Genomic DNA, 111,700 nt, shown 5'->3' with positions numbered 1-111,700 from the left:
CCACCGGCAGTCCCTCGTCCGTCGGATCCGGCCGGGGCCGCTGGTGCGGGGGCCACGGGCCGGCGACCGGGCGGCCGGCGACCTTGAGGAAGCCGACGAACTCCGGCCACGCCCACACCGTGGGGCTCGCGCCCTCCCGGGGCGCGTTCTCGACCAGCTCGAACATGCGTGGGTTGTCCCGGCTGTGCCCGTCGGACTCGATCCGCATCCCGCCCCCGCTTTCCGCCGTTGGTCCGGGTGGAAATCGATCTTCCGCCCGTGTCGGCGGCCCGACAACGCGCGATTAACCCTTTGCTTAAGGCGCTTGCGGCGCCGGTCCGCGCGGGGAACGATCGACGGCTATGCAGGTGCCCGCCCAGTTCGAGTACGAGCGCGCAACGAGCGTCGAGCACGCGTTGTTCCTGCTCGGGAAGTACGGCCCGGCCGGCCGGGTCATCGCCGGCGGGCACAGCCTGATCCCGATGATGAAGCTGCGGCTGGCCCAGCCGGAGGTGCTGGTCGACATCAACGAGCTGACCGAGCTGGCCGGGATCGGGGCGACCGGAACGACGCTGCGGATCGGCGCGCTGGCCCGGCACGCCGACCTGCTCGCCTCCGCCGAGGCCGGGGCGTTGTTCCCGGTGCTGCACGACGCCGAACGGGTCGTCGCGGACCCGATCGTGCGCAACCGCGGCACCGTCGGCGGCTCGCTGTGCCAGGCCGACCCGTCCGAAGACCTCTCCGCCGCGTTCGCCGCCGTGCGGGCCGAAGCCGTGATCGCCGGCCCGGACGGCGAGCGCACGGTGCCGGTCCGGGACTTCTTCCACGGGCCGTACGAGACCGCGGTCGGCCCGGGCGACCTGCTGACCGAGATCCGCGTCCCGGTCCGGGCCGGCACCGGCAGCGCCTACGCGAAGGTCGGCAGGCGGGCGGGCGACTGGGCGATCGCCGCGGCCGCCGCCGCGCTGACCCTGGACGGCGACACGGTCGTCGAAGCCGGGATCGGGCTCACCGCCGTGGGCGCGCCGCGGTTCGTCGCCGCCGAAGCGGAGGACTTCCTGCGCAGCGGGCCGGCCACCGCCGAACGGTTCGCCGAGGCGGGCACGCTCGCCGCCGCGCACTGCCGTCCCGCGCCCGACCAGCGCGGCCCGGCCGACTACAAGCGCCACCTCGTCGCGGCGCTCACCACTCGCGCGCTCGAACTCGCCAAGACCCGCGCGGAGGCGTGAAGTGGACATCACCGTGACCGTCAACGACGTCTCCCACCGCCGGTCGGTGGAGCCGCGGCTGCTGCTGGTCCACTTCCTGCGCGACGACCTGGGCCTGACCGGCACGCACTGGGGGTGCGACACCTCCAATTGCGGCACCTGCGTGGTGTGGCTCGACGACGTGCCGGTCAAGTCGTGCACGGTGCTCGCGGCCATGGCCGACGGCAAGCGCGTGCGCACGGTGGAGGACCTCGCCGACGGGCCCGCGCTCGACCCGGTCCAGCAGGGTTTCGTGGCCTGCCACGGCATCCAGTGCGGGTTCTGCACCGCCGGGATGCTGATGACCGCGCGGTGGCTGCTCGACCACGACCCGGACCCGGCCGAGGACGTCATCCGCGAAGCCATTTCGGGGCAGCTGTGCCGGTGCACCGGCTACGAGAACATCGTCCGCTCGATCCGCTGGGCGGCCGAGCACCCGGAGGGCGCGCGGTGACCGGCTTCGGTTCGCGGGAGCGCAAGGAGGACGCCCGGTTCGTCCGCGGCCGCGGCACGTTCGTCGACGACCTCGTCCTGCCGCGCATGCTGCACGGTGCCGTGCTGCGCAGCCCGCACGCGCACGCCCGGATCGTCTCGGTCGACACCAGCGCGGCCGAAGCCCACCCGAAGGTGTGCGCGGTGCTGACCGGGGCGCGGCTCGCCGAGCGCGGCATGGCGTGGATGCCCACGCTGTCCCACGACGTCCAAGCGGTGCTCGCCACCGACAAAGTGCGCTTCCAGGGCCAGGAAGTCGCCTTCGTCGTCGCCGAAGACCGGTACGCCGCCCGCGACGCATTGGAGCTCATCGACGTCGAGTACGAGCCGCTGCCGTCGGTCGTCGACGCGCGCACCGCGCTCGACCCCGGCACCGCGGTGATCCGCGACGACCTCGGCCGCGCGGACAACCACATCTTCGACTGGACCTCCGGCGACGCCGAAGCGACCGACGCCGCCTTCGCCCGCGCGGACGTCGTCGTCGCCCAGGACATGCTCTACCCGCGCGTGCACCCGGCGCCGCTGGAGACGTGCGGCGCGGTCGCCGACGTCGACGCCGTCACCGGCAAGCTCACGGTGTGGGCGACCGCGCAGGCCCCGCACGCGCACCGGCTGATGTACGCGCGGCTCACCGGCTTGCCCGAGCACAAGATCCGGATCATCGCGCCGGACATCGGCGGCGGGTTCGGCAACAAGGTCGGGTTCTACCCGGGGTACCTGTGCGCGGTCGCGGCGGCGATGCAGACGGGCCGGCCGGTGAAGTGGACCGAAGACCGGTCGGAAAACCTGATGAGCACGTCGTTCGCCCGCGACTACCACATGCACGGCGAGATCGCGGCGACGCGCGAGGGCAAGCTGCTCGGGCTGCGCGTGCGGGTGATCGCCGACCACGGTGCGTTCAACGGGACGTCGCAGCCGGCGAAGTTCCCCGCCGGGTTCTTCCACGTCTTCACCGGTTCCTACGACCTGCCGGCCGCGCACTGCGCGGTCACCGGCGTCTACACCAATAAGGCGCCCGGCGGGGTCGCCTACGCGTGCTCGTTCCGGATCACCGAAGCGGTCTACGTCGTGGAGCGGATGATGGACCTGCTGGCGCGTTCGCTCGGGGTCGACCCGGCCGCGTTGCGTTCACGGAACCTGCTGCGGCCCGAACAGTTCCCGTACACGTGCGCGACGGGGTGGCGCTACGACTCCGGCGACTACCCGCGGGCGCTTTCGCTGGCGCTGGAGATGGCCGGGTACGACTCGCTGCGCCGCGAGCAGGCGGCGCGGCGCGAGCGCGGGGAGCTGATGGGCATCGGGATCAGCTTCTTCACCGAGGCGGTCGGCGCGGGCCCGCGCGAGCACATGGACATCCTCGGCTTCGGCATGGCCGACGGCGCCGAGCTGCGCGTGCACCCGACCGGCTCGGCGGTGCTGCGGCTGTCGTGCATGTCGCAGGGCCAAGGGCACGAGACGACGTTCGCCCAGCTCGTGGCGCACGAGCTGGGGATACCCGAGGACGAGGTCGAGGTCGTCCAGGGCGACACCGACCACACCCCGTTCGGCCTCGGCACCTACGGCTCGCGCTCGACGCCGGTGTCGGGCGCGGCCGCGGTGACGGTGGCCCGCAAGGTCCGCGACCGCGCCCGGCAGGTCGCCTCGGCGATGCTGGAGGTCGACCCGGGCGACCTCGAGTGGGAGCGCGGGCGCTGGTTCGTGCGCGGGGTGCCCGACCGCGGCCACACGATCCGCGAGATCGCGCTGGCCGCCCACTCCGACCTCGCGCTGCCCGACGGCGTCGAAGGGCACTTGGACGCGACGACGGTGTACAACCCACCGAACCTGACGTTCCCGTTCGGCGCCTACGTCTGCGTGGTCGACGTCGACGCGACGACCGGCCAGGTCCGGGTCCGCCGGTTCATCGCGGTCGACGACTGCGGCGTCCGCATCAACCCGGCGATCGTGGCGGGCCAGATCCACCGAGGCCTGGCCGACGGAATCGGCATGGCGCTCATGGAACTGGTCGCGTTCGACACGGACGGCAACCACCTGGGCGGCTCGTTCATGGACTACCTCCTCCCGACGGCGCTCGAGTGCCCGACGTGGGAACTGGGCGAGACGGTGACGCCCTCCCCCCACCACCCGATCGGCGCAAAGGGCATCGGCGAGTCGGCAACGGTCGGTTCCCCGGCGGCGGTGGTCAACGCGGTGGTGGACGCTTTGGCCCCGTTCGGTGTGCGGCACGCGGACATGCCGCTGACTCCGGCCGCGGTTTGGCGGGCGATGCACGGGAGTCCGCTTCGCGCGGATCTCGCGGTGTCGTGAGGGTCCACGCGCGTGCTTGCCGGACGGGCACCTGCCGGACGGCACCCGGCGGATGGGTGCCTGCCAGGCGGGCACCTGCCGGACGGGGTGCTTGCCGGGCGGGCACCTGCCGGGCGGGTGCCTGCCAGGCGGGCACCCGCCGGGCGGGTGCCTGCCAGGCGCGCACCTGCCGGACGGGGTGCTTGCCGGGCAGCACTCGCCGGGCGGGTGCTTGCGGACAGGCACTGCCGATGGGTGCTTGCCGAGCGGGCACCTGCCGGGCGGGCGCCTGCCAGGCGCGCACCTGCCGGACGGGTGCCTGCCGGACGGGTGCCTGCCGGGCGGCACTCGCCGGACGGGCGCTTGCCGAGCGGACACCTGCCGGGCGGGTGCTTGCCGAGCGGACACCTGCCGGGCGGGCGCCTGCCTAGCGAGTGCCTGCCGGACGGGGTGCTTGCCGAGCGGGCACCTGCCGGACGGGCGCCTGCCGGGCGGGCGCCTGCCGGGCGGGCGCCTGCCGAGCGAGTGCCTGCCGGGCAGGCACTTGGCAGGTAGGTGTCTGCCGGGCGGGTGCTTGCGGCAGGGCTCGACCTCCACCTGCCGCACACAACTCGCCTTGACGTGTGCCACAGGACGTGGCGGTACGTCATTGGACGTGGGTGTAGGCCCGTAGCCTTCTGGCTGCGGGCCTATCCCATCTTCGATTGTCTTACGCTGCGAATGGCAGCGGTTGGTGCAGGTTGTTGCGCCTGGGTTTTCGTTCTCTGTCCAGGAACGCTGGTGGCAGGAACTCCGGCAGGCCGTCGGCGGCGATGCGGACCTCCCAGCCTGACCGGTGCAGCAGTCGGTGGTGGTGGGCGCACATCAACACCAAGTTGTGCAGGTCCGTGGGGCCGCCCTCGGCCCAGTGGCGGATGTGATGCCCTTGGCAGTGGCGGGGTGGGCGGTGGCAGCCGGGGAATGCGCAGCCTCGGTCACGCAGGAAGAGCGCTCGGCGCAAGCCTGCGGAGATCAGGCGGCGGAGGCGGCCCAAGTTCAACGGTTCGCTTTTCTCACCCAAGACCGCGGGGATGATCATGCTGTCGCAGGCGTGGACCCGGGCCTCAGCCGCCGACATCGTGCCCGTGTCGCCCAGAGTGGCCTGGCCGAGGCCGGACTTCAAATCCTTCAGGTGCACCGCGACCATCACGTGCGCTCGTTCGCCCGCCTGCATCGGCAGAGTCGGAGAGTTCAAGGCCAGGTCGATCGCGTCGGAGAAAGCGTCGCCGTAACGTTCCTGCGGGGAACGGTGATCACCCTCGTCGGTCGTGGTGCGACGTTCGGCCAACGAGTCCAGCAGGGCGCTCGCTCGGGTGCCCGTCTCGTCGTCGAACCGGCCGTGCAGCTCCCACACCCCGGTTCTTTTGCGGCGCAAGGAGAGTTCTCGACTGGGAACCGCGGGTTCGGTGGTGTCGGGTTCGGGGCCGTCGGGGTCCAAGTGCGCCACGATGCGGGCGCCGAGGGCGGCGACCTGCTTGTAACCCGCATTCTCGGCCAAGGCGAGCAGGTGCTGCTCGGCATCCTCGCGGTGCTCAAGGGGAATCTCGGTCAACGCTCCGACGATGGTGTCGATCATCGGGTTGCTCAAGCGGCCCGAAGAAGCGGCAGCCGCCGTCGAGGGAGCCACGGCGGGCGGACTGTCAAGGTGATGACCACCGTGCAACCCACGGGCTCGATTGACCACCGTCTCCGCCGCAGACTTCGGGATGTCGGCCAGGTGCTCGAGAAGCCGAGCCACCGAGCGATAGCCGAACAGCTCCATCACCCCACGCGACTCGATTTCGACCAGCAGAGCACCGATCTCAGCCTCCGCCGACCGCACAACAGTAAGCAGCGCGGAGATACGATCGGCCAAGGCCATCGCATCCGCTTTCCACGCCGTTTCCGTTGCCATACAACAAGGTTAGCCGAACCCGAACGTATGATCATCACTCGTTCGGGTAGACCACGAGAAGTCCGGCAGGGGCACCGTTGCGTGGGGAATCGGCGCTCCGGCACCGGGCAAGAAACGACCATAGGAAGCGCCGATTTCCCACGCCCCGGCGAAGCCGCATCAGTAAAACTCAACCACGAGACGGTCGCCGCTCGTAAAGCGTTCCCAGCCGCACTAACGCAAAGCGGCCGTCCGGTCCGGGCTCGTAGAACTGCACCGCCACCCCAGACCCCGCACCGCCGACGTCCATCAAGAACCGGCTCCGTCCACTGTCGACGCACGTGATCGGCACCGCTTGACCGCCGCCCGTCGGGCTGCCCATCAAGCGGTCCCACCCGGCCAAACCCGGATCGGGCGTCGACCGGGCGTGCAGCCGCCCTTCCCGCACCTCGACGGACACCTCACCGTCGGGAGCCCGGTACCACCCGACGAACAGTTCGTTGTCGACCTCGACGGGCACCTCGGGCAGCGCAGCCGGACCCTGAAGATCGAAGTACTCGTCCAAGAGTTCCGTGCACAGCGTGGAATGCAGCAGCGCCCCGGTCCTGCTGTTGGTGAGCACCGCCAGCACGACCTTCCGCCGCGGAATGACGTACAGGGTCGAATGCATACCGAGGTTGGCGCCGGAGTGGGTCGGGGCCCTCGCGGAAGAGGCCCCAGCCGAGCCCGAAGTTCGCGCAGCCGCGCAGGCACCCCCAGAACTCGTCGTACCGGGGCGCGCGCATCCGTTCCACGGCCGCCGGTGACAGCAGCCCCTGGCCGTCGATGTGCAGCCGGCCGAAGCGGATCAGGGCTTCGACGTCGAGCCACAGGCGGGAACCGGCCGGTCCGTTGACGACGTGCCCGACGGCGGTCGAGTGGAGGAGCATCTCCTCGGCGTCCGCGGTCGCGGTCATGCCGAGCGGCCGGAGGATGCGCTCGCTCAGTGCGACGTCGAAGCGTTCGCCGGTGCGCACCTCCACCAGCCGCCCGAGCGTGCTCATCCCCATGTTGCTGTAGGAAAACCGCCGGCCGGGGACGCCCGTGACGGTCAGCGTCGCGAGGTCGCGCATCAGGACGTCGTCGCCCGGGGCCTGGTCCGCCCCGGCCACGGCTTGCTCGTCGTGACGCAGCGCGCGCTGGAGCGGGTTCCCCGGCTCGCCGACGAACTGTGCTCGTCGGCGGTGCGCCGGCTGGGACGCGCCGAAAGGTGGCGGACCGTGGTGGCCAGCCGCCCCGCCACGCGGCCGGCCGACGCCGCGACGTCGTACCGGCAGGCTCTCGACGCGATCCGGGTCGCCGACGTCATCCCCCTGTTCCGGCCCGTCGCCCGCCACGACGCGCTGGGGATCTACGCCTTGCTGGCCGCCCAGCCGCGCGAGCAGCTCCGCGGCATGGGGGTGGCGCACGCGATCACCGCGCTCGCCGAGGCCGACCCCGCGCTCTTGCTGACCGCGGAGACGTTCCTGGACCGCGCGGGCGACAGCCGTGCGGTGGCCGAGCGCCTCGGCGTCCACCGGGCGACGGTCTACCACCGGCTCCGCCGCATCGAGGAGCTGACGGGCTTCGACCTGGACGACGGCGAACGCCGCCTGGTCCTGCATCTCGGCATCAAGGCGGCGAGACTCCTCGGCGACATCTGAGGCGTCCCGGCCGGCGGCGTTCCACTCCGTACGCCTGCAGGTGCTCGGCGAACGGACCGTCGAACGCGGCGGCCAACGCGGTGGCGTTCCAGTCGTCCGCGACGATGCTCGGGTGGTCGGCGAAGGCGTTCGTCGTCACGATCGACAGGCGGTGGCCGTCGAAGCGGAAGAACTGGCCCGTGATGCCCTCGGCCAGGTCGCTGAGCAAGAACGTCACCAGCGGCGCGATCTGCTCCGGCGGCTTGTCCTCGATCCCCGCCAGCGGCGGCCCGCTTCCCGCCGTCGACGTCCGGCCGAGGGCGTTCTCCGTCATGCGGGTCAGGGCCATCGGGGAAATCGCGTTGACCCGGACGCCCACCGCTTCGAGGTCGAGCGCCGAACTGTAGGTCAGCGCGGCCAGAGCCCCTTTGGTCGCCGCATATGTGGAAACCGCGGGGAAGCCGAACATGCCGCCGGAGGACGCGTTGACGATCGCGCCGCCCCGCATCACCTTGCTCGCCGCCGCTTGGCAGAGCAGCGCGCCGATGACGTTGACCGACACCGCGCGGCGGATCGCCTCCGGGTTTTCTTCCCACGGCACGGCTTCGTGGTACAGGCCCGCGTTGTTGACCAGCCCGTCGAGCCGGCCGAACGCGTCGACGCAGGTGGCGATCAGGGCGTCGACCTGCTCGGGATCGCTGACGTCGTGCGCGCTCGCCACTCCCCCGATCTCGGCGGCCACGGTCGCGGCCTCGTCGGCGTCGACGTCGTTGACCACCACGCGGGCCCCGTGCGCTGCCAAGTCGCGGGCGTACGCACGGCCCAGTCCACGACCCGCACCCGTGACGACGACCGCGCGGCCGTCGAGGAGGCCGGTCATCGCAGGGCCGCGGAGGTCGTCACCGACGAGGCCTGGGCCCACGACTCGAACTCGAGGACGTCCTCGAACGCGCCGTCGGTGGCCATGGTGACCGCGCGCTTGACGTCCGCGACCAGCCCCGGATCCAGCTCGGCCCAGCGGGTGGCCGTCTCGACGGCCTCGGCGACCGGGTCCTCGGCGATCGCCAGGACGAGACCGGCTCGGTGGGCCTCCTCGGCGTCCAAAGTGGCGCCGTCGAGGAGGAGCGAAAGGGCGCGCTGCGGGCCCAGCGCCCGGACCAGGAAGTGGGTGCAGCCACCGCCCGGGTGCAGGCCGAGGCGCGAGAACGTGACGCCGAACCGGGCACGCGGGCCGACGATGCGGACGTCGCAGGCCAGCGCGAGGTTGACCCCGGCCCCGACCGCGGCGCCCTGCACCGCGGCGATGGTCGGGATCGGCAGGCGGCGGACGCGCAGGAAGCTGTCGTAGGTCGCGCGGAGGCGGTCGCGGACGGCGGGCACCGGCAGGCCGGGCGGTCCGAACGTGGCGGAGAGGTCCGCGCCGGCACAGAATGCCTTACCCGCACCGGTGACGACCAGCGCACGCGGGCGTTCGTCGGCCACCGCGTCGAGCGCCGTGCCGAGATCCGCCTGCAGCGCCGGGGAAAGCGCGTTGCGGCGGTCCGGGTCCGCCAGCCTCAGCAGCCGGACGCCGGGCGCGGGAGTTTCCAGTTCCACCGACGACATGCGCATCAACCTCCGAGCGGGGGACGGGTGGTGACCGAGGACCAGAGAGCGTCGGGATCGGCCAGGTCGAGGGCCCAGCGGCGGACCGGGCCGATCTCGTCGCGCAGGGACCACAACAGGGTCGTGTAGCGGTGCAAGGCGCTTTCCCGGGTGATGCCCATCGCGCCGTGCAGCTGGTGCGCCAGCCGGGCGACCGTCGTCGCGACCGAGTCGACCAGGACCGCCGCCGCGGCGACGCGGGCCGGTTCGCACGACACGGCCGACGACGCCGCCACCTCCAGCAGCACCCGCGCGCATTCCATCTCGGCCAGCCGGTGCGCGACCGCCTGGAAGCGGTTCAACGGACGGCCGAACTGCGTCCGCGCCGACACGTGCTCGCGGGTCAGGCGGCACGCGCCCTCGACCGCGCCCAGTGCCGCGTGGATCCGGAGAACCGTCAGCTTCCGGGCCGCGTCGCCGACGGCCACCGGCTCGGTGGGGACCTCGCGCAGGGACGCCCTCAGCCGGGGACGGCCCGCCAGGTCCTGCCACAGCTCGGTGTCGGGGAGGTTCAGCGAAGCCAGCACGTCGGGGCCCAGCACCGCGGCGGAAAAGTATCCGGGGACGACGTCGAAAGCGCCGTCGCGAGCGATGGTCGCGACCGGAGCGCCCAGCGACCGTCCCACCGCGACTTCGGCCAGCGGCACCGGACACGCGTGCCGTCCCGTCGCGCGAACCAGCGACGCCAGGTCCGCGAACGTCCCGCCCGAGCCGCCCGAAGCCTCCGGGATGCCCACCGACGGCCAGCCCAGCTCCTCGAGCACCGCCCAGACGTCGGCCGGGGCCGAGCCGAGCACCTCGTCCGCCATCCGGCCGATCTCGTCGGCGACGGGCGCCGGGGCCTGGCGCGACACGATCGTCAGCAGCACCTCGTCGGTGCCGCCCCGGATCGAGAACCCGGGTGCCGCCAGCTGGGCCTGGGCCAGCAGGCCCGCGAAGCCCGGTGCGCCCGGCGCGGGCACGACCTCGCTCACCGTCCGCGCCACGTCGACGACCTCGCGCTCGAACGTCGTGCCCAGGTACTTCAGCACGGCCGCCTCCGCGGACGGCGCGCGCCCGGCGTCCATCGCCGACGCGACCCGGCACGCCAGCTCGCGCAGCGTCATCAGCCGCGCGACCAGCACGCCCACCGCCGCGCGGCCCGGCGCGTCGAGGTCCCGCCGGGCCAGCGCGTCGAGCAGCGGGAACGTCGAGAGCACGCGCTCCATCCCGCCGCGCTCGAACGACAGCTGCTCGGTGACCTGCCGCCAGCCCCCGCCCTCGGCACCGATCACGCTGCCCGCCGGCAGGCGCACGTCGTCGAAGAGCACCTCGTTGAAGTGGTGCTCCCCGGACAGGTCCAGGATCGGCCGCACGCTGACGCCCGGCGTGCTCATGGCGACGACGAACTCGGTGAGCCCGTCGTGCTTGTCCTCCCCGTCGGCCGTGCGCGCGAGGACGTACGCGTGCGTGGCGTGGTGTCCCTGCGTGGTCCAGATCTTGCGGCCGTCGAGCCGCCAGCCGTCGCCGTCCCGCACCGCGCGGGTGCGCACCGACGCGAGGTCGGAACCCGACTCCGTCTCGCTCATGCCCAGGCAGAAGGTGATTTCCCCCGCGGCGATCCGCGGCAGGATTTCCTTGCGCAGCTCGGGTGATCCGGACCGCAGGATCGCCGGGCCGATCTGCCGGTCGGCGATCCAGTGCGCGGCCACCGGCGCCCCCACCCGCAGCAGCTCCTCGGTGACGACCAGACGCTCCACATTGGACTTCCCGGCCCCGCCGGCCCCGGTGGGCCAGGTGATCCCGATCAGCCCGCGTTTCGCCAGCTCGCGGCTGAAGTCCGGGTCGTAGCCGCGCATCCAGGCGTCACAGCGGGGCTCGAACTCCCAGCTTTCGACCAGCTCGCGCACCACCCGGCGCAGCTCGTCCAGTTCCTCATCCACGCACGGCCTCCCGAGCCACGACGTATCCCCGTTCCGCGGCCTCGGCGAGCACCGCGGCCGCCACCTCGGCTTCGACGTCCGACGGCGGTTCTTCCGGCTCCGCACCAGACGTGTCGACGCCGAGGTCCGTCAGCCACGCCACGTCGTCGGACGCCGAGGTCAGCAAACGCGGTTCCGGGCCCAAGGACAACGTCCCCCAGCGAGTCAGCAGCCGAACCCGGGCGCCGGGCGCCGGAGCGGCCGTGACGTGCTCGACGCGCCGAACGAGCCGGGCCGGGTTCGCACCGCCGTGCAGCAGGAGCAGGTCCCGCGCGCCCGCGGCCGCGTCCGCCGCCCCTCCCCCGCCCGGCAGCCGGACGCGGGGCTTCGCGTAGTCGCCGATGGCTGTGGAGTTGACGCGGCCGGCGAGGTCGACGTTCGCCGCGTCGAGCACCACCAGGTCGATCCGGCGCACCAGCGAGCCGAGCACGTCCTCCGTGCTGCCGCGCCACACGACGGCCGAACCGAAGGCGGCGAAGTCCGTGGTGGAGGTCGGCAGCGTCTCGGCGGGGCCGTCCGTCGCGAAGCCCGCCTCGAACACCTGCCGCAGCGGGGCGCCCAGCCGCGCGGCGACCTCCCCCGCCAGCACCGGCCAGTGGAACCCGGCGAACACCTGCCCGCGCATCTCGCGCGCCGCGCGGACCAGGAACGACGCGGCGTTCATGCGTAAGCCTCGTACGCGGCCACGTCCCGCGGGTAGCGCCCCGGCACACCGTCCGGCGCCGCCGCCCCCGGGACCTCGACGACGGTGTCCACCAGCAGCCCCGGCAGGTCGACCGCAGGCACGGACCCGGCAACCTCCTCGGCGACGACGACCACCCGCCGGGCGGCCTGCGCGGCGGTGACGGCTTCTCCTGGCGCGTAACCGAAGTAGGCGTCCCCGCCGGGTTCGGCGACACTCGCGTGCACGAAGGCGACGTCGATCGGCAGCGCCCGCACGACGGTCGCCGAGCCGAACGGCGACGTGACCTCGGCGAGCATCCCGCCGGCCCAGTCGCCGGCCAGGTACCCGGTGTGCGGCGAGACGACGACCGGAGCGAACGGCAGGTCCCGCGCCGCGGCGCCCAGTGCGGCCGACAACGCGCCGAGGGACAGCTCGTGCCAGCGGATCGCGGAGCCGTCCTGCCAGGCGCGCCGGAACTCCCTGGTCGGGGCGGGGCCGACCGCGCTCCAGCAGTGCGAGAAGGTCACCTCGTCGGCAACGCCGGCGCCGATCAGCCGGTCGAGAACCAGCCCACCGGACCCGATCACGACGTGCAGCCCGGTTCGCCGCTGCCGGATCAGCTCGTCGGCGACGGCGAAGAGCTGGACGCCGAAGTTCCCGATCCAGACGGTGTCGCCCGGCCGGAGGGTCTCGACGACGGCGGCGAGGTCCGCGGTCACCGGGCCGCCCCCGCGGCCTGTCGCACCAACAGCTGCGCCGGCCGGTAGCGCGGGTCGCCGAAGCACTCCAGCAGCCCGCGCAAGCCCGCCAGCACCTCGGCCGGCCCGGCCTCGGCCAGCCGTTCGAGTGGCCCCGCCGGGTGGTTCATCCCCAGGCGGAGCGCCAGGTCGATGTCCTCCGCCGTCGCGATCTGCTCCTCGACCAGCGTCGATGCCTCGTTGATCATCGTCCACCCGAGGCGGTCGACGACCAGGCCCGGCAACGCGAGCACCGGCACCGATGCCGCGCCGAGGGCGTCCGCGATGTCGTAGGCCGGTTCGATGCCCGCGACCTCGTCCGCCACGACCTCCGCGAACAGCCCCTCGCCACCCCGGTGCAGCCGGACCCAGCCCACGCCGGCGGGCAGGTGCTCGACCCAGCCGCCGTGCGAGGAGTCGAGTGCGACCCGGCCCTCCAGCTCACGCAGCGCGGCGACATCCGAGGGCGTGCACGTGTTCGTGCGGTAGACCGTGACCTCCTCCGGCCCAGCCGGCCGGCGCACGACCGCCGACTGCGCCTCCCGCGGCTTCCCTGCGGAGTAGTCGTAATACCCCCGCCCCGCCGCACGACCGGTCGTCCCGGCACGAACCAGTTGGCGCGTAAGGGGAATCGGCCGGTACCGCGGGTCCCCGAACTCCCGCAGCGCCGTCTCCGACGACCCGAGGTGCGTGTGCAGCCCGGTGAAGTCCAGCAGTTCCAAGGGCCCCATGCGGTGCCCGAGCGCGCCCTTCACCGCCGCGTCGATCACCGCCGGCGCAACACCTTGGGTGACCAGCAGCTGCGACTCGTAGTACAGCGGACGGCAGACGCGGTTCACGATGAAGTTCGGCGAATCCGCGCACAGCACCGCAGTCTTGCCCAGCCCGGCAACCCACGCGCGGGCCCGCTCGACGATGTCCGGCGCGGTCCGGGCACCGCGGATGATCTCGACGAGCCGCATCTTCGTCGGCGGGTTGAAGAAGTGCATCCCGACCACCCGGGACGGGTCGCCGTACGCCCGGCCCAGCTCGCCGATGCTCAGCGACGACGTGTTCGACGCGACCACCAGCCCGGTGTTCCCGGCCGCCCGCACCTGCGCCAGCAGCGCCTGCTTCGCCTCGAACTTCTCGACGATCGCCTCGACGAACAGGTCGGCCTCGCGCACGGCGTCGCCCACACTCGCCGCGGTGGTGACGTCGATCGGGGAATCGGCTTCTTCCAGCAGTTTCGCGTGCCCGGCAGCCGTCGTCTCGGCGTCGGCATCCACGATCACGACGGCCGCCCCGGCCTGCGCGAACACCCGCGCGATGCCGCGGCCCATCGGACCGAGCCCGGCCACCGCCACCCGGAGATCGGACAACTCACCCATCACGCCACCCGTTCGATCACGGCGGCGACGCCCTGGCCGCCACCGACGCAAAGACTCGCCACGCCCAGCGTCGCGTCCCGGCGGGCCAGCTCGTGCAGCAGCGACACGACGAGCCGGCAGCCGCTCTGGCCGGTCGGGTGGCCGAGCGCGATGCCGCCGCCGTTGACGTTCACGCGGTCCTCGTCCAGTTCCAGCACCCGCACGTTGTGCACCACCTGCGCCGCGAAGGCCTCGTTGATCTCGACGAGGTCGAGATCGGTGCTCTTCACCCCCGCCTTCTCGAGCGCCCGCGGGATCGCGTACGCCGGGCCGACGCCCATCACCGTCGGGTCGACGCCCACCGCGCTGAACGACCGCATCCTGCCCAGCGGCGTGAGCCCGTGCGCGGCGACGGCGTCCGCGCTGGCGAGGACGATCGCGGCGGCGCCGTCGGCCATCTGGCTGGCGTTCCCGGCCGTCACCGTGCCGCCGTCGAGGAACGACGGCTTGAGCTTCGCCAGCCGTTCGGCGGTCGTGTCGGTGCGGAAGCCTTCGTCGCGGTCGAGGAAGCCGTCCTTCAACGGCACGTCGACGACCTGCCCGGCGAACCGGCCTTCCGCCCACGCGGTTGCGACGCGCTGGTGCGAGCGCAGCGACCAGGCGTCCTGGGCTTCGCGGGAGACGTCGTACCAGGACGCGATGTTCTCAGCGGTCTGGCCCATGTTCAACCCGCACACCGGGTCGGTGCCGCCGTCGCGCCAGCCGTCGGAAAGGACGATGTCGCCGCGCTTCACCCCGCCCCAGCGCAGCGACGGCGGTGCCAGGTACGGCATGGTGCTCATCGACTCGGTGGCGACGGCGATCGCGATGTCGGCGTCGCCGGACAGGATCGACTGGCGGGCCAGCTGGATCGCCTTGAGGCCGGACGCGCAGGCCATGTTGATCGTCTGCGCGGGCGTCTCCTGCGGCAGCTTGGCCCGCAGCGCGACCTGGCGGCCCGGGTTCGGCCCGTTGCCGGCCTGGCGGCAGTTGGCCAGGACCAGTTCCTCGACGAGTTCGGGACCGATACCGGCGCGGGCGATCGCCGTTTCGGCGGCGAGCACGCCGAGTTCGACGGCGCCGGTTTCGCGCAGCGAGCCGCCGTAGCGCCCGTTGGGGGTGCGCACGGCGCCGAGCAGCAGCACGTCACGGGACACGGTGGGACACCTCTCGTTCGGGCGCGCGGACGACCCGCTGCGCTTTGTGCGTGGTCCGGGGCAGCGAGCCCGGCGCGACGACGTCGACGACGGCCCGCACCTGCAGCTCCGCCCGCAACGCCGTGGCCAGCCGGTCCGGCAGCTCGCCCTCGGAAGGCGCCTCGACCTGCAGGCGCAGGGCCGTCGGGTACCCGGTCGCGGGATCGGCGAGCGCGGGGTCGAGCACGACGCGGAACTCCGCGAGCCCGCCGACCGTGCGGCGCACGACGTTCTCCACCGCCGACGGGAAGACGTTGACCCCGCGCACGACGAGCATGTCGTCCGCGCGGCCGCGCACCCCGCCGGCCAGCCGCGCGTGGGTGCTCCCGCACGCGCACCCCGACCGGTCGAGCACGACGATGTCGCCGGTCCACCAGCGCACCAGCGGGCACGCCTGCTTGTCGAGGTGGGTGAGCACGAGGACGCCGGGCTCGCCGTCCGGCACCGGCTCGCGGGTGACCGGGTCCAGGACTTCGGCGTGCGCGAAGTCCTCGACGAGGTGGCCGCCGGCCTGCGCTTCGCACTCCCAGGCGATGGGCTGGAACTCCAGGCAGCCGTAGCCGTCGAAGCAGCGGGCGCCCCACTCGCGTTCGATGAGCGCGCGGGTCGCGGCGACCGCGCCGCCGGGTTCGCCGCCGACCATCACGCGCCGCACCGGCGAGTCCGCGAGTGGGCGGCCGAGTTCGCGGGCGCGGTCGGCGAGGTGGAGCAGGAACGACGGCGTGCCGCCGATCGCCGTGGTGCCGTAGCGGAAGATCGTGTCGATCTGTCGATCCGTGTCGCCCGAGCCGCCGGGGATGACGGTGGCGCCGAGCTTCGTGTAGCCGAGGGTGGCGCCCAGTCCGCCGACGAACCAGGCGAACCCGAAGAGGCACTGGTAGACGTCACCGGGTCGCACGCGTTGGCTGTGCGCGGCGCGGGCATAGAGGTCGGCCCAGCGGTCGAGGTCCTTTGTGGTCCAGCAGACCGGCGTGGGACTGCCGGTGGTACCGGACGAGAAGTGCACGCGGGCCACTTCATCCCGTGGCACGGCGAGGAAATCGCCGTACGACGGGGAGTTCTCGAGCGAACGCTGGTAGTCGGCCTTGGTGGTCAAGGGCAGGGCGCGGAGGTCGTCGGGCGTCCTCAGGTCGTCCGGGTGCCAGCCCAGTTCGTCCCACTGGCGCCGGTAGTGGACGCTGGTCTCGTAGACCCGCCGCAACTGTCCTTTGAGGACGTTCATGATGCCGCCTTCAGAACGGCACCCGTGCACATGATGCTCGCGTCGGCGCCGAGGAAGTCGACCAGCGCGGCGATCTCGGCGTCCGGCGGGGCCACGATCGCGTTGACGCGGACGCCGCGCGGTGCGGCTTCGCGGGCAAGCGTGCGGCACAACGACGTGAGCGCGCCGGTGAGCGCGGTGCTGTCGGCGCCCGTCGTGTACTTGAGCAGGACGGCACCACCCGCGGGGAGCGCCTGAACCGCGTCGCGTGCTCGGACGAAGGCGTCCCCGAGACGTTCGGCCACCGCGCCCGACGCCGTCTCCGCGAGCCCCGCCTCGCCGGTGATTTCCACGACGATCATGCGTGCTCGGCGGCGACGGCGCGGGACAGGACGAGGCGCTGGATCTCCGACGACCCCTCGTAGATCTCCAGCACGCGTTGGTCGCGGTAGAGCCGCTCGGCCGGGCAGGGCTTGCAGAAGCCGTCGCCGCCGAAGACCTGGACGGCGAGGTCGACCGCGCGGTGCGCGACCTCGGACGTGTGCAGCTTGGCCATCGCGCCGGGCAGCGATACCGGCTGCCCGGCGTCGTACGCGCGCGCGGCTTCGTAGGTGAGCATGCGGGCGGCCGAGAGGTCCACGGCGAGGTCGGCGAGCCGGAAGCCGATGCCCTGGTTCTCGATGATCGGCTTGCCGAACGTGTGCCGCCGGACGGCCTCCGCGGCGGCGAGCCGGTACGCGGCGAGCGCGATCCCGAGTCCCTGCGCCGCAACGGAAACGCGCCCCAGATCCAGGGTTTGCAGGGCCAGCTTGAGGCCGCGGTTCGGCTGCCCGAGGATCGCGTCGGCTTCGACGCGCACGTTGTCCAGCTTGAGGTTGCTGGTCCGCGTGCCGCGGATGCCCATCTTGTCCTCGATGCGGTCGATCGTGACGCCGGGCGCGTCGGCCGCCACGATGAACGCCGTGATGCCACGCGCGCCCGCGTCCGGATCGGTCTTGGCGAACACGACGTACCGGCCGGAGATGCTGCCGTTGCCGATGTAGATCTTCTCGCCGGTGAGCCGGTAGCCGTCGCCGTCGGCTTCCGCGCGGCACTTGATCGCCGCCGCGTCGCTACCCGCGCCTTCTTCGGTGAGCGCGAAACTGATGGCTTCGCCGCTTCGCAACGGTCCGAGCACGTCCCGCTTCTGCTCTTCGGTCCCGGCCAGCCGAACCGGCACGGCGCCGAGCGTGTGCGCGGCGAGGATCGCGCCGGTCGACGCGCACGCGGCGGAGACTTCTTCGACGACCGCGGTGATCGCCGTCATCGACAGCGCGCTGCCGCCGTGTTCGGCGGGCACGAGCATGCCCGACAGGCCGGTGTCGACGAACGTTTTGATGTGCTCGTGCGGGTAGCGCTGCTCCCGATCGAGCTCCTCGGCGAGCGGGGCGAAGTGCTCGGCCGCGATCTTGCGGGCCGTCTCGCGCCACCGCTGCGCGTCGGCGTCGAGGGTCGGTTCCCAGAGCACAGTCTTGGCGGTCATGGCCGTGACTCCCTGTCGTCGTGCGGAGTTCCGGTCGCCGACGGGGTTGGCGCTTGCCAAAATCAACGTCAGCGTAGATGCTGATTACAGTACACAGGGACCGTTCGAAGTCAAGGGAAGGCACGCATGGGCACAGTCACCGCCGACGTCCGGCCCGGCGGCGTCGCCGTCGTCACGATCGCGGCACCGGAGACGCGCAACGCGTTGTCCACCGAGCTGCTGACCGAACTGGCCGACACCCTCGAAGGTCTCGATGTGCGCGCTGTCGTGCTGACCGGCGGACCGAAGCTGTTCGCGGCCGGCGCGGACGTCAAGCAGCTGCGGGAGCTGTCGCCGATCGAGTACGCCGCGTCCGGCCGGGCCGCGTGCTGGCAACGGATCGGCGCGGTCGGCACTCCCCTGGTCGCCGCCGTCGCGGGCTACGCGCTCGGCGGCGGGTGCGAACTGGCGCTGTCGGCGGACCTCGTCGTCGCGGCGGACACGGCGGTGTTCGGGCAGCCGGAAGTGAAGCTCGGCTTGGTGCCGGGTGCGGGCGGCACGCAACGCTGGGCGCGCGCGGCCGGCCGGTACGCGGCGGCCGGGGTGGTGCTCACCGGCCGGACGGTCGACGCGTTCGAAGCGCGGGACCTCGGGCTGGTGCACCGGATCGTGCCGTCGGAACGCCTGGTCGAGGCTGCGGTCGCGGTGGCTTCGTCGGTGGCGGCCAACGGACCTCTGGCCGTGCGCGCGGCGCGGTCGGCGCTGCGGCGCGCGGACGAGCTGCCGTTGTCCGCGGCGCTGGAGTACGAGCGGCAGCAGCTGTTGCTGATGCTCGGCAGCGACGACCACGTCGAGGGCATCACGGCGCTGCTCGAGAAGCGCGCACCCCGGTTCACCGGACGTTGAGGAGGTTCGTCATGGGGTTCTCGCGGCTGGACTGGTCGGCCCGGCCGGATTCGGACGTCGTCCTGGTCGAAGCGCGGGGGGTGCGCTTCGGCCAGGACGCGGTGAAGTTCCTGCGGCGGCTCGAAGCGGTGCCGTCGGTCGTGGTCGTCGGCGGCGAGTGCGACGCGAGCGCGCTCGCCCTCCTGGCGGCCGCGACGCTCGGGTTCGTCACCGACGACGTCCGGGTTTCCTCCGATGTGGACACCGTGCTGGCGCTGGGGTTGACCTCGGTCCTGCCCGCCGCGATCGGCGCCGCTCCGGCGCGCGCCCTCCTGCTCGGCGGTCCCGCGGACGCGGGTGCGCTGCGGCGGTCGGGCCTCGCCGCCTCCGGCGATCCCTCGGCCGCCGCGGCCCGGCTCACCGGCCCCGAGGCCGCATTGCTCGTGCGCTCCTTGCGCGTCGCGGCCCGTTCGACGCGCGAGCAGGCCCGGCAGTACGACGACGAGCTTCGGCAGCTGCGGTGAACCTGGCGCTGGGGTGCGGTCCGCTACCGGACAGTGAGGCCCTCGATGCGGCGTGGGACGGCGGGATCCGGCACTTCGACACCGCGCCCAGCTACGGCGACGGCGTCGCGGAAGAAGCTCTCGGCCGCGCTCTTCTGCGATGGCCCGGCTCGCCTCGGGTGTCCACAAAGGTCGGCCGAGTGCGGATGGCGATCGCCGACCCGTACGGCGCTCCCGACGGTCCCCGGCGTGAGCCGCTGTTCGACTTCCGCGCGGAAGCCGTGCGCGAGAGCATTCTCCGCAGCCTTGCGCTCCTCGGTCCGCTGGACACGGTGCTGGTGCACGATCCGGACGCCGCCGTCGACCTCGTCGTGGCCGAAACCTTGCCGGTGCTGCGGGAACTGCGATCGGAGGGCTTGTTCCGGGCGATCGGTGTGGGGACGACGTCCGTCGACACCGCGCGGCGGCTCGTGTCGCACGTGGACGTCGTCATGATCGCGGGCGCGTGGAGCCTCACCCGCCGGTCGGCGTTGCCGCTGCTCGACGAATGTCTCGCCGCCGGGGTCGAGGTCCTGGCGGCCGCGCCGTTCGACTCCGGGCTGCTCGCGTCCGATACTCCGTCCGCGGACGCCCGGTATCTGTATCGCGACGCCCCGGCTGAGATCGTGGAGCTGGCACAGCGGATGGCCGGCGTGTGCCGCGACCACGGCGTCAGCCTGCCGCAGGCCGCCGTGTGGTTTCCTTTGCGGCACCCGGCGGTGAGCACCGTCGTGGCGGGGATGCGTACGGCTGCGGAGGTTCACCGGAATTTGGACTTGATGGCGCGGCCCGTCCCCGACGCGCTGTGGGCGGACCTACTGCCCTGACGTCACGAACTCCTCGAAGACGCGTTCCGGCGACGGCGGGTAGTAGAAGACGAAGTCGTCGATGCCGATCTCGCGGTAGCGGCCGACGAAGTCCGTCACCGCGCCGATCGAGGACCAGATCGGCTCGGCGGTGACCGCCGGACTGCCCGCCAGGAGCATCCGCCGCACGGGCCGGTCTGCTTCTTTCAGGACGTCGATTCGCTTCTTCGTCACGGCCAGGTGGTCGTGCGCGGAGAGGCCGAAGCCGCCGTAGGAAACCCAGCGGTCGCCGTACTTCGCGGCCAAGGCCAGCGAACGCGGCCCGTGTGCGGCGATCGTCAGCGGGATCCTTCTGGCGGGCGCGAGTGACGGAAAGCCTTCCAGCACCGGCTCTCCGCGCAGCACACTGTCCACAATGGTCAGTACGTCTGTGAAGGGTATGTCGTTCCCGGCGGCCCGGTCTGCCGCGGCGTATCCGGCGCCGAGGCCGAGTTCAAGACGGCCGTTCGAGATTTGGTCCACCGACAGCGCCTGCCGCGCGAGCACGACCGGCGGCCGGAGGAGACCGTTGGCGACCAGTGACCCGATGCGGATCCGCGAGGTCGACGCGGCGAGCGCCGGCAGCAGGCTCCAAGCGTCGAGCCACGGCTGCTCGGGGTGCGCGGGGTTGAGGACGTGGTCGTCGACCCAGACACCCTCGACGCCGAGGTCCTCGAGGCGACGCGCGCGGGCCAGCAGTTCCGGCCAGCCGGTGTTCGGGATCAGCAGGGCGTGGATGCTCACGGGAACCCTCCCGCCCGGGCCAGGCTGCCCGCGATCGGCACGCCGAGGCGTTCGGTGACCCATTTGGCGTGCTCGATGGTCTCGGCGAGGTCGAGTCCGGTGTCGAAACCCATGCGGTGCAACGTGTACACGAGGTCCTCGGTCGCGACGTTGCCGGTCGCGGCCGGCGCGAACGGGCAGCCGCCGATGCCGCCGAGGCTGGCGTCCAGGGCCCGGACACCGCTGCGCACGGCCGCGACGGCGTTCGCCACGGCGGTGTTGCGCGTGTCGTGCAGGTGGACGCGCATCGGGACGCCGGGGGCGCGTTCACGCAGCACGCCGAACCGCGTCTCCACATCGGACGGCACCGCGACGCCGATCGTGTCGGCCAGGCACACCTCGTCGAAGTCCAGGTCTGCCACCGCTTTCACAACTTCGCCGAAGCGCGCCTCCGGGACCTCGCCTTCGAAGGGGCAGCCGAAGGACGCGCCGATCGTCACGGCCACTTTGACGCCGTCTTCGCGGCCACGCCGCCGGATTTCGCGGACGACGTCGAGGGCTTCGGCGGTGGTCATGCCCTGGTTGCGTTCGCTGAAGGTCGTGCTGGCCAGGACGAGCGTGGTCACCTCGCGGATGCCGGCGTCCCGCGCACGCTCGTACCCTCTTGTGTTCAGTACGAGCGCACTGTAGCCGATCCCGTTGTCCTGCAACGCTTTCGCGACTTCGGCGGCGTCGGCGAGCTGCGGGACGCGGTCCGGCCGCACGAAGGACGTCACCTCGATCCGGCGGACGCCGGTGCGGGCGGCCCGGTCGATCAGCTCGAGCTTTTCGTCCGTGGTCAGGACGCGCTCCTCGTTCTGGAGGCCGTCCCGCGGGGACACTTCGACGATCTCGACGGTCATGCGAGTCCTTCGTCCAGGGAGGCGGCCGCGACCAAACCGGAGCCGCCGTCCAGTTCGACCAGTGCCCCGCTGACGGCATCGGCGACCCCCGACCCGAGCGCGGCGACCCATTCGGCCACCTCGGCGGTCGAGGTGTCGCGGCCGAGCGGGGTTTTCGCCACGATTTCGGCGAGCTGTTCGGGCGGCAGTTCCCCACCGACACCGTCGGTCAGGACGGTGCCGGGGGCGAGGCAGAAGAGCCGGATCCCGTCTGCGCGCCAGGTCCGGGCCAGCTCCCGGGTCAGCGCGGCGATCCCGGCCCGGGCCGCGGCCGAGTGCGCCAGGCCGGGAATGCCCCGGTCGGGCGCGGACAGCGAGAGGTTCACCACCCGGCCCCGGCGTGCCTTCAGCCCGGGGTGGGCGGCTTGGATGATGGCGGCGGTGGCGGTGAGGTTCAGATCGGCAACGGCGGCGAAGCCCCGCGGCGAGATCCGGTCCACCGGCGCGACGAACTGCCCACCGGCGTTGTCGACGAGCAGGTCCAGCCCGCCGAGGCTTTGGACGAACGCGGCCGCGGCGGGCCGGTCACGGATGTCGAGCGCGGCGAAGGAGAACCGATCGCTCGCGGCGAGGGAAGCGGTTTCGGCGAGCCGTTCCTGGCGCCGCCCGACACCGACGACGGTGGCGCCGAGGTCCAGCAGCCGAAGGGTGATGGCACGCCCGATACCAGAGCCGGCACCGGTGACGAGCGCAAGCCGGCCCCGCAGCGAACCAGCGGGGAGAACGGCACACGACTCGGGCCGAGGTGCGGCCCTCACGCCGACACCCGGCTTGCGAGGGAGCGGGGTCGCCGACGCCCCGGGCCCCGACGCAGCCGCCGAATCATCCGCGGCACCCGCACCCGGCCGAGCCAAACCCGGCCCGGCACCCGGGCCGGGGTCACCTCCGGCGAGAGGCGCGGCCGCCGAATCACTCGCAGCGCCCACCTCCGCCCCCAGCCGAGACAAACCCCACCCGCCACCCGAACCGGCACCACCTCCGACCCGATCCGCAACCGCCGAAGCACCCGCGCCACCCACCTCCGCCCCCAGCCGAGGCAAACCCCGCCCGCCACCCGAACCGGCGCCACCCAGGGGTCGATGCGCGGCCGTCTCGACAACCAAGCCAACGCCACCCCCGACCCGATCTGCGGCCGTCACGACAACCCCGGCACGCGAGCCAACAACCCGCCGTCGACCGGCAGCACCACCCCGGTCACGAACGGCGCCTGGAACAACGCCCATACCGCTTCCGCCACCTCCTCCGCCTCAGCCGCCCGCCCGGCCGGATGCGCCGCGGCGAACTCCGCCTCCGAAAGCCCCTCCACCATCCGAGTCCGCACCAACCCCGGCGCGACCGCGTTGACCCGGATCCCTCGCGCCGCATACTCCACAGCGGCGGTCTTCGTCAGCCCGACCACAGCGTGCTTGCTCGCCACGTAAGCACTCGACAACGGAACCCCGGCAAAACCCGCCCCGGAAGCGGCGTTGACGATCGCCCCACCACCGGAAGCCAGCATGTGCCGCACCTCGGCGCGCATGCACGCCAGTACCCCGCCCACGTTGACCCGCTGCACGCGCCAAAACACGTCGTCCGGGTACTCGGCCAGCGGCGCACGCACCCCGGACACCCCGGCGTTGTTGTAGGCGAAATCCAACCCGCCGCCCCAAGCCACCGCGGAAGCAGCAGCGTCCGGATCGGACACATCAGCCGAAATCCCCAGGGCCCGCGCCCCGGTCCGACGCAGCGACAAGGCGGCTTCCGAAGCCCCGGACCGATCGACCAACGCGACCGAAACCCCGCGAGAGGCGAGCCGCGAAGCCGTGGCGAAACCGATCCCCCGCGCCGCCCCGGTGACCAGTGCGACGCTCACCGGAACGCTACTTCGGCGACAACGAAGAAAGCGCCATCTCGATGAAGTCCTCGCCGAAGTCCTCGAGACTCCGCTCGCCCTCGGGGTTGTACCAGCGGTGGATCCAGTTGAACATGCCGATGATCCCCAGCACGGCCACCGACGGGTCGATGTCCGTCCGGAACTCCCCCGCCTTCGCGCCCGAGCGGATGACCTCCGCCAGCACGCGGCCGTAGCGGTCGGCGTTGTCGCGGATGTGGTCGGCCTCCGGGCCGGTCATCACCTGGTGCACGTTCTCCGAGAGGAACACGAACAGCTCCGGCAGCTCGGCCATGGTCCGCACGTACTCGCGCAGCGCCGAGGCGAGCCGCTCCGGAGCGGACAGCGGCAGGGCCGCGACCTCCTCCAGCCGGGTGCGCATCGTCTCGATGGGGTCGTGCAGGAGCGCGACGAGCAGCTCCTCCTTGGTGCCCACGTAGTAGTACAGGGTCGCCCGGCTGATGCCGACCTCGCCGGCGACGTCCTCGAGCGTCGACTGGCCGTAGCCGAGCCGGGTGAACACCCGGCCCGCACCGGCCACGACCTCCGCCCAGCGGACGTCCGACCGGCGGCCGCTCGCCTGCCTGCGTTCGAGGCGCCGGCGCGCGATGTCGCTCTCGGGATCGGTCGCCGCTGAGCGGCGACGGCGTGGCGCGGCCACTGGCGATCGGACTCCCTTGCCCTCGGTGCCGCCCCGGGCGCGCCGGGGCTCCTGCCGCACCCACCTTAGCGCTCGCGCAGCTCACGCTTGAGGACCTTCCCGCTGGCGTTGCGCGGGAACTCCGCGTCCAGCGAGAACAGGGCCGGCACCTTGTACCCGGCCAGCCGGGTACGGCACCACGCGCGCACCGCGTCGACGTCGAGCGCCGCGCCCTCCTCGAGGATGACGTGGGCCCGGACGATCTCGCCCCAGTGCTCGTCCGGCACGCCGACGACGGCGACCTCGCGCACGCCCGGGTAGCGGCCCAGCACGTGCTCGATCTCGTCGGGGTAGATGTTCTCGCCGCCGCGGATGATCATGTCCTTCTTGCGGCCGTTGAGGTAGAGGTAGCCCTCCTTGTCGCGCCGGGCCAGGTCGCCGCCGCGGAACCACCCGTCGACGAGCACCTTCGCGGTCTCCTCCGGCTGGCCGAGGTAGCCGGACATGACCGCGTCGGCGCGGGTGACGATCTCGCCCACCTCGCCCTCGGGGACGTCGACCAGCTCGGTGTCGTTCTCCGGGTCGCACAGCCGCAGCACCACGCCCATGCCCGCCTTGCCGATGGACCCGAGCAGGTGCTCGTCGCCCTTCAACGCCCGCCGGTGGTCCTCGGGGGTGAGCACGGTCTGCAGCCCCGCCTCGGTGCCCGCGCCGAACATGTTCAGGAAATCGCAGTCGAAGCGATCCATCGCGCGGCGCAGCAGCGACGGCGACATCGGGGCGGCGCCGTAGCCGATGGAACCCAGCCCCGAGAAGTCGCTCGCCGGGTCGGCCACCAGGGGTTCGTGCAGCAGGGTGTCGATCATCGTGGGGACCAGGAAGACGCCGTCGAGGCCGCCGCGCGCCATCCAGTGCGCGACCGTCGGCGCGTCGAACGAGGGCAGCACCAGGGAGGTGTGCCCGCGCGCGACACCCGACAGCGTGTAGAGCATCCCGCCGACGTGGAACAGCGGCGCCGCCGAGTAGTGGAACGAGATGTTCGTCATCGCGCGTTCGACGATGCACTGCATCACCATGTGCTTGGCCATCCGCTGCGAGTGCATGACGCCCTTGGGCAACGCGGTCGTCCCGCTGGTGAACGCGAGGCACACCAGTTCGTCGTCGGCCATCGGCACGTCGATCTCGACGTCGTCGCCACTGTCCACGAGGGACTCGTAGGACTCGTCGCCGGCGTGCGAGTCGTAGCTGATCGTCGCCTTCAGCCCCGGCACGTCCACCCCGCGCACGAGGTCGGTGTAGCGGTCGCTGAAGAACAGCACCTTCGCCTCGGCGGTGCGCAGCAGCGCCTGCAGCTCGGGCCCGGCGAGGCGGAAGTTCAGCGGCACGTACACCGCGCCGAGCTTCATGCAGGCGAGCAGCGTTTCGACGTACTGCGCGGAGTCGGTGGCGAAGAGCGCGACGCGGTCACCCTTCTCGACGCCCATGCGGCGCAGCGCCGAGCCGATCCGGTTCACCCGGCTGTTCACCTCGGCGAAGGTGAACTTCGTCGTATCGGTGACGAAACAGGGTCTGGTGGGGACGGTGCTCGCGTTGATGCGGATCCAGTCCGACATCCGCGAGTTCTGCTGGACGGACATGCGCACTCCCTTGTGCAGCCTCGTCGCTAAGTGAGCTTGGGGAGGACCTCGGTGCCGATCAGTTCGATGGAACGCATGACCTTCTCGTGCGGGATGTCGTAACTCTGCACGAGAAGCAGCAGGATGTCGACGCCCACGGCCTCGTAGCGCTTGCACATGCCCACGAAGTGGTCGGGGTCGCCACAAAGGACGGTCTCGTTCTGCGTCAGGTAGTCGAAGGTGAGGTCCTCGATCTGCATGCCGCCCAGCAGTTTCCTGGCGTACTCGTAGCTGCCGAGGTTGGTTCCTTCCCGCCAGGCCCCGAGTTCGGCGATCGTTTTCAGCGAGCTCTGGATGTACCAGGGGAACGCCGTGCGCGCGTCGTCGTGCGCCTGCTGCGTGGTTTCCGCGCAGTGCGCCTGGGCGAACGTGGCGATGCGGTTGTTGACGAACTTCCCGACGGGCTGCACCTGCTCGAGACCCTCGTGGTAGCGGCTGATCCGCTTGGTGAGCGCCTCGGGCGGGATCGCGACGGAGAACGACAGCAGCCCGAGTCCCTTCTGCCCCACGATGACGTGGCTTTCCGCGCTGGAGGTCGCGCCCCAGATCGGCGGGTGCGGGTTCTGGTAGGGCTTCGGGACGACGCCGCGCGGCGGCAGCTTGAAGTACTCACCGTCCCAGCTGAACTCTTCTTCGGTCCACGCGCCGACGATGACGTCGAGGGCCTCTTCCCACATCGGGCGGGTCTCGTTCGGCTTGATGCCGAAGCCCTCCATCTCGACGCGTGTTCCCGAGCGGCCGGTGCCGAACTCCAGGCGGCCCTTGGACAGGACGTCGACGGTGGCGGCGGCTTCCGCGGCGCGCACCGGGTGGTTGTACGGGAACGGCAGCAACCGGACGCCGTGGCCGATGCGGATGTTCTCGGTGCGGGCCGCGATCGCGCCGTAGAACACGCCGGGTGCGCTGGAGAACGAGTACTCGTCGAGGAAGTGGTGCTCGACGGTCCAGACGCTGTGGAAGCCGAGCCGGTCGGCCAGTTCGATCTGCTGCAGCGTGTTTTCGAACGCGTTGTAGGCGCTGTCCTGCGTCCACGGTCGCGGCACGGGCAGCTCGTACATGAGGGCGAGCTTCACGAATCCTCCAAGACTGCGGTGACCGACCCGGTGTGCGGGGCCGCCGGGGTGACCCCGAGGTCGAAGGCCACCAGCTGCCCGGTGAGCCCGTAGGTGACGTAGAGCCGGCCGTCCGCGCCGACGCAGCAGTTGGTCGGCTGGGTGCCGTCGCCGGTTTCCAGGGTTTCCTTCAGCCCGCCGCCGGAGTAGACGAAGACGGCGTTGCCGATGCTGCCGCAGACGTACAACGTGCCGTCGCCGTCGAAGCAGAAGCCGTCGGGCATCCCGGCGGGCAGCTTGAGGACCTGTTCCGGGGCGCCGAACTCGCCGCCGTCGACGTCGAAGGCGAGGATCTTGCGGGTCAGCGACTGGGCCAGGTACAGGCGGCCGTCGGGTCCGAACGCGACCCCGTTGGGCATGGCCGGGACCTCCACGGAGCCGGCGACGCTGCCGTCAGCGGCGATCGCCACGACGTGCCCGGGGCGGATGGTGCGCAGGTCTTCCCAGTTGGCGCTGTCGGTGACGTAGAGCGTCCCATCAGGACCGAAGCAGAGGTCGTTGGGCCGGTGCGGCGCCGGGCCGGGCAGTTCGCCGGTCACCCGGGTGACCGTCCCGTCGGGATCGACGCGCTGGACGCAGCCGTCGAGCTGCCGCGGCGCGTGCCAGTAGCCGGTGCCCTCGGCCGAGAGCCCGCCGTTGTTGGCGACGTACAGCTCGCCGTCCGCGCCGAGCGCGCTGCCGTTGGGGCCGCCCCCGCAGTCACCCACACGGGTGATCGTGCCGTCCGCGTCGACGCGGCTGACGGCCTCGCCCTTCATCTCGACGACGGCGACCGCGCCGTCGCCGAGCCAGGTCGGGCCTTCCGGGAACCGCAGTCCGCTCGCGACGACCCGCGGCGTCACGACGCACCCGCCGGGGCCTCGTCGAAGCTGTGGCGCGGCAGCTCCTTGACGCGCGGCATGACCTCGGCCGCGAACAGGCGCATGTTGGCCTCCGCCAGTTCCGTGGTCATGCCCGAGAACGAGCAGACCGCGTTGAACCCGTCGTTGCCCACTTTGGACCGGATGTCGACGATCCGCTCGTAGCACTCGTCGGGGGTGCCGTAGATCTGCAGCTCGATGAAGTTCTCGACGACGCGGCTCGAGCCCTTGTTCTGGATGTAGGACGCCAGCGAGCGGTAGTACTCGTAGCCCTGGGTGGACGCGAAGTGCCGCCCGCCCAGTTCGTAGTGCGACATGACCGACTCGTAGTAGCCGCCGATGTACTGCTGCGCCATGTCCTTGGCCTTGATCGGGTCCTTGTCGCAGCAGACCCAGCCGGTGACCATCGGCGCCGGCGCCTCGACGCCCTTCAGCTCGCGGAACTGCTCGCGGTATTGGCGCATGTCGGCGGAGACCTCTTCCCAGTCCTTCTGGGGGTTGATGAGGATGCCGGCGCCGACGTCGGCCATGATCCGCACCGATTCGGGTGACACCGCGGCCGCGTAGAGCCGGTCGCGGAAGGACTTGACCGGCCGAGGACGCAGGTCGCGCTTCGGGATCTGGTAGTGCTTGCCGTCGGCCTCGAGAACGCCGGTCTCCAGCGCGCGCAGGACGATCTCGGCGGACTCGACGAACCGTTCGCGCGACTCGTCCATCGGGACGCGCAGGCCTTCGAACTCGATCCGCCCGAGGCCGCGTCCCATGCCGAAGATGAACCGGCCGCCCGACATGAGGTCGAGCATGGTGACCTGCTCGGCGACGCGCACCGGGTCGTGCCACGGCAGGATGACCGCGCCGGAGCCCAGGAGGATGTTCTTGGTGCGACCGGCCATGTAGGACAGGAACTGGATGGGGTCCGGGCACATCGTGTAGGAGGTGAAGTGGTGCTCGACGCCCCACAGCATCTCGAAGCCCAGGGGTTCGGCGAGCTCGCACAGGCGCAGCTCGTCGGCGTAGACGCGCTCGTCGTCCTTGGCGTCGCCGCCACCCTGGAAGATGCTCGTGTATCCGACTCGCATCGGTCGTGACCTTCTTTCCGGCTCAGGGGTTGATCGGGTGCGGGCGCAGCCGCTGGTAGGTGCCGTGGCAGAAGACCAGCGGACGGCCGGCGTCGGTCGCCGACAGCTCGTGGACGTCCGCCAGGACGAGGACGTGGTCACCGGCATCGGTGACCGAGTGGGTCGTGCAGTCGAACCAGGCGAGGGCGCCGTCGAGGACGGGCGAGCCCAGCGGCGAAGAGGTCCAGGCGACGCCGCCGAACTTGTCCCCACCGGAGACGGCGAAGGCGCGGGAGGTGCCTTCGCCGTCCTCGCCGAGGACGTTGACGCAGAACTTGCCGAGTGGGGCGATCCGGGGCCAGGTGGTGGAGGTGCGGGCCACGAAGAACCCGACGAGGGGTGGTTCGAGGGAGACGGAGACGAAGGAGCCGACGGCCAGGCCGAGGGGTCCGTGCGGCCCGGCGGCGGTGACGACGGCGACACCGGTGGGGACGTGCCGCATGACGCGCCGGAAGCTGTCCGGGGTCACGGCGGTCACCACGGTCGGCTCCCGTCGGTGAGGCCGGCCGGTGCCGGGTCGTGGGCCGGTGTTGGGCGCGTCGGCCAGGTTGTCGAGCCTGCGGTCCCACGCACCACACCTGCGGAAACCGGCCGGGAACCGCCCAGCTTTGCCACGGCCGACTCCCGGCGGCGGAGCCGGTGGGCGCCCAGGCCGCCCAGCTTTGCCACTGCGGACTCCCGGCGGCGGTGCCGGCGAGCGCCGAGGCCGCCCGGCGTCACCACGGCCGGGTCCCGTCGGCGGCGGTGAGCGCCCAGGCCGCCGAGCTTCGTCACGGCCGACTCCCGGCGGCGGTGGCGGTGAGCGCCCAGGCCGCCCGGCGTCACCACGGCCGACTCCCGGCGGCGGTGCCGGCGAGCGCCCAGGCCGCCTGGCGTCACCACGGCCGAGTCCCGTCGGCGGCGGGCGCCAAGCCGTCCTCGAGCGCGAGGTCGTGACCCATCCGGGCCTGCTTGGTGCGCAGGTACCGGACGTTCTCGCGCGCGGGCACGGTGCGCAGCGGCTGGGTGGTCACGTGCAGCCCGGCATTCCGCAGGGCGTGCACCTTGTCCGGGTTGTTGGTCAGCAAGGTGACGGTGGTCAGGCCGAGGCGCAGCAGCACGCGGGCGGCGGGACCGAAGTCGCGGGCGTCGGCGGGGTGGCCGAGGCGCAGGTTCGCGTCGACGGTGTCGGCACCCCGGTCCTGCAGGGCGTAGGCGCGGAACTTGTCGGCCAGCCCGATCCCCCGGCCTTCGTGCCCGCGTTCGTAGACGAGCACCCCGCGCCCGGCGGCGGCGATCGCCGCGAGACCGTCGTGGAGTTGTTCGCCGCAGTCGCAGCGCAGGGAGCCGAACAGGTCACCGGTCGCGCACTCGGAGTGCACGCGGACCAGCACCGGCTCGTTTCCGGTCAGGTCGCCGAGGGTCAGGACGAGGTGTTCGCCGCCGTCGGGCTCGGTGCGGATGAGCCGCGCGGTGAAGTCGCCGTGCGCGGTGGGCAGCGGGATCGCCGGCACCTCGCCGGGCACCAGGCCACCGGAGCCGTCGCCCACCGGCTCCCCATGCGCGGTCGGCAACGGAACCGCCGGCACCTCGCCGGGCACCAGGCCACCGGAGCCGTCGCCCACCAACTCGCCCAGCGCAGCCGGCGACGACACCGCGCCGGGCACCAGGTGCCCACCGCCACCGGTGCTCACCGGCTGCGCGGCCAACCCACCATGCACAGCCAGGACTTCGCCCGGCACCACGTACCCACCGGCGCCCGTCACCCCCGCGGCCAATCCGCCGCTCGCGGCCGGCAACCGAATCGCCGGGACCCCGCCGGAGCCGGTGGCCACCAGCCCACCCTGCTCAGCCGAGACCTCACGGGCCGCGATCACGTCCGCGATGCCGATCACCGGCAGCCCGTGATCCCGCGCGAACGCCAGCACCTCCGGACCGCGCATCATCTCGCCGTCCGGGCGGGTCAGCTCCGAAATCACCATCACCGGATCGAGCCCGGCCAGCCCCGCGAGATCCACCGCGGCCTCCGTGTGCCCCGGCCGGGCGAGCACACCCTCGCCGTGAGCGCGCAGCGGGAACATGTGCCCCGGCCGGGCGAAGTCCTCCGGACGGGCGTCGGGGTCGGCGAGCAGCCGGGCCGTCGCCGTCCGGTCGGCCGCGCTCACCCCCGTTGTCGTTCCCCCCAGGGCGTCGACCGTGATCGTGAACGCCGTGCGGTGGCGGTCTGTGTTGTCCGCAACCATCAGCGGCAAGCCCAGCGCGTCGGCGCGGGCGGCCGGCATCGGCACGCACACGATGCCCGTCGTGTGGCGCAGCAGGAAGGCCATCTTCTCCGGCGTCATGTCCGCGGCCGCAAGCACGAGATCCGCTTCGTTCTCGCGGTCCGCCGCGTCGAGCACGACCACGAACTCGCCCCGCTTCAGGGCGTCGAGCGCGTCCTGCACGGTGTCTGCCATCGCGCCGCTCCTTGCGTCATCGCTTGTGTTGACGGAGACGGTAACCCCTTCCGCGATCCTGCGTCAACGCTTACGCTGACAGACATGACCGACAGCATCGCTCCCCCGGAGGAGCTGAGCGGGCCGGACGGAGCCACGCTCGCGCGCGAGATGATGCGGCGGATGCAGCGCGTCCGCCAGTTCGAGGAAGCCACCATCGCGTTGTTCCACGCGGGCGAGCTGCCGGCGATGGTGCACCTGTCGATCGGACAGGAAGCCGCCGTCGTCGGCGCGTGCCTGGCGACCGGAACGTCCGACTACATGACCGGCAACCACCGCTCGCACGGCCACCCGATCGCCAAGGGTGCCCAGCTCGGCGCGCTGATGGCCGAGCTGCTGGGCAAGGCGACCGGCGTGTGCGGCGGCAAGGGCGGCAGCATGCACCTGGCCGACTTCTCCGTCGGCAGCCTCGGCGAGTCCGGCATCGTCGGCTCGGCCATCCCGGTGGCGACCGGGGCCGGGCTCGCGGCGCAGGTCAAAGGCAGCGGGCAGGTCGCGCTGTGCTTCTTCGGCGACGGCGCCGCCAGCGAAGGCGTGCTGCACGAGTCGATGAACATGGCCGGCATCTGGAAGCTGCCGGTGATCTACTTCTGCGAGAACAACGGCTACGCCGTGAGCGTCACGGCCGAAGAGTCCCTGTCGGTACCGGACGTCGCGATTCGCGCGGGCGGGTACGGGATGCCCGGCGTCGTCGTGGACGGCCAAGACGTCCTGGCCGTCTACCGCGCCACGCGGGACGCCGTCACGCGCGCCCGAGCCGGCGAAGGCCCCAGTCTCGTCGAGGCCAAGACGTACCGCTTCCACGAGCACGCCTACGGCCTCGTGGTCCCCCAGCCCTACCGCGAACAGTCCGTTGTGGACAGCTGGTTCGACACCGTCGACCCGATCACGCTGTTCCACCAACGGCTTCTCGACTGGGGTGTGCTCACATCGGACGAACTCCAGACTCTGCACGACGAGGTCAAGTCCGAAGTGGACGCCGCCGTCGAGTTCGCCCGCGAATCCCCCTTCCCGCCGCTCGAAGCGGCCTACGCCGACGTCTACGCACCTTCGGAGGTGACCGCGTGAGCGCACCGACCAAGCGCCGGGCCGCGCAGCTCGGCTTCCTGCAGGCCATCAACCGCGCGCAGAGCGAGGAGATGACGCGCGACCCGAACGTCATCCTGATGGGACAAGACCTGCGAGCCAACGTCTTCGGGGCAGCCGCGGGCGCATTGGAAGCGTTCGGACCTTCGCGCGTGCGGGACCTGCCGCTCGCCGAAGCCGGTTCGATCGGGGTGGCCGCCGGGGCGGCGATGGCCGGGCTGCGGCCGATCATCGACCTCACCGTGGCGAGCTTCGTGTTCGGCGCGATGGACCAGTTCGTGTCGCAGCTGGCGAAAGCGCGGTACATGTTCGGCGGGCAGGCGACACTGCCGGTCGTCGTCCGGGCCGCGCTGTACTACCACGGCGGGACGGCCGGGCACCACGCCGACCGGCCGTACCCGATGTTCATGAACGTGCCTGGCTTGAAGATCATCCTGCCCTCCACGGCGCCGGACCTGCTGGGGCTGCTCAAGTCCGCGATCCGCGACGACAACCCCGTGCTGTGCTTCGAGGACGCGAACCTGTGGGGCCGCAAGGGCCGGGGACCGGCCGTGCCGCCGGACACCGACCACGTGGTGCCACTCGGCAAGGCGGCGGTGCGCCGGCCGGGCACGGACGTCACGATCGTCGGCATCGGCCTCGGCTCGTGGCTGGCGCTGGAAGCCGCGGCCGAACTGGAGGCCGAGGGCATCAGTGCCGAGGTGATCGACCCGCGGACGCTGGTGCCGATGGACTGGCCGGCGATCCTCGAGTCGGTGAGCCGCACGGGCCGCTGCGTCGTGGTCGACCCGGCCAACCGCACGTGCAGCGCGGCGAGCGAGATCTCGGCGCGCGTCGTCGAGGACTGCTTCTCCGACTTGCGCGGGCCCGTCGTGCGCGTGACGACCGACGACACCCACGTCCCCTTCAGTCCGGTGCTGGAGAAGCAGATCTACCCGACGCAGGCCAAGATCGTCGCCGCCGTGCGACGCACGTTCTGAGGAGACACGGATGGCGCGACACGAAGTTCGGCTCCCCCAGCTGTCCATGGGGATGAGCGACGCGGAGATCATCGACTGGTACGTCGAGGAGGGCGAAGAGGTCGCCGTCGACGCCGACCTGGTCGAGATCGAGGCGGAGAAGGCCCGGCAGGTGATCCCCGCCCCGGTGGCGGGCATCATCCGGGAACTGGCGGGCGACAGCGGCGATGTGATCGAGGTCCGCGAACTGCTCTGCGTGATCGAGACCCCGGCGTGAGAACGGGGCTGCCCCGGTTTTCGCCGGGGCAGCCCCTTCAGGAAGAGCGGCGCCGCGCGAGCACCGCGGCGAACTCCGGCCCCGCCATCGCCTGTTCCTCCAGCGCGAGCCCGTAGCCCAGCGCGCGGGCGGCTGCATCCTTCAGGTGGACGTTGATGACGGCTTTCGTGCTCCGCAAAGCGAACGGCGGCAATGCGGCCCACCGGGTGGCCAGCTCAGTGGCGGCCGTGAGCGGGTCCTCGGCCACCGACGAGACCAGTCCGATGTCGACGGCCTCGCGTGCCGTCAGCACCTCCGCGCCCAGCAGCAGCCGCTTGGCCCGGTTGACGCCGATGATCGCCGGCCACAGCGCCGCGCTGCCGTTGCCCGCCGTCACTCCCCCGGCCACGTGCCGGTCACCCAAAGAAGCAGAGGGCACCACAAAGGACGCATCCGCCAGCGTCGCGAGGATCGCTCCCAGGCCGAGCGCGTCCCCGTTCACCGCGGCGATCACGGGCTTGTCCAGATCCAGCAAGGTTTCCACGATCAACCGGGCTTCCTGGATCGGCGTCAACCCGGTCGACGTCGTGAACGTGCGGGACGCGCTGCTGTCCCCGCCCCGGCAAAACGTGTCCCCGGCGCCGGTGAGCACCACCGCGCGCACGCGGTCGTCGGCCCGCACGGCCGGGAAGATCCTCGTCAGCTCCGAGTGCATCGCGTCGTCGACGGCGTTGCCGTGCCCGGGCCGGTTCAAGGTCAGCGTGGCGACGCCGTCGTGGACGTCGACTCGGATGCGAGTGAACTCCAACACCGCGACATTGTATTCAATCAACATCACCGTTGACAAGTTCCTCCGGGAGGACGCTGGCGAGGATCTGGTCCCGGCCCATCATGATGTGCTCGTGCATCAGCTGACCCGCCCGCAGCGGCTCGTTCTTCGCGATCATGTCCCGGATGAGCTGGTGGAACAGGTTCGACCGCTCGAGCTGCCGCGCCGAGAAGTCACGCAACGCGCTGAACACCAGCGGCGCGTCCACGGCACTGCTCAGCAGGTGCGCCAGGCGCGCGTGCCGGCTCGCGCCGATGATCGCCGCGTGCACCTTCCGGTTCGCCTCGTCGATCAGCCGGGTCCGCTCGATCGGCTCCAGATCCTTGCGACGCAAGGCTTTGCCGAAGTCGCGGATACCTTCGTCAATCGCCGACAAGTCGTCCTCGGTGGCCCGTGACGCCGCCAGCTCGCACGCGTAGGACTCGAGCCGCGCGCGCAGCTCGTAGCTGTCCAGGACGTCCTGACGGCTGAGCGTGCGCACCATCGCGCCCCGGTTGTGCTCGGCCACCACGAGCCCCTCCGCGGCGAGCATCCGGACCGCCTCGCGCACCGGCGTGCGCGAGAGGTTCAGCTCGGCCGCGATCCGCTGCTCGATCAGCCTTTCCCCCGGGCGGAGCCTGCCGTCGACGATCCAGCCGCGGATCGACGAGTACGCCAGCATCGGCCCGGACATCCTCGCCCCTGGCAGCGTCCCGCCGCCGTAGGACGCCCCCGTTTTCGCTGTGCTCATCCGAGGGAGAGTACGCGCCGTGAGCACGCGTGTTCGCCCCGCGCCGCCACCGGATCGAAATCTACAAAAGTGTTGACGGAGCCTTGTCCGGCCGCCGGATTGTGTGCAATATGGGTTCACCGTCGATTCGAGAGGTGGCGAACGTGGGCCCCCTGCACGGAATCCGAGTCCTCGAACTGGGCAGCTTCATCGCGGGCCCGTTCGCCGGGCAGCTCCTCGCCGACTACGGCGCCGAAGTGGTCAAAGTGGAACCACCCCGCGCGGGTGACCCGATGCGCCGCTGGGGTGTCACGAAGGACGGCGAATCCCTGTGGTGGCCCGCGATCGGGCGCAACAAGAAGTCGGTGACCGTCGACCTGCGCGACGAACGCGGCCAGCAGCTCGTGCGGGAGCTCGCGTCCGAATGCGACGTCGTGCTGGAGAACTTCCGCCCCGGCACGCTCTCCCGCTGGGGCCTGGACTACGCGAAGCTGGCCGAGGTCAACCCGCGGATCATCCTGGTGCACGTGTCCGGGTTCGGCCAGACCGGCCCGGGCGCGGGACAGGCGGGCTTCGGCAGCGTCGCCGAGGCCGTCGGCGGGATCCGGTTCACCACCGGCTCTCCCGGCGACGCGCCCGCCCGCGCCGGCATCAGCCTCGGTGACTCGCTGGCCTCGCTGTTCGCCGTCATCGGCGCGCTGGCCGCACTGGCCGAACGCGGCTCGAGCGGCCGCGGGCAGGAAGTCGACGTCGCCATCTACGAAGCCGTGTTCGCCCTCATGGAGTCCACAGTGGCCGACTACCACGCCGGCGGCAAGCTGCGCACGCGCAGCGGAAGCGTCCTGCCCGGCGTCGCACCGTCCAATGTGTACCCCGCCGCCGACGACGCCGAAGTCGTCATCGCGGCCAACGCCGACACGGTGTTCTCCCGCCTCGCCGAGGCGATGGGCCGACCCGACCTCGTCACCGACCCCCGCTACGCGACGCACAGCGCCCGCGGCGAACGGATGGCCGAACTCGACGAGCTGATCTCGGCGTGGACCTCGCGGCACAAGAGCAAGGACCTCATCGAACAGCTGCAGAACCACGGCGTGCCGGTCGGGCGGATCAACACCGCCGCGTCCATCCTGACCGACCCGCAGTTCGCCGAGCGCGACATGATCCTCTGGCGGTGCAACGCCGCCGGCACCGAGCTGCCGATGAACGGCATCGTGCCGAAGTTCTCACGGACGCCCGGCGAGGTCACCCGCACCGGCCCGCCGCTGGGCGCCGACACCGACGAGGTCATCACCACCCTCACCGGCACCGACGCCGAGACGCTCGCGGCACTGCACGCGGAGGGTGTCCTGTGACCCCGCTGCTCGAACTCGAAGACATCACCGTCACCTTCGGCGGCGTCACCGCGCTGGACTCGGCGTCCCTGACTGTCCAGGAAGGACAGATCTGCGCGCTGATCGGCCCGAACGGCGCCGGCAAGACCACGGCGTTCAACACGGTCTCGCGGCTGATCCGCCCCGCGTCCGGGTCGATCACGTTCGCCGGCGAGGACCTCCTCCAGCGGCACGCCGCCGACCTCGCCGGGCTCGGACTCGCGCGCACCTTCCAAAATCTCGCGCTGTGGCCGGGCATGACGGTCCTGGACAACGTGATGGTCGGCCGGCACGCCCGCGGCAAGGTCGGCATGTTCGCTTCGGCACTCGGCTTCACCACCAGACGCGAAGACCGCGAACTGAGGGCCCGCGCCTACGCGATGCTCGACTACTTCGAGATCGCCGACGTCGCGCACCGCGACTGCACCGGGCTGCCGTTCGGCACGCTCAAGCGCGTCGAACTGGCCCGCGCGCTGATCGGCGAGCCCCGCCTGCTGCTGCTCGACGAGCCCGCCGGCGGCCTGACCCACGGCGACGTGCGAGAGCTGGGCGAACTCCTGCTGCGGCTGCGCGACGAGCACGGCATCACGCTCCTGCTCGTCGAGCACCACATGCAGTTCGTCATGGACATCTCCGATCACGTCGTGGCCCTCGACTTCGGCCGCAACCTCGTCTCCGGCACCCCGGCCGAACTGCGCGACGACCCGCTGCTGATCGAGGCCTACCTGGGGACGGCGGTATGAGCACGCTGCTGGAACTCAAGGGCCTGCGCGCCTTCTACGGCGAAGTCGAGTGTCTCCACGGGATCGACCTCACCGCCGACGAGGGCGAGGTCGTCGTGGTGCTGGGCGCGAACGGTGCCGGCAAGACGACGTTGCTGCGGTCGGTGTGCCGGCTGGTCCGCACCGAAGGCACGATCAGCTTCGGTGGCGAACAGCTCGGCGGGCGCTCGACCTACGACGTCGTCCGGCGCGGGGTGTCGATGGTCCCGCAGGGCCGCGGCACCCTCGCCGAGCTCACCGTGGACGACAACATCCGCGCGGGCGGCTACATCCGCAAGGACAAGGACGTCAAGACCGACATCGGCTATTGGTACGACGTCTTCCCGCGGCTCGCCCAGCGGCGCTCGACGTCGGCCGGCAGCCTGTCCGGCGGCGAGCAGCAGATGCTCGCCATCGCCCGGGCCATGATGAGCCGGCCGAAGCTGCTGCTGCTCGACGAACCCTCGCTCGGCCTCGCGCCGATCGTGGTGCGGCAGCTGTTCGACGTCCTGGCGCGCGTGTGCGCCGAGCGCGGCGTCGCGATGGTCGTCGTCGAACAGAACGCCGCGCTGGCCCTCGACATGGCGCGCCGCGGCTACGTCCTCGAAGCCGGCACGGTCGCCGTCGCCGGCCCCGCCGAGCGGCTGCGCGACGACGAGACCGTCCGCCGCGCCTACCTCGGCTACTGACCCCCTCTTCCGAAGGAGACCCCCGTGGCGATCACCACCACCGGCCGCCCGGAAGCACCACCGGGCCGGCCCCGCGACGTCCTCGCCGCCCGGCGCCGGCGGTCGGCCGCCCACGGCCTCGGCGTCGTGGCCGCACTCCTGGCGGCGTTCTCGGTGTACGCGATCATCGACGGCGGCTTCCAGCTCTACCTGCAACGTGTGGCCGACGGCGTCCTCAACGGCTTCCTCTACGGCATGGTCGCCCTCGCGCTCGTGCTGGTGTTCAAGGCGACCGGCGTCATCAACTTCGCCCAGGGCGCGATGGGCATGGTCGGCACCTTCCTGGCCTTCACCTTCGCCGAAAAGTGGTCGCTACCGCTCGTCGTGGCGATCGTCGCCGCCATGGTCGTCAGCGCCGGCGCGGCCGCGGGCATCGAACGCGTGCTGATCCGGCCGTTCGACCCGGGCAACCACCTCGCGATCACCATCGTGACCCTCGCGCTGTACCTCGCGTTCAACGCCCTGGCCGCGTTGCTCTGGGGCTTCGACCCACGTGGCTTCCCGACGCTGTTCCCGCACGACGCCGACGACTTCTTCACCCTCGGCGGCGCCCGCGTCTACTACACGAGCCTCGGCACCGCGTTGCTGATCCTCGTCGTCGTGGTCGTGCTGCAACTGGTGCTGTCGCGCACGAAGCTCGGTCTCGCGTTCCGGTGCGTGGCCACGAGCGTCGAGTCGTCGCGGCTGCTCGGCGTCCACATCGGACGGACCGTGCAGAGCAGCTGGGCGCTCGCCGCCGCGGTCGGCACCCTGGCGGGCTGCCTCGCCGCGCCGACGACGTACCTCGACCCGACCTTCATGGACAAGATCCTCATCTACGCCTTCGCGGCGGCGACCCTCGGCGGGCTCGACAGCATCGCGGGCTCGGTCGTCGGCGGGGTGCTGGTCGGCCTCGCGATCGCGTTGCTGACCGGGTACATCCCCGCGCTCGGCGGGCAGTTCGGGCTCGGCTGCGCGTTCTTCGTCATCATCGCCGTCCTGCAGTTCAAACCCGCCGGGCTGCTCGGCCGACGCAGTCAGGAGCGGGTGTGATGGCCAAGTTCACCGTCCTGGAAGGTTCCCGGGCCCACTTCCGGATCCGCTGGGGCTCCGCACTGCTCGCCGCGGCCGTGCTCGTCGTCCTGCCGCTGGTGACCGGTTCGGTCGGCACGATCGAGGCGTTCACCCAGATCGTCTGCTACAGCGTGGCGATCCTCGGCCTCGGCCTGCTGACCGGCCACTGTGGACAAATATCCCTCGGCCACAGCGCGTTCGTGGGCCTGGGCGGCTACACCACCGTCATCCTGGTCGCCGACCACGGCTGGCCCTACCTGGCCACGATCCCGGTCAGCATCGTGCTGTGCCTGGTCGCCGGCGCGCTCGTCGGCATCCCGGCGCTGCGCATCCGCGGGCTCTACCTCGCGACGGTCACCCTCGCCGTCGCCGCCCTGTTCCCCGTCCTGGTCGACAAGTTCCCCAGTCTCACCGGCGGCACCGACGGCAAGTTCGTGCCGCAGGAGATGACCGCCCCGGACTGGTTCTTCGTCGACCCCTACACCGAAACCGGCCCGGCGACCGACCACTACTACGCGGTGCTCGCGGTCGCGGCGATCATGTTCCTGATCGCGTGGAACATCGTGCGGAGCCGGACCGGCCGGGCGATGCACGCCGTCCGCGACGCCCCGCTCTCGGCGGCCGCCTCCGGCATCCGCGTGGCGCGGGTCAAGATCTTCGCGTTCGCGGTCAGCGCCGCGTTCGCCGGGGTCGCCGGCTCCCTGCTCGTCATCCAGGTCCCCGCGGTGAGCGACTCGCGGTTCGACCTCTACCTGTCGATCTTCCTGCTCGTCGCGCTGATCGCCGGCGGCAGCGCGTCGATCGCCGGCGCGGTGCCCGGCGCGATCGTCTTCGTGGTCCTGCGGACCTGGATCGCCGACTGGGCGCAATCGCTCGACCTGCTGTCGGGACGCCCCGACGGCGGCCAGATCGTGGGCATCGCCTCCGGCGCGCTGCTCATCGCGTTCGTGTTCCTGCTGCCGGGCGGCGTGATCGACGGGCTCGGGCGGCTGCGCCGGCGCGTCCTGGAAATCGTCCCCCGCACCCCCGAGGGCTGGCAGCGGCACCGGTTCGCCGGCACCGCTCCCACGCTCACCGAACCGGCCTTGAGAGAGAGCTGAACCACCATGACCCGTACCTGGCAACGGCGCCTGGCGACACTGGTCACCGGGCTCGCGGTCGCCGCGTCCCTCACCGCGTGCTCGCACGAGGAGAGCAAGCAGGCGGCCGCGTCGAAGAAGTGCGGCCCGTCCCCGGCAGCGACCGCGCAGTCGACCACACCCACCGACGGCACCATTCCCACGCCGAGCCCGGACAGCAAGAACTGGGGCCTGAGCGCGGACGGCAGCTGCGTCTACACCGGACCGGGCGGCTACCAGCTGGACCTCGGCAAGTGTCCGTCCACTTGGGACAACAACGCGGGCATCACCGCAACCGACATCAAACTCTTCACGAGCATGCCGCACTCGGGCGCGCTGGCCGCGTACGGCCAGATCGGCGACGGCATCAAGTCCTACCTCGGCTACGTCAACGCCCACGGCGGGATCGCGGGCCGCAAGGTCTCCCTCGACGTCAAGGACGACCAGTACCAACCCGACAAGACCCGCACCAACTTCGAGCAGGCCGTGCAGACCAACGCGTACGCGGCGAGCTTCGCCGTGCTCGGCTCGCCGAACAACCTCAACCTGCGTGACTTCGCCAACCAGAACTGCATGGGCCAGCTGGAGGTCGCCGCGTCGGACAACCCGTTCGGCGACCCGCAGAAGTACCCGTGGACGACCGGGTTCGGCCTCGACTACTACAACGAGAGCGGCGTCTGGGCGTCGTGGCTCAAGGAGAAGTTCCCGCAGGGCGCGAAGATCGCGACGATCGCGATCGGCAACGCTCTGGGCACGTCGTACATCAACGGCTTCAAGCGCGCGGTCAAGCAGACGCCGGGCCTGACGATCGTGAACGAGCAGACGAACGACGTGTCGGCGCCCAACGTCGACAACGAGGTGACCAGCGCGGCGGCTTCCGGAGCGGACGCGGTGGTGCTGGCCGAGGCGGGCACGTTCTGCACGCAGGCGATCGGCGCGATCGAGAAGTCGTCGTGGAAGCCGGTCGTGGTCGCGGCCCAGCCGTGCGCGCAGATCCAGACGACCTACACCCCGCTCGGCAAGCAGGGCCTGACCGGCAACGGCACCAACGTCGTGCGCTACTACTACGCGCCGAGCGACCCGGACAACCCGAACACCGAGTTCGCCAAGCTGTACACCGACACCGTCAAGGCCGCGGGCCTCGACCCGGCGAACGGGCAGACCGCCAACGGCTGGTTCTGGGCCTGGTACATCGTGCAGGTGCTGCAGGACGCCTCGACCATGAAGGGCGGCCTGACGCGGGCGAACATCGCCGTGGCGGCGCACTCCTACGACTCGACGTACCCGCTGATGGTCAAGGGCGTGAAGGGCAAGGTCAAGGGCGTCGAGGACGCCTACCCGTTCGAGGCCGGGCAGATGTACACCTACACCGGGGCCACGCCGGCCGCGCCGGGCCACTTCGAGCCCGCCGGGCCGCTTATCGACAACGAGGGCAAGCTCGGCAACTGGGAGAAGGCGCAGGCGGGCGGCTGATGAACCCGGCCGACGCGGGAGCTCGCGAGCTGGCCCGGGCGCTGGCCACGAAGTCGGTGTCCAGCCGTGAGCTGGTCGGGGTGTACCTCGACCGGATCGCCGCGTCCGACCTGAACGCGGTGGTCACGCTCGACACCGAGCGTGCCGTGGCGGACGCGGCGGCGGCCGACGAGGAGACGGCCCGCGGTGTCCGCCGCGGGCCCCTCCACGGGGTGCCGGTCACGGTCAAGGACGCCTTGGCCACGGCGGGCCTCCGCACGACGTGCGGGTCACCCGAACTGGCGGAGTACGTGCCGGACGAGGACGCCGCCGCGGTGGCACGGCTCCGGGCGGCCGGCGCGATCGTCCTGGGCAAGACGAACGTCCCGCAGTGGTGCGGCGACATCCAGACGGTCAACGACGTGTTCGGCGTGACCCGCAACCCGTGGGACCCCGCGCGCACCCCGGGTGGCTCGTCGGGCGGGAGCGCCGCGGCGGTGGCGGCCGGGCTGTGCGGGTTCGACCTGGCGTCGGACATCGCGGGCTCGATCCGGATCCCGGCGCACTTCTGCGGGGTGTACGGGTTGAAACCATCGGTGGGCTTGGTGCCGGGGCAGGGGTACGTCGACCACGCTCCCCCGGGCCTGGTGCCCCCGGACGGCAACGTCATCGGGCCGATCTGCCGCAGCGCGGACGACCTCGACCTGATCCTGTCGGTCCTTTGTGGACGCGCTTCGGCTGTCCCCGGGGGCTGCTTTCGGGCCGCGGTGTGGCTCGACGACCCCGCGTGCCCGGTCGGCAGCGAGACGGCGGCCGTGCTCGACGCGGCCGTGAGTGCGCTGGCGTCCTCCGGAATGGACGTCAGGCAGGCTTCGCCGCCGGGGACGTTCGACGAGCTGTGGGAGCTGCACCTGGACCTGGTTCTGGCGGCGGTGGCGTACAACATCCCGGACGAGGGGCTCCCGCCCACGACGAAGACGCACCGGGACTGGCTGGCCCGCGCGGAGGACCGGGCGCGGGCGCGCCGGGACTGGGCCCGGTGGTTCGCGGACGTCGACGTGCTGCTGTGCCCGGTGACGGCGATGCCCGCGTTCCCCCACGACCACACCGGCGACATCGGCACCCGGGTCGTCGAGGTCGACGGCGTCGCGCGGCCCCACATGTCGACGATCGGGTGGTGCGGGCTGTTCAGCGTGCTGGGCCTCCCGACGGTGACGATGCCGATCGGCCGGACCCCGGCCGGCCTGCCGGTCGGCGTGCAGGTGGTGGCCGCCCACGGCGCCGACAGCACGGCGACGGCGTTCGCCCGGCACGCGGCGTCGGTGGTGGGCGGGTACGTCGCCCCGCGGCAGCCAGATCCCCGGATCGCTCCGGCCGGCTCTTCCGCGGACACCCAGGCGGTGCTCGCCGGCTGGGAGGCGAGCCTTCCCACATCGCGGACTCCGCGGCCGTCCGGTTGACCATGACACTGGTGTGAACGTCCTGTACTCGACCCATGGACATTCCTTCGTTCCGGCTCGGACTCGCCCTCGACGGGGTGGGGTGGCACCCGGCCGCGTGGCGGCTGTCGTCGGTGACCGACCCCGCCGAACTGTTCGGCAGCCGGTACTGGGCCGGCTGGGGCCGGGCGAGCGCGGCCGGCGGCGTCGCCTTCGTGACGCTCGAAGACGGCTTGACCGCGCAGACCGAGCAGTTCGGGTCCGTTCCCGCGAACGCGGAAAGCCGGGTCCGCGGACGGCTCGACCCGGTGGTCGCCGCCGCGGTCCTGCTGTCGGCCTCCGACGTCGGCGAGGTCGTGGTCACCCGCAACGTGACGCACACCAGCCCGTTCCCCGTCGCCACCCAGCTGGCGTCCCTGGCGGCACTCGGACCGGGCCGGGTGACCTGGCGGCCCCAGGTGTCGGCGAACGCGTCCGACGCCGTGGTGGTCGGCGGCGCACCCACCCCCGAACTGCGACCCGACGACATCTACGTGCCGACGCGGATCGCCCGTCGCCTGCGGGATCTGTTCCGCGACGCGGAGGCGTTCGTCGGCACCGTGCGCGACCTCTGGACGACGTTCCCCGCCGACGCCCTGGGCTCGGGAGACGCGTTCTGGCGGCCCTCGCGAGTCGAAACGCTGTCCGGGCCCGCCGCGGGACCGTTGAACGTCCCGGTGTTCGCGGTGCCCCCGGTGGCCACGCTCGCCCACCACGCGCTGGAGCCCTACCGGCTCGCGGCCGCGGTCGCCGACCGGGTGTTCCTGACGCCCACGCGGGACCATCCGCTCGACGTCCTGATCCGCGCGTTCCGGGAGGTCGAAGCGCTGACCCCGGACGCCACCACCACCGAGGTGTACGCGGACCTCGCGGTGGTCCTCGGCGATTCCGACGAACACGCGCGCGAGCGGCTCGACCGGCTCGACGGCGTCGCCGGCTCACCCTGGACGACGGACACGGGCATCTTCACCGGCTCCCCGGCCAAGCTCGCCGAGCTCCTGAACCGGTGGCGCGACGAACACGGGATCGCGGGCGCCCGGTTGCGCCCGGCGGTGCTCCCCGAGGACGCGGAGCGCGTCATCCACGACGTCGTCCCGCGCTTGGCTTGAGGAGCGACCGGCCCAGGCCGGGACGCTCGTGCGGCTGGTCCGGGAAACGGCCGGCGCGGTTACCGTCGGGGCATGAAGCCGAGCACATCGCACTGGGGCGCCTTCTCCGCCGAGGTCGACGCCGACGGCCGGCTGCGCGTCGAGCCGCACCCCGCCGACCCGGCGCCGTCGCCGCTGCTGGGGAACCTGGCGGCCGCGCTGGACCACCCGACCCGGGTGGCCCGGCCGGCGGTCCGCCGCGGCTGGCTCGAAAACGGGCCGGGACCGGACTCACGGCGTGGCCGCGACGAGTTCGTCGAGGTGCCGTGGGACGACGTCCTCGACCGGCTGGCCGCGGAGCTGGACCGGGTCCGGTCCGAGCACGGCAACCAGGCGATCTTCGGCGGCTCGTACGGCTGGGCGAGCGCCGGCCGGTTCCACCACGCACAGAGCCAGCTGCACCGGTTCCTGAACACGATCGGCGGCTTCACGGCGTCGCGGAACACCTACAGCAACGGGACGTCCTCGGTGCTGCTGCCGCACGTCGTCGGCGACACCCACGCGGTGCTGCGGCAGGCGTCGACCTGGCCGACGATCGCCGAGCACACCGAGCTGATCGTCGCGTTCGGTGGCGTGCCGGAGAAGAACGTCTTCGTGACACCGGGCGGCGTCACGGTCCACGGGACACCCGGGCACCTCGCGCGCTACACCGGCAAAGTCGCGTTGATCAGCCCGCTGCGTGACGACATCCCGTCCACTGTGGACGCCCGGTGGTACCCGATCAAACCCGCCACCGACACGGCGCTGATGCTCGCGCTGGCCCACACGCTCGTCGGGGAAGGCTTGCACGATCGCGCGTTCCTCGACCGCTACTGCGTCGGCTACCCGGAGTTCGAACGATATCTGTCCGACAAGGACCCTGAGTGGGCTGCCGGAATCACCGGCATCCCCGCCGGAGACATCGTCGCGCTGGCCCGCGAGATGGCCGCACACCGGACGCTGGTCACGGTCACGTGGTCGCTGCAGCGCACCGAACACGGCGAACAGCCGGTGTGGGCGGGCATCGCCCTGGCCGCGATGCTCGGGCAGATCGGCCTGCCGGGCGGCGGGTTCGGCCACGGCTACGGCTCGATGGGCGACGTCGGCGACACCGGACCCGAGCTGCGGGTGCCGTACCTGCCCCAGGGCGTCAACCCGGTCGGCGAGTTCATCCCGGTCGCGCGGATCGCCGACCTGCTGCTGCACCCCGGTGCCGAGTACGACTACGACGGCGAGGTCCGCCGCTACCCCGACACCCGGCTCGTGTACTGGGCTGGCGGCAACCCGTTCCACCACCACCAGGACCTCAACCGCCTGCGCCGCGCGTTCACCTGCCCCGACACGGTCGTCGTCCACGAACCGCACTGGACGGCCACCGCGCGGCACGCCGACATCGTCCTGCCCGCCACGACCGCGCTGGAACGCGAGGACCTCGGCTCCGGCCGCCGCGACACGCACGTGATCGCGATGCACCGGATCGCTTCCCCCGCAGGCGAAGCACGCGACGACTACGCGATCTTCACGGCGTTGGCGGCCCGGCTGCGTGTTTGCGACGAGTTCACCGAAGGACGCACCGCCCGGCAGTGGCTGGAACACCTCTACGGCGGCTGGCGCTCGGAACCGTCGTTCGCCGAATTCTGGGCCGACGGCGAGCTGCGCCTGCCGCCCGGCCGCGAGCACCACACGCTGTTCGCGGACTTCCGCGCCGACCCGGACACGCATCCGCTGCGCACGCCGAGCGGCCGCATCGAGATCACGTCGGCGACCGTCGCCGGGTTCGGCTACCCGGACTGCCCCGGCCACCCGGTCTGGTTGCCACCGACCGAATCGGGGCCGCTGTGGCTGATCGCCAACCAGCCGCACACCCGTCTGCACAGCCAGCTCGACGCCGGCGGCACCAGCCGCGCGGGCAAGGTGGCCGGCCGCGAACGGATCCGCCTCAACCCGGCCGACGCGGCGGCCCGCGGCATCACGACCGGCGACGTCGTCCGGGTGTTCAACGCCCGCGGAGCGTGCCTGGCGGGGGCGGTCCTGGACGACGCCCTCCGCCCAGGCGTGGTCCAGCTCCCGACCGGGGCGTGGTTCGACCCGGTCGAGGACCACCCGTCGGGTCCGCTGTGCGCGCACGGCAACCCGAACGTCCTGACGGCCGACATCCCGTCGTCGCGGCTGTCGCAGGGCTGCGCGGGCCAGCACGCGGCTGTCGACGTCGAACGTTGCGAAGGCCCGATCCCGGAAGTCCGTGCCCTGCGTGCGCCGACCGTGAGAGGACACCGATGACCGCCTTGCGGCCCGTGCCTGGCCTCGTTCACTCGCGCTGACTGACTTCCAGGGCCTGGTACAGCTCGCGGGGCGGCGGCAGGCCGGGCAGCGGATCGCTGTTTTCGGCGGCGCACGCCTGCAGGAGGTAGCCGACGAGCCGGTCGGCCGCCGCGGCGAGGGCCGGGGTGCCCGTGCGGGTGACCCCGCCCGTCGCCAGCATGATCAACGGGAGGTCGTGCGGGGAGAAGTCCGGGCGCAGGCCGCCGGCCTCCTTGGCCCGGCGCACCAGGCGGATGAACTCGCGCAGTGCGCGCTGGCGTTCCGCTTCGAGCTCCGCCACGCCGGGGAACATCGTCGTCAGCACCTGGCCGAACCCGCGGTCGCGCTGCGGGATGCGGCAGACGTGTTCGATGAAGCCGCGGAACGCGCGCCACGGGTCCGGGTCGGCCGCCGCGGCGGCCGCGGTGTCGGCGTAGGCCGTCATCGAGGGGCCGAAGACGGCGGCGATCAGGTCTTCGCGTGCCGGGAAGTTGCGCGCCAGGGTCGCGATGCCGACGCCGGCGCGCCGGGCCACCTCGCTCATCGGCACGTCGATGCCGGCCTCGCCGAACACCTCGACCGCGGCGTCGAGCACGCGCTGACGGTTGCGCGCCGCGTCCGCGCGCGGCCGTCGTGGACCGGGTGTCACGGCTCACTCACCTCGATCTGGAAGGGGTCTTCCGGATAGCGTACCGTAAGCGAAACGGAAGACCCCTTCCAGATTTCGAGAGACAGTTGGAGATGTCATGCAGACACCCGCCCGGATGAACGAGCTCGCCTTCTTCGTCGGCACCTGGCACGCCGAAGGCCGCTTCCACGAGACCCCCTTCGGGGCCGCCAAGCCGATCGAGATGACCCTCACCGGCAGCAGCGAGGACCGCGGCTTCTGGACCGTGCTGCGCACGGAGGAAGCGGCCACCGAGGACAACCCCGACCCGTTGACCGCCCGGTACATCTGGGGCTACGACGACGCCGCGGACGAGTTCGTGGCGGACTGGTACGACAGCAACGGCGGCCGGGCCAGCCAGCGCTCGGCCGGCTGGGACGGCGACGAGCTGGTGTTTCTGGGCACCATCACCATGGGCGGGCACACCGTCCCGCTGCGCGACACCTTCACCCGCACCGGCCCCGACAGCTACCACCACCTCGGCGAGACCGACCTGGGTGGCGGCTGGATCCCGGTGGACGACGAAGCCGTCACGCGGGCGGACCGGCGATGAGCGTCGAGATCGGCGTGGCGACGCTGGCCGATCGGCAGCCGCGGACAGTGGACGGCCGGGAAGTGACGGAAGCCGCCCGCCTGGCCCAAATAGTCGAGCTGGGGGTGCAGGCCGACGAGGAAGGTCTCGACGTCTTCGGCGTCGGCGAGCACCACAGCGGGGACTTCGCCGTGTCTTCGCCCGTGCCCGTGCTCTCCGCCGTCGCCGCGCGGACGTCGCGGATCCGGCTGACCAGCGGCGTGACGGTGCTCAGCGTGCACGACCCGGTCCGGGTGTACCAGGACTTCGCGACGCTGGACCTGCTCAGCGGCGGCCGCGCGGAGATCACCGCCGGGCGCAGCGCCTACCCGGAACCCTTCGCCCTGTTCGGAGTGGACATCGCGCGGTACGACGAGGTGTTCGCCGAGAAACTGGCGCTGCTGCTGCGGTTGCGCGACGAACCCGTGGTGTCCTGGCGCGGCCGCGACCGGCCACCGCTGGACCGGGCGGTCGTGGTGCCCCGCAGCGAGTCCCTGCCGGTGTGGATCGGCGCGGGCGGCTCGCCGTCGAGCGTGGCGAGGGCCGGCGCGCTCGGGCTCCCCCTGATCCTCGGCTACCTGGGCGGAAATCCCAGCCGCTTGCGCCAGCTCGCCGACCTCTACCGCGCCGCGGGGCGGCAGGCCGGCCACGGCGACCGGCTCCGGTTCGGCGTCGCCGCGCACTACTTCGGCGCCGCTTCAACGAAAGAAGCAGCCGACACCTACCGCCACTACCACGACTTCCTGCGCCCCAAGCGGCCCGGCGGAGGCGGGTACACCGTGTCGCGGCACGACTTCACCGAAGGCACCGGACCGGACCGGCCGCTGATGATCGGCACGGCCGAGCACGTGGCGGAGAAGCTCGTGCGCCTGCACGAGGTCGTCGGCTACGACCGTGTGCAGCTCCTCGCCGACTGGGGCGGCCTGCCACCCGGCCGGGTGCGCGAGTCCGTGCACCGGCTGGGCAGCGAAATCGCGCCCGCCGTCCGCGCCGCCATCGACCTCACTCACAAGGAATCGGCATGAACCTCGAACCCTTGTCCCCTGACAACGCGACCGTCGTGCTCGTCGACTACGCGGTCGGCTTCGCGAACCTCCTGCGCTCGCACGACCTGCGCGAGCACGTGAACAACGTCGTCGGCCTGGCCAAGACCGCGAAGCTCTACGGCGCCGGCCTGGTCGTCACGAACGGCGAGCCGGCCAAGCCGTCCGGGCCGCTCTACCCCGAACTGCTCGCCGTGCTCGGCGACCAGCCGGTCATCGAGCGCGCGACCGCCTTCGACTCGTTCCTCGACCCCGCCTTCCGGGCCGCCGTCGAGGCCACCGGCCGCCGCCGGCTGCTGATCGGCGGGATCGCCACCGACGGGTGCGTCCTGCAGACGGCCCTGGGTGCGCTGCGCGCCGGCTACGAGACGTACGTGGTGGCCGACGCGACCGCCAGCACGAGCAAGGAAGCCCACGACACGGCGATCCAGCGCATGGTGCTCTCCGGCGTCGTCCCGGTCACCTGGTGGTCGGTCGCCGCGGAGTTCCAGCTCGAGCCGCGGTTCGCGGACTCGCCGATCCGCACGCAGCTGATGAGCGAGTTCCAGCCGTCGATGACCATGGGCGGCCGCACGTTCTTCGCGGGTGTCGCCGAAGGCCGGCGCACCTCCTGAGTCATCCGCGCCGGTTCTCGCCGTCGATCATGCCGACGAGGGTGTCGATGAGCTCTTCGGCGGAGACCGGGCCCCACTTCTCGTTGGGCAGCTGGCCGCTCACCTCCATGCCGGAGATCCCGTTGGCGGTGCTGATCAGCAAGGCGCCGTAGCGCCGGGCGTCCTGCTCGCCGACCAGGTCGGCGACGATCGCGAGGAACTCCGTCTGGCTGTGCTCGGCGGCCCGGGCCAGTGCCGCCGGGTCGCCGGGCGGGTTGCTGAACATCAGCTTGTAGAGGTGCGGCTGGGAGCGGCCGATGCCGACGAGCGCGATGATGCCGCTGCGCAGCTTCTCCCCGGCGGACAAGCCCGGATCCTCGCGCAGTGCCTGCATCTGTTCACCGAGCCGCTCCCACGCCCGCGTGCCGATCGCGATCAGCAGGCTCTCCTTGTCCGGGAAGTGGCGGTAGGGCGCTCCGCGCGTCACCCCGGCCTGCGCGCCGACCGCGCGGAGCGTCACCGCTTCGAGGCCGCCGCGGTCGAGCAGGTCGGCCGCGGCGTCGAGCAGGGCGCGGCGGGTGGCGGCGGCGGAGGCGGCGCGGCTGGTCATGCGGAGATCGTAGCGGTGCGGTGATGACAAAGTCATCCCAGACAGTTGACAACGTCACCTCAGTGCGGCACAGTCATTGAGGTGACGAAGTCATCTGAAACTCAGGAACTCGCAGTCGTGACCGGGGCATCGACCGGAATGGGCGCGGCCACCGCGCGGGAACTGGCCCGCCGCGGCTTCCACGTCCTCGCCGGCGTGCGCCGCGAAGCCGACGGCAAAGCCCTCCTCGCCGACGGCATCGAGCCGGTCATCCTCGACATCACCGACCAGGACCACATCGCCGCGCTGGTGGCCCGCATCGACGGTGACCGGCGCGCCTTGCGAGCGGTGGTCAACAACGCCGGCCTCCCCTGCGCCGGCCCCATCGAGGTGGTGCCGCTCGCCGAGTGGCGGCGTCTGTTCGAGGTGAACGTCTTCGGCCACGTCGCGCTCACCCAGGCCCTGCTTCCCGCGCTGGTGCGCAGCAAGGGCCGCATCGTCAACATCAGCTCGCTGAACGGCAAGGTCTCCATGGCCGGCTACGGCGCGTATGCGAGCAGCAAGTTCGCCCTGGAAGCGGTGAGCGACGCGCTGCGCAACGAACTGGCGCCCCACGGCGTGCAGGTGGTGGTCGTCGAGCCGGGCGGGGTCAAGACCGAAATGGCCGGTCTCGGCTTGACGAGCTTGAACCACCTGAGCGCCCGGATGACGCCGGAGCAGAACGCGCGTTACGGCGCTTTGACGCAGGCGCTGCCCTCCCACGTCGCGGCGTTCACCAAGGCCGGAGTGACGGCCGACATCGCCGCCCGCACGATCGCCAAGGCGGCGACCGACCGCAAGCCCCGGACGCGCTACACCATCGGCGCCATGACCGCGTTCCTGATCCGGGCTTCCCGTTTTCTGCCCGACCGGGTGCTGGACCGGATGACGAATTCCGATCTGCGCAAGCACTACCCGGCCGGCTCCGGACGGTCCACTGTGGTCCGTCCCGCGTAACCGGCTCGGAAACGCCTCACGGAACGCGCCCGGCCGAGCGGTTTCAGAGTCGCGAAGCCGTCCGGACCAGCTCGGCCAGGGCGCGGGACCTGCTGTGCGCGGGCCAGACGATGTGCGTGGTGACCGGTGGAGCGTCGCTCAGCGGGACCGCCGCGTGCTCGTCCCACAGCCACGTGCGTGCGGACTCGGGGAACACCGTCATGGTCCGGCCGAGAGCGATGAGCTGGACCAGCTGCGTCTGGTCGTGCACCTCGGGGCCCGGCCCCGGCGGGTAGACGTCGTGGCGGGGCCACCGCGCGAGCGGCAGGCCGGGGACGTCCGAAATGTCGGCCAGGGACAGGATCTTGCGCGCCGCCAACGGGTGCCTCGCGGGCAGGACCGCGATCTGCCCCTCCGTCGCCAGCTCGACGCTGTCGAAGCCGGCGAGGGAGTTGAACGGCGTGTGCATGAGCGCCACGTCGGCGCGGCCGTCGCGCAGCATCCCGTCCTGCTCGCACATACCGCTGGGCAGCACTTCGACCTCCGCGGCGCCGGGCTCGGCCGCGTAGGCGTCGAGGAGCTTGTTCAGCAGTTCGTGGAACGCGCCGGCTTTCACCGCCAGCACCACCCGGTCGCGGGGACCGTCCGTGCCGCCGGCGCGGCGCGTACGGCGGACGGCGGCCGTGGCCGCGTCGAGCGCCGCACGGCCCTCGTGCAGCAGGGTTTCGCCCGCGCCGGTCAGCGAGACGCCGCGGCGGTTGCGATCCAGCAACGTGACGCCGAGGCGCCGCTCGAGCTGCTGGATCGCCCGGGACAACGGGGGCTGGGCCATTCCCAGGCGCTCCGCGGCCCGGCCGAAGTGCAGCTCTTCGGCGACCGCGACGAAGTAGCGCAGCTCCCGGGTCTCCACGGTGTCCATGCCCCAGCCTAACCCCGTGATACTCCGGGAGTATCACAGCGCACTCGATCGGTGTTGGCCGCCGCAGCCGGGAACGCTTCAAGATCGACGGCATGAGCACGAACACTGTTTCCCTGCCCGGCGGCACCTGGTCCCTGGGCGAGCTGACCGTCACGCGGTTCGGCTACGGCGCCATGCAACTCGCCGGCCCCGGGGTCATGGGCCCGCCCGCGGACCGCGACGGCGCGCTCGCCGTTCTCCGCCGGGCCGTCGACCTCGGCATCACGCACATCGACACCTCCGGCTCCTACGGCCCGCGCGTCACCAACGAGCTGATCCGCGAGGCACTGCACCCCTACCCGGAGTCGCTGCACATCGTGACCAAGGTCGGCGCGCGCCGCGACGAGCACGGTGGCTGGCCGCCCGCTCGCCGGCCGGCGGAGCTGCGCGACGCCGTGCACGAGAACTTGCGCACCCTCGGGCTCGAGCGGCTCGATCTGGTCAACCTCCGGCTCGGCGACGCCACCGGGCCGCGGCCCGGTGCGCTCGCCGAGCCGTTCGGTGCCCTGGTCGAGCTCCAGCGGGAGGGCCTGATCCGGCACCTCGGCGTGTCCAACGCGACCGCCGAGCAGGTCGCCGAAGCCCGGGCGATCGCGCCGATCGCCTGCGTGCAGAACGCGTACAACCTCGCCCACCGCCACGACGACCCGCTCCTCGACGCACTCGCCGGCCAAGGCATCGCCTACGTGCCCTTCTTCCCGCTCGGCGGGTTCAGCCCGCTGCAGTCGTCGGCGCTGTCGGCGGTCGCCGCGCGGCTCGGCACGACACCGATGTCGGTCGCCCTCGCCTGGCTGCTGCGCCGGTCACCGAACATCCTGCTGATCCCCGGTACTTCGTCAGTGGCGCACCTGACCGAGAACGTCGAGGGTGCCGGGATCACCCTCTCCGACGACGACCTGACCGAACTGGCCGACATCGCCTCACGGGCCGGCGACGCCGGGTGACCCGTTCCAGAACGCGTCCCAAGCTGCTTCGTCGGTGACGGCTTCCCAATGCTCGGCAAGCTGTTCGGGGCCGCTGAACCGCCAGAAGCCCGCGACGCGCATCTCCAGCGTCTTGCCGTTGCGCGACGCCGTCATGACCTGCGAAACGACGGCCCAGTGGTCGTCGGCGGAGTACTCGATGGACGCGCGCCGCAGCGTTCCGCCGCTGAGCTCGCGCAGGAGCGCGATGTGTCCCTTGAAGGCCTCGAGGCCGACGAACGTGCCCCCGATCGGGCCGTGGCCGGCGGTGTGGGCGACGAAGGGCTCGACGATCGAGTCGTCGAGCAGCGCCGGGCGTCGGCCGGTCAGCGTCGGGCTGTAGATGCGTTCGAAGAGCTTCGCGTGGGGATGGTCGGCGGACAACATGGTGAACCTTCTTCCGTGACGAACTTCAGTTCCGGGAATCCCACGGCGTCTCCGTGGCCGAGCGGTGCTCGACGCGCCCCAGCAGCAGCGGGTTGACGTGCTCGGCGTCCAATCCGCCGCTGCCGTAGGGGCGGGTGAGGATTTCGAGCTGGTGCCCGTCCGGGTCGTCGAAGTAGAGGCCTCGCCCGTCGTCGAGCTCGTTGATCTCGCCCGGGAGCTTGCGCAGGGGGTCGCCCCAGAAGTCGAGGCCGCGTTCCCGCACGCGCGCGAAGATGTCGTCGAATTCGTTGTCGGTGACCAGAAACGCGTAGTGCTGCTTCTCGACGTCCCGTTCGACGCTCAGGAAGTCGAAGGTGGTGTCGGCGCTCACCTGCAGCAGCGCGAAGTGGCCGAGCCGCACCGGGGGTTCGAAGCCGAGCACTTCGGCGAAGAACCGGGCGGACGCGTCGGCGTCGCGGACCGAGACGATGTGGTGGTTCAGGACAGGCACGTCAATTCCTTGCGAGATCGAGGTGATGAGCGCGTTCTGCGCTCATCACCCATCGTCCGCAGCGATGCAGCAATCTTCTAGCAATCGTCACGAGATGGCAGGAAACCTCCAGCGCCACCGCCGTGGGAGCGTAAACTTCCCTCGTGGACCACCTGGACCAGCAGATCCTCCAATGCCTGATGCTCGACGGGCGGGTTCCGATGCGACGCCTGGCCGACGCTGTCGGCGTCTCCGAGCAGACGGCCGCCCGCCGCTACCGCGCCCTGCACGAAGCCGGCGTCCTGCGGGTCCTGGTCCGCCCGGCCGCGGCCTCCGACACCAGCCGCCTCTGGCTGCTGCGCCTACAATGCCGACCCGACGCCTCCGCCCGCCTCGGCGACCGGCTCGCGGCCCGGGACGACGTCGGCTGGGTTGCCCTGGTGTCCGGAGGCGCCGAGCTGATGTGCACGACCAGCCTCCCGGCCGGCTCGGCCTGCGGCACGGGAGTGCTGCCCCGGCTTTCCAACACCGCGGCCGTGCTGTCGTTCTCCGCGTATTCCGTGCTGCGGTCCTACTCCGGCGGGCCGGCCGAGTGGTCCGGTTTCGACGAACCCCTCACCGCCGAGGCGCAACGCCACCTGCTCAACGGCCGTGAGCCCACCCGCCGCGTCGCGCGGGGAGAGGTCCTCCCCGACGACCGCGAGCTCCTGCACGAGCTGGCCCTCGACGGCCGGGCCACGCAGGCCGCACTGGCCCGCGCGCTGGACTGGCCGATGAGCCGGGTCGCCGGCCGCCTGCAGGCGCTGCTCGACACCGGTGCGGTCGACGTCGACGTCGACTACCTGCTCGAGCCCTTCGGCTTCACGACCTCGGCCTACCTCTTCCTCCAGGTCGCCCCCGACCGCATCGTGGCGGTGTGCGAGGCGCTGTCGGCCCACCGCTTCACGAGCTGGGTCGCCGCGATCTCCGGCGCGGCCAACGTCATGGCCGCCGTGACGTGCCGCTCCGGCAACGACCTCTTCGAGTACGTGACCGGGCAGGTCGGCGCTCTCGGCGGCGTCATCCACGTCGAGACCCTGCCGGTGCTCACCCGGCTGAAGCAGGCGGACACCCGGGTGACCCGCGGCCGGCTCGAACGGTAGTCAGCCGGCGCGCTCGCCGAGCAGCTCGATGAGCGCGTCGGCGGCCGGGGCGGACGATGCCGGGTTCTGCCCGGTGATCAGCAGCCCGTCCCGGACCACGTACGGCTGCCAGTCGCCGGCCTTGGTGTAGACCCCGCCCAGCTTCTTCAGCTCGTCCTCGACCAGGAACGGGACGACGTCCGTGAGCTGGACCCCGGCCTCCTCGGTGTCGGCGAAACCGGTGACCTCCTTGCCGCGCACCAACGGCGTGCCGTCTTCCGCGGTCGTGTGACGCAGCACGCCGGGGGCGTGGCAGACGAGCGCGACCGGCTTGCCCGACCGCAGCGTGGTTTCGATCAGCCGGACGGAGTCCTCGTCCTCGGCCAGGTCCCACAGCGGTCCGTGCCCACCGGGGTAGAAGACCGCGTCGAAGCCGGCGACGTCGACCGAGCCGAGGCGCACGGTGTTCGCGAGCGCCGTCGTGGCTTCCGCGTCGGCTTCGAACCGGCGGGTGTCATCGGTCTGCGCGCTCGCCTCGTTGCTGACCGGGTCCAGCGGGGGCTGACCGCCGAGCGGCGACGCGAGCACGAGGTCCCACCCCGCGTTCTTGAAGCGGTAGTAGGGAGCGGCCAGCTCCTCGAGCCAGAAGCCGGTCTTGCGGCCGGTGTCGCCGAGCTGGTCGTGCGAGGTGAGAACGACGAGAACCTTCATGGTTTCCTCCTAGTAGACCAGTCGTCTCCGCGTGGGCATGCGGCAACGACTGGTGATTGCGGGTGTTACAGACCGAGCAACCGGCGGGTGGCCACCATGGTGGTGTCCATCGGCCCGCGGTCGCGGTGGATCTTGGCCAGCACGCTGGCCCCGAGCCACATGTCGTACAGGACCTCCGCCAGCGAACGGGCGTCCCCGGCGATGGTCAGGGAGCCGTCCTGCAGCCCCTGTTCGATCACCTTTTCGAGGCGGTCGACGATGGCGGTGGTGCCTTCCTTGAGAGCGAGGCGCATGGACTCCGACAGGTCGGCGACCTCGGCGCCCAGCTTCACCGCGAGGCACCGGCCGTGACACTCGTCGAGGCTCTGCGTCTCGCGCCACTGCTCCCAGTAGGCCATCAGCCGCTCGGCGGCCGAGTCGCCACCCCGCTCCAGCGTCCGGTCCATATCGGCGAGGTACCCCTGGAAGTAGCTCTGCATCATGGCTTCGCCGAACGCGTCCTTCGAGGCGAAGTAGTGGTAGAAGGACCCTTTCGGCACCTTCGCCGCGGCGAGGACCTCGTTGATGCCGACCGCGGCGTAGCCCTTGTGGGCCATGATCCGCTGGGCGGTGTCGAGGATGCTCCGGCGGGTGTCGGGGCTTCCCGGTGCGATCGGCATGGCTCGACCCTAGCATCGGATTAGACCGGTCGTCTAGTCGACGGTCCTCCGGGCTTTCGCCGACGACCGTAGGCTGGCGCCGTGCGGATGTTCCACCAAGTAGACGTCTTCGCCGAGGAGTTCCCCTACGGCAATCCGGTCGCTGTCGTACACGACGCCGACGACCTGAGCACCGCCGACATGGCAGCCATCGCGCGCTGGACCAACCTGGCCGAAACCACGTTCCTCCTCTCCCCCTCGCTCCCCTCGGCCGACTACCGGCTGCGGATCTTCACCACCAGCCGCGAACTGCCTTTCGCCGGCCACCCCACCTTGGGAGCGGCCCGCGCCTGGCTGGCCGCCGGCAACACCCCCCAGCGAAGCGACCGGATCGAACAGGAATGCGGCGCCGGCCTGGTCCACATCCGCTCGGACGCCGGACTCCTCTGGTTCGCCGCACCCCCTCTGCTGCGTGACGAGCCCGTGACCGCGTCCGAGGTCCGCGCTCTCGCCGCCGGGTTGCGCATCGACCCGGACCGGATCGCGGGAGCCCGGTGGGCCGACAACGGCCCCGGCTGGGTGGTCGTCCTGCTCGCCTCCGCGGAAGCCGTCCTGGCCATCACCCCGGACTACGGACGCCTGAGCGGCTTCTCCGCCGTCGGCGTCGTCGGGCCACACCCGGCGGGCAGCGACGCGCTGGTCGAAGTCCGGGCGTTCACCGACGAGGGCACGCGGTGGGAGGAAGATCCCGTCACCGGCAGCCTCAACGCGGCCGTCGCGCAGTGGCTGATCCCGGCGGGCCGCGCCCCCGCTCGTTACGTCGCGGCGCAGGGCACGACCCTCCGGCGCCGGGGACGCATCCACCTTTCCCGCCACGACAACGAGATCTGGGTCGGGGGCCACACGACGCTGGGCATCAGCGGACAGTGGCTAACGTAATTTATTTACTGTAACTCGCGCATTGGCTAGGGTACGAGGTATGAACCTGCCCAAGGGCGACGCCCGCCCCAAGAACGGCCAGGCGAAGCCTCCACGGCGCCGACGCAAGCGCGAAGAGACGAAGATGCTGTTCCTCGACGCCGCCGCCGCGCTCGCGATCGACCGCATCGGCTCCGAGGGCGACGAGCCGTACAACCTCCTCGCCAGCGTCCGGATCGCGGACGTGCTGGAGGAGATCAACTCCCGGCCCGGCGAGACCACCGACATCGCCCCCATGACCACGGGCGCGATCTACCACATCTGGCCGGACCAGGCGGCGTTCCAGATCGAGCTGCTGGAGCACGTCATGAACAAGATCTCGACCCCGGGCGCGAGCATGATCGAGCGCAAGGCGTTCGAGATGGTCGCCGACGGCGCCCCGCCGGAGGACATCTTCCGGATGGTCAGCGACGCCGACTTCGAGGCGACGTCGTCATCGCCCGAGCTCTTCCTCGCGCTCGGCCTCGGCGCGCTCGCCCCCGCGCAGCTCGTGCGGGAAGCCCAGGAATCGGCCAACTCGGCCTACCTCGCCTCGACCGAGCACCTGCTGTCGACCCTGCTCCGCTACGCGAAGCGCCGTGTCGTGCCCGGCCGGACGATCCAGGACCTGATCTGGGCGACCGAGGCGCTGACGGTCGGCTACCTGCTGCGCTGGCGAACGCACCCGGAGATTCCCGTCGCCACCGACGACGAGGGTTCGTCGGCACGGGCGTCCGCCTACCTCGGGATCGTCTACGCGTTCACGGAACCCATCACTCCCCCGAAGCCATGACGTCGGCGGACGTCATCGTCGTCGGCGCCGGCACCGCCGGGTGCGTGGTCGCGGCCCGGCTCGCCCGCGCCGGCCGGTCCGTCATCGTGCTGGAGGCCGGCCCGGACTACGGCCCCTCCCCCGCCGGCTGGCCGGCCGACCTGCTCGACGCGGCTTCGCTGCCCACATCCCACGACTGGGGGTTCCACGGCTTCGGCGCCGGCGGCCGGCGGCTCGAGTACGAACGCGCGAAGGTCGTGGGCGGCTGCTCCAGCCACAACGGCTGCACGCAGACCGCGGGCTGGGGCCCGGACTACGACCGGTGGCCGGCCGAGAACGGCGTCGGGTGGTCGGCCGCCGAGCTCGGCCCGCTGTTCGACCGCGTCGCCGGCGACATGGCGTTCCAGCACTACGCGCCCCACGAGGTCCAGCCGTTCCACCGGGCGTTCCTCGAGGCGTGCGCCGCGTCGGGCCTGCCGCTGGTCGACGACTTCGGCGACCTGGACGGCGCCCAGGGGGCCGGGTGTCCGCCGGCCAACGCCGTCGACGGCGTCCGCCGGAACACGTCTTTTTCCTACCTCGACGACGCTCGCTCGCAGCCCGGCTTCACGATCATCGACCGAGCCGAGGTGACCCGGGTGCTGCTCGAAGGAGACCGCGCCACGCACGTGGAGTACGTGCGGGACGGGTCGACGTCCACGGTGCGAGGAAACGAAATCGTCCTGTGCGCCGGCGCTTACGGGAGCCCGGTGGTCCTGCAACGCTCCGGCATCGGCGACCCGGACCGGCTGCGCGCGGCCGGGATCGAGCCGCTCGTCGCGCTGCCCGGCGTCGGCCGGAACCTCCACGACCACCCCGCCGCGCAGATCGTGCTGCCGGCGACCGCCCTGCTTCGTGACCGGCTCGAGGAGTTCGGGCGACAGCGTTGGCTTCCCGAGGAGCAGTCGGTCGCGAAGCTGCGATCCCCCCGCTCCCGCGGACCCTACGACCTGCACGTCTACCCGTGGGTCGAGGCCGACGACGGCGGCTGGTCGTGTGTCTTCCCAGTCGGGTTGCTGACCCCGCGGTCCCGCGGCTCGGTCTCCGTCGTGTCGGGAGAGTTGGGCGACCAGCCGGTCATCGACTCGGCGTTCTTCAGTGACGCGGACGGGGACGACATCGCCGCCGTCCGGTTCGGGATCAGGTGGACGCTCGACCTGTTGTCCCACAAGCGAATGAGCGAACTGGTCGGGCCGCCGTCCACCGGCACTCCCTCCCGTAAGACGAGCGACGACGAGCTGGACGCGTGGATCCGAGCAAGCCACACGCACTATTGGCATCCCGCGGGCACCTGCCGCTTGGGCGCGGCCGGCGATCCCCTGGCCGTGGTGGACCACCAAGCCCGTGTCCTGGGTGTCCGCGGCCTGCGCGTGGCCGACGCCTCGCTCTTCCCCGAGATCCCGCGCGCCACACCGGCGTGGCCGACCGCCGTCGCCGGCGAACGGGTCGCCCAGCTGATGCTCGGCTGAGTCCCAGGAACAGCGAAGGTCCCGGCAAGCACAGCTCGCCGGGACCTCCCAAAGCCGAGTCCTACTTGGTCGACCGGATCGACAGCGGCCACACCTGCCCGAGCGACCACGTCGAGTAGCCGCCGTCGGCCCAGACCAGATCCTTGTTCAGCGCGAACGCGGCCTGCTCGTCGAACAGCGGCAGGTACGCCAGGCTCGACAACGGCGCCGCGAGCACCGGCTCGACGGCCGCGGCCACCTTGGCCGGGTCGGTCGTGCCCCGCAGGGTGGCGAGCTGGTCCACCAGCTCCGGGCTCGTCAGCTGCGAGACGTTGGATCCGCCGTCGCCCAGGATCAGCCCCGGGAGGACCGCGATGTCCGGCGACGTCGCGCCGAGCGCCACCAGCTGGAGCGGCCCGCGGTCCTTCGCCGAAAGCCCGGTCGCCCACGTCGCGGACGACACGGCGTTCGGCGTGATCGTGATGCCGAGCTGCTTGGCGTTCTCCGCGAGGTTCTGCGCCAGCGGGAGCATCCACGGCTGGGACTTGTCGACGTTCACCGTCGCCGTGAAGCCGCCCGGGTGGCCGGACGCGGCCAGCGCGGCCTTGGCGGCGGCGACGTCGAAGGCCGGCACCTTGGGCAGCTTGTCCAGCACGCTCTTCGCCCCGGCCGCGCCGAGCCGCGCTTCGAGCTGACCCGCCGGCACGATCGACGTCGACAGCTTCGCGCGCTCGTTGAACAGCGGGCCGTTGAGGCCCTGGCGGTCCACCAGGTGCGCCAGTGCTTCCCGGACCTTCGGGTCGTCGAACGGCGCCACCTTGGCGTTCATCGACAGCAGGTCGACGTACGAACCGTCGGCGTAGGTCATCGAGACGCCGTCGAGCTTGTCGTACTTGCGGCTGGCGATCAGGGGGACGTCGAAGTAGCCGTCGATGTCGTGGCTCAGCAGGGCGAGCCGGGCCGCCTCGGGATCGGCGATGGCCTTGATGACGAGCGTCTTGATCTTCGGTTTGGCGCCCCAGTACCCGTCGAACCGGGTCAGCGTCACCCCGTCCGAGGAGGAGTAGCTGTCGATCGAGTACGGGCCGGTGCCCATCCCGGGCTTGGCCGGGGTGCCCAGGTCGGCCCCGGCCGCCTCGGCGTACTTCTTTTCCAGCACGGTCCACTGGATCGCGGCGTTGTAGAGGAAGCTCGCGCTCGGCTTGCCGAGCGTGACGGTCACCGTCCTGCCGTCCGTGGCCGCGATCGCCTTGACGTCGGCGAACTTGCCCGCGACCTCCGAGCCGAGCTTCGGGTCGAGGTGGCGCTGCAGGGAGAACACCACGTCGTCCGCCGTCAGCGGGCTGCCGTCCCAGAACGTGACGCCCTGCCGGAGCGTGAAGACGTACGTCAGCGGGTCCGGGTTCTGCCACGACTCGGCGAGCCACGGGACGACCTTGCCGGCGTTGTCGAGCGCGAGGACGCGGTCGAACGCGGCATCGATCGCCCGCTCGGACGGGTAGTCCGAGGCGTGCGCGATGTCCATGGACCGCGGCGGCGACTGCACCCCGATCGTGACCTTGGCGACCTCGTTGCCGGTCGCGGCAGCCGTCGACGTCTTGCCGGCTCCGCCGCCGGCGCAGGCAGTCAGCGCGAGGGCGGCGCCGAGGGCGAGAGCCGTGATCCGCACCGTCCGTCGCACTGGGTGGCTGTTCGTAGTCATGACTCTCCTCAATGTCCGTAGAATAGTTACGCAATCAGGCGCGGAAGGCAACGTTCACAGGTTCAGGGAGATCGACTGCCACCGCGTGTAGGCGTGCATCCCGGCCATGCCGCCCTCGGGTCCGAAGCCGGACGCCCGGGCCGGTTCGACCACGGCACCCACCGGCTCGGCCTCGTCGCCGGGATCCGGGTTCACGACGACCGACCCGCAGCGGATGGCGCGCGCCACGGCGTGCGCGGTGCGCGGCTCACCGCTCCAGACGTAGGCCGCGAGCCCGTACTCGGTGTCGTTGGCCAAGGCGATCGCCTCCTCGGCACCCCGGAAGGTCCGCACCGACAACACGGGCCCGAAGATCTCCTGGCCCAGCGTCGCGTCCGCGCCGCGGATGATCGTGGGCTCGTAACCGAAGCCACCGGCGGGGGCCGCGGACCGCCGTCCGCCGGCCAGGACCTCGGCGCCGCCCGCCAGCGCCTCGTCCACAAGGGACTCGACGCGGTCGCGTTGCCCGGCCGTCGCGAGTGGACCGTGCGTCGTCGAAGGGTCCAGGGGATCGCCGATCGTGATGGCCCGCGCGCGCGAGAGGATCTTTTCGACCAGCTCGTCGCGGACGTCCTCCTCCACGATCAGCCGGGACCCCGCGGTGCAGACCTGACCCGAGTTCCAGAAGACCGCCGCGCAGACCGCGTCGGCCACCACGTCCAGGTCGCGGGCGCTCGCGAAGACGACCTGCGGCGACTTGCCGCCGAGCTCGAGCGACAGCGGCTTCAGGTTGGACCGCGCCGAGACCTCCATGAGGTGACGGCCCACCGCGGTGGATCCCGTGAAGCTGACGAAGTCGACGTCCGGGTGACCGGCCAGCGCCTCGCCGGCCACCGTCCCCAGCCCGGGCACGACGTTCACGACGCCGGCCGGGAGGCCCGCGTCGAGCAGCAGGTCGCCGATGCGCAGAGCGCTGAGCCCCGCGATCTCCGACGGCTTGGCCACGACGACATTCCCCGTGGCCAGCGCGGGGGCGAGCTTGGAGACGACGTTGAACGTCGGGAAGTTCCACGGCGTGATGGCGCCGACGACGCCGCGTGGCACGCGCAGGTTCATCCGCAGGCCGTCGCCGGCTCCGGGCAGCAGCGCGTCGGGTGTCTTGCCCGCCGCCTCCGCGCACCACCGGACCAGGCTCGAGGCGACGGCGACGTCGCCGGTGGACCCGGCGATCGGCATGCCCATCTCCAGCGTGTCGAGCAGGCCCAGCTCCGCGGCGTGCTCGTCGAGGAGGTCGGCGAAGCGCAGGAGGATCGCCGAGCGGTCCGGCGCCGTCCGCGACGACCACCCGTCGAAGGCGCGGCGCGCGGACGCGACCGCGCGGTCCACGTCGGCCGGCCCGGCCGACGTCGTCGTGACGAGGACTTCGCCCGTCGCCGGGTCGACCGAGTCGACCGCGGGCCCGGCGAGCGACGCGACGCGGGTGCCGTCGATGACGGCTCGCGTGTCGAGCGCCAGTTCGCGCGACCGCTGCCGCCAGTCCGCCGTTTCCGCCATGGGGTGTCCGATCTCGTGGGTGCGACAGTTAACGTAAGAACTCTACGTAGTTTGTCAAGGTTTTCAGAGCGCCACGGACGGCGATGATCACCTGCTCCGACATCCGAGCTTGCGGATCCTCGGCAAGTGCGTAAACATTCTACGAATACTGCCGACGACCAGAGGGGTGGATGAGCACCGCACATGACCATGGCCGGATTCATCCTTCGCCGGTTGCTCGCGATGGCAGTCGTCCTGGCTGTCGTGTCGTTCCTGGTCTTCAGCCTGCTGAACCTGGCGCCCGGGGACCCCGCCCGGATCCTGCTCGGCCCGGTCAACCCGTCGCCGGAGGCCCTGGCCCGGATCCGCGCCGAGTTCCACCTCGACGACTCCTGGCTGACGCAGTACCGGATCTGGCTGACCAACGCCCTCCACGGAGACTTCGGCCGTTCGATCCGGTCGGGCCAGCCGGTGGCCGAGGTCCTGGGCGAGCGGCTCCCGGTGACGGTGACGCTCGCGGTGTACTCGTTCCTGCTCACCGCGGCGATCGCGATCCCCGCCGGGCTCGTCGCCGGGGTGCGCCGCGGGTCGAAGCTCGACGCGTCCGTCACGCTCACGACGCTCATCGGCGTCAGCGCGCCGCCCTTCGCGGTGTCGGTCCTGCTGATCTACGTGTTCGCCGTCGGCCTCGGCTGGTTCCCGACCTACGGCAGCGGCGAGGAGTTCGCCGATCGCCTGTACCACCTGACGCTGCCCGCCGTGGCGCTCGCGACCGGGCAGATCGCGCTCGTGGCCCGCCAGGTGCGCGCCGCGACGATGGACGTCGCCGAGCGGGACTTCGTCAAGTTCGCACGGGCTCGCGGGACGCGTTCGAGCATCGTGTGGCGGCGCTACGTCCTGCACAACGCCGCCCTCCCCGTGATGACGGTGTCCGGTCTGGTGTTCGCCTACGCGCTCACCGGCGCGGTCCTCATCGAATCCGCGTTCGGGCTCCAGGGGCTCGGCGCGCTCCTCGTGGACTCCGTGACGGCGAAAGACCTGCCGGTCGTGCAGGCGCTGGCGCTGCTGACCGCACTGCTCGTCCTCGTGACGAACCTGGTGGTGGACGTCTCCTACCACCTGCTGAACCCCCGGCTGCGCAAGTCAGGAGAGCGCCGATGAACCCGGCCGCCGTCGTGGAGCAGTCCCCCGAAGCACCCCGTTCCCGGATCAGGCTGGGCGTCCTGGGGTGGGCCAGCCTCGCCTTCGTCGTGCTGCTCGCCCTCACCGCCGTGTTCGCCCCGTGGATCGCGCCCCACGACCCGGCGGCGCAGTCGCTCGGCAGCAGCGCCCTCCCGCCGGACGGGACGTACTGGCTCGGCACCGACAACCTCGGCCGGGACATCACCTCCCGCCTGATCTACGGAGTGCGCTGGGCGTTCCTCGGCCCGCTGGCCATCGCCATCGGAGCCGGTGTCCTCGGCACCGCGCTCGGCCTGCTGGCCGGGTCCGCCGGCGGCTGGATCGACAACGCGACGATGCGGGTCATCGACCTGGTCTACGCGATCCCGCCGCTGCTGCTCGCGATCGTCGTCGTCGGGGTCTTCGGCGGTGGTTACACCCTCGCCGTGGCGGTGATCATCGTGCTCGCCGCGCCCGGCGACGTCCGGCTCGTCCGGAGCGCGGTGCTGGCCCAGCGCGACCTGCCCTACGTTCAGGCCGCCCGGGTCGTCGGCCTCGGCGAGCCGGCGATCGCCGTGCGGCACGTGCTCCCGAACGTCGCGCCGACCGTCGTGGCCAACGTCCTGCTCGAGTTCGTCGGGGGCCTCGTGGCGCTGTCCGGCCTGGCCTTCCTCGGGCTGGGCCTCGCGGCCGGCAGCACCGACTGGGGCCTGATGCTGTCGGAGAACCGCAGCATCCTCGACCTCAACCCGTACGCCGCCATCGCGCCGGTCGCGTTGATCATGCTGACCGCCGTCGCCGTCACCATCCTCGGCGACCGGGTCTTCGACCTCCTGACCGAACGGGCGGGCAAATGACGACTCCGCAGGCCGCCGGCGGCACTCCCCTGCTCGAGGTCCACGACCTCCGCGTCGCCGCCGGGACGCGCCCGCTGCTCAACGGGCTCACCTTCGACATCCGCCTCGGCGAGACCGTCGGCATCGTCGGCGAGTCCGGCTCCGGCAAGTCGCTGACGGCCAAGGCGCTCGTGGATCTCCTCCCCACGGGTCTCACCTCGACCGGCGCGCTGCACTTCGACGGCCGGGAGATGCTCGGGTCCGGGCGCCTCCCCTCCCTCCGCGGACGAGACGTCAGCCTGCTGATGCAGGACCCGTTCACGATGCTGAACCCGGTCATGACGGCCGGGGACCACATCGCCGAGACGATCCGGACGTCCCAGGGGCGGAAGGCGCCGCGCGGGGCCGCGATGACACGCGAAGTCGAGCGCCGCCTCCTCGAGGTGGGCATCGACAACCCGCGGGTGGCCGGCCGCTTCCCGTTCGAGCTGTCCGGCGGCATGTCCCAGCGCGTCGCCCTGGCGGCGAGCCTGGCCGGGGACCCCCGGCTGCTGGTCGCGGACGAGCCGACGACGGCCCTCGACGCGACGACCCAGAAGGAGATCCTCGACCTCCTGCTGAGCGTGCAGAAGGCGCGGCAGATGAGCCTCGTGCTCATCACCCACGACCTCCGGCTCGCCTTCTCGGTCTGTGGCCGCATCCTGGTGATGTACGCCGGCTCGGTCGTCGAAAGCTCTCCCGCGGCCCTGCTCCAGGACTCGCAGACGCATCCGTACACCAGGGACCTCGTCCGGTCCGTCCCGTCCGGGGAGCACTACCAGCCGGCGTTGCTCGACATCCCCGGCTCGGTCCCCGCGGCCCGCGAGGTGCAACACGAGTGCGGCTACGCGTCGCGGTGCGAGTACGCCACGGCTTCCTGCCGCGAGTCGAAGCCGCCGCTCGTCGAGGTCGAGCCGCTGAGGCATTCGGCGTGCGCACGCCACTCCGACCTCCGCGGTGAACTCGCGGCCACCCCGGCCGAGGTGGTCGCCGCGGCGCCACGCGTTTCGCCGGCGTCGACCCGGCCGCGGATCCTGGAAGTCGGCGACCTCACCAAGACGTACGGCCGCGGCGCCGGCGCCCACCGTGCCCTCGCGGGGGTGAGCTTTTCCGTGTGCGAGGGCGAAAGCCTCGGCATCGTCGGCGAGTCCGGGTCCGGCAAGACGACGATCGCGAAGATCCTCCTGGGTCTCGAAAAGCCGTCGGGCGGCCGCGTCGTCCTCGGCTCGGAAGACGTCTCCGACTACTCCGCCATGACCAAGGCGCAGACGCGGGCGGCCCGGCGCGCCGTCCAGTGCGTCTTCCAAGATCCCTACTCGTCGCTCAACCCGCTGCACTCGATCGGCTACACGCTCACCGAAGCGCTGCGGCAGCGGAAGCTCCCGCGTGGTGAATGCCGCGACGAAGTGCTCGCGCTGCTCGACCGGGTCGGGCTGCCGGACAGCGTGGCCGGCCGCCGGCCCTCGGCGCTGTCGGGTGGCCAGCGCCAGCGGGTCGCCATCGCCCGTGCGCTCGCGGTCCAGCCGCGGCTGCTGATCTGCGACGAGCCCGTCGCCGCTCTCGACGTGTCGGTGCAGGCGCAGATCCTCCGCCTCCTCCGGTCGATCCACGACGAGGGGTCGGTCGGCCTGCTGTTCATCACCCACGATCTCGCGGTCGTGCGGCAGGTGACCGACCGCGTCGTCGTGCTCAACAAGGGCGAGATCGTCGAGCACGGCGAGACCGGCGAAGTGCTCGACGCGCCGAAACACTCGTACACGCAACGCCTTGTCGCGTCGATGCCCTGAGGAAAGGCCGACCATGACCGACCCCGGATCCCCCGAGCACGCCGCCGCGGCCGTCGAAGCGATGACTCTGGTGCACAGCGCCGATCTCAGCCCCGACGGGGAACGCGTGGCCTGGAGCGTCTCGCACGTCGACGGCGATCGCGAAGTCGTCGAACTGCGGATCGGCGCGTCGTCCGGCGGACCCGCCGCGGCGGTCGGGCACTCCTCGCGCGACCACTCGCCCGCCTGGTCCCCCGACGGGACGGCCGTCGCGTTCCTCTCCCAGCACGACGGGAGCACCGCGATCAGCCTCGTGGACCCGGACACCCTGGACAGCCGGATCCTGGTCGACGGACGGACTACGGGCCGCCGCATCGGCGGGACCCCGGTCTGGAGCCCGGATTCCCAGCGCATCGCGTTCACCGCCGCGGTTCCGCGGCACGCTCCGGGTCACCCGTACCGCGTGACGCGAGTCGTCGGCTGGGTCGACGGCCTCGGGCTCGTCGACGACTCCGCGTCGGACGTCTACGTCGTCGAGGTCGAGACGGGGAAGGAAACGCGGCTGACGCACGACGACTGGGTCAACCGCGGTCCACAGTGGATGCCCGACGGCGAGACGCTCGTCTACCTGGCGTCGTGGAGCCCCGACACCTGGGAGTCGGTCGCGGCCGTGCGAGCCGTCACCCCCGGCGGTGACGTCCGAGAACTGGCCACGGGGTCGGACTTCCTGGGTCTCGCCATCGCCGGGGGCACCGTCGTCCTCTCGACGCTCGCGCCGCAGCCGGATCGCACGGGACAGCTTCTGACCCTCAGCGAAAACGGCGCCCTCGACGACCGGTCCGCCGGGCTCGGGCTCGACGTCAGCGGCGACGTCATCGCCGACGTCGCCATCCCGTTCGTGGACCCCGCGCCCCAGCTCCTGGTGGACGGCGACCACGCGTGGGTGCGCGTGCAGGACGGCGACCGCCTCGACGTGCACCGGCTCGGCCTGACCGGCCCGCCGGCGCACGAGGTGGTCCTGACCGGGCCGGGCTGCCACTACCCCCTCGCTCTCGCCGGCGACCGCCTCCTCTACGCCACCGGCTCGCTGACCGTCGCGCCGGACCTGCGCGTACGCGACCTCCACGACGGCTCGGACCACTTCGTCTCCGACACGGCCGCGCACAACGCGAAAGTGTTGCGCCCCTGCACTTCGACCCGGTTCTGGGTCCAGGCCGCCGACGGTCCCCCGATCGACTGCAAGTTCGTGCGGCCCGCCGATTCCGCCGGCGCGCTGCCGACCGTCCTGCTGATCCACGGCGGGCCGAAGGCGGCCTTCGGCGAGGCGTTCTTCGCCGACGCGCAGGTGCTCTGCGAGGCCGGGTTCGGGGTCCTGCTGGTCAACCCGAGGGGTTCCCGCGGCTACGGCGTGGACTTCGCGGACGCGATCACCGGCGACTGGGGCCACCGCGACCACGCCGACCTCATGGCCGCCGTCGACTCCGCGATCGACCGCGGCCTCGCCGACCCGTCCCGGCTGGGCGTCGCCGGTTTGTCGTACGGCGGCTTCATGTCGTCGTGGCTCGTCGGGCACTCGGACCGCTTCCGCGCGGCTGTGATCGAGAACCCCGCCACCAACTTCTGGAGCATGTACGGCACGAGCGACGTCGGGATGCGGTTCCTGCCCGAGGTGATCGGCGGTACCCCGTCGACCGACTTCGCCAAGTACGCGCGCCTGTCGCCGATGACCTACGCGGCCGGCTGCACGACCTCCACCCTCTTGATCCTCGGCGAGCAGGACCACCGCTGTCCCCCGGAGCAGGGCAAGCAGCTCTACTCCGCGCTCCGCCGCGCGGGCTGCGAGGCGGAACTGCTGATGCTGCCCGGGGAATCGCACGCCGGCTCGGTCGCCGGGGCCGTCACCTCGCGCCGGGCACAGAACGAAGCGCTCGTCGAGTGGATGGTGCGCCATGTCGCCTGAACCGCGCCGCGTGCGGATCGGTTCGGGCGCCGGCTTCTCCGACGACCGGATCGACCCGGCCGTGGTCCTCGCCGAGCACGGCGACCTCGACTACCTCGTGTTCGAGTGCCTGGCCGAGCGCACCATCGCCCTCGCCGCACTCCAGCGGGAGAAAGATCCGCGACGCGGGTTCGACCCCTGGCTCGACAAACGCATGCTGGCGACGCTGCGGCCCTGCGTCGAGCGCGGCACGCGGATCATCACCAACATGGGCGCCGCCAACCCGGCGGCCGCCGCGCGGGTCGTGGCCGATGTCGCGCGGCGGCTCGGCATCACCGGGCTGCGGATCGCCGTGGTCACCGGCGACGACGTCCTCGACGTGGTCCGCACGTCCCCCGAGGTCGTCGAGCTGCTCGAGCCGGACGTGACGCTCGACGACCGGATCGTCGCCGCCAACGCCTACCTCGGTGCCGAGGGGATCGTGGAGGCACTCGGCCGCGGTGCCGACGTCGTGCTCACCGGACGCGTCGCCGACCCGTCGCTGTTCGTCGCCCCGCTCGTCCACGAGTTCGGCTGGTCGCCGTCGGACTGGGATCGCATGGGCGTCGCGGTGTCCGTCGGCCACCTGCTCGAATGCGCCGGGCAGGTCACCGGGGGCTACTTCGCCGATCCGGGCGTCACCGACGTGCCCGGCCTCGCGGACCTCGGGTTCCCGCTCGCGGACGTCGCGGCCGACGGCTCGTTCGTCGTGACCAAAGTGGACGGTACCGGCGGCACCGTCACCCCGGACACGTGCGCCGAGCAGATCCTCTACGAGGTGCACGATCCCCGCGCGTACGTGTCCTCGGACGTCGTGGCCGACTTCGCCGGCATCACGTTCGACCAGGTCGCGGCGGACGTCGTCGCGGTGTCCGGGGCGCGCGGTCGCGAACGGCCGGACCGGCTCAAGGTGTCGATCGGCTACCTCGACGGTTTCGTCGGCGAGGGCCAGATTTCCTACGCCGGGGCCAACGCGGTCGCGCGAGGCCGGCTCGCGCTCGACGTCGTCCGGACGCGCCTGTCCCACCTCCTCCCGGACATGGCCGACGGCCGGTTCGAGCTCATCGGCGTCGACTCGATGGGGGCCGCCGGTGACGTCGGCTCCGATCACCCCGAGGTCCGGGCGCGCGTGGCCGGCCGGGTCGCCACGGAGGAGCAGGCGCACCTCATCGGCCGGGAGGTCGTTTCGTTGTGGCTCAACGGTCCCGCGGGCGGCGGCGGCGCGACCCGGCACGTGCGCGAACAGGTGTCGGTGACCTCGGCGCTCCTGCCGCGTTCGAAGGCGGTCCCCCGCGTCGACGTCCAGGTCGTGCCATGAGGCTCCACGACCTCGCCCACGCCCGGGCCGGCGACAAGGGCGACACCTCGGACATCTCGGTGTTCGCCCGGCGTCCCGAGCACTACGCGTTCCTCGTCGAGTGGCTCACTGCGGCCGTCGTGCGAAGCCACTTCGCCGCCGGGCCCGTCGACCGCTACGAGGTGCCCGGCCTGCACGCCCTGAAGTTCGTCCTGCACGGCGCACTCCACGGCGGCGTCACCCGGAGCCTGGCGCTCGACATCCACGGCAAGTCCCACAGCTCGATCCTGCTGCAGCTCGAAGTTCCCACGACCGAAGGACTCGCATGACACGCACCGTCTTCACCGGAGGCCAGGTCGTCGACGGAACCGGGTCGGCGCCGTTCGAGGCCGATGTCCTGGTGCAGCACGGCGAAATCCTCGAGATCGGTACAGGTCTCGACGGCGACGCCGAGGTGCCGTGCGCCGGCCGGACCCTGCTGCCGGGTCTGTTCGACTGCCACGTCCACGTCGTCCTGCGCAGCGTCGACACCGCCGAGCGCCTGCAAACGCCGTTCTCCTACCCGTACTACCACGCGACCCGGCACCTCAGCGCGATGCGGCGGCAGGGCATCACCCACGCCCGCGACGCCGCCGGCGCGGACCTCGGCGTCAAGCAGGCGCTCGAAGAGGGCCTGATCGCCGGGCCCCGGCTCCAGATCGCGATCACGATGATCAGCCAGACCGGCGGGCACGCGGACGGCTGGCACGCGTCGGGCAACGAGCTCTACGGCCGCATCGCCCACCCCGGCCGGCCGCACGGCGTCGCGGACGGTCCCGACGAGGTGCGGCGCAAGGTGCGCGAGGTCGTCCGCGCCGGCGCCGACGTCATCAAGATCGCCTCGTCGGGCGGCGTGATGTCGCCGCGCGACAACCCGCGGCACGCCCACTACGGCGCCGACGAGCTCGAGATCGCGGTGGCCGAGGCGGCCGCGGCCGGGCTGGGGGTGATGGCCCACGCGCAGGGCGCCAACGGCATCAAGAACGCCCTCCGCGCCGGCGTCCGCTCGATCGAGCACGGCATCCACCTCGACGACGAGGCGATCGACCTCCTGCTCGAGCGCGACGCGTTCCTCGTGCCGACCCTGTCCGCCCCGCTCAGCGTCATCGAGGCGGCGGCGAACGGTGCGCGGCTGACCGAGGCGTCGCTGGCCAAGGCGCACGCCGTCCTCGAGGCGCACGCGAACTCGTTCCGCCGCGCCGTCGAGGCCGGGGTCAAGATCGCGATGGGCACCGACGCCGTCGGCTCCGCTCCCGGCCGGAACCTGGAAGAACTCAAGCTGATGCACCGGTTCGGCCAGACCCCGGCTCAGGTGCTGCGGTCCACGACCCTGGTCGGCGCGCAGCTCCTGGGCGTCGACGAGCACTACGGGACCCTGCGACCGGGCAAGCGGGCGGACCTCGTGGTCGTCTCCGGAGACCCGCTCGACTTCCACGACCTGCAGGCCCGGGTCGAATCCGTGTGGATGGACGGAATCCTGGTCGAGGACCGGACCGCGGCCGCGAGCGTCACGGCGTGAGCCACTCCCGGTGGGTCGCCCGCCGGTCCAGCACGGCGGCGATCGGTGCCACGCCGAGACCGGCACCTTCCGGGACGGCCATGTGCCCGTCGGCCATCGTGAACGGGGTGGTGATGTCTTCGGCGTAATAGCGTTCCGACGCCGAGATGTCGCCCGGCAGAACGAAGTTCGGCAACGCGGCGAGAGCGAGGTTGGCCGCGCGGCCGATGCCGGTCTCGAGCATGCCGCCGCACCACACCGGTACGCCGTGGGCCGCGCACACGTCGTGGACGCGACGCGCCTCGAGGTAACCACCCACCCGGCCCGGCTTGACGTTGACGATCGAGCAGGCGCTCAGCGTGATCGCGTCGGCCGCGGCCGCGGCGGACACGATCGACTCGTCCAGGCAGACGGGCGTTTCGAGCCGGGCCGCGAGCATCGCGTGCCCGCGGAGGTCTTCTTCCGGAAGCGGTTGCTCGATCAGCAGGAGGCCGAACTCGTCGAGGCGCCTGAGGTGGGCGACGTCCTGGCGGCGGTAGGCCGTGTTCGCGTCCACCTGCAGCGGGACGGAATCGCCGAACTCCCGGCGCACGGCCCGCACGGCTTCGACGTCCCAGCCGGGTTCGATCTTCAGCTTGATGCGGCGGTAACCGGCTTCCAGGTAGCCGCCGACCGCTGCCAGCAGTTCGGGGTGCGAGTCCATGATGCCGACGGACACCCCGCAGGGCACGACCGTCCGCGTGGCCCCCAGCTCCCGCGCGTACGACCGTCCCTCTTCGCGCAGTTCCGCGTCGAGCACGGCCATCTCCAGAGCCGACTTCGCCATGCGGTGGCCGTGAAACCGCGACAGCAGCGGCGAAACCTCGTGCGCCCCGATCGGACCGGCGGACACGAGAGCCGGCACGAAGTGCCGCTTCAGCACGTCGATGCACCCGTCGACGTATTCCGAGGAGTAGACGGGGTCGGCGAGTGCGACGCACTCCCCCCATCCCTCGGCGCCGTCGGAGACCACACGCACCAGCAGCGCGTCCCGGACGGTCTCGACCGCGAACGACGTGCGGAACGGTGATGTCAAAGGGAGTTCGATCCGGACGAGCTCGACACCGCTGATCTTCATCGGGAGTCTCCGCGGCGGACGAGGTAACCCGAGTCGCCGAAACCGATGATCTCAGCGCCGGCTGTCAGCTCGGACTGAAGAGCGAGCCGGACCTCTCGACGCCATGCTCGCGCACTGTCGGGATCCTGCCGGCGCAGTTCCTCGATGTCGTGCGGCACGGGGACCGTCACGACGGGAGCGTTCGAGACGACGGGCTCGCCGGCGCGGTCCTCGTTCGTTTCCCAAGCCACCAGAAGCCGATCCGACTCGTCGCCGCGGTTCACGTCGTCGTCGAGCGGTCCGTAGAAGTCGACCAGGTACTCGGTGGCCCGAGCCCCCCAGGTGGGTCAGGTTGAAGTACGCGTTCCGGCGCACGAGCGGGTCGAACGTCCAGGTGATGGTCGGCACCCCGCGCGCAGCGACCCAGGCCCTTTGGTGTTCCTTGAGGGCGCGGCCGATCCCGCGGCCGCGAGCCGCGCCCCCGACGGCCGTCACGTGACTGTGGAACGTGTCCCGTCCGGGCGCACCGAACAAGCCGGCGCTGAACCCCACGACGGTGCCGCCGTCGAAGGCCGCGGCCACGTAGTGACCGGTGGCCGAAAGCAGCCGGAGAAACTCGACCGTCACCGTGGTGCCCCCGGCGGCCGCGCCGAACGCCTCGGCGTAGACCCCGACGGCAGCTGCGAAGTCGTCGACGGTGTCGATCTCGCGGACCGTGGCTGTCATCGTACTTCTCATCAGGCTAGCGTAACTGTTTTACGCTATTTCGACCACCTTGGACCGCGGCGAACCCCGGGATCACCGGTGGCGGACGGCAAGCCACGGGGCGATCTCCTCGGGAGGAGGAGATCGCCCCGTGTGTCCACTCTCGACTGGTCCGAACCGTCAACGGACCGGAATCGAGCGAACGGCGATACCTTATTCACACCGGGAGATCCACTGCCGCGGCGGGGTCCGCGACGCCACCCGGAATCGCCGACCAGCGAACAGCCGCCGGCGCTCCACCATTCCGCGACGAACGAGACTCAGGTGTCACTTCCGCGCCCACGATCATATTCGACGATTTCGACGATGCGCCTTGCGTGTCACCGCAAGACAATTCGACGCAGCGCGCGGGATCGCTTCGAACCGGTCACTCCACAGGGGACACACCGGCTCGTCGTCTCGTTTTCAAGATCTTGATCTAACACTCAGTGAGCGATTACGGCGTGTGGAGCAGCAGACTTAGACCATAGGCCATAGGAGTGACGCAGATCACTCTGATGATTGATGATCGCACCCGTTGTGAGCAAACCGTCACCGCCTCTACAGTGGCCCGCGTGATTCCGCGGAATGGGTCACACTTCTCCCTTGGCGTCGGCCTGCCGATTGCCACATCCTCCACTAGGAGCAGGTCTTGCTTGGAAATGCCATGAGCCGTCGCCGGGTTCGCACTCGCCGCGCCGCGCTCGGGCTCGCCTTGACCGTCGCTGCCACCACCGCACTCAGCGGCTGCGGCGCGCTCGGTTCCGACAGCTCGGACGGCGCATCGAACGGCGGCACCCTCGAGAAGCCGAAGATCAAGGTCGCGATCTTGCCCACGGTCGACACCGCGCCGCTCTGGCTGGCCCAGGACGCCGGCTACTTCAAGGCCGAAGGCCTGGAGGTGGAGTCCATCGTGGCCGCGAGCGGTCAGGCGGCGATGACGAAGGTCGTTTCCGGCGAAACCGACATCGCGATCTCGAGCTACATGCCCTTCTTCGTCGCGAAAGCCACCGGCACGGCCGACCTCGAACTGGTCGCCGACGCGACCTCGGTCAGCCCGAAGTCGGTCGCGATCGTCACGGTGCCGAACTCGCCGGTGAAGACGGTCACCGACCTGGCGAACAAGCGGATCGCGATGACGGCCAAGAACACGGCGAGCGACCTGCTGGCCAAGTCCCTGATGAAGGACCACGGCGTCGACTACAACAAGGTCAACTGGGTCCAGATGCCCTTCCCGAACGTCGCGGCGGCCCTGCAGCAGGGCAACGTCGACGCGGCGTTGCTGCCCGAGCCCTTCCTCACGCAGACCGCCAAGACCGCCGGCGCCATCCCGGTGATCGACGTCAACACCGGCGCCACGCAGGACTTCCCGCTGTCGGGCTACGGCGCAACCCGCAAGTGGGTGCAGGCGAACCCGAAGACCCTCGCGGCCTTCCAGCGCGCCCTGCAGAAGGCCACCAGCGAAATGAACAAGGACCGGTCGAAGATCGAGCCGCTGCTGGTCAAGTACGCCAAGATCGACGAAGACGCGGCCAAGCTCCTCGGCCTGCCCAGCTTCGGCGTCAAGCTCGACCCCCGGCGCCTCCAGCGCGTGCCCGACCTGATGCTGCAGATGGGTGCGATCACCGCGCCCGTCGACGCGACGCAGATGATCGCGCCGCAGACCGACTGAGAACCCACTCCACCGGCCGGCCGGAACGTAGTCCACAGTGGACCGCGTTCCGGCCGGAACCGTTTGCGGGCAAACGCCATCAAGCTCGACGCCAGCACCGCGAAGCCGACACCACCGAACTCGACCGGCCGGGACGCGGTCCACAATGGACCACATCCCGGCCGGAACCGTCTGCGGACAACCGTCAGTAAGGCGATTCCTCCGCCGAAATGACGCGAACGTGCACCAGCGTCGGGCGCGGGTCGTTCAAAGCCGCGGTCAGACCGGGGACCAGGCCCGAGGCTTCCGAGATCGTCACGCCCTGGCAACCCAAGCTCGAAGCCAGCGCCGCGAAGTCGATGCCGCCGAGCTCGGTGCCGGGCAGCTTGCCGCCGCCGATCGACTCGCCGAAGAGGCGGACGGCCGCGTACTGCGAGTTGTCGAAGATGACGATGGTCACCGGCACGTTCTGCTTCGCCGCGGTCCACAAGGCCTGGATGCCGTACATGCTCGAACCGTCGCCGATCACACCGACCACCTTGCGGTCCGGCCGCGCGAGCGCCGCGCCCACCGCGGCCGGCACGCCGTAGCCGAGGGAACCGCTGCCCGTCGTCAGGAAGCCGGTGTCGGCCGACGTGATCGGCAAGTGGTCGTGCAGGACCCCGCGGTGGCTGGGCGCCTCCTCCACGACGATGGCGTTGTCCGGCAACAGGTCCGCGAGCGTCGAGTAGACGTACTCCGCGGTGAGTGCGTCGCCGGCCGGCTTCGCGGGACGCGCGAAGGGCGCCGGAGCCGGGTGCGTGGTCTCGCCGACCGCGTCGAGCAGCGCGCGGATACCCAGCTTCGGCGTCGCCCGGATACCGGTGCCTTCGAAGGCACGCGCGAGGATCTGCTCGTCGTCGCTGAGGATGAACAGCGGCGGCAGCGGGGTTTCCCCGCGCCCACGGTCGACGTGGTAGGTGAACGCGGGCGCCCCGAGCACGAGGACGAGGTCGTGCGCGGCGAGCCGGTCGGCGATCACGCCGCGTTCGGGATCCAGGAACCCTTGGAACAGCGGGTGGTTCTCGGGGAACGAGCAGCGGAACGACATCGGCGCGACCCACACGCCGGCGTTGAGGCGCTCGGCCAGCGCGACGGTCTCGTCGATCGCGCGATCCTGGTCGACCGCTCCCCCGACGACGATCGCCGGTCGTTCGGCGGCGGCGAGGGCGGCCGCGAGTTCGGCGACGGACTCGGGATCCGGTGCGAAGCCACGGATCCGCGGCCGGGCGATGACGGGCCGCTCGGTGGTGGCGGTCCAGTCGTCGGCGGGCACGGACACGAAGACGGGACCGGTCGGCGCCTGCGTCGCGACGTGGTAGGCCCGGGCCAGCGCGGCCGGGACGTCCTCGGCGGTGGCGGGCTCGACCGACCACTTCACGTACGGCTTCGGGAAGTCCGGCGCGTCGATGGCGCCCAGGAAGGGATCGTGCGGCATGAGCGACCGCGTCTGCTGTCCCGCGACGACGATCAGCGGAGTCCGGTTGCGGTAGGCGTTGAAGAGGTTGCCGAGCCCGTGCCCGACCCCGCCCGCGGAATGCAGGTTCACCAGGACGGCCTCGCGGGTGGCCTGCGCGTAGCCGTCGGCCATCGCCACGACGGCGGCCTCTTGCAAGCCGAGGATGTAGGTGAAGTCGTCCGGCCAATCGGTCAGGAAGGGCACTTCGGTGGTACCGGGGTTGCCGAAGATCGTGGTGATGCCGAGCTCGCGAAGCAATTCGCGGCTGGCGTCGAGAACCGTGCGCTTGATCATGCCCGACAGACTAACGCTTAGCTTCGCGAAGGAAATCCCCCAAAGGGCCGCCTAAACACGGCGAAACCCCCAGCTGATCACCCTCGTCACCCACGTCCCCGACGCGGTGACCGGCGTCCTGACCAAGCCGAGAACCCCGTCCGGCGTCAGTCGCCGAACGCCGCCCGCGTCGCCGCTGCACAAGTGTGCGGGAGGTCGTTCGGGACGACGACGCTGCCGGTGATCGTCGTCCGCGGCGCGAGCGGGACGGCCCGCACCCGCGTGGACCTGATCTCCGCCACCTGGTCGGCGGGCAGCACCGCCCAGGTCCGCGGATCCGAGCCGACCTCGACGATCGTGTCCGGGACCGTCCCGGCCGGACGGTCCGGCCGCACCGGGACGCCCGCTTCGCGCAGCACGGCGGCGACCGACGGATCGGGGACACGCAAGTCGCCATCAGCCAGCTCGGCGACGCCGACGGCCTCGCGACCGGCGGCCGGGTGCCGCGCGGACACGACCGCGTACAGCGGCTCCGTCCAAGCCGACAGCACGCGCACACCGGGAGCCGCGGCCACGCCCCGGGCCAGTGCCAGGTCGATTTCCCCTTGCCGCAACGCGGTCAAGCGGGCCGCCTGCGGCAGGTCGACGAGCTTCACCTCGAACGCCGGGGACTGCGCCCGCAGCGCGTCGATCCCGCGTTCCAGCCGGGCGGTGACGCCGGCGGCCGTGCCGATGCGCATCACCCCGCGGGGACCGGCCGCCGCGGTCCGGACCCGGTCGGCGGCCGCGAGCGCGTCCCGGGCCGCGGCGAGGACCCGGTGCCCGGCCGCGGTCAACCGGACCCGGCGCGGCGAGCGGTCGAACAGCCGCTCCCCCAGCTCGCGCTCCAGCCCGGCGATCTGCCTGCTGACCGCGGGCTGCGCGATGTGCAGCCGCTCCGCGGCCCGGCCGAAGTGCAGCTCGTCGGCGACCGTGACGAAGTACCGCAACGCCCGTAGTTCCACCGGCCCTCCCCTGCGACGATGCCTCCAGGTTATCGCTGCGCGTCGGCACTGGCCCTGGTTCGCGGCGGCCCCCGGTGCTGGAGTCGGACCATGAACCTCGATCTCGGTCTGCTCGGCGCCCACCTGCGCGAGCACGAAGTGAATCCGCAAAGCGCCGTGGAAGTCGAACGCGCCGGCTACGGAACGCTCTGGCTGGACGCGTCGCCGCCCGCCGACCTCGCTTTCGCCGAAGAGCTGCTCGACGCCACCGCGCGCCTGGTCGTCGGCACGAGCGTCGTGAACGTGTGGACGGCCGACGCGGAGACCGTCGCCGCCTCCTACCACCGGATCGACGGCAAGCACCCCGGCCGCTTCGTGCTGGGCATCGGGATCGGGCACCGCGAAGTGCACGGCGAGTACGCCTCGCCGTACGGCAAGCTGGTGTCCTATTTGGACCAGCTCGCCGCGGCGGGGGTGCCTACCGACCGGATCGTGCTCGCCGCTCTCGGACCGAGGATGCTGCGCCTGGCCCGCGACCGCGCGGCCGGAACCATCCCGTGCCTGGTCACGCCCGAGCACACCCGGCAGGCCAGAGCGGTGCTCGGTGCAGGCAAACTGGTGCTGCCCGGGCATTTCGCCGTGGTCGAACCCGACGCCGGGCGCGCCCGCGCGGTCGCCCGGTCCGCCCCGCCCGGAACCGCGCTGGGCGTCACCAACTACGCGGCCAACCTCCGCCGTCTCGGCTTCACCGACGACGACCTTGCCAGCACCGGCAGCGACCGCCTCATCGACGCACTCGTCGCCCACGGCGACCCGGCGACCGTCGCGACGCGGTTGCTGGCCCACCGCGAGGCGGGTGCGGACCACGTCGGCGTCTACCCCCTCGGCGACGATCCGATCGCCACGCTGCGCGCCATTGCCCAAGCGGTGAGCCGCTGACTTCGCCGCTCCGCCCGCGAGCGGACGAGGACAGGCCGGCACGACGTCAGTTCGACCGGGCGACGAACGCCAGCGTGCGCTGCCGTTCCTCGTCGGTGCCGACCGGGCTGACCAGGAGGTCCGACACTCCGGCCTCGGCGAACCGGCGCACCGTGGCGGCCACGAGGTCTTCGCCGCCGGCCGTCACGGTGTCCTCGACCCCGGCTTTCCCCTGCTGCCGCAGCAATCGCCGGTAGCTCGCGAACTCCCCCGCACCACCGAACCGGGCCCGGATGTCGTCCCGGACGCGGTCCGGGGCCGCCGTCACCGACAGCATGACCGACGCGACCACCCGCGGAGCCGGCCGCCCGGCGCGGCTCGCGGCGTCGGTGATCTTCGGGACGACGTGGTCGCCGAGCACCTCCGGCCCGGCCCACACGGTCACCGTGCCGTCGGCCAGCTCGCCGGCGACGCCGAGCATGACCGGGCCGAGCGCGGACACGAGCACGGCAGGCGGCTCGGCTCCGGGCACCTCGACCGTCCCCGACACCGACAGCGTTTCACCGCGGAATTCGGTGGTTTCCCCGCGCAGCAACGGGATCAGGGCCTGCAGGTATTCTCGGACGTGCCGCGCCGGCCGGTCGTAGGACAGCCCGTAGCCGCCTTCGACGACTTCGCGGTGGCTCGGCCCGATCCCCAGTGTCAGCCGGCCGCCGGTGGCCGCCTGCGTGGTCAGCGCCTGGCCGGCCAGCGCCAGGGGGTGCTGGGCGTAGGTCCGCACGACCGCCGTGCCGAGGCCGATCCGCGGGACCCGCTGCCCGGCGATGGCCGCGACGGTCAGCGCGTCCCACGCCGTCAGCTGCGGGAGGAACGCGCTGTCCAGCCCGAGCCGCTCGGCCGCCGCGATGTCCTCGACGATCCCCTCGAGTCCTGCCGCGCTCGTCCCGTAGAGCCCGATCCGCATGACGCCTCCAACCGGAATGTCAGATTCACCTTGTGCCGCGAACGTAGCATAAGATGAATCCGATGTTCCGTTTCGGGAGGAGGCAGCCATGCGGGCCGACGCGGTGCGCAACCGCGAGCGGATCGTCACGCAAGCCGTGCGGCTGTTCGCCGAACGCGGCCCCGACGTGCCGATGTGCGAGATCGCCGACGCGGCCGGGCTGGGCGTCGGCACGCTGTACCGCCACTTCCCCGACCGGCGAGCGCTCGCCCTCGAGATCGGGATCGGCGCCCTGCGCGACCTGGCGGAGTTCGCGCGCGCTGCCCGCGAGCGCGAGGAATCGGCGTGGGCCGAGCTGCTGGCGGTCATCCGGCACTGCGCGACCCTCCCGCTGGCCCTCGCGAAGTCCTTGACCGCCCTGCTGCCGGAGGACGAGGAAGGCGCCCAGGCCGAGCTCGAGCACACGGTCGACACGCTGCTGGCCGACCTCGTCGCGCGCGCCCAGCGGGAAGGCACCCTGCGCGGCGACGTCCCGGCCGCCGAGGTCCAGCAGCTGCTGAGCACGGTCATCTGCCGCCCGGGCGCCCGCCCCGACGACTACCTCACGGTCGTGATGCTGGACGGGCTCCGCGCCTGACCAGCTCAGTCTTCGATGTGGAGGACGTCGGCGAGGTGGGTGATGGCGGCGACGCGCCGAACCGGCGGTGACGCGATCACGCGCATCGTGATGCCGGCGGCTTCACAGGCGTCCGCCGCTTCCACCAAGCTCCGCACGCCGTGGGAACCGCAAAACACCACACCGGTCAGATCGAGCTCCAGGCACTGCGGAACCCGCGGCCGCACCGCGGCCGTCCAGACCGCGCGCAGCTCGGGCGCGTTGTTCGGATCGATCGCGCCGACGACCACCACGTGCACGGTGTCGACACCATCGGGTGAGGTGGCCCGGTGGGCGGTCACCGACCAGGCCGGCTCGGCGGCTTCAGGATCAGTCACGAAGGCTTCCTGCTCGGGCCGGGCGCGGCGGCGCATCGTCGGGGATCACAACGCTGTTCCGACCCACAGCATAAAACGGCAGCACTCACCCCTGCGAGAATCAGTCGAGCACTTCGACGGCTGTTCGACCCGCTCGCCCACCGGAACGGAAGAGAGTCGCTTCGTGGCCGACCACAGCACCGACGGCGCGTGGGATCCGATCGTCACGCCCTGGCACCTCGACCAGCACATCCCGGCTTTCCCGATCCCCACCACCGCGACCCAGGTGATTCCCCCGCCCCTGCCCGCCGGCCCGGTCCCCGCCCGGATGAACCTGCTTCACCAGGCGGCAGCCGACGCGGTGTCGCAGGCCGCCAGGCCCTTGGTGCTCTCCGGCGACTGCCCCACCACCCGCGCGGCGGCGGCCGTGCTGCAGCGCCGCCACCGCGACCTGGCCGTGCTGTGGCTGGACGCCCACGGCGACTTCAACACCCCGGCCATCTCGACCAGCGGCTACCTGGGCGGCATGGCACTGGCCATGCTGACCGGCCGCACACCCGGCCTGTTCGACGAGACGCTCGGCCTGCGCCCGATTCCCGACACGAGCATCGTGCTGGCCGACGCCCGCGACCTCGACCCCGCCGAGCGCGACGCCCTCACCACCAGCCAGGTCCGACGCGTACCCGCCGACCCCGCCGCGATCACTTCGGCCCTCGCCCGGCTGGGCCCGGTACCGGTGTACCTCCACCTCGACATCGACGTGATCGACGGCGCAGAGCTACTTGGCGCGCGCTTTCCCGCCGGCCCTGGCCCGTCCCTCGCCCAGATCGAGGAGTGCCTGGCCGCCGCGTGCGCCACCGCCACCATCGCCGCCGCGTACATCGCCTGCGCGTGGCTCCCCGAGCACGTCGACGACCCGACCAGCCGCCAGACGATCACGCGCCTGACCGCAGCACTCGGCGCCGGCCTGTCGTGGCCCGAACCCGCCGGCAGCTGACCGCCCGCGCACGAATCCGCTCATGCCCATGAGCGGGTGTCGCCCGCTGCCGCCTTGACCCTGACGCAAGGTCAACCCCGCAGGATGACCGCCATGACCACACAAGCCAGCCGCTTCGAAGTCCACCACGACGGCGTCACGATCCCGGTCTCCCGTGGCGGCCGGGGACAGCTGCTGGTCCTGTGTCCCGGACTCCTCACCACCCAGGCCGACCTGCACGAACTGATCGACCTGCTGCGCCGCGACCACGACGTGGTGACCTTCGACCTCAGGGGCCACGGGCTCTCCTCGCCCGCCGACCGGTACACCTTCGAGGCCTTCCTCGGCGACCTCGGCGCCGTCGTGACGGCGCTGGGACATCGCTCGCCGCTCCTCGTGGGACATTCGCTGGGCGCGGACCTGGCCGTGCACTACGCCGCCGCGCATCCCGGCGCGGTGGCCGGGCTCGTTCTCGTCGACGGCGCGAACCCGGTGCCCGAACCGTTCGTCACCGACGCCGACCTGCCGGACTTCCGCGCGATGGCGGAGAACCTGCAGCACGAGCTCAAGCGGGCCAAGGACACCGCGCATCAGGTGCTCCTGACCGCGCAAGACTTCCTGGACCTCAACCTCGAGATCGAGGTGGTGCGCTCCGGCATCCTCGACCGGTACCGGGAGATCGACCGCCCGATCCACATGATCATGTCGACCGCGATGGCGGGCAACAGCAGTGATGCGCGAACGCGGTGGCGCAACCAGAACTGGCGGGCCGGCATCGAGCGCCTCGTGCGCGAGCGGCCGCACGTCGCCACGTCGTGGCTCGACGCCGACCACCGGCTCGTCATCACCCACGCTCCGGAGATCGCCCGGCTCATCCACGAAACGCAGACACCCAGGACACTGGACCGATGCTGACCATCGGCGAACTGGCGTCGTACGCGGGAGTCACCGTGCGCGCGGTGCGGCACTACCACGCCAAAGGGCTGCTGCCCGAACCCGAGCGCGACCACTCCGGCTACCGCAGGTACGACGCCGGCGCCGTGGTCGAGCTGATCAGGATCAGAACCCTCGCCGAGGCAGGAGTCCCGCTGTCGCGGGTCAGGGAGTTGCTCCAGGCCGGCGACGAGGAGTTCGGCGCGGCGGTCACCGACATCGACAAGCGGCTGCGGGCGGAAATCCGGCAGCGGCAGCGACAGCGACAGCGGATCCGCCGCCTCGCCTCCGGAGACAGCCTGGCGCTGCCCGCCGAGGTGGTCCGGATCCTCGACCGGCTGCGCACGCTCGGCGTCGACGAGCGGATCGTCCAGGTCGAACGGGACGGCTGGATCCTGCTCGCCGCGCATTCGCCCGAGCGGATCCCCGAGTGGGCGGCGCGCAAGCGGACGCAGATCACCGACCCCCCGCTCATCGACTTCTACCTCACCTTGGGACAGGCCCTCGACCGAGCCGACGGCGATCCGGATCTGGTCCACCTGGCCGACAAGCTGGCCGCCTACATCACGCACATGGCCGAGGACGGTGGCAGCGACACCGACGTCGAGCCACCGTTCGCCGAACTGATGGACACCCTGGCCTTCGACACCGCCCCGCCGGCTCGCCGGCTGGTCCAGCTGCTGAGAACGCGCGGCTGGACCGGCTGGACGAGGCTCGAACACGTGGACCCGACACCAGCCGAAGGCGCCACCCGGCATCGGTGAGGGAACCCCTCCCTTGTGCCGCGATGAGGTCGCTTGCCAGGCCCTGCTCTCGGGCACGCTCCCGGTAATGGTTTGAGTCTCCGCCAAGGGGAGACTGCAGGCTGTGGGCATGGACGACGAGAACCTCCTCACGATCGGGGCCCTGGCCGCCCGGACCGGGCTGTCCGTCAAGGCGATCCGGTTCTACTCCGACAAGGGGATCGTCCCGGCGACCTGCCACAGCCCGGCGGGCTACCGCCTCTACGACGTGACGGCACTGGCCCGGCTGGAATTGGTCCGCACGCTCCGCGCACTGGACATCGATCTGGCCACGGTCCGGCGCGTGCTGGCCGACGAGACCTCGCTGGCCGAGGTCGCGGCCGCGCACGCGGCGGCCCTCGACACACACATCCGGGTGCTGCGGCTGCGGCGTGCCGTGCTGACCGCGGTCGCGAACCGGCACTCGACCCCTCGGGAAATGGACCTGATGCACAAACTGGTGAACCTGTCCGACGCCGAACGGCGCCGCTTCGTCCACGACTTCATCGACGACACGTTCGGCGGCGTCGATGCCAACCCGGCCATGGTGGAACTGCTGCGTTCGAGCATGCCCGAGCTCCCCGACGACGCCACCCCCGGCCAGGTCGAGGCCTGGCTGGAGCTCGTGGAGCTGGTCCAGGACAACGACTTCCGGACGTCCGTGCGACGGATGGCCGAGTACCAGGCGGCCCAGCGCGCCGACGGCGACACCACCGGCCTGCACCACGACCTCACCGAAACCGTGCGCGAGGACGTCGGCCGGGCACTGACCAAGCGGATCGCACCGGATTCGCCGCAGGCAGGCGACATCGTCGCCACGCTCACCGCGTCCTACGCCGAAACGTTCGCCAAGCCCGACGACGACCAGCTGAAGCAGTGGATCCTCGAACGGCTCGAGATCGCCAACGATCCCCGCGTCACGCGGTACTGGCAGCTGGTGGCCACCATCAACGGCTGGCCTCCGCTCCCGGACTTGGAACCGGTGTTCACCTGGTTCGGCCGGGCCCTGCGCACGCAACTCGACCGCCGCCGCTGAAAGCCCGCACCAACGGACCGGATCGACGATGCCAACGCACTATTCCGCCGCTGGTCGGGCGTACTGCCCGCGTGGGCGACAAATTGTGCCCTCGCGTACAGCGCGATGGGCACCTACGGCGCCCGCCAGTGAACTCCTAACCTCGAAGCATGGCTGGAACTCAGTGGCGACACAAAGATGTTCCGGAGGTCGTACCGGGACACCGTCCCCGCGGACCGCGGCCTTCTCCTGGCAGCAGCAAATTGGCACTTCTCGGCCTGCAGCACGCAGCCGGGAATGCTGCGATCACCCAACTCTTGCACAGTAAGACCAACTCGGGGATCCAGCGTTGCGGTCCGACGCCCTGCGACTGCACTTCGGGAGAGCAGGTCCAACAAGCGGAAGCCGCCGTGCAGCGCACGATCGGTGATGGTCACGATTATTGCGCGCCCCGCTTCGCCGGAGACCTCGTTCTGGAGGCCTGCTACGACGACGAGGCCCGCCTCACCATGAACGGGATTGGCCGCCCAGGTAAAGTACAGGTCGAGCGAGGTCCTTCGGTTCGAGAGGCGCAGGACGCCCTTATCAATCTTGGGCTCTTGGCGTCAAGTGCCGCTACCGAAGAGTACGACCAAGCAACGTGGAACGCGGTGAAGGCGTTGAAGCACCGGGAACACTTAGGGTTCGAAACCCTCGGCGATATCGGACCCGGCACGATGGAGTTCCTGAACAGAAAATTCACCTCATTTTACCGAGGAACTACGGTCAGCCCGCCATGCCCTCCGTGCGGTGGTGGCGGGAATCCACCGCCTCCCGCGACATGCGCAGTTCCAGACGATCCAGATATGTCAGGATCAACGTTTGAACCCACTGCAAGTGGACAGGCTGCCGCGGCGGCACGTCATCCCATCGACGCCTTCACGCTAATTCAATGGCCGACGACGCCTTGGCTGCCGCTCGGTCCAGCGGCTTGGCCGGACTGCATCTCGGCCCGGCGGATGCCTTCCGGCATGTCTTGTGGAACTGTCAGGTGGCCAAGCGTCTTGGCACCGCACGCGCCGAACAATTTGCCACCGCACATGAGAATGACGACCCGAGCACAATCGCGTTCGACAACCAAAAGGACCTGCACAACAACGCCACCGGGCGGTCCGTCGCAGGCACGAAGGACTGCGCAGCAGCGGTCCGAGCAGCGCTCGCAGCGGGACAATTACGCACCATTCAAGAACCAGCGACGAGGCCGCATGCGGTACCACCGGTATCCGCCTCACGCCTGGGTTCATCAAACCACCGTGGCCGTAGAAGAACATTTGCCCGGCGGAGGTCACGTGCCGGAGATTCGCCCGCCGCCTCGCTCAATATTGTTGGGCCTGTGATCCATAGAATGTCGGCTAGACGCGCGGAGACATCCGCTCCTGGCGACGCCCTGCGTGTGTGCACGCGGGTTGTCCCGCGCGGTCTGTTCCGTCAGCCGAGCGTGCGTCCATTGGTGTTGCAGGGTCGGGCGCGTTCGGGTGATAGCGGGATGTCCAGGTGTGGTCCGGCTGAACGGTTGGCAGACTGCATTGCTCGGTGGGATGCAGCGATTGCGGAGCGGTGAGATGCGGGTGCAGCGGTGGAGACGGCGAGGCTGGACGGTGTTCGCGCTGATCTCCGTAGCGATGGTGGTCGCGATTCCCGGCGTGCTGACCACGGCCGGGCTGAAGAATTCCTGGTGGGCGGGCTTGGCTTTGACCGGGGCCGCGGTCGGTGGTGTGTTCGCCAAAGTGTGGGCGGAGCGGTACCAGCAGATGGTGACTCGCCGTGATGAAAGCGAGCTATCGATACTGGAAGGATGTTTGGTGAACACCCGCGGGCATCTGCCAACGGTGCGGCAGCTCGAGCCCCGGCGACTCGGTGTGCACCCTGCCGCTCGCCTTGAGGCCCCGGACAGCGCGCAGGACGTGGCAGAGACTATGCCGGTGTACGTGCCTCGCGACATCGACGAGAAGATCCGCACCCGGATCGTGCGAGGCGGATTCGTGTTACTAGTCGGGGATTCCACGGCGGGGAAGTCCCGCACGGCCTATGAGGCGGTCGCGGCCACGGTGCCCAACCACGTGGTGATCGCGCCCGCGAATCGTGCGGCGGTGCGGGCCGGACTGGACCAGGGCATGCGGGTAGGCAACTGCGTGGTTTGGTTGAACGATCTGGAGCACTACCTGGGCGCGGACGGCTTGAACAGGCAGATGCTGGTCCGCGTGTTGTCCGGGACGCGGCACACGGTGGTGGTGGCCACCATCCGAGCCGTCGAGCTAGCCCGGTTCACCGACGAATCAGGCGCGGACGACGCGGCTCGTCAGGCGTTCCGTGCTGCCCGCGAGGTACTCGAACTAGTGGACGACGAGGTTCGGATCGAGCGATCATTGAGTGCTGCGGAACGGCGACGCGCCCAGGAGCGCGTCTGGGACCCCCGGATCGCCGACGCGGTGCAGCACAGCGAGGAATACGGGCTGGCAGAGTATCTGGCAGCCGGCCCCGCATTGCTCCGCGACTGGCGCAACGGGTGGGACGTAGGCGCGCATCCCCGGGGTGCAGCCCTGGTGGCCGCTGCGATTGATGCCCGCCGGGCGGGCCTGGAGCCGCCCCTGCCCAGTCGGCTACTGGAGGAACTGGCCGGACAGTACCTGCGCCGGCGCGGTGGTGAAAGGTTGCGGCCGGAACCGGTGGACGTGGCCTGGGAGTGGGCATTGCGAGCTCAACGCGCGACCACGGCTCTGATGACCGGATCCGCAAAGCGCGGATACGACGTATTCGACTACCTGGTCGACACCGTCCAGCGGGAAAACACGCCGGAGACGTTCGTGCCGGAGTCGGCGCTGAGGGCGGCGGTGGACTACGCCGATGGGCCCGAAGCGATGACGATTGGTACGACGGCCTACAGCCAGGGACATTTCGCGACAGCCCTGTTTGCGTGCTCCGCGGCAACGCGATGGTCTACCGACCACTCTGGCCCGGAGCACCCGGACACCCTGACTACCCGCGCCAACCTCGCTTTCATACTCCAGAGACTAGGACGGTTGGAAGAGGCCGAACGCGAAGGCCGTGCCGTGCTGCAAATCTGCACGCGGGTGCTCGGTCAGGAGCACCCGGAAACGCTTACCGCCCGCGCTATTCTCGCCCTCAAGCTCAGCGAGTTGGGTCGGTTGGAGGAAGCGGAACGCGAGCACCGTGCTGTGCTCGACATTCGCACCCGGGTGCTGGGCTCAGATCACCCGGACACCCGGGCCAGCCTTAACTACCTCACTGGTGTACGATCACTTCTCAACAAATCTGCTGAGCTACCGTAGACATCCGTATGGCGAACCGAACGGCTACTTCGACCCCAAGTCGAACATTCGTCTTCAGCCACTCGGCGCGGCCGGCCAGGCGCTGACCGGATTCGATCAGCTCAGCGATCCGCGAGCGAAGTGGGTCAACCCGCTCAAGCCCGCGAACCTGCTCGAGGTAGTCCTCGCTCCACTTACCGGCCTCGAAATCAGCACTCGCATGCACCATGTGCAAACTGCCGCAGCCAAGCCGATGCTGATCGACGTCCGCGACAGTCATCCTCGACCCCGCCCGCTGTCAGCCACCCGGACGCATACCGCCCCACGACTTGGACTACCCCGGCCGGCCACCGTCGTGATGAGTCTGGAGTACCGGCAACAGCTACCTGCTGATCAGCCTGTCACCCAGCCACACGATTTCGTCGTGGGGCTGGTGTGACGCCAGCAGTTCAGCTGGTCACCGGGAATCCTCTCTCGAGACGTGGTGTAGTAGACGACCGTGATGCGTATTCGGTCGATGCCTCCGACGAGGTCGGGGTCGCCGATGGTGAATCCGAACTGCAGCTGGTCTTCGACGAGATCGACGGTCCTGGTTTGGGATTCGATGCGAGTGCTGCCCTTGAATGCGTCGAAGACGGCTTGGATGTTCAGCACGTCACTGGTCGTGTCAGGGACGAACTGGACGAAACCGCCGAGCGTGGCGGTGCGGTTGAGCCACTTTATGGTGCCGACTACGTTCGAGTAGCCGATCGGGCCACACTGCACGTTGACTTCGTAAGTGTGGCACGCATAAAACTTGGTCAGGTAGTCGGCGGCGAACGCCGGTGATCCGGTGGTCAGACCCAAGGCCACCGACAAGCCGACAACCAAGCCCTGAAGCGTCTTTTGCAAAATTCCTCCTCTGCTGGAAGTCCTCGCCGCGTGGATTCCGGCGAACCACCACGGAGGAACACGCGCGGAAGAACGAGTCGGTTTAGTGCTGCTCGGCCGGCCAGTCATGTTGCAAGTGCGCGATCTGCTCGCTGCGCCGCCAGTAGGGCCGCCGTGGCTCGGTCGCGCGATCCTCGACCACCTTGGCCGCAGCAGACAGGCACTACCTGGCCGGGCACCACGGCATGACCCAAATGGCCCGACGACAGCGACTGAACCAACGGCAGTGCCGACGAGCGGACTCCCACCCGACGGGGAACCGCTGCTGAATCGGTGATCTCATGGATCGTATCACCGGATGGTGCCACCCGGACTCTCGCCTCTGAGCCGCGTCGAACGCACTCATGCCGCAAGTCGGTCGACGGCCAGACGCGCTCTCATACTGATAGGCGGACGATGTCGTCCCATTCGTCACGAGGTGGGTTCAGCGGGTGCCTTGAACGTCGCGCGGTAATCCCCCGGCCGCTGCCCGGTCAAGCGGGTGAAGAGGGCGCTGAACGTGCCCGGGTCGCGATAGCCGACCTCGGCGGCGACGCCGGCCACCGTCCGGTCAGTGGTCTCGAGCAGGTGCTTCGCCCTGCGCACCCGCGCCGCTTGCAGGTATCCGAGCGGGGTCTGGCCGGTCTCGGCGCGGAACCGCCGCAGGAGGCTTCGGGTGCTCACGTGGAAGGTCGCGGCGAGCGATCCGAGGTCGTAGCGCTCGTGCATGTTCTGGTCCAGCCGACGTTTGACGCCTTGGGAGAACTCGCTTCCCGTGGCCGGCAACAGGTCCGCGTCGACGTACGGGGCCTGGCTGGACCGGGCGTCGTCGACGAGCGCGACACGCGCGGTGGCTCGGGCGACGCGGCTTCCGTTGTGCTCGCGGACGAGGCCGAGAGCGAAGTCGTACATCGCGCTGAACGCTCCCGTCGTGGTCACCCCGCTGTCGGTGACCACCAGTTCCTCCGGCCTGACGTCGGTACCGGGGCAACGGTCCGCCAGGCGGCCGGCGAACAGCCACGACGTCGTCGACGCTCGCCCGTCGAGCAGGCCGGCGTCGGCCAGCAGGAACGCGCCGACGCAGAGCGAAACCAGCGCGGCTCCCGATCGCGAGGCGGCTCTGATGGCTGCGATCTCCGGCCCGAGCGACGCGAGGGTCGCGTCCAGGTCGAGTCCGGGGTGCAGCTCGAACCCGGGTACGACGAGCACGTCGACCTGCCGCACCGGCACCACCGCGATCGCCGCGTTCCCGGAGGCGACCACGCGCCGCCGCGGCGACAGGATCGACACCTCGTACGGCGAGTCCTGGGGCACGGCGATGTGCGAGGCCATGGTGAGGAGGTCGGGAACCCCGAAGACCTCCGACGCGAAGCACCCCGGATAGGCGAGCACACCGACCCGGAGCGGAGCCACCACGGTGGCGAGATTACCCGGACATATGGCGATCTCGCCACTGGCCGGCCCGGTCACCCCGGCCCGACGATGCCGGTATGGCGATTACCGAACCGCAAGCTCTCGCGGACTTCTCGAAGCGGCTCTTCGAAACCGGGGGTGTCGGCAAGACCGTCTACGTCGGCGGATCCGGGCCGGCTGTCGTGCTGATGCCGGAGATGCCCGGGATCAGCCCGGACGTCATCCGCTTGGCACGCTGGATCCGGGACGCGGGATTCACGGTCTACCTCCCGTCGCTGTTCGGTGTCGACGGCGCCGTGCCGACCACCGCCGACGGGCGGGAGGTCGTCCGCCGTGCTTGTGTCAGCGCCGAGTTCCGCGCCTTCGCCGGTGGCGGCACGAGCCCGGTCACGGCCTGGCTCCGCGGGTTGGCCAGGACCGCGCTGACCGAGTGCGGCGGGCCCGGTGTCGGCGCGATCGGGCTGTGCTTCACCGGCAACTTCGCGCTCACCATGACCCTCGAACCGGCCGTCATCGCCCCGGTGGTCAACCACCCCTCGCTGCCCTTGGACGACCCCGCCGGACTGGAGATCGGCGACGAGGACGCCGCGCTGGTGCGCGAGCGCGTCGAGCGTGACGGGCTGAAGGTGCTCGCCTACCGGTTCGACGACGACCGGTGGTGCACCGGCAAGCGGTTCGCCGCCTACCGGGCACTGCTGGGCGACGCGTTCGACGGGCGCGTCATCCCGGGCGACACGGCCAACCCCGAGCCACCCCCGTTCTTCCGCGAGGTCGTCGGCTGCGCCCACAGCGTCGTCACGGCCCACCTCGTCGACCAGCAGGGACACCCCACACTGCGCGCCAGGGACGAGATCCTGGCCTTCCTCGCCGACCGGCTCGGCCACGACGATCCGAAGGGGCGGGAAACGGACTGACGCACTCTCCTGGCGCCGAGCGCGCGTTGTACGTTGTCGACAAGCCGTCAACGCCGATGGAAACCCTTTGGCGCGTGGCTAGGAGGCACTGTGCTGGAAGCGCTGGGCATGACTCCCGACGAAGAACGGGTCTACCGCGTGATCGTCGGCGGGTACCGGACCGCGCCCGACGAGATCGCGGGCCGGATCGGCGTGGGCCGCGGCGAGGTGGAGCCGATCCTGGACGTCCTGCTGGCGAAGGGGCTCGTCAACGTGGCCGACGGCCACTACGTGTCCGCGCCGCCGGACGTCTCCCTCGGCCCGCTGCTGGTGCACGGGCAGGAGAAGCTGGAGGCCGCCAGGGCCGCGGTGTCCCAGCTCGCCGAGGAGTACCGCGGCAGCGCGCGGCGGCGTGACTCCGCGCAGCTCGTCGAGGTCGTCACCGGGGTGGACGCGATCCGCCGCCAGGCCCTCGCCATCCAGCGCGGCGCCCGCGAAGAGTCCCTGTGGTTCTGCCTGGAGGGCAACGTCGCGATGGCGGCGTCGGAGAACGTCGAGGAGGCGCTGGCGCAGGCCCGCGGCGTGCAGTACCGCGTGATCTACGAGACCGGCCTGCTCGAAGAACCCGGCCGGATCGTCAACGTCCTGGAAGGGATCGAGGGCGGCGAGATCGCCCGCTCGATCCCGAAACTGCCGGTGCGCCTGGCCATCTCCGACCGCCGGGTGGCGCTGTGCCCGCTGGTCGGCCACGACAGCACGGGCGAGCCCACCGCCGCGCTCGTCCGGGAAAGCAGCCTCCTGTCCGCGCTGGTCGCGTTGTTCGAGGTCTACTGGGAACGCGCGTCGCCGCTGCGGATCGGCGACACCGCGCCCACCCCCCACCTCGACCCCGACGAGCGGCGGCTGCTGTCCCTGCTCATCGGCGGGGTCAGCGACAAGTCGATCGCGACCCAGCTCAACGTCAGCTACCGGACCGTCCAGCGGCGTCTGCAGGACCTCATGCGCCGGGTCGACGCCCGCACCCGGATGCAACTGGCCTGGCAGGCCAGCAAGCTCGGCTGGCTGGACGAGCCGAGCCCCGGGCACCTCCTGCCGCGTGACGGCGGGAGGCACCCGGAGCCCGTCGGCGACGCTATTTGAGCCCGTACGCCCGGAGCACCGTCTGGTCGACGCTGTTCCCCGCGTTGTCGGTGGCCTGCACCCGCAACGCGACGTAGGAGTTCGTGGCCCCGAGCGGGTGGTCGATCGTGGCCTCGTAGGACTTCCCGGTGCGCTTGACGTCGACGGCGCGCCAGGTCTTGCCGTCGTCGTAGGACGCCCACGCCTTCATCGACCGCACGTCCGGCGCGGCCATCCCGTCCTGCAACCGGGCGGTCAGGCCGATCCTGGCCCGGCGACCGGCCGGGAGCCGGTTGCCGGCGTCCGCGTCGACCGCGTAGTCCAGCTGCAGCAGCGGAAGCAGCGCCGGTGCCGCCGACCGCGCCGAGCGGAACGTCCACGACGTCTGCGTGCCGGTGCCGAACAGCCACTCCGGCGAGTCACGCCGCACCGACAGGTCGAGCCGGTAGGTCGCCGGGTCCGCGCCGGCGGGGAAGGTGCCGAACGCGGAAGGCTGTTCCGACACGAGCTTGCCGTCGCGGAACAGCTTCGCCGACGTGACGGCCGGCCCGGCCTGGTCGTCGCCTTCGTTGAAGCCGTAGTGCCCGGCCTGGCTGTCGACGAACTCCGGGATCCGGAGCTGGAGCTCGTCGCCTTCGCGGGTGGAGTCCATACCCGGGACACCCCGCGGGATGGCGGGCCGGACGACCGGCGCGAACCAGTCCTCGGTGATGTTCTCCTCGCCCGTGTAGGTGCGCGGTGCCGCGGTCATGCCGCCCTGGAGCGGGGACATCTCGTCCCAGATCAGGCCGTGCTTGACCCGGTGCTGCCACTGGACGTCCCCGGAACTGACGTACTCCTGGCGGGTCGACGGCGTCGTCACGTACCGCTGGTACTCGTTGACGGCGAAGTCCTGCCACGGCTTCCAGGCGAACCGCTGTTCCTTCGCCTCACCGCCACTGCCGGCCTGGCGGTAGTGGGTCGTGACGGTCGCGGTGTTCGCCGCGGTGACCCGGTGGACGGGCTTCTCCGGGATCCGGTCGCGCTCGGTCTGCACCACGTCGTAGAGGTACGGGCTGACCGCGATCCCCTGCAGGCTCAAGAACGTCGGGAACCGCTTGATCTTGGCCAGCAGCGCGAGCCCCTCGTCCCGGTCGAGCTGGACGGTCGGGATCTTCAGGAACGGCGCCGCGCTGACCGACGGCACGCTGTCCGATGGCACCGAGGCGGTGCCCCAGCCGTCCGGCACGACGATGAAGACCATCGCCGCCCCGGCGTCCGCGGCGGCGCGGGACACCTCGTCGCGGTTGTAGTCCGCCGGGTCCGGGTCGACGATCGCGGCCTTCCCGCGCACGTTCTTGAAGTCCGCCGGTTTGCCGTGACCCGCGGAGACGGCCTGCAGCAACTTCCAGCCGTCCAGCTTGGGCGACCCGGCGAGGTAGCGGTTCGTCAGCGGGTCACGGCCGCCCAGGACGTTGACCGTCAACGGCGGCGCGATCCTCGACCAGCGGGAGCCGAACTCGAAGGCGCCGGTCGTCACCTTCGGCGTCGGGGTGACCCGGAGTTCGCGCGTGTAGTCGAACTGCATGGCGTAGTTCGCGATCTTGCGCGGGCCGAGCTCGCGGTAGGTGTAGTAGCTCCAGATCCCGGCCTGTTCGGACGGTTGCGGGGTCTGGATCTCCACCTTCACCGCCTTGCGGGCGTCCAGCACGACGGCCGTGTCGCCGGTGACCCGGATCTCCGGCTGGACGACCTGGAACGCCGTGAGGCCGTCTTCGGTGCCGTTGACCTGGGCGGTCAGGTAGTACACGCCCGCGCCGAGCTCGACCGTCAGGCCGTCGCCGGCCAGCCAGGTGTTGACGTCGAAGCGGTAGTCCTCGCCGTACATCAGCAGCCACGGCGCCGTGGTCGGCTTGCCCCGCAGGTCGAGGGCGGTGAGGGTGACCTTGTGCTTGGGCGCGGTCTTGTCCGCGCCGAGCGCGGTGTGCACCACCACCCCGCCGGCCGTCGCGGTGAGCCGGCCGCTGTAGGTGCCCGCCGCCAGTTTCGCCGGGTCGCCGGTGATCGTGACGGTCGCCCGGCCACCGGCCGGAACGTCCACAGTGGACTTGTCGAGCCGGATCCCGTCCCCGGCGGGGACGCCGGCGAGGGACTTGGCCTCGAGCGCGAGTTTCAGCGAGACCGGCGTGGTGCCGGCGTTGGTGTAGGTGACCTCTTTGGACACCGGCGCTTTGCCGTCCTCGACGGCGCCGAGGTCGAGCGTGCCGGTGGCGAAGACCTTCTGCTTCACCGCGCGCGCCACGTCGACCCGGCCGCCGCCCTGCTCGAACACCGAAAGCCCCTTAGCGGTCAGGGAAGTGCTGGCCAGCGCGTCCTTGAGCTGACTGCCTTTCCAGTCGGGGTGCTGCTGGGCGAGGATCGCCACCGCGCCGGCGACGTGCGGCGTGGCCATCGAGGTGCCGGAGGCGGCGGTGTAGTGGTCGTCGACGACGTCGCCCATGGCGGTCCCCGCGGCGCGGGCGGCGACGATGCCGACGCCGGGCGCGGTGATGTCGGGCTTGACGGCGTTGTCGCCCAGCCGCGGGCCGCGGCTGGAGAACGACGCCAGGCTCTCGTCGCGGCCGACCGCGCCGACGGTCAGCGCGGCTTCGGCGGTGCCCGGCGAGCCGACCGTGTAAGCGCCCTGTTCGCCGTCGTTGCCCGCGGCCACCACGAAGAGCGTGCCGGTTTGTTCGCTGAGCGCTTCGAGGCCGAGGCTGAGCGCGTCGGTGCCGTCGGTCGGACCGCCGCCGAGGCTCATGTTGACCGCCTTGGCGCCGGAGTGCGCCGCCCACTCCATCCCGGCGAGGACCCAGGACTCGTAGCCGAAGCCGTCGTCGTCGAGCACCTTGCCGACGAGCAGTTTCGCACCCGGTGCGGCACCCTTGAGCCGGCCGCCCGAGGCGGCGCCGGAGCCCGCGATCGTCGAGGCGACGTGCGTGCCGTGGCCGAAGTGGTCGGTCGTGTCGGGGCTGGTCGTGAAGTTGACCGCCTCGCTCACGCGCCCGGCGAGATCGGGGTGGGTGGGGTCGTAGCCGGTGTCGAGCACGGCGACCGTGGTGCCGGTGCCGTCGTAACCCGCGGCCCAGGCTTCGGGGGCACCGATCTGCGGGACGCTGCGATCGAGGGAGGCGCGGACCTTGCGGTCCAGGGAGATCCGCTCGATGTCTCCCGACGAGGCCCAGAACGCGGCGGCGTTCGCCTTGCTGGCTCGCGCGGAGCGGCCGTTGACGCTGCTCAGCGTCACGCCCAAGTCGGCTTTCGCGGTGGTCTTCCGGAGGTCCGTGCCCTGGCGGTAGGTGAGGATCAGCGGGAGGGTCGCCGACTGCTCGTCGGCGTAGCCCTCGGCGATCAGCTCGGTGACGTCGAAGAGGGTCCGGTCGACCTGCTTCGCGCCCAGCCGCGGGGTGACGTCCTCGGGGAAGACGCTGAGGTGGCCGTCGACCTCCTGCTGGTGGAACCGGATCTTCTCCCGGCCCGGCGCGGGCTGGACGGTGGCGGCCTGCTTGCCGCCGGGCTGCCGTTCGACCTGGACGACGTCCCCGGTGAGCAGGGTGACCGAATGGCGTTCGGTACCCGCGGGTGACGCTGCCGCCTGCGGGCCGGGCGCCGCGTTCGCGACTCCGGCGGTGCCCGCGGCGAGGGTGCCGACGCAGGCCACGACCAGAACAGATGATCTCCAGTGCATCGCACCAGGCTCGCGCCGGCGCCGTCATCCGTCACTAGGGCGGGCGCGTCCGAATCACGACACGTCGCATCTTCGTCAGCGTCGATCGTACGCCTGACGGCCGCCGGCCTCGACCGCAACACATCCACAACGCTTTCGAACCATCCCCTCGGCGACGCTGTGCCGCGTGGACACGACCGGCCGGGGAGGACGCATGCGGAAGCTGATCACGGTGGCGTTCGCCGTCGCCCTGCTGGCCGGCTGTTCGGCCCCCGCGCCGGTGACGGCGCCGCCGGCGCTGTTGCGCAGCGCCGATCTCCGGCTGCCGCTCGACGACTACCTGCTGGCCCCGGCCGAGCTGCGCGAGCTCAGCGCGGCCAGGGGACTGCTGATCCGGCGGTGCATGACCGCGGCCGGCGTCGACTACCCGGCGCGTGCCGACGCGGCGCCGAAGGGCCCGCGGACCTGGAACGAGCGCCGCTACGGCCTCACCGACCCGGACCTCGCCGCGGTGGCGGGCTACGGGCTCGGCGACCGCGAACCGGTCGCCGACAAGCCGCCGCCCGCGCTCGACGCCGCGGCCAAGGCGGCGCTGGACGGCCCACGGGGATGTGCCGCGCGGGCCGGCGAAGAGCAACGACGCGGCGACCCGGGCCTCGACCGCGACCTCCCCCGCCGGCTCGCCGCGCAGAGCTTCGCCGGATCGCGCCGCGCCCCGGAGGTGGTGGACGTCTTCCGGAAGTGGTCGGAATGCATGCGCGTCAACGGGTTCGGCTACGACGACCCGCTCGCGCCGCCGGCCGACCGCCGGTTCGCCGGACCGGGTGAGCCCGCGGCCGGGGAGATCGCGACCGCGGGCGCCGACCTCGAGTGCAAGCGGCGCACCAACCTGGTCGGCGTGTGGTTCACCGCCGAAGCCGCGATCCAGAACGGCCTCGTCGGCGGCAACCGCGCGCAGCTGCAGCGGATCCGGCAGGCCAACGACGCGGAGCTGGCGCTGTCCCGCCGGCTGATCGCCCCCTGAACCGGCGCGGCCGACCGCCGCGCGGACCCAGAGATCGGAGAACCGATGCGAAGAATCATCGTCAGAGCCGGGATCCTGTTCGGCGCGCTCGCGCTCGCCATGGGCGCGGTGGCGGGACCGGCCGCAGCCGCCCCCACGCCCGACACCGCCACCGCCTCGGTGAGCCAGGGCAAGGCACCGAGCCCGGTGAAGAAACGCGGTGACGCCACCACGAACGTCTCACCGGGCAACGGCGTCTGCGAGGTGTTCGAGTTCTGCCTGTTCCGGCTGACCGGCTTCCAGGGCAGCATGGTCGACATCTTCCGGAACGTGCCGAACTACGCCGGAGTCCTCTACTTCGTGTGGGCACCCGGAGTCGGCGAACCGATCGCGAACAACAGCGAAAGCGCTTTCAACGGCGACCCGGACCTCTTCGTGATCACCTGCACCGATCCGGGCTTCAGCGGTCAGTGCGGCTACATCCCCCCCCCCGATCAACGGCGGCGACTTCCTGCCCGACTTCTTCCTCAACGTCGAGTCGCACTACTTCGCGTAACCAGTGCGAGAGCGGTGAAGTGAGCCGTCCGGGACCCTCCGGCCGGCTCACCTCGTCTCCCGTGCGACTTCGGCCACCGCAACCCCGGTAGGATGGCCGGCTATGCGCGAAGGTTTCCACAACGACTTGCAGCGCCTCACCGGGCACCTGGCCGAGATGTGCGACGCAGCCGCCCACGCGATGCAGCGCGCCACCGAGGCGCTGGTGAACGCCGATCTCGACCTCGCCCAGCAGGTCATCGCCGGCGACGACGCCCTCGACGCGCTGCGCGCCCAGTGTGAAGAAGACGCCTACGCCCTGCTCGCCCTCCAGGCTCCGGTCGCCGGCGATCTTCGCCGGGTCCTCGCCGTCGTCTACTGCGCCGAGAAGGTCGAGCGCATGGGTGACCTGGCTGCGCACGTCGCCGACACCGCTCGTTTCGCCCACCCCGACCCCGCTGTACCGGCCGACCTGATCCCGACCTTCGAACGGATGGGCCGGCTCGACGCGGAGATGGCCGAGCGGGTCGCCGGTCAGGTCCGCGCCGGCACCGACGGTTTCGCCGAGCTGCGCCAGGCCGACGAGGCCGTCGACGCGCTGCACGCGGACCTCCTGGCGGCGATCACCGGCGAGAACTGGCAGCACGACCAGCGCACCGCCGTCACCGCGGCCCTGACCACCCGGTTCTACGAGCGCTTCGCCGACCAAGCCGTCTCAGTCGCCAAACGCCTCGAGTTCGCGAACACCGGCGACCTGCCGGGATGACCGCGCGGCCGGGTCGCCGGCCGGCTGGAACCGGGTCAGGCGCAGGCTGTTCGACACGACCAGGCAGCTCGACAACGCCATCGCGGCACCGGCGATCATCGGGTTGAGCAACCCCGCCGCGGCCAATGGCAACGCGGCCACGTTGTACGCCAGCGCCCAGAACAAGTTGGCTTTGATCGTCGCCAGGGTCCGGCGGGACAGCCGGATCGCGTCCACCGCGGCCATCAGGTCGCCGCGCACCAGCGTCAGGTCGCCGGCTTCGATCGCCGCGTCGGTCCCGGTGCCGATCGCCAGCCCCAGGTCCGCCGAGGCGAGGGCGGCCGCGTCGTTGACGCCGTCGCCGATCATCGCCACGACGTGCCCCTGAGCTTTCAGGTCGGCGATCACCTCGACCTTCTGCTCCGGCGAGACGTCCGCGATGACCTCGGTGATCCCGGCTTCGCGAGCGATGGCCCGCGCCACGGCCTCGTTGTCGCCGGTGAGCAGGATCGGCGTCAACCCGAGCCGGCGCAGCTGGAACACCGCCGGCGCCGACGTCGGTTTCACCGTGTCGGCCACCACGAGCACCGCGTGCGCGAACCCGTCCCACGCCAGGATCACCGCGGTGTGCCCGGCCTGCTCCGCCTTCCGCTTCACCGCCAGCAACGACGACGGCAACCGCACCGAAAGCCGGTGCATCAGCTCGGGACGGCCGACGACGACGCGGTGGCCGTCGACCCGGCCGAGGACACCGAACCCGGCGACGTTGCGGAACTCCCGCACCTCCCCCACCGAACCGAACCGCCGCAACGCGGCCGACACCACGGCGTCGGCGATCGGGTGCTCGGAAGCGTTTTCCAGCGCGCCCGCCAGCTGCAGCGCAAGGTCGGACGGGACGCCGTCGACGGTCCGGACGGCGACCAGGCTCATCTTCCCGGTGGTCACCGTGCCGGTCTTGTCGAGCACGACGGTGTCCACCCGGCGCGTCGATTCGAGCATCTCCGGCCCCTTGACCAGGACGCCGAGCTGGGCGCCGCGGCCGGTGCCGACCAGCAGCGCGGTCGGTGTCGCCAAGCCGAGCGCGCAGGGGCAGGCGATGATCAGCACGGCGACGGCGGCGGTGAACGCCGCCGCGGTGTCCGCGCCGGAACCGAGCCAGAAACCCAAGGTGGCGATCGCGAGCGCCATCACGACCGGGACGAACACCGCGGAGACGCGGTCGGCCAGCCGCTGCACGTCGGCCTTGCCGCTCTGCGCGCGTTCCACCATCGCCGCGATCCGCGCGAGGCGGGTTTCCGCGCCGACACGGGTCGCCCGCACCACCAGGCGGCCGCTCATGCTGACCGTGGCGCCGACGACGTGCGTCCCCGCCGAAACCTCGACTGGGACGGCCTCGCCGGTGACCAGGCTGAGGTCGACGGCGGAATCGCCTTCCTCGACGACGCCGTCGGTCGCGATCTTTTCCCCGGGCCGGACGACGAACCGCTCGCCGACACGCAGCTGCTCGATCGGCACCCGCTCTTCGCGGTCGTTCCGGAGGACGGAGACGGATTTCGCGCCGAGGTCCAGCAGGGCGCGGAGCGCGGCACCGGCCCGGCGGCGGGATCGGGATTCGAAGAACCGGCCCGCGAGGATGAACAGCGTGACGCCGGTGGCGACCTCGAAGTAGATGCCGTCGAGGTTGTGGTCGGCGGCGAGCGTGAGCTCGAACTCGTGGCGCATCCCGATGACGCCCGCGCCGCCGAAGAACAGCGCGTAGAGCGACCAGAGGTAAGCCGCGGCGACGCCCATCGACACCAGCGTGTCCATGGTCGCGGTCGCGTGACGCAGGTTCGTCCAGGCCGCACGGTGCAGCGGCCAGGCGCCCCACACGACCACGGGGGTGGCCAGCACGAGCGAAACCCATTGCCAGGCCGGGAACTGCAGAGCGGGCACCATCGCCAGCAGGATCACCGGCGCGCCCAGCACGGCCGAGCCCAGCAGCCGCTGCCTCAGCAGGTCGGGCGGCGCTTCGGCGGGCTCGGCGGCTTCCGGCTCGGGTGGCGCGGGTGGCTGGGCGGTGTAGCCGGCCGCCTCGATCGTCCGGACGATGTCCTCGACCGTCAGCGCCGCCGGCACCGAGACCAGCGCCTTCTCCGTGGCGTAGTTGACCGCCGCCTCGACACCGTCGAGGCGGTTCAGCTTGCGCTCGATCCGCGCCGCGCACGAACCGCAGGTCATGCCGCCGATGACGAGCTCGATCTCTTCGCCGACCGGGGCGGGCTGTGCGGCCGGCGTGGGCCGGGCCGCGGGCGCGGGCGCGGGCGCGGGCGCGGGCGCGGGCGAAGCAGCAAGCGCCTCCTGCGCGGGCAAAGCCATCGAGACGAACGAAGCAGTCGGCGCCGCCAGGGCTTCCTGCGCGGACAAAGCTGCCGGCGCCGGCGGATCGGCCTGCGCGGGCAGCGCCACCGTCGCCGGCGCTACGGCGTGCCGGGCATCTGCATACCGGGCACCGAGGGCGGCGATGGGTGTGGTGCGGGGCTCGGGCCCACGAGGCTCCCCAGGAGCCAGGCCAGGCCGAACACCAAGCCCAGCAGCAGCGCGAACCCGCTCACCTTGGCCGAAGTCGGCATGACGGCCTCTCCCGGTCATCGGACGAGCTGGTAGCCCGCGACCTGGACGGCGCCCTCGACCTGCTCCAGCGCCAGCGCGCCTTCGCTGGTCACCAGGACGCGGCCCGAGTTCAGGTCGACGTCGACGTCACGAACCCCGGGCAGCTCGCCGACCTCTTCCTTGACCGACGCGACGCAGTGCCCGCAAGTCATTCCCGTCACCACGTACGTGCTCTGAGTCATCGTCGCACCTTCCCGGCCCCGTGGCCGTCTCGTGACGAGGCAGTGGCCTCGCCGTGACAAGAAGGTCGGCTCGGATCGCGAAATGGTTCCCGCGACCCGAGCCGAAATCTTTTGAACCATCCCGGCCCGGGCCGCGTACTAGCCGGTGTGAGGCCACATTCCTCGGATGACGCCGAGATCACCCAGTGGGCGCGGCTCGCCGGGCGCGGCGACCGGGTCGCGCTCGAGCGGTTCCTGCGCGCGACCCAGCCGCACGTCTGGCGGTTCGTGGCCGGGTTGTGCGACACCCAGTCCGCCGACGACCTGACCCAGGAGACCTACGTCCGGGCCCTCGGCGGCCTGAGCCGCTTCCGCGGGGACGCCTCGGCGCGCACGTGGCTGCTGTCGATCGCCCGGCGAGTGGTTGCCGACCACATCCGCGCGCTGCGGGTCCGCCCGCGTCCGGCCACCCTCGCCGACTGGCAGGCCGCCGGGAGCCGCGCCGGGTCACCGGAGCACACGGCCTTCGAGGAACGCGTGCTGCTCGACCACCTCGTCGCCGCGCTCGAACCGGACCGGCGGGACGCCTTCGTGCTGACCCAGTCCCTGGGACTGTCCTATGCGGACGCCGCGGCGGTGTGCGGCTGCCCGGTCGGCACGATCCGCTCCCGGGTCGCGCGGGCCCGCGACGACCTCGCGGCGGCGATGCGCGACCTCCCCGTCCGTCACTCAGCCGTCGGCTGATCCACCGGAGCCGTCGAACGACCGCAGCCGCAGGCTGTTCGACACCACCAGCACCGACGAGAGCGACATGGCCGCGCCCGCGATGAGGGGGTTGAGCAACCCCGAGGCCGCCAGCGGCAAAGCCGCCACGTTGTAGCCGAACGCCCACGCGAGGTTGCCGCGGATGATCCGCAGGGTCCGGTCGGCGAGCCGGATCGCGTCCGGCACCACGCGCAGGTCGTCCCGCACGAGCACCACGTCCGCGGACCGCAGCGCGATGTCGCTGCCGCGCGCCATCGCCATCCCGAGGTCGGCGGTGGCCAGTGCCGGGCCGTCGTTGATCCCGTCGCCCACCATCGCGACGCGGGCACCGGCCGACCGCAGTTCCTCGACCACGCGGGCCTTGTCCGCGGGCAGCACGCCGGCGCGGACGTCGTCGACGCCGATCTCGGCGGCGACCGCCCGCGCCGCCACCTCGTGGTCGCCGGTGAGCAGCACCGTCCGAAGCCCCTGCTCACGCAACGCGGCCACCGCTGCCGCGGCGGAAGGCTTGACGACGTCGCTGACCTCGATCAGCCCGAGCGGCTCGCCGTCGACCGCGACGAGGACCGGCACGGCCACCCCGGCGGGAACGTCGAACGCCACGGTGATGCCCCGCTCGGCGAACAACCGGGGACTTCCGACGAGGACGGCGTGACCGTCCACAGTGGCCTCCGCACCGAGACCGGGCAGCGCGGTGAACGCGCCGATCCCGGGCAAGCCGGGCAGTTCGGCGCGCGCGGCCGTCACCACGGCGGCCGCGATCGCGTGCTCGGAACCGGACTCGGCGGCTCCGGCGAACCACAGCAGATCGCCGCGGCTGCGCCCCGGGGCCGGGTGGCAGCCGGTGACGGTCATCCGGCCGGTGGTCACCGTGCCGGTCTTGTCCAGCACGACGGTGTCGACCTCGCGGCTGGCCTCGAGAGCGTCCGGGCCCTTGATCAGGATGCCCAGCTGCGCGCCACGCCCGACGCCGGCCATCAGCGCGGTCGGCGTGGCCAGGCCCAATGCGCACGGGCAGGCGATGATCAGCACCGACACGGCCGCGGTGAAGGCGTCCCGCACCGGGTTGCCGGTCAGCAGCCACCCGCCCAGGGTGAGCAGGGCCAGCACCAGCACGACCGGGACGAACACCGCGCAGATCCGGTCGGCCAGCCGCTGGACCGACGCCTTGCGCGCCTGGGCCTGCTCGGCGAGCGCGGTCATCTGCGCGAGCTGGGTGTGCGTGCCGACCGCGGTGGCGCGCACGACCAGCCGTCCCTCGCGGTTCACCGAGGCGCCGATCACCCGGTCACCCGCGGCGACCTCGGCCGGCACCGGCTCCCCGGTGACCGCGCTGACATCCACAGTGGACCGTCCACTGTCGACGAGTCCATCGGCGGCGAACGCCTCCCCCGGCTTCACCACGAACCGGTCGCCGACGACCAGCTCACCGACCGGCACCAGCAGCTCGGTGCCGTCACGCAGGACGCGCACGTCCTTGACGGCCAGCGCGTCCAGCGCGGCCAGCAACCCCGCGGCGTTGCGCCGGGACCGGCTCTCGAAGTACCGGCCGGCCAGCAGGAACGTCGTCACCCCGGCGGCGACGTCGAGGTAGATCGCGTCCGCACCGGCCGCGGTCGGCCCGAACCCGACCCAGTAACCCGGCTCGTGCCCGCCGAACAGCGTCGCCCACGCCGACCAGAAGAAGGACGCCAGCACGCCCAGCGATACTAGAGTGTCCATACCGGACGATCGGTGGCGCAGGTTCCGCAGCGTCGCGCGGTGGAACGGCAATGCCGCCCAGAACACGACGGGGACGGCCAAGGCAAGGCAAAGCCACTGCCAGCCCGGGAACCGCAGCGACGGAACCAGCGCGAGGGTGATCGACAGGTCGCACAGCGGCACGGCCAGCACCGCGGCGACGATCAGCCGGCGGCGCAGGTCGCGCACCCGCTTGAGGGTCAGATCGTCGTCGTTCTCGCCGTGGACGTGAGCGCCGTAGCCGGCTTTGCGGACGCGCTCGATCAGGACGTCGTCCTCGAGCGCCGCGGGAACGTGCACGGTGGCGCGTTCGGTGGCGTAGTTGACCGACGCGCGGACGCCGTCGAGCTTGTTGAGGGTGCGTTCGACGCGCGCCGAGCAGGCGGCGCACGTCATGCCCGTCACGGCCAGGTCGACCGTGCGGACGTCCCCGGTGACCGGGGTGGCGGTGGTCATGGTTCTCCTCAGTTCCGGCGTGCCGCGAGTTCGGCGAGCATGGCGTTGTAGGCGTCGCGGTCGGCTTCGCCGCCGCGGTCGGCCCGGCGGGCCTTCCGTTCGTCGTCGCGCGACCACTGCACCAGCAGGGCCACGACCATGACGACCATCGGGATTTCCCCGCTGGCCCAGGCGATCCCGCCGCCGAGGCGCTGGTCGGCGACCAGGTCACCGGCCCACGGCAGCGCGAGGTAGTGGTAGTAGGTCCAGGCGATCACCGTCTGCTTGCTCATCAGGATGACGCCGAAGAACGCGTGGAACGGCATCACCGCGAACAGCATCCCCAGCCGCACCAGGTGCGGCAGCGGCCGCGGCGTCCGGTCGGCGCCGACCACGACCCAGGCGAACAGGTAACCCGTCACCAGGAAGTGGAGCTTCATCAGCTGGTGCGCCCAGTGGTACTTCATGGCCTCGCCGAACAGGTCCGAGAAGTACAGCGCGTAGAACGACCCGGTGAACAGGATCGCGGCCACCGCGGGGTGGGCGGAGAACCGCGTCACCGGGGCGTGCAGCACGGACGCGATCCATTCGCGGGGACCGGGGACGTCGCCGCGTGCGGGCAGCGCACGCAGGGCCAGCGTGACCGGACCGCCGAGCACCAGGAGGACGGGCGCGAACATGTTGAGCGCCATGTGCGTGACCATGTGCAGGCTGAACGTCCCCGGCGCGTACACGCCGAGCCCCGACGACGTGACCACCACGACGATCGCCCAGCCGCCGAGCCAGGCCACCACCCGGCCCGGCGGCCACTGGTCGCCGCGACGCCGCAGCCGCCGGACCCCGAGCAGGTACCCGGTCACCGCGAGCAAGGCGATCGGCCCGAACAGCAGGTCCGGTCGCCAGTCACCGAGCAGCCGGGCCACGGTCTGCGGAGCGTCCAGACCGTAGCCCAGCACGGTCTCCTGCACGGTGGCCGGGTGGTTCACGAAAGCGGGTGGGACCAACGCGGTCAGCGCCGCCGACCCACCGGTGCCCAAGGCGAGCAGAACCAGCTCCGCCACGACGAACCCGGCACCCGCCCGGCCGCGGCGCCACGCGGCCACACCGAGTCCGGCGACGAGCACGAGCACGGTCTCGACCGCCAGAACCAGCCCGTAGCGGGTGAACAAGCCGTCCGGCCGGGCGAGCACGAGCCCGGACACCGCACCAGAGAGGGCGGTCACCACGAAGCAGATCACCGACAGGCGGTGGTAGCGGCTCAGCACCAGATCGCCGGGGCCACGGCGCAGTCTCGCCAGCAACGCGACCGATGCGCCGAGCCACGCGCTCGCGGCGGGGACGTGCCAGAACATCGCGTTGGTCGCCACGTCGTGGCCGGCGCCCACCGAGACGTGCCCGACGGCCACCAGCGGCAGCAACCCCATGCCCGCGGCCACCGCCGCCGCGACGACCGTCCGCCAGGCCATCGCCGGCCAGGACAGCGCGGTGGCCACGGCCGCCGCGACCGCGACGCAGAGCCAAGCTTTGGGCTCTTCGGTGGCGCTCAAGGTCGGCAGGAACACGTCCGGGCGCAGGACCCGCGCGACCGGCAGGCCCGCGGCGACCGCCGCCGAGAACGGCACCGCGACCACCGCCGCGGCCAGCCAGCACGCCGCGCAGCCCGCGGCGAAACGGCTTGCCGCGTAAGCGTCCGCCGACAACGCGCCGCCCCGGCGCCCGGGTGCGACGAACGCGGCGAACACCAACCCGCCGAAGCACCCCGCCGCCGCGGCGTCGGCCGCGAACCGCACCACCGCGAACCCGTAGGTGGTCAGCGGTCCCGGATCGGCGTTGCCCAAAGGCGCGTACAGATCACCCGCGGTGGCGACGACGAGCAGCACCAGGGCGAGCCCGGCCACCACCGCCGTCACGACCACGTCGCGGAACCGGGACGTCGTCACCCCACAGCCGTCGGGCCGGACCCGGCGCGGGTTCCCGCCTGTGAGCCACCACACAGTCCATTCAGGACGGTCAGGCCATGGTCAGCAGCATCAAACCCATCCCGAGGGCCATCACGCCGCTGGCGCCGCCGCCCAGCGAGCGCAACGCGGGGCGCGACGCGCGGGCGTCGTCGATCGCGCGGCTCAGGAAAACCAGCCCGGCCACGACGAAGACGACCACGAGCACCAGTGCGACGGTCGTGACATCCGCGGGAGTGGATCCGGCGGCGCCGGCCGCGGGCATCGCCATCCCCTCGTGTCCCGCCATCTCCGTCGTGCCGCCCGGGCCCGTCATCCCGCTCATGGCGCGCGGCATCACGAACACCATCCACGCCATGGCCGCCATCATGACGACGTGGTAGACCGCCACCCGGCGCCCGCCGTGGCCCGCGTGCGCGGCGCCGGTGACCGCGACGCCCGCGAACCAGACCGCCGCCAGGACGAAGAACACGGTCTGCGGCCAGCGCGCGACGCTCATGGTCGCCGGCCAGGCCATCGCCACCATCGCCACGCACATCACCACGTGCAGCACGTCACCGGTCCGCTCGGCGGCCGAACCCTGCCGCAGGCAGCGGTAGGCGCAGAACGCTCCCGTGAGGACGAACGTCGCGGTCAGGATCCACCGGAGGCCTTCCGCCGTGATCATGCGGCCACCTTCCGCCGGCGTGCCTCGAGCAGGCCGTCCACGACCAGGAAACCCAGCAGCGACAACCCGAACAGCGGCAGGTAGTACCCGACGACGGCGACCACGACGAGGGCCGGCGCCAGCACCTTCCCCGGGATCCGCCGCCACGTGCCCCGCACCGGTGGCCGCCCGGCCCTGGCCTCGCCGCGCGTCGGCCGGCGCAGCCACCACATCCGGTAGCCCCAGACGATCACGCAGATCAGCGCGACCGCCAGCAGGGTCAGCACGATCTGGTTCCAGATCCCGAAGAGGAAGCCCATGTGCGCGTCGATCCCCCACGTGCTGAGTTTGGCCGCGAGGTTGTAGTCGGCGAACCTGAGCGTGTCGGTGATGGTCCCGGTCGCCGGGTCGACGGCCATCGAATCGGCCTGCACCGGCCAGCTTCGGCCCATTTGCGCCACGACGTAGCCCTTGCCGGGTCCGGCCGGCGGGCGGACTTCGACCGGGTCGGTGAGCCCGGCTCGCAGCGTCGCTTCGCGGGCGCCGTCGAAACCGATGTCCCGGCCGCCTGGGGACGCCGGAACCGTCGCGGACACCGAAGGGCTGGTCCAGTCCAGTTGTGACCGCAGTTCGGTGATGCTGTCGCCGGCGTACTGCGACCACGTCAGGCCGGTGGCGGACAGGAACAGCAGGCCGATGGCCAGGACCAGGCCGGTCCGGCCGTGCCAGGTCAGCAGTTTCGCGCGCGGGCTGGGAGCGGCGGCACGCTTGCGGCGGCGCCGGCCGAACCAGAGCGCGAGCCCGGCGAGCACGACGATCCCCAGCCAGCTGGCGGCCAGTTCGCTGTACAGGCGGCCGAAATCGCCGAGGTGGAGGCTGCGGTGCAGGACGTCGATCCAGCCCCGCACCGGCATCGCCTGCCCCGAACCGTAGGTCTCCAGCTGGCCGCGGACGTCACCGGTGTGCGGGTCGACGAACACCGTCCAGTGGAAGCTGGGTTCCAAGCCGGGCCGGTTGAAGATGACCTGCGTGGTGTCGGTCGGTGCCGGACCGGGGCGCACGCCGGTCAGGGTGCCGTCCGGGACGAGCGCCTTCGCCGTCGCGGCTTGCTGGTCCAGTGGAACGGTTCCGGGCGCCGCCGGGACGTGCAGTTCGTGGTCGTAGACGCTCTGCTCCAGCTGGGGTGCCCACACGTAGGCCAGCCCGGTGACCGCGGCCACCAGCAGGAACGGGCCGATGAAGACACCCGCGTAGAAGTGCAGGCGCAGTAGCAGCGGACGGATCGCGGACCACCCGAAGCGTTGCCCGGGTGGCGCTTCGACGGCGGGATCGGCCGCTGCCGGTTCTTCGCGCTGGTCGATGGACATCAGGCTCCTCTCAGCCGCCCTCCTCCGGCAGAAGTCGGTCCGGGAGCGCGGTTGGTTCCCGGCATTCGGGTGACCGGAACCACTTAGTCCATTGTGGACTTGCGGTAACCGGGGCTCCCGGGGTCGCCGCCGGCCCGCTCAGCCCGCCGGGGTGAGCACCGCGTCCAGGACTCCCGACTTCACGTCGGCGACGAGCACCGCGAGCTGTTCGCGGCTCATCTCGATCCGCTGCCCGAAGTCGTCGGTGATCACCACTTCGCGCTCCGCCGGCGCCCCGTCGGCCAGGAACAACTCAGGGCACCCGCAATCGCACTGGCCGCAGAAGGTCGCGACGTGCCGCATCCCGGAACCGTATTCGGACATGACCACCCACTCCTCGTCGTCGGGTCCCCCCTCCGGTAGTCGGCTGCCGGGCCCCTTCGGTTCCCGCGGGTTCAGGCCGCGCGCCGGCCGGTCGGCAGCTGGGGGAACCGGCGCCGCTGCGGCTGTCCTTGCTCGTCCCCCGCGACATCGCCGGACCGGCCGGTCCAGCCGGCTCCCGGCGCGGGCACGCGGTCGGCCGACGGCGGGGCGGGCTGCCGCGAGTGCTGCCGTCGCACCGCGAAGAGCAGGGCGACGCCGGCGACGACCAGCGCGTGGGACGCCACCCGATCGACCGCGACCTGCCCGGCCGAGAGGTCAACTCCGGAGACGATGCCAAGCAGCACCACGAACCCGCCCAGGGCGGGCAGCAGCCCGGCCGCGGCGGACGGGCGCAGCGCGGCCCACAGCAGCCCGACGCCGACCGCGACGTTCCAGGCCGCGCTCTCGTTGCCGAGGTGCGCCGGCCCGCCGTGGACGGCGTGGCCGACGTCGGCGCCCAGCAGCTCGGCCAGCCCGAGCCCGCTCTGCACCAGCGCGACCAGCCCGAGGGCGACCCGCAGGCGCCACGGCCGCGGCCGGGGTGCGGGCACCTCGGCGAGGATCCGCGCCGTGAGGTCCGGAACCCGCGGCGCTTCGCGGACCAGAGCCGCCCGGCGCAGGGCGGTCGCCCGCCCCTGCCAGGCGCGGCATTCCGGGCACCCGGCCAGGTGGCGATCGAGCACGTCCTCGGCCACCGCGGGCTCCTCCCCGTCGATCCGGGCCGAGAGCGATTCACGCGAGTCGGAGCAGTTCACACTCCAATGGTCGGTCACCGGGCTGCCGGAGTTCCCACCGGTGTCGTTGCGTGACCGGGCGGATCACCGCGCTCGATGCGCTCGTCCTCGCACCTCGGCCCTCGTCGGCCGTCGTCGCGGCGGATAGGCTTCGACGATGGCGAAACGGTGCGTCGGTGTCATCCTCTTCGACGGTTTCCAGCTGCTGGACGTGTTCGGCCCGGTCGACCTGCTGAGCGCGCTGCCGGACCGGTACGACGTCCGGTTCGTCGGCCTGGACGGTGACCCGGTGAAAAGCTCTCCGGGAATCAGCGTCTCGGTCACCGACCGCCGGGACACCGCCCCGGAACCCGACATCGTCCTGGTTCCCGGCGGCCTCGGCACCCGGTCGCTCGTGCAGGACCAGCCGTTCCTCACCTGGCTCGCCGAGTACGCGAGCCGGGCGTCGCTCATCACGTCCGTGTGCACGGGCTCGGCGCTCCTCGCGGCCGCGGGCCTGCTCGACGGCTACCGCGCGACGTCCAACAAACGCGCGTTCGACTGGGTCACCACCCAAGGCGAAAACGTCGACTGGGTCCGCCAGGCGCGGTGGGTCGAGGACCGGAACCGGTGGACGTCGTCCGGGGTGGCCGCCGGAATGGACATGACGGCCGCGCTCATCCGGCACCTGGACGGCCCCGAAGCCGCCGAGAAGGTCACCACCTTCCTCGAACTCGAAGTGCAAACCGACTCCACGCGGGATCCATTCGCGCGCTGAGTCATCAGCCCAGTTCGCGCAGCAGCACGCGGGGCCGCCCGTCCACCGGGTCGGCGAGTACGCTGCCGTCCACTTCGAACACTTCGCGGAACACCGCCGGGGTCAGCACGTCGGCCGGTGGCCCTGCCGCGGCGACCGTGCCCGCCTTGAGCGCGACGATCGTCGTGGCGTGGCGGGCCGCGAGGTCCAGCGTGTGCAGCGCCGCCACCACCGTGATCCCCAGCGAGGCGACGAGACTCAGCGCGGAGATCTGGTGCGCCGGGTCGAGGTGGTTGGTCGGCTCGTCCAGCACCAGCAGTTCCGGCTGCTGAGCCAACGCTCTGGCCAGCAGGACGCGCTGCCGTTCCCCACCGGACAATGTGGACAGCTGCCGATCCGCAAACGCTTGCGCCCCCGTGCGCTCCAGTGCCTCCGCCACGACTGCTTCGTCAGCCGCGGTGAGCCGGTCGAACGCGCCGAGGTGTGGGTACCGGCCCAGCCGGACCGCTTCGCGTGCGGTGAAGTCGTAGCCGCCGGCCTGATCCTGTCCGAGCACGCCCACCCGGCGGGCGACGTCACGGTGCCGGACCGTCCAGACGTCCTCGCCCCCGAGCAGCACGGCACCCGCACGCGGCCGCAGCGCGCGGTAGACGGTCTTGAGCAACGTGGACTTGCCGCTGCCGTTCGGGCCGACCACCGCGACGAACTCGCCGGGTGCGATCGTCAGCGTCACGTCGTGCACCGCGGGGACCTCGGTGTAGCCCGCGGAGACGCCGTCGAAGACGAGTTTCACGACAGGCACACCGTTCCCGCCGCGCTGCGGCGCAACACCACCAGGAACAACGGCACGCCGATCGCGGCGGTGAGGATGCCGATCGGCAGCTCGGTCGGGGCGAGCACCAGCCGCGCGGCGGTGTCGGCCCACACGATGACGAGCGCGCCGAGCAGCGCCGTCACCGGCAGCGCCCGGCGGTGGTCGGCGCCGACGAGCAGCCGGGTCAGGTTCGGCACGATCAGCCCGATGAACCCGATGCTGCCCGACACCGCGACCACCGTGCCGGTCAGCAGCGCGACGATCACCAGCAGCACGGTGCGGACTCGGCCGGCGTCGAGACCGAGTGACGCGGCGCCGTCGTCGCCGAGCACCAGCAGGTTCAACCGGCCCGCTCCCGCCGCCGCGAGAATCACCAGGACCAGGACGACCGCAGAGCAGGTCAAGGCCAGCGGCCACTGCGCACCGGCCAGGCTGCCGAGGATCCAGAACAGGATCTGCTGCTGCGCGTAGACGTCGTGCGTGCGCAGCACCAGGAACGAGATGACGCCGGCCAGCAGCTGGCCGACCGCGATGCCGGTCATCACCATCCGACCGGCCTGGATCCGCCCGGCAGAAAGGGAAAACCCGAACACCACCAGCGCGGCGACGACCGCGCCGCCGAACGCGGCCAGCGGCAGGGTGAGCAGGCCGGCGACGCCGGCGCCGAGCGTCGTCAGCACGAGCACGGCGCCGACGCCCGCTCCAGAGGTGAGCCCGAGGATGAACGGCTCCCCCAGAGGATTGCGGAGCATCGCCTGGGTGAGCAGCCCGGCGACGGCCAGTCCCGCGCCGACGAAAACACCCTGCAGAACCCTCGGCACGCGCAGGTTCCACACGATGAAGTCGAACGGCCCGGAGCCACCGCGCCCGGCGAGGTGACCGCCCACGATGGACGTCACCTCACCGGGCGAGATGGCCACCGGCCCGAGACCGACCGCGACCAGCGCCGAAACGACCAGCACCGCGGCCAGCACACCGAGGACCACCACGATCGGTATCCCGCCGAGCAAGCCACTCCCCCGGCGCTGGGTCACTTGGCGAGCGCTTCGGCGATTTTCGCGACCGCGTCGCCGTTGAGCACGCTCGGGGAAAGCAGGGTGCTCTGCGGCACCACGGCGAACCGGTTCTCCTTCACCGCGGTCGTCCCGGCCAGCACCGGGCTGCTGCGGATCGCGTTCAGGAGGTCGTCGTCGCTGCCGGGCGTGAAACCCGAGATCACCACGATCGCCTCGGGATCACGTTTGACGACCTCTTCGGCGCTCAGACTCGCGAAGTCATGCATCGCGTCCTCGCCGATGTTCTTGCCTCCGGCTACCGTGATCACGCCGTTGGCCAGTCCGGTGCCGCCCTGGGCCATCACCGGCTGGCCAGCCGCGGGCGGAGTCGA

107 protein-coding genes and 4 pseudogenes (2 of these 111 running past the window's edge) are annotated in these 111,700 nt (G+C 71.4%); 53 read left to right on the top strand and 58 right to left on the bottom strand.

From position 1 onward, the window contains the following. On the bottom strand, window positions 1–208 hold the 5' portion of the coding sequence (locus tag ACIQWX_RS39995) for a hypothetical protein (RefSeq protein WP_400882700.1). 23 nt of this gene lie to the left of the window's left edge; 208 of the gene's 231 nt are visible here — the first part of the coding sequence; its start codon is at window positions 206–208; its stop codon lies off the left edge, out of view. Between the two features lie 133 nt (window positions 209–341). On the opposite strand from ACIQWX_RS39995, the gene ACIQWX_RS39990 reads away from it, so the two are divergent. The 3 genes from ACIQWX_RS39990 to ACIQWX_RS39980 are packed head-to-tail and all read left to right on the top strand — an operon-like array spanning window position 342 to window position 4,025. Further along, the gene (locus tag ACIQWX_RS39990) at window positions 342–1,208 is read left to right on the top strand and encodes an FAD binding domain-containing protein (RefSeq protein ID WP_400882697.1); all 867 of its coding nucleotides are present in this window, start codon (window positions 342–344) and stop codon (window positions 1,206–1,208) included. A gap of 1 nt (window position 1,209) precedes the next feature. Beyond that, a complete protein-coding gene (locus ACIQWX_RS39985) occupies window positions 1,210–1,680 on the top strand; it encodes a (2Fe-2S)-binding protein (RefSeq protein WP_400882694.1) in 471 nt (156 codons plus the stop codon). After that, window positions 1,677–4,025, top strand: a complete 2,349-nt coding sequence (locus tag ACIQWX_RS39980) for an aerobic carbon-monoxide dehydrogenase large subunit (protein WP_400882692.1) — start codon at window positions 1,677–1,679, stop codon at window positions 4,023–4,025. Before ACIQWX_RS39985 ends, ACIQWX_RS39980 begins: the two co-directional genes overlap by 4 nt. A 688-nt stretch (window positions 4,026–4,713) precedes the next feature. Here the strand turns inward: ACIQWX_RS39980 and ACIQWX_RS39975 are convergent. The 3 genes and pseudogenes from ACIQWX_RS39975 to ACIQWX_RS39965 all read right to left on the bottom strand — a co-directional run. Further along, window positions 4,714–5,937, bottom strand: a complete 1,224-nt coding sequence (locus ACIQWX_RS39975; protein WP_400882689.1) for a DUF222 domain-containing protein — start codon at window positions 5,935–5,937, stop codon at window positions 4,714–4,716. A 169-nt stretch (window positions 5,938–6,106) separates the two neighbouring features. Next, a complete protein-coding gene (locus ACIQWX_RS39970; RefSeq protein ID WP_400883146.1) occupies window positions 6,107–6,586 on the bottom strand; it encodes a hypothetical protein in 480 nt (159 codons plus the stop codon). 91 nt (window positions 6,587–6,677) lie between these two features. Further along, a pseudogene (locus tag ACIQWX_RS39965) lies at window positions 6,678–7,028 on the bottom strand (serine hydrolase domain-containing protein); the annotation flags it as partial. A 321-nt stretch (window positions 7,029–7,349) separates the two neighbouring features. Between ACIQWX_RS39965 and ACIQWX_RS39960 the strand changes: the two are divergent. Further along, window positions 7,350–7,598 carry a helix-turn-helix domain-containing protein gene (locus ACIQWX_RS39960; protein ID WP_400883123.1) on the top strand — a complete coding sequence of 83 codons (249 nt, stop codon included), beginning with the start codon at window positions 7,350–7,352 and terminating at the stop codon, window positions 7,596–7,598. On the opposite strand, the gene ACIQWX_RS39955 is transcribed toward ACIQWX_RS39960, so the two are convergent. Genes ACIQWX_RS39955 through ACIQWX_RS39910 form a run of 10 tightly spaced genes read right to left on the bottom strand, consistent with a single transcriptional unit; the run spans window position 7,567 to window position 17,890 of the window. Then, the gene (locus tag ACIQWX_RS39955; protein WP_400882686.1) at window positions 7,567–8,457 is read right to left on the bottom strand and encodes an SDR family NAD(P)-dependent oxidoreductase; all 891 of its coding nucleotides are present in this window, start codon (window positions 8,455–8,457) and stop codon (window positions 7,567–7,569) included. The two genes, ACIQWX_RS39960 and ACIQWX_RS39955, sit on opposite strands and share 32 nt — an antisense overlap. After that, window positions 8,454–9,182 (bottom strand): enoyl-CoA hydratase, encoded by a 729-nt coding sequence (locus ACIQWX_RS39950; RefSeq protein WP_400882683.1) that lies wholly within the window; start codon window positions 9,180–9,182, stop codon window positions 8,454–8,456. The genes ACIQWX_RS39955 and ACIQWX_RS39950 overlap by 4 nt, the downstream gene beginning before the upstream one ends. A 5-nt stretch (window positions 9,183–9,187) precedes the next feature. Further along, entirely contained in the window at window positions 9,188–11,143 is a 1,956-nt protein-coding gene (locus ACIQWX_RS39945; protein WP_400882680.1) for an acyl-CoA dehydrogenase family protein, read from the bottom strand. Then, entirely contained in the window at window positions 11,136–11,846 is a 711-nt protein-coding gene (locus ACIQWX_RS39940) for a hypothetical protein (RefSeq protein WP_400882677.1), read from the bottom strand. The genes ACIQWX_RS39945 and ACIQWX_RS39940 overlap by 8 nt, the downstream gene beginning before the upstream one ends. Then, window positions 11,843–12,565, bottom strand: a complete 723-nt coding sequence (locus ACIQWX_RS39935) for a CoA-transferase (RefSeq protein ID WP_400882674.1) — start codon at window positions 12,563–12,565, stop codon at window positions 11,843–11,845. The genes ACIQWX_RS39940 and ACIQWX_RS39935 overlap by 4 nt, the downstream gene beginning before the upstream one ends. Next, complete coding sequence (locus ACIQWX_RS39930) at window positions 12,562–13,953, bottom strand: 3-hydroxyacyl-CoA dehydrogenase NAD-binding domain-containing protein (protein ID WP_400882671.1); 1,392 nt, start codon at window positions 13,951–13,953, stop codon at window positions 12,562–12,564. The genes ACIQWX_RS39935 and ACIQWX_RS39930 overlap by 4 nt, the downstream gene beginning before the upstream one ends. Continuing rightward, the gene (locus tag ACIQWX_RS39925) at window positions 13,953–15,128 is read right to left on the bottom strand and encodes a thiolase family protein (RefSeq protein ID WP_400882668.1); all 1,176 of its coding nucleotides are present in this window, start codon (window positions 15,126–15,128) and stop codon (window positions 13,953–13,955) included. Before ACIQWX_RS39925 ends, ACIQWX_RS39930 begins: the two co-directional genes overlap by 1 nt. Beyond that, window positions 15,118–16,389: a phenylacetate--CoA ligase family protein gene (locus ACIQWX_RS39920; protein WP_400882665.1), complete on the bottom strand. Its 1,272-nt coding sequence runs from the start codon at window positions 16,387–16,389 to the stop codon at window positions 15,118–15,120. Before ACIQWX_RS39920 ends, ACIQWX_RS39925 begins: the two co-directional genes overlap by 11 nt. Beyond that, window positions 16,386–16,730: a Rossmann fold domain-containing protein gene (locus tag ACIQWX_RS39915; RefSeq protein ID WP_400882662.1), complete on the bottom strand. Its 345-nt coding sequence runs from the start codon at window positions 16,728–16,730 to the stop codon at window positions 16,386–16,388. Before ACIQWX_RS39915 ends, ACIQWX_RS39920 begins: the two co-directional genes overlap by 4 nt. Then, window positions 16,727–17,890, bottom strand: coding sequence for an acyl-CoA dehydrogenase family protein (locus tag ACIQWX_RS39910; RefSeq protein ID WP_400882659.1), 1,164 nt, complete (start codon window positions 17,888–17,890; stop codon window positions 16,727–16,729). Before ACIQWX_RS39910 ends, ACIQWX_RS39915 begins: the two co-directional genes overlap by 4 nt. A 126-nt stretch (window positions 17,891–18,016) precedes the next feature. Between ACIQWX_RS39910 and ACIQWX_RS39905 the strand changes: the two genes are divergently transcribed. From ACIQWX_RS39905 to ACIQWX_RS39895, 3 genes are read left to right on the top strand one after another with little or no spacing between them, the layout of a single operon-like run. Further along, window positions 18,017–18,775: an enoyl-CoA hydratase-related protein gene (locus tag ACIQWX_RS39905; RefSeq protein ID WP_400882656.1), complete on the top strand. Its 759-nt coding sequence runs from the start codon at window positions 18,017–18,019 to the stop codon at window positions 18,773–18,775. 11 nt (window positions 18,776–18,786) lie between these two features. Beyond that, complete coding sequence (locus tag ACIQWX_RS39900) at window positions 18,787–19,278, top strand: hypothetical protein (protein WP_400882653.1); 492 nt, start codon at window positions 18,787–18,789, stop codon at window positions 19,276–19,278. Continuing rightward, on the top strand, window positions 19,275–20,123 hold the full coding sequence (locus ACIQWX_RS39895; protein ID WP_400882651.1) for an aldo/keto reductase: 849 nt from the start codon (window positions 19,275–19,277) through the stop codon (window positions 20,121–20,123). The genes ACIQWX_RS39900 and ACIQWX_RS39895 overlap by 4 nt, the downstream gene beginning before the upstream one ends. Here the strand turns inward: ACIQWX_RS39895 and ACIQWX_RS39890 are convergent. The 11 genes from ACIQWX_RS39890 to ribB form a co-directional block, all read right to left on the bottom strand. Continuing rightward, a complete protein-coding gene (locus ACIQWX_RS39890) occupies window positions 20,112–20,885 on the bottom strand; it encodes an LLM class flavin-dependent oxidoreductase (RefSeq protein ID WP_400882648.1) in 774 nt (257 codons plus the stop codon). The genes ACIQWX_RS39895 and ACIQWX_RS39890 overlap by 12 nt on opposite strands. After that, window positions 20,882–21,766 (bottom strand): hydroxymethylglutaryl-CoA lyase, encoded by an 885-nt coding sequence (locus ACIQWX_RS39885; protein ID WP_400882645.1) that lies wholly within the window; start codon window positions 21,764–21,766, stop codon window positions 20,882–20,884. Before ACIQWX_RS39885 ends, ACIQWX_RS39890 begins: the two co-directional genes overlap by 4 nt. Beyond that, the gene (locus ACIQWX_RS39880) at window positions 21,763–22,563 is read right to left on the bottom strand and encodes an SDR family NAD(P)-dependent oxidoreductase (protein ID WP_400882642.1); all 801 of its coding nucleotides are present in this window, start codon (window positions 22,561–22,563) and stop codon (window positions 21,763–21,765) included. The genes ACIQWX_RS39885 and ACIQWX_RS39880 overlap by 4 nt, the downstream gene beginning before the upstream one ends. A 377-nt stretch (window positions 22,564–22,940) precedes the next feature. Then, window positions 22,941–23,657: an SDR family NAD(P)-dependent oxidoreductase gene (locus ACIQWX_RS39875; protein WP_400882639.1), complete on the bottom strand. Its 717-nt coding sequence runs from the start codon at window positions 23,655–23,657 to the stop codon at window positions 22,941–22,943. A 7-nt stretch (window positions 23,658–23,664) separates the two neighbouring features. Then, the gene (locus tag ACIQWX_RS39870; protein WP_400882636.1) at window positions 23,665–24,336 is read right to left on the bottom strand and encodes a TetR/AcrR family transcriptional regulator; all 672 of its coding nucleotides are present in this window, start codon (window positions 24,334–24,336) and stop codon (window positions 23,665–23,667) included. 65 nt (window positions 24,337–24,401) lie between these two features. Continuing rightward, window positions 24,402–25,952, bottom strand: coding sequence for a class I adenylate-forming enzyme family protein (locus ACIQWX_RS39865; protein WP_400882633.1), 1,551 nt, complete (start codon window positions 25,950–25,952; stop codon window positions 24,402–24,404). Window positions 25,953–25,978: 26 nt separating this feature from the next. Beyond that, window positions 25,979–27,064 carry an LLM class flavin-dependent oxidoreductase gene (locus ACIQWX_RS39860; RefSeq protein WP_400882630.1) on the bottom strand — a complete coding sequence of 362 codons (1,086 nt, stop codon included), beginning with the start codon at window positions 27,062–27,064 and terminating at the stop codon, window positions 25,979–25,981. Beyond that, window positions 27,061–27,945 carry an SMP-30/gluconolactonase/LRE family protein gene (locus ACIQWX_RS39855; protein WP_400882627.1) on the bottom strand — a complete coding sequence of 295 codons (885 nt, stop codon included), beginning with the start codon at window positions 27,943–27,945 and terminating at the stop codon, window positions 27,061–27,063. The genes ACIQWX_RS39860 and ACIQWX_RS39855 overlap by 4 nt, the downstream gene beginning before the upstream one ends. Continuing rightward, window positions 27,942–29,042, bottom strand: a complete 1,101-nt coding sequence (locus ACIQWX_RS39850) for an LLM class flavin-dependent oxidoreductase (RefSeq protein ID WP_400882624.1) — start codon at window positions 29,040–29,042, stop codon at window positions 27,942–27,944. The genes ACIQWX_RS39855 and ACIQWX_RS39850 overlap by 4 nt, the downstream gene beginning before the upstream one ends. A 22-nt stretch (window positions 29,043–29,064) precedes the next feature. After that, the gene (locus ACIQWX_RS39845) at window positions 29,065–29,562 is read right to left on the bottom strand and encodes a flavin reductase family protein (protein ID WP_400882622.1); all 498 of its coding nucleotides are present in this window, start codon (window positions 29,560–29,562) and stop codon (window positions 29,065–29,067) included. A gap of 394 nt (window positions 29,563–29,956) precedes the next feature. Then, a complete protein-coding gene (gene ribB, locus ACIQWX_RS39840) occupies window positions 29,957–31,516 on the bottom strand; it encodes a 3,4-dihydroxy-2-butanone-4-phosphate synthase (protein ID WP_400882619.1) in 1,560 nt (519 codons plus the stop codon). Between the two features lie 84 nt (window positions 31,517–31,600). On the opposite strand from ribB, the gene ACIQWX_RS39835 reads away from it, so the two are divergent. The 3 genes from ACIQWX_RS39835 to ACIQWX_RS39825 are packed head-to-tail and all read left to right on the top strand — an operon-like array spanning window position 31,601 to window position 33,877. After that, window positions 31,601–32,623 (top strand): thiamine pyrophosphate-dependent dehydrogenase E1 component subunit alpha, encoded by a 1,023-nt coding sequence (locus tag ACIQWX_RS39835; protein ID WP_400882616.1) that lies wholly within the window; start codon window positions 31,601–31,603, stop codon window positions 32,621–32,623. Next, a complete protein-coding gene (locus ACIQWX_RS39830) occupies window positions 32,620–33,621 on the top strand; it encodes an alpha-ketoacid dehydrogenase subunit beta (protein WP_400882614.1) in 1,002 nt (333 codons plus the stop codon). The genes ACIQWX_RS39835 and ACIQWX_RS39830 overlap by 4 nt, the downstream gene beginning before the upstream one ends. A gap of 10 nt (window positions 33,622–33,631) precedes the next feature. Then, window positions 33,632–33,877: a biotin/lipoyl-containing protein gene (locus tag ACIQWX_RS39825; RefSeq protein WP_400882611.1), complete on the top strand. Its 246-nt coding sequence runs from the start codon at window positions 33,632–33,634 to the stop codon at window positions 33,875–33,877. A gap of 37 nt (window positions 33,878–33,914) precedes the next feature. Here the strand turns inward: ACIQWX_RS39825 and ACIQWX_RS39820 are convergent, their stop codons facing one another. Continuing rightward, window positions 33,915–34,667, bottom strand: coding sequence for an enoyl-CoA hydratase/isomerase family protein (locus tag ACIQWX_RS39820; RefSeq protein ID WP_400882608.1), 753 nt, complete (start codon window positions 34,665–34,667; stop codon window positions 33,915–33,917). Between the two features lie 13 nt (window positions 34,668–34,680). Beyond that, complete coding sequence (locus ACIQWX_RS39815) at window positions 34,681–35,415, bottom strand: GntR family transcriptional regulator (protein WP_400882605.1); 735 nt, start codon at window positions 35,413–35,415, stop codon at window positions 34,681–34,683. Window positions 35,416–35,558: 143 nt separating this feature from the next. Here ACIQWX_RS39815 and ACIQWX_RS39810 point away from each other — a divergent pair, with 143 nt between their 5' ends. The 9 genes from ACIQWX_RS39810 to ACIQWX_RS39770 all read left to right on the top strand — a co-directional run bounded on the left by ACIQWX_RS39810 (window position 35,559) and on the right by ACIQWX_RS39770 (window position 46,761). Then, window positions 35,559–36,746: a CaiB/BaiF CoA transferase family protein gene (locus ACIQWX_RS39810; RefSeq protein ID WP_400882602.1), complete on the top strand. Its 1,188-nt coding sequence runs from the start codon at window positions 35,559–35,561 to the stop codon at window positions 36,744–36,746. After that, window positions 36,743–37,507, top strand: coding sequence for an ABC transporter ATP-binding protein (locus ACIQWX_RS39805; protein WP_400882599.1), 765 nt, complete (start codon window positions 36,743–36,745; stop codon window positions 37,505–37,507). Before ACIQWX_RS39810 ends, ACIQWX_RS39805 begins: the two co-directional genes overlap by 4 nt. After that, on the top strand, window positions 37,504–38,214 hold the full coding sequence (locus tag ACIQWX_RS39800) for an ABC transporter ATP-binding protein (RefSeq protein WP_400882595.1): 711 nt from the start codon (window positions 37,504–37,506) through the stop codon (window positions 38,212–38,214). Before ACIQWX_RS39805 ends, ACIQWX_RS39800 begins: the two co-directional genes overlap by 4 nt. Before the next feature lie 24 nt (window positions 38,215–38,238). Continuing rightward, window positions 38,239–39,285, top strand: a complete 1,047-nt coding sequence (locus tag ACIQWX_RS39795; protein ID WP_400882592.1) for a branched-chain amino acid ABC transporter permease — start codon at window positions 38,239–38,241, stop codon at window positions 39,283–39,285. Further along, window positions 39,285–40,406, top strand: coding sequence for a branched-chain amino acid ABC transporter permease (locus ACIQWX_RS39790; RefSeq protein WP_400882589.1), 1,122 nt, complete (start codon window positions 39,285–39,287; stop codon window positions 40,404–40,406). Before ACIQWX_RS39795 ends, ACIQWX_RS39790 begins: the two co-directional genes overlap by 1 nt. A 6-nt stretch (window positions 40,407–40,412) precedes the next feature. Then, window positions 40,413–41,897: an ABC transporter substrate-binding protein gene (locus ACIQWX_RS39785; protein ID WP_400882586.1), complete on the top strand. Its 1,485-nt coding sequence runs from the start codon at window positions 40,413–40,415 to the stop codon at window positions 41,895–41,897. Beyond that, on the top strand, window positions 41,897–43,336 hold the full coding sequence (locus ACIQWX_RS39780; RefSeq protein ID WP_400882583.1) for an amidase family protein: 1,440 nt from the start codon (window positions 41,897–41,899) through the stop codon (window positions 43,334–43,336). Before ACIQWX_RS39785 ends, ACIQWX_RS39780 begins: the two co-directional genes overlap by 1 nt. Window positions 43,337–43,371: 35 nt before the next feature. Further along, on the top strand, window positions 43,372–44,463 hold the full coding sequence (locus ACIQWX_RS39775; RefSeq protein ID WP_400882580.1) for a hypothetical protein: 1,092 nt from the start codon (window positions 43,372–43,374) through the stop codon (window positions 44,461–44,463). Window positions 44,464–44,535: 72 nt separating this feature from the next. Next, a complete protein-coding gene (locus ACIQWX_RS39770) occupies window positions 44,536–46,761 on the top strand; it encodes a molybdopterin-dependent oxidoreductase (RefSeq protein ID WP_400882578.1) in 2,226 nt (741 codons plus the stop codon). Window positions 46,762–46,789: 28 nt separating this feature from the next. On the opposite strand, the gene ACIQWX_RS39765 is transcribed toward ACIQWX_RS39770, so the two are convergent. Further along, the gene (locus ACIQWX_RS39765) at window positions 46,790–47,431 is read right to left on the bottom strand and encodes a TetR/AcrR family transcriptional regulator (protein ID WP_400882575.1); all 642 of its coding nucleotides are present in this window, start codon (window positions 47,429–47,431) and stop codon (window positions 46,790–46,792) included. Between the two features lie 97 nt (window positions 47,432–47,528). Between ACIQWX_RS39765 and ACIQWX_RS39760 the strand changes: the two genes are divergently transcribed. Genes ACIQWX_RS39760 through ACIQWX_RS39750 form a run of 3 tightly spaced genes read left to right on the top strand, consistent with a single transcriptional unit; the run spans window position 47,529 to window position 49,677 of the window. After that, window positions 47,529–48,002 (top strand): DUF1579 family protein, encoded by a 474-nt coding sequence (locus ACIQWX_RS39760; protein ID WP_400882572.1) that lies wholly within the window; start codon window positions 47,529–47,531, stop codon window positions 48,000–48,002. Next, window positions 47,999–49,045: an LLM class flavin-dependent oxidoreductase gene (locus ACIQWX_RS39755; protein ID WP_400882569.1), complete on the top strand. Its 1,047-nt coding sequence runs from the start codon at window positions 47,999–48,001 to the stop codon at window positions 49,043–49,045. The genes ACIQWX_RS39760 and ACIQWX_RS39755 overlap by 4 nt, the downstream gene beginning before the upstream one ends. After that, window positions 49,042–49,677: an isochorismatase family protein gene (locus ACIQWX_RS39750; RefSeq protein WP_400882566.1), complete on the top strand. Its 636-nt coding sequence runs from the start codon at window positions 49,042–49,044 to the stop codon at window positions 49,675–49,677. Before ACIQWX_RS39755 ends, ACIQWX_RS39750 begins: the two co-directional genes overlap by 4 nt. Before the next feature lies 1 nt (window position 49,678). On the opposite strand, the gene ACIQWX_RS39745 is transcribed toward ACIQWX_RS39750, so the two are convergent. Further along, on the bottom strand, window positions 49,679–50,266 hold the full coding sequence (locus tag ACIQWX_RS39745; protein WP_400882563.1) for a TetR/AcrR family transcriptional regulator: 588 nt from the start codon (window positions 50,264–50,266) through the stop codon (window positions 49,679–49,681). 117 nt (window positions 50,267–50,383) lie between these two features. On the opposite strand from ACIQWX_RS39745, the gene ACIQWX_RS39740 reads away from it, so the two are divergent. After that, complete coding sequence (locus tag ACIQWX_RS39740) at window positions 50,384–51,241, top strand: SDR family oxidoreductase (RefSeq protein WP_400882560.1); 858 nt, start codon at window positions 50,384–50,386, stop codon at window positions 51,239–51,241. A gap of 43 nt (window positions 51,242–51,284) precedes the next feature. Here ACIQWX_RS39740 and ACIQWX_RS39735 read toward each other — a convergent pair whose 3' ends face one another. After that, complete coding sequence (locus ACIQWX_RS39735; RefSeq protein WP_400882557.1) at window positions 51,285–52,139, bottom strand: LysR family transcriptional regulator; 855 nt, start codon at window positions 52,137–52,139, stop codon at window positions 51,285–51,287. Between the two features lie 92 nt (window positions 52,140–52,231). Here ACIQWX_RS39735 and ACIQWX_RS39730 point away from each other — a divergent pair, with 92 nt between their 5' ends. Then, window positions 52,232–53,122, top strand: coding sequence for an aldo/keto reductase family oxidoreductase (locus ACIQWX_RS39730; RefSeq protein WP_400882554.1), 891 nt, complete (start codon window positions 52,232–52,234; stop codon window positions 53,120–53,122). On the opposite strand, the gene ACIQWX_RS39725 is transcribed toward ACIQWX_RS39730, so the two are convergent. Then, the gene (locus ACIQWX_RS39725) at window positions 53,099–53,527 is read right to left on the bottom strand and encodes a hypothetical protein (RefSeq protein ID WP_400882552.1); all 429 of its coding nucleotides are present in this window, start codon (window positions 53,525–53,527) and stop codon (window positions 53,099–53,101) included. The two genes, ACIQWX_RS39730 and ACIQWX_RS39725, sit on opposite strands and share 24 nt — an antisense overlap. Before the next feature lie 25 nt (window positions 53,528–53,552). Beyond that, window positions 53,553–54,017: a VOC family protein gene (locus ACIQWX_RS39720; protein ID WP_400882549.1), complete on the bottom strand. Its 465-nt coding sequence runs from the start codon at window positions 54,015–54,017 to the stop codon at window positions 53,553–53,555. A 143-nt stretch (window positions 54,018–54,160) separates the two neighbouring features. Here ACIQWX_RS39720 and ACIQWX_RS39715 point away from each other — a divergent pair, with 143 nt between their 5' ends. After that, window positions 54,161–55,138: an Lrp/AsnC family transcriptional regulator gene (locus tag ACIQWX_RS39715; RefSeq protein WP_400882547.1), complete on the top strand. Its 978-nt coding sequence runs from the start codon at window positions 54,161–54,163 to the stop codon at window positions 55,136–55,138. On the opposite strand, the gene ACIQWX_RS39710 is transcribed toward ACIQWX_RS39715, so the two are convergent. Both ACIQWX_RS39710 and ACIQWX_RS39705 read right to left on the bottom strand, forming a co-directional pair. Beyond that, window positions 55,139–55,828 (bottom strand): type 1 glutamine amidotransferase domain-containing protein, encoded by a 690-nt coding sequence (locus ACIQWX_RS39710; protein WP_400882544.1) that lies wholly within the window; start codon window positions 55,826–55,828, stop codon window positions 55,139–55,141. Window positions 55,829–55,893: 65 nt separating this feature from the next. After that, the gene (locus ACIQWX_RS39705; protein WP_400882537.1) at window positions 55,894–56,487 is read right to left on the bottom strand and encodes a TetR/AcrR family transcriptional regulator; all 594 of its coding nucleotides are present in this window, start codon (window positions 56,485–56,487) and stop codon (window positions 55,894–55,896) included. A gap of 87 nt (window positions 56,488–56,574) precedes the next feature. On the opposite strand from ACIQWX_RS39705, the gene ACIQWX_RS39700 reads away from it, so the two are divergent. Genes ACIQWX_RS39700 through ACIQWX_RS39690 form a run of 3 tightly spaced genes read left to right on the top strand, consistent with a single transcriptional unit; the run spans window position 56,575 to window position 59,703 of the window. Then, window positions 56,575–57,405, top strand: coding sequence for a PhzF family phenazine biosynthesis protein (locus ACIQWX_RS39700; protein ID WP_400883120.1), 831 nt, complete (start codon window positions 56,575–56,577; stop codon window positions 57,403–57,405). Between the two features lie 40 nt (window positions 57,406–57,445). Beyond that, the gene (locus tag ACIQWX_RS39695; RefSeq protein ID WP_400882534.1) at window positions 57,446–58,216 is read left to right on the top strand and encodes a hypothetical protein; all 771 of its coding nucleotides are present in this window, start codon (window positions 57,446–57,448) and stop codon (window positions 58,214–58,216) included. Beyond that, window positions 58,213–59,703, top strand: coding sequence for a GMC family oxidoreductase (locus ACIQWX_RS39690; protein WP_400882531.1), 1,491 nt, complete (start codon window positions 58,213–58,215; stop codon window positions 59,701–59,703). Before ACIQWX_RS39695 ends, ACIQWX_RS39690 begins: the two co-directional genes overlap by 4 nt. Window positions 59,704–59,764: 61 nt before the next feature. Here ACIQWX_RS39690 and ACIQWX_RS39685 read toward each other — a convergent pair whose 3' ends face one another. Together ACIQWX_RS39685 and ACIQWX_RS39680 are read right to left on the bottom strand one after the other, a co-directional pair. Beyond that, window positions 59,765–61,384, bottom strand: coding sequence for an ABC transporter substrate-binding protein (locus ACIQWX_RS39685; protein ID WP_400882528.1), 1,620 nt, complete (start codon window positions 61,382–61,384; stop codon window positions 59,765–59,767). Window positions 61,385–61,438: 54 nt separating this feature from the next. Then, a complete protein-coding gene (locus ACIQWX_RS39680; protein WP_400882525.1) occupies window positions 61,439–62,917 on the bottom strand; it encodes an aldehyde dehydrogenase family protein in 1,479 nt (492 codons plus the stop codon). A 183-nt stretch (window positions 62,918–63,100) separates the two neighbouring features. Here ACIQWX_RS39680 and ACIQWX_RS39675 point away from each other — a divergent pair, with 183 nt between their 5' ends. Genes ACIQWX_RS39675 through ACIQWX_RS39645 form a run of 7 tightly spaced genes read left to right on the top strand, consistent with a single transcriptional unit; the run spans window position 63,101 to window position 71,531 of the window. Beyond that, the gene (locus ACIQWX_RS39675; protein WP_400882522.1) at window positions 63,101–64,057 is read left to right on the top strand and encodes an ABC transporter permease; all 957 of its coding nucleotides are present in this window, start codon (window positions 63,101–63,103) and stop codon (window positions 64,055–64,057) included. Then, on the top strand, window positions 64,054–64,914 hold the full coding sequence (locus ACIQWX_RS39670; RefSeq protein ID WP_400882519.1) for an ABC transporter permease: 861 nt from the start codon (window positions 64,054–64,056) through the stop codon (window positions 64,912–64,914). Before ACIQWX_RS39675 ends, ACIQWX_RS39670 begins: the two co-directional genes overlap by 4 nt. Further along, complete coding sequence (locus ACIQWX_RS39665; protein ID WP_400882516.1) at window positions 64,911–66,719, top strand: ABC transporter ATP-binding protein; 1,809 nt, start codon at window positions 64,911–64,913, stop codon at window positions 66,717–66,719. Before ACIQWX_RS39670 ends, ACIQWX_RS39665 begins: the two co-directional genes overlap by 4 nt. Before the next feature lie 13 nt (window positions 66,720–66,732). Further along, window positions 66,733–68,658, top strand: coding sequence for a S9 family peptidase (locus ACIQWX_RS39660; protein ID WP_400882513.1), 1,926 nt, complete (start codon window positions 66,733–66,735; stop codon window positions 68,656–68,658). Further along, entirely contained in the window at window positions 68,648–69,994 is a 1,347-nt protein-coding gene (locus ACIQWX_RS39655) for an acyclic terpene utilization AtuA family protein (protein WP_400882511.1), read from the top strand. The genes ACIQWX_RS39660 and ACIQWX_RS39655 overlap by 11 nt, the downstream gene beginning before the upstream one ends. Continuing rightward, window positions 69,991–70,302, top strand: coding sequence for a hypothetical protein (locus ACIQWX_RS39650; protein WP_400882508.1), 312 nt, complete (start codon window positions 69,991–69,993; stop codon window positions 70,300–70,302). Before ACIQWX_RS39655 ends, ACIQWX_RS39650 begins: the two co-directional genes overlap by 4 nt. Continuing rightward, window positions 70,299–71,531 carry an amidohydrolase family protein gene (locus tag ACIQWX_RS39645; protein WP_400882505.1) on the top strand — a complete coding sequence of 411 codons (1,233 nt, stop codon included), beginning with the start codon at window positions 70,299–70,301 and terminating at the stop codon, window positions 71,529–71,531. The genes ACIQWX_RS39650 and ACIQWX_RS39645 overlap by 4 nt, the downstream gene beginning before the upstream one ends. Here ACIQWX_RS39645 and menC read toward each other — a convergent pair. The 3 genes and pseudogenes from menC to ACIQWX_RS39630 all read right to left on the bottom strand — a co-directional run. After that, entirely contained in the window at window positions 71,521–72,627 is a 1,107-nt protein-coding gene (menC, locus tag ACIQWX_RS39640) for an o-succinylbenzoate synthase (RefSeq protein ID WP_400882503.1), read from the bottom strand. The genes ACIQWX_RS39645 and menC overlap by 11 nt on opposite strands. Further along, window positions 72,624–72,890, bottom strand: a complete 267-nt coding sequence (locus ACIQWX_RS39635; RefSeq protein ID WP_400883143.1) for a hypothetical protein — start codon at window positions 72,888–72,890, stop codon at window positions 72,624–72,626. Before ACIQWX_RS39635 ends, menC begins: the two co-directional genes overlap by 4 nt. A gap of 115 nt (window positions 72,891–73,005) precedes the next feature. Next, window positions 73,006–73,332 (bottom strand): annotated as a pseudogene (locus ACIQWX_RS39630) (GNAT family N-acetyltransferase); the annotation flags it as partial. 685 nt (window positions 73,333–74,017) lie between these two features. Between ACIQWX_RS39630 and ACIQWX_RS39625 the strand changes: the two are divergent. Continuing rightward, window positions 74,018–75,022: an ABC transporter substrate-binding protein gene (locus ACIQWX_RS39625; RefSeq protein ID WP_400882501.1), complete on the top strand. Its 1,005-nt coding sequence runs from the start codon at window positions 74,018–74,020 to the stop codon at window positions 75,020–75,022. Between the two features lie 184 nt (window positions 75,023–75,206). Here the strand turns inward: ACIQWX_RS39625 and mdlC are convergent, their stop codons facing one another. After that, window positions 75,207–76,793, bottom strand: a complete 1,587-nt coding sequence (mdlC, locus tag ACIQWX_RS39620) for a benzoylformate decarboxylase (RefSeq protein WP_400882498.1) — start codon at window positions 76,791–76,793, stop codon at window positions 75,207–75,209. Window positions 76,794–76,939: 146 nt separating this feature from the next. Further along, window positions 76,940–77,776, bottom strand: a complete 837-nt coding sequence (locus ACIQWX_RS39615) for a LysR family transcriptional regulator (protein WP_400882496.1) — start codon at window positions 77,774–77,776, stop codon at window positions 76,940–76,942. Window positions 77,777–77,866: 90 nt separating this feature from the next. Here ACIQWX_RS39615 and ACIQWX_RS39610 point away from each other — a divergent pair, with 90 nt between their 5' ends. Beyond that, window positions 77,867–78,694 (top strand): TIGR03620 family F420-dependent LLM class oxidoreductase, encoded by an 828-nt coding sequence (locus ACIQWX_RS39610; protein ID WP_400882493.1) that lies wholly within the window; start codon window positions 77,867–77,869, stop codon window positions 78,692–78,694. Window positions 78,695–78,740: 46 nt separating this feature from the next. Here ACIQWX_RS39610 and ACIQWX_RS39605 read toward each other — a convergent pair whose 3' ends face one another. Then, a complete protein-coding gene (locus tag ACIQWX_RS39605; RefSeq protein ID WP_400882490.1) occupies window positions 78,741–79,637 on the bottom strand; it encodes a TIGR03564 family F420-dependent LLM class oxidoreductase in 897 nt (298 codons plus the stop codon). A gap of 88 nt (window positions 79,638–79,725) precedes the next feature. Here ACIQWX_RS39605 and ACIQWX_RS39600 point away from each other — a divergent pair, with 88 nt between their 5' ends. After that, window positions 79,726–80,253 carry a TetR/AcrR family transcriptional regulator gene (locus ACIQWX_RS39600; protein ID WP_400882487.1) on the top strand — a complete coding sequence of 176 codons (528 nt, stop codon included), beginning with the start codon at window positions 79,726–79,728 and terminating at the stop codon, window positions 80,251–80,253. 5 nt (window positions 80,254–80,258) lie between these two features. Here the strand turns inward: ACIQWX_RS39600 and ACIQWX_RS39595 are convergent, their stop codons facing one another. Continuing rightward, the gene (locus tag ACIQWX_RS39595; RefSeq protein WP_400882484.1) at window positions 80,259–80,609 is read right to left on the bottom strand and encodes an STAS domain-containing protein; all 351 of its coding nucleotides are present in this window, start codon (window positions 80,607–80,609) and stop codon (window positions 80,259–80,261) included. A 163-nt stretch (window positions 80,610–80,772) separates the two neighbouring features. On the opposite strand from ACIQWX_RS39595, the gene ACIQWX_RS39590 reads away from it, so the two are divergent. The 8 genes and pseudogenes from ACIQWX_RS39590 (at window position 80,773) to ACIQWX_RS39555 (ending at window position 88,041) form a co-directional block, all read left to right on the top strand. Further along, a complete protein-coding gene (locus ACIQWX_RS39590) occupies window positions 80,773–81,585 on the top strand; it encodes an arginase family protein (RefSeq protein WP_400882481.1) in 813 nt (270 codons plus the stop codon). Between the two features lie 93 nt (window positions 81,586–81,678). Beyond that, entirely contained in the window at window positions 81,679–82,479 is an 801-nt protein-coding gene (locus tag ACIQWX_RS39585) for an alpha/beta fold hydrolase (RefSeq protein ID WP_400882478.1), read from the top strand. Then, window positions 82,473–83,261, top strand: coding sequence for a MerR family transcriptional regulator (locus tag ACIQWX_RS39580; protein ID WP_400882475.1), 789 nt, complete (start codon window positions 82,473–82,475; stop codon window positions 83,259–83,261). The genes ACIQWX_RS39585 and ACIQWX_RS39580 overlap by 7 nt, the downstream gene beginning before the upstream one ends. 109 nt (window positions 83,262–83,370) lie before the next feature. Then, on the top strand, window positions 83,371–84,315 hold the full coding sequence (locus tag ACIQWX_RS39575; RefSeq protein ID WP_400882472.1) for a MerR family transcriptional regulator: 945 nt from the start codon (window positions 83,371–83,373) through the stop codon (window positions 84,313–84,315). Between the two features lie 149 nt (window positions 84,316–84,464). Further along, window positions 84,465–85,010: pseudogene (locus ACIQWX_RS39570) on the top strand (peptidoglycan-binding protein); the annotation flags it as partial. Between the two features lie 215 nt (window positions 85,011–85,225). Beyond that, window positions 85,226–85,894, top strand: a complete 669-nt coding sequence (locus ACIQWX_RS39565; RefSeq protein ID WP_400882469.1) for a DUF6973 domain-containing protein — start codon at window positions 85,226–85,228, stop codon at window positions 85,892–85,894. A gap of 37 nt (window positions 85,895–85,931) precedes the next feature. Next, window positions 85,932–87,623, top strand: coding sequence for a tetratricopeptide repeat protein (locus tag ACIQWX_RS39560; RefSeq protein WP_400882466.1), 1,692 nt, complete (start codon window positions 85,932–85,934; stop codon window positions 87,621–87,623). Beyond that, the gene (locus ACIQWX_RS39555; RefSeq protein ID WP_400882463.1) at window positions 87,583–88,041 is read left to right on the top strand and encodes a hypothetical protein; all 459 of its coding nucleotides are present in this window, start codon (window positions 87,583–87,585) and stop codon (window positions 88,039–88,041) included. The genes ACIQWX_RS39560 and ACIQWX_RS39555 overlap by 41 nt, the downstream gene beginning before the upstream one ends. Here the strand turns inward: ACIQWX_RS39555 and ACIQWX_RS39550 are convergent. Then, window positions 87,996–88,493 carry a hypothetical protein gene (locus ACIQWX_RS39550; protein ID WP_400882460.1) on the bottom strand — a complete coding sequence of 166 codons (498 nt, stop codon included), beginning with the start codon at window positions 88,491–88,493 and terminating at the stop codon, window positions 87,996–87,998. The genes ACIQWX_RS39555 and ACIQWX_RS39550 overlap by 46 nt on opposite strands. Before the next feature lie 450 nt (window positions 88,494–88,943). Then, complete coding sequence (locus tag ACIQWX_RS39545; protein WP_400882457.1) at window positions 88,944–89,927, bottom strand: GlxA family transcriptional regulator; 984 nt, start codon at window positions 89,925–89,927, stop codon at window positions 88,944–88,946. A 74-nt stretch (window positions 89,928–90,001) separates the two neighbouring features. Here ACIQWX_RS39545 and ACIQWX_RS39540 point away from each other — a divergent pair, with 74 nt between their 5' ends. Both ACIQWX_RS39540 and ACIQWX_RS39535 read left to right on the top strand, forming a co-directional pair. Beyond that, complete coding sequence (locus ACIQWX_RS39540; RefSeq protein WP_400882454.1) at window positions 90,002–90,838, top strand: dienelactone hydrolase family protein; 837 nt, start codon at window positions 90,002–90,004, stop codon at window positions 90,836–90,838. Window positions 90,839–90,928: 90 nt separating this feature from the next. Beyond that, window positions 90,929–91,957: a helix-turn-helix domain-containing protein gene (locus tag ACIQWX_RS39535; RefSeq protein WP_400882451.1), complete on the top strand. Its 1,029-nt coding sequence runs from the start codon at window positions 90,929–90,931 to the stop codon at window positions 91,955–91,957. On the opposite strand, the gene ACIQWX_RS39530 is transcribed toward ACIQWX_RS39535, so the two are convergent. Next, window positions 91,950–95,642, bottom strand: a complete 3,693-nt coding sequence (locus ACIQWX_RS39530) for a S8 family serine peptidase (protein ID WP_400882448.1) — start codon at window positions 95,640–95,642, stop codon at window positions 91,950–91,952. The genes ACIQWX_RS39535 and ACIQWX_RS39530 overlap by 8 nt on opposite strands. A 193-nt stretch (window positions 95,643–95,835) precedes the next feature. Here ACIQWX_RS39530 and ACIQWX_RS39525 point away from each other — a divergent pair, with 193 nt between their 5' ends. The 3 genes from ACIQWX_RS39525 (at window position 95,836) to phoU (ending at window position 97,924) form a co-directional block, all read left to right on the top strand. Further along, complete coding sequence (locus ACIQWX_RS39525) at window positions 95,836–96,645, top strand: hypothetical protein (RefSeq protein WP_400882445.1); 810 nt, start codon at window positions 95,836–95,838, stop codon at window positions 96,643–96,645. Between the two features lie 45 nt (window positions 96,646–96,690). Then, complete coding sequence (locus ACIQWX_RS39520) at window positions 96,691–97,203, top strand: peptidase inhibitor family I36 protein (RefSeq protein ID WP_400882442.1); 513 nt, start codon at window positions 96,691–96,693, stop codon at window positions 97,201–97,203. 79 nt (window positions 97,204–97,282) lie between these two features. After that, window positions 97,283–97,924: a phosphate signaling complex protein PhoU gene (phoU, locus tag ACIQWX_RS39515; RefSeq protein WP_400882439.1), complete on the top strand. Its 642-nt coding sequence runs from the start codon at window positions 97,283–97,285 to the stop codon at window positions 97,922–97,924. On the opposite strand, the gene ACIQWX_RS39510 is transcribed toward phoU, so the two are convergent. The 3 genes from ACIQWX_RS39510 to ACIQWX_RS39500 form a co-directional block, all read right to left on the bottom strand. Further along, entirely contained in the window at window positions 97,874–100,123 is a 2,250-nt protein-coding gene (locus tag ACIQWX_RS39510; RefSeq protein WP_400883117.1) for a heavy metal translocating P-type ATPase, read from the bottom strand. The genes phoU and ACIQWX_RS39510 overlap by 51 nt on opposite strands. Before the next feature lie 239 nt (window positions 100,124–100,362). Further along, the gene (locus ACIQWX_RS39505) at window positions 100,363–100,515 is read right to left on the bottom strand and encodes a hypothetical protein (RefSeq protein WP_400882436.1); all 153 of its coding nucleotides are present in this window, start codon (window positions 100,513–100,515) and stop codon (window positions 100,363–100,365) included. 15 nt (window positions 100,516–100,530) lie between these two features. Next, entirely contained in the window at window positions 100,531–100,737 is a 207-nt protein-coding gene (locus ACIQWX_RS39500) for a heavy-metal-associated domain-containing protein (RefSeq protein ID WP_400882433.1), read from the bottom strand. A gap of 147 nt (window positions 100,738–100,884) precedes the next feature. Here ACIQWX_RS39500 and ACIQWX_RS39495 point away from each other — a divergent pair, with 147 nt between their 5' ends. Then, window positions 100,885–101,460: a sigma-70 family RNA polymerase sigma factor gene (locus ACIQWX_RS39495; protein ID WP_400882430.1), complete on the top strand. Its 576-nt coding sequence runs from the start codon at window positions 100,885–100,887 to the stop codon at window positions 101,458–101,460. Here ACIQWX_RS39495 and ACIQWX_RS39490 read toward each other — a convergent pair. The 6 genes from ACIQWX_RS39490 to ACIQWX_RS39465 all read right to left on the bottom strand — a co-directional run bounded on the left by ACIQWX_RS39490 (window position 101,446) and on the right by ACIQWX_RS39465 (window position 108,784). Then, window positions 101,446–103,677 (bottom strand): heavy metal translocating P-type ATPase, encoded by a 2,232-nt coding sequence (locus ACIQWX_RS39490; protein ID WP_400882427.1) that lies wholly within the window; start codon window positions 103,675–103,677, stop codon window positions 101,446–101,448. The two genes, ACIQWX_RS39495 and ACIQWX_RS39490, sit on opposite strands and share 15 nt — an antisense overlap. Window positions 103,678–103,685: 8 nt before the next feature. Further along, window positions 103,686–105,596 carry a cytochrome c oxidase assembly protein gene (locus ACIQWX_RS39485; RefSeq protein WP_400882425.1) on the bottom strand — a complete coding sequence of 637 codons (1,911 nt, stop codon included), beginning with the start codon at window positions 105,594–105,596 and terminating at the stop codon, window positions 103,686–103,688. Window positions 105,597–105,666: 70 nt separating this feature from the next. After that, window positions 105,667–106,281, bottom strand: a complete 615-nt coding sequence (locus ACIQWX_RS39480) for a DUF5134 domain-containing protein (protein ID WP_400882422.1) — start codon at window positions 106,279–106,281, stop codon at window positions 105,667–105,669. Then, a complete protein-coding gene (locus ACIQWX_RS39475) occupies window positions 106,278–107,627 on the bottom strand; it encodes a PepSY-associated TM helix domain-containing protein (RefSeq protein ID WP_400882419.1) in 1,350 nt (449 codons plus the stop codon). Before ACIQWX_RS39475 ends, ACIQWX_RS39480 begins: the two co-directional genes overlap by 4 nt. Before the next feature lie 138 nt (window positions 107,628–107,765). Next, window positions 107,766–107,990, bottom strand: coding sequence for a hypothetical protein (locus ACIQWX_RS39470; RefSeq protein WP_400882416.1), 225 nt, complete (start codon window positions 107,988–107,990; stop codon window positions 107,766–107,768). Window positions 107,991–108,061: 71 nt separating this feature from the next. After that, complete coding sequence (locus tag ACIQWX_RS39465) at window positions 108,062–108,784, bottom strand: zf-HC2 domain-containing protein (RefSeq protein ID WP_400882413.1); 723 nt, start codon at window positions 108,782–108,784, stop codon at window positions 108,062–108,064. Between the two features lie 136 nt (window positions 108,785–108,920). Between ACIQWX_RS39465 and ACIQWX_RS39460 the strand changes: the two genes are divergently transcribed. Continuing rightward, window positions 108,921–109,520 carry a DJ-1/PfpI family protein gene (locus ACIQWX_RS39460; RefSeq protein ID WP_400882410.1) on the top strand — a complete coding sequence of 200 codons (600 nt, stop codon included), beginning with the start codon at window positions 108,921–108,923 and terminating at the stop codon, window positions 109,518–109,520. A gap of 261 nt (window positions 109,521–109,781) precedes the next feature. Here ACIQWX_RS39460 and ACIQWX_RS39455 read toward each other — a convergent pair. From ACIQWX_RS39455 to ACIQWX_RS39445, 3 genes and pseudogenes are all read right to left on the bottom strand, one after another. Beyond that, window positions 109,782–110,196: pseudogene (locus tag ACIQWX_RS39455) on the bottom strand (ABC transporter ATP-binding protein); the annotation flags it as partial. A gap of 92 nt (window positions 110,197–110,288) precedes the next feature. After that, the gene (locus ACIQWX_RS39450) at window positions 110,289–111,302 is read right to left on the bottom strand and encodes a FecCD family ABC transporter permease (RefSeq protein WP_400882407.1); all 1,014 of its coding nucleotides are present in this window, start codon (window positions 111,300–111,302) and stop codon (window positions 110,289–110,291) included. 41 nt (window positions 111,303–111,343) lie between these two features. Further along, window positions 111,344–111,700, bottom strand: the final stretch of a protein-coding gene (locus tag ACIQWX_RS39445; RefSeq protein ID WP_400882404.1) for an ABC transporter substrate-binding protein. It continues 633 nt past the right edge of the window; the window shows 357 of its 990 coding nt (coding positions 634–990); its start codon lies off the right edge, out of view — the gene reads right to left on this strand; its stop codon occupies window positions 111,344–111,346.

The organism is Amycolatopsis sp. NPDC098790 (genome assembly GCF_044759945.1).
In the GTDB taxonomy this organism is placed as follows: domain Bacteria; phylum Actinomycetota; class Actinomycetes; order Mycobacteriales; family Pseudonocardiaceae; genus Amycolatopsis.
Note: the sequence above shows the minus strand (reverse complement) of the source record. Positions and strands in the feature narration are given on the sequence as shown.

Excerpts from the sequence above, each read along its gene's own strand:
- ACIQWX_RS39520 (WP_400882442.1), top strand. The coding sequence starts at position 96,691 with ATGCGAAGAATCATCGTCAGAGCCGGGATCCTGTTCGGCGCGCTCGCG.
- ACIQWX_RS39600 (WP_400882487.1), top strand. The coding sequence starts at position 79,726 with ATGCGGGCCGACGCGGTGCGCAACCGCGAGCGGATCGTCACGCAAGCC.
- ACIQWX_RS39650 (WP_400882508.1), top strand. The coding sequence starts at position 69,991 with ATGAGGCTCCACGACCTCGCCCACGCCCGGGCCGGCGACAAGGGCGAC.
- ACIQWX_RS39510 (WP_400883117.1), bottom strand. The coding sequence starts at position 100,123 with ATGACCTGCGGTTCGTGCGCGGCGCGGATCGAGCGCAAGCTGAACCGC.
- ACIQWX_RS39950 (WP_400882683.1), bottom strand. The coding sequence starts at position 9,182 with ATGTCGTCGGTGGAACTGGAAACTCCCGCGCCCGGCGTCCGGCTGCTG.
- ACIQWX_RS39525 (WP_400882445.1), top strand. The coding sequence starts at position 95,836 with ATGCGGAAGCTGATCACGGTGGCGTTCGCCGTCGCCCTGCTGGCCGGC.
- ACIQWX_RS39920 (WP_400882665.1), bottom strand. The coding sequence starts at position 16,389 with ATGAACGTCCTCAAAGGACAGTTGCGGCGGGTCTACGAGACCAGCGTC.
- ACIQWX_RS39490 (WP_400882427.1), bottom strand. The coding sequence starts at position 103,677 with ATGACCACCGCCACCCCGGTCACCGGGGACGTCCGCACGGTCGACCTG.
- ACIQWX_RS39735 (WP_400882557.1), bottom strand. The coding sequence starts at position 52,139 with ATGGACACCGTGGAGACCCGGGAGCTGCGCTACTTCGTCGCGGTCGCC.
- ribB (WP_400882619.1), bottom strand. The coding sequence starts at position 31,516 with ATGGCAGACACCGTGCAGGACGCGCTCGACGCCCTGAAGCGGGGCGAG.
- ACIQWX_RS39800 (WP_400882595.1), top strand. The coding sequence starts at position 37,504 with ATGAGCACGCTGCTGGAACTCAAGGGCCTGCGCGCCTTCTACGGCGAA.
- ACIQWX_RS39710 (WP_400882544.1), bottom strand. The coding sequence starts at position 55,828 with ATGAAGGTTCTCGTCGTTCTCACCTCGCACGACCAGCTCGGCGACACC.
- ACIQWX_RS39580 (WP_400882475.1), top strand. The coding sequence starts at position 82,473 with ATGCTGACCATCGGCGAACTGGCGTCGTACGCGGGAGTCACCGTGCGC.
- ACIQWX_RS39790 (WP_400882589.1), top strand. The coding sequence starts at position 39,285 with ATGGCCAAGTTCACCGTCCTGGAAGGTTCCCGGGCCCACTTCCGGATC.
- ACIQWX_RS39605 (WP_400882490.1), bottom strand. The coding sequence starts at position 79,637 with ATGCGGATCGGGCTCTACGGGACGAGCGCGGCAGGACTCGAGGGGATC.
- ACIQWX_RS39975 (WP_400882689.1), bottom strand. The coding sequence starts at position 5,937 with ATGGCAACGGAAACGGCGTGGAAAGCGGATGCGATGGCCTTGGCCGAT.
- ACIQWX_RS39700 (WP_400883120.1), top strand. The coding sequence starts at position 56,575 with ATGTTCCACCAAGTAGACGTCTTCGCCGAGGAGTTCCCCTACGGCAAT.
- ACIQWX_RS39835 (WP_400882616.1), top strand. The coding sequence starts at position 31,601 with ATGACCGACAGCATCGCTCCCCCGGAGGAGCTGAGCGGGCCGGACGGA.
- ACIQWX_RS39665 (WP_400882516.1), top strand. The coding sequence starts at position 64,911 with ATGACGACTCCGCAGGCCGCCGGCGGCACTCCCCTGCTCGAGGTCCAC.
- ACIQWX_RS39785 (WP_400882586.1), top strand. The coding sequence starts at position 40,413 with ATGACCCGTACCTGGCAACGGCGCCTGGCGACACTGGTCACCGGGCTC.
- phoU (WP_400882439.1), top strand. The coding sequence starts at position 97,283 with ATGCGCGAAGGTTTCCACAACGACTTGCAGCGCCTCACCGGGCACCTG.
- menC (WP_400882503.1), bottom strand. The coding sequence starts at position 72,627 with ATGAAGATCAGCGGTGTCGAGCTCGTCCGGATCGAACTCCCTTTGACA.
- ACIQWX_RS39970 (WP_400883146.1), bottom strand. The coding sequence starts at position 6,586 with ATGCATTCGACCCTGTACGTCATTCCGCGGCGGAAGGTCGTGCTGGCG.
- ACIQWX_RS39990 (WP_400882697.1), top strand. The coding sequence starts at position 342 with ATGCAGGTGCCCGCCCAGTTCGAGTACGAGCGCGCAACGAGCGTCGAG.
- ACIQWX_RS39685 (WP_400882528.1), bottom strand. The coding sequence starts at position 61,384 with ATGACTACGAACAGCCACCCAGTGCGACGGACGGTGCGGATCACGGCT.
- ACIQWX_RS39470 (WP_400882416.1), bottom strand. The coding sequence starts at position 107,990 with ATGTCCGAATACGGTTCCGGGATGCGGCACGTCGCGACCTTCTGCGGC.
- ACIQWX_RS39475 (WP_400882419.1), bottom strand. The coding sequence starts at position 107,627 with ATGTCCATCGACCAGCGCGAAGAACCGGCAGCGGCCGATCCCGCCGTC.
- ACIQWX_RS39885 (WP_400882645.1), bottom strand. The coding sequence starts at position 21,766 with ATGACCGTCGAGATCGTCGAAGTGTCCCCGCGGGACGGCCTCCAGAAC.
- ACIQWX_RS39695 (WP_400882534.1), top strand. The coding sequence starts at position 57,446 with ATGAACCTGCCCAAGGGCGACGCCCGCCCCAAGAACGGCCAGGCGAAG.
- ACIQWX_RS39610 (WP_400882493.1), top strand. The coding sequence starts at position 77,867 with ATGAACCTCGATCTCGGTCTGCTCGGCGCCCACCTGCGCGAGCACGAA.
- ACIQWX_RS39655 (WP_400882511.1), top strand. The coding sequence starts at position 68,648 with ATGTCGCCTGAACCGCGCCGCGTGCGGATCGGTTCGGGCGCCGGCTTC.
- ACIQWX_RS39725 (WP_400882552.1), bottom strand. The coding sequence starts at position 53,527 with ATGTTGTCCGCCGACCATCCCCACGCGAAGCTCTTCGAACGCATCTAC.
- ACIQWX_RS39930 (WP_400882671.1), bottom strand. The coding sequence starts at position 13,953 with ATGGGTGAGTTGTCCGATCTCCGGGTGGCGGTGGCCGGGCTCGGTCCG.
- ACIQWX_RS39900 (WP_400882653.1), top strand. The coding sequence starts at position 18,787 with ATGGGGTTCTCGCGGCTGGACTGGTCGGCCCGGCCGGATTCGGACGTC.
- ACIQWX_RS39770 (WP_400882578.1), top strand. The coding sequence starts at position 44,536 with ATGAAGCCGAGCACATCGCACTGGGGCGCCTTCTCCGCCGAGGTCGAC.
- ACIQWX_RS39910 (WP_400882659.1), bottom strand. The coding sequence starts at position 17,890 with ATGACCGCCAAGACTGTGCTCTGGGAACCGACCCTCGACGCCGACGCG.
- ACIQWX_RS39690 (WP_400882531.1), top strand. The coding sequence starts at position 58,213 with ATGACGTCGGCGGACGTCATCGTCGTCGGCGCCGGCACCGCCGGGTGC.
- ACIQWX_RS39850 (WP_400882624.1), bottom strand. The coding sequence starts at position 29,042 with ATGCGAGTCGGATACACGAGCATCTTCCAGGGTGGCGGCGACGCCAAG.
- ACIQWX_RS39825 (WP_400882611.1), top strand. The coding sequence starts at position 33,632 with ATGGCGCGACACGAAGTTCGGCTCCCCCAGCTGTCCATGGGGATGAGC.
- ACIQWX_RS39645 (WP_400882505.1), top strand. The coding sequence starts at position 70,299 with ATGACACGCACCGTCTTCACCGGAGGCCAGGTCGTCGACGGAACCGGG.
- ACIQWX_RS39780 (WP_400882583.1), top strand. The coding sequence starts at position 41,897 with ATGAACCCGGCCGACGCGGGAGCTCGCGAGCTGGCCCGGGCGCTGGCC.
- ACIQWX_RS39960 (WP_400883123.1), top strand. The coding sequence starts at position 7,350 with ATGGGGGTGGCGCACGCGATCACCGCGCTCGCCGAGGCCGACCCCGCG.
- ACIQWX_RS39675 (WP_400882522.1), top strand. The coding sequence starts at position 63,101 with ATGACCATGGCCGGATTCATCCTTCGCCGGTTGCTCGCGATGGCAGTC.
- ACIQWX_RS39745 (WP_400882563.1), bottom strand. The coding sequence starts at position 50,266 with ATGACCAGCCGCGCCGCCTCCGCCGCCGCCACCCGCCGCGCCCTGCTC.
- ACIQWX_RS39500 (WP_400882433.1), bottom strand. The coding sequence starts at position 100,737 with ATGACTCAGAGCACGTACGTGGTGACGGGAATGACTTGCGGGCACTGC.
- ACIQWX_RS39955 (WP_400882686.1), bottom strand. The coding sequence starts at position 8,457 with ATGACCGGCCTCCTCGACGGCCGCGCGGTCGTCGTCACGGGTGCGGGT.
- ACIQWX_RS39815 (WP_400882605.1), bottom strand. The coding sequence starts at position 35,415 with ATGAGCACAGCGAAAACGGGGGCGTCCTACGGCGGCGGGACGCTGCCA.
- ACIQWX_RS39565 (WP_400882469.1), top strand. The coding sequence starts at position 85,226 with ATGGCCGACGACGCCTTGGCTGCCGCTCGGTCCAGCGGCTTGGCCGGA.
- ACIQWX_RS39660 (WP_400882513.1), top strand. The coding sequence starts at position 66,733 with ATGACCGACCCCGGATCCCCCGAGCACGCCGCCGCGGCCGTCGAAGCG.
- ACIQWX_RS39775 (WP_400882580.1), top strand. The coding sequence starts at position 43,372 with ATGGACATTCCTTCGTTCCGGCTCGGACTCGCCCTCGACGGGGTGGGG.
- ACIQWX_RS39915 (WP_400882662.1), bottom strand. The coding sequence starts at position 16,730 with ATGATCGTCGTGGAAATCACCGGCGAGGCGGGGCTCGCGGAGACGGCG.
- ACIQWX_RS39585 (WP_400882478.1), top strand. The coding sequence starts at position 81,679 with ATGACCACACAAGCCAGCCGCTTCGAAGTCCACCACGACGGCGTCACG.
- ACIQWX_RS39575 (WP_400882472.1), top strand. The coding sequence starts at position 83,371 with ATGGACGACGAGAACCTCCTCACGATCGGGGCCCTGGCCGCCCGGACC.
- ACIQWX_RS39480 (WP_400882422.1), bottom strand. The coding sequence starts at position 106,281 with ATGATCACGGCGGAAGGCCTCCGGTGGATCCTGACCGCGACGTTCGTC.
- ACIQWX_RS39705 (WP_400882537.1), bottom strand. The coding sequence starts at position 56,487 with ATGCCGATCGCACCGGGAAGCCCCGACACCCGCCGGAGCATCCTCGAC.
- ACIQWX_RS39730 (WP_400882554.1), top strand. The coding sequence starts at position 52,232 with ATGAGCACGAACACTGTTTCCCTGCCCGGCGGCACCTGGTCCCTGGGC.
- mdlC (WP_400882498.1), bottom strand. The coding sequence starts at position 76,793 with ATGATCAAGCGCACGGTTCTCGACGCCAGCCGCGAATTGCTTCGCGAG.
- ACIQWX_RS39670 (WP_400882519.1), top strand. The coding sequence starts at position 64,054 with ATGAACCCGGCCGCCGTCGTGGAGCAGTCCCCCGAAGCACCCCGTTCC.
- ACIQWX_RS39540 (WP_400882454.1), top strand. The coding sequence starts at position 90,002 with ATGGCGATTACCGAACCGCAAGCTCTCGCGGACTTCTCGAAGCGGCTC.
- ACIQWX_RS39750 (WP_400882566.1), top strand. The coding sequence starts at position 49,042 with ATGAACCTCGAACCCTTGTCCCCTGACAACGCGACCGTCGTGCTCGTC.
- ACIQWX_RS39530 (WP_400882448.1), bottom strand. The coding sequence starts at position 95,642 with ATGCACTGGAGATCATCTGTTCTGGTCGTGGCCTGCGTCGGCACCCTC.
- ACIQWX_RS39680 (WP_400882525.1), bottom strand. The coding sequence starts at position 62,917 with ATGGCGGAAACGGCGGACTGGCGGCAGCGGTCGCGCGAACTGGCGCTC.
- ACIQWX_RS39460 (WP_400882410.1), top strand. The coding sequence starts at position 108,921 with ATGGCGAAACGGTGCGTCGGTGTCATCCTCTTCGACGGTTTCCAGCTG.
- ACIQWX_RS39865 (WP_400882633.1), bottom strand. The coding sequence starts at position 25,952 with ATGTCCGTCCAGCAGAACTCGCGGATGTCGGACTGGATCCGCATCAAC.
- ACIQWX_RS39505 (WP_400882436.1), bottom strand. The coding sequence starts at position 100,515 with ATGCCGACTTCGGCCAAGGTGAGCGGGTTCGCGCTGCTGCTGGGCTTG.
- ACIQWX_RS39625 (WP_400882501.1), top strand. The coding sequence starts at position 74,018 with ATGAGCCGTCGCCGGGTTCGCACTCGCCGCGCCGCGCTCGGGCTCGCC.
- ACIQWX_RS39760 (WP_400882572.1), top strand. The coding sequence starts at position 47,529 with ATGCAGACACCCGCCCGGATGAACGAGCTCGCCTTCTTCGTCGGCACC.
- ACIQWX_RS39755 (WP_400882569.1), top strand. The coding sequence starts at position 47,999 with ATGAGCGTCGAGATCGGCGTGGCGACGCTGGCCGATCGGCAGCCGCGG.
- ACIQWX_RS39905 (WP_400882656.1), top strand. The coding sequence starts at position 18,017 with ATGGGCACAGTCACCGCCGACGTCCGGCCCGGCGGCGTCGCCGTCGTC.
- ACIQWX_RS39940 (WP_400882677.1), bottom strand. The coding sequence starts at position 11,846 with ATGAACGCCGCGTCGTTCCTGGTCCGCGCGGCGCGCGAGATGCGCGGG.